Source organism: Streptomyces minutiscleroticus (assembly GCF_014650875.1).
GTDB lineage: Bacteria > Actinomycetota > Actinomycetes > Streptomycetales > Streptomycetaceae > Streptomyces > Streptomyces minutiscleroticus.
This window is the reverse complement of record NZ_BMVU01000002.1, coordinates 226,010-341,352: the sequence shown is the minus strand read 5'-3', so window position 1 is coordinate 341,352 and position 115,343 is coordinate 226,010. Positions and strand designations below refer to the sequence as shown.

Below are 115,343 nucleotides of genomic sequence, written 5' to 3'. Positions count from 1 at the left end.
TGATCAAGGTCTTCTCGATCTTCGGCGACGTGCAGATCCGCGTCCCGGAGAACGTGTCGCTGCACGGCGACGGCGGCGGTGTGCTCGGCGCCTTCGAGATCACCTCCCTGGAGTCGGCCGAGCCGGACGCGCCGGTGGTGCGCGTCGACGGCCTCGCCGTGCTGGGGAGCGTCACGGCCAAGCCCAAGCGGGGCCGGCTGATCGAGGACCTCCGGGACAGGGTGCAGGACCTCGTCCACGACCGTCTGCGCAAACACCTCGGCCGTTGACGGTCGCGAACGCGACGGATCGCGGAGCGACTTGTTCCGTTCGTGCCGGGGCGCCCGGTCCGCGCCCTGCCGGGGACCGGGACTCAGTGCATAGGCGCGCGTACAGCGGGTAAGGCTTGCTGCGTCGTCTCTCGCTCGCGAAGCCGTCGTCAGGAGTAGACCGTGCTACAACCGCCGCATCAGCCCCTGCAGGTCGCTGCCCTTCCGCCCCAGCGGGTGCCGGTGCGTGAGAGGGATCAGGACGCGCCGTGGCACACGGAGGCCGTGTGCCGCCGTGACGAGGCGGGCCTGTTCTTCGCGCCCTCCAAGGAACCGACCGCGGCGCGGCTCTCCCGCGAGGAGGCGGCGAAGCGGGTCTGCGGACGCTGTCCCGTGATGGTCGAGTGCCGCGAGCACGCGCTGCTGCAGCCCGAACCGTACGGCGTGTGGGGCGGCCTCACCGCGGCCGAGCGCCGGGTGGTCCTCGCCCGGCGCCGCCGCCGCGACCTCGAACTGAAGAAGGCGGCCCGCCCCGCCGGCCAGATAGCGGCCGCCGGCTGACCGGCACGCCGAAGGGGCACCCCCTCCGCACCGGGGGTGCCCCTTCGCCGTGCGCCGCCCCGGACCGGCCGGCCGGGGCGGCCGCTCCCGCTCCGGGCGGTATCGCTCCTGGTTCGGGCGGTGCCGCTTCCGCTTCGGGCGGTGCCGCTCCTACTTCGCGCGGTCGAAGTCGATGGCGCTGTACGCGCGCAGCTTCGACAGCCGGTGCTCGGACTTGATCTGCCGGATCGTGCCGGACTTGGAGCGCATCACCAGCGAGTCGGTCGTGGCCGTCTCGGACCGGTAGCGCACACCGCGCAGCAGCTCGCCGTCGGTGATGCCGGTCGCGACGAAGAAGACGTTGTCGCCGGAGACCAGGTCGTCGGTGAACAGCACCCGGTCGAGGTCGTGGCCCGCGTCGATCGCGCGCTGCCGCTCCTCGTCGTCCTTCGGCCACAGCTTGCCCTGGATGGTGCCGCCCAGGCACTTCATCGCGCAGGCCGAGATGATGCCCTCGGGCGTGCCGCCGATGCCCAGCATCAGGTCCACGCCCGTGCCCTCGCGCACCGCCAGGACCGAGCCCGCGACGTCGCCGTCCGAGATCAGCTTGATGCGCGCGCCGGTCTCCCGGACCTCCTGGATCAGGCCCTCGTGGCGCGGCCGGTCCAGGATGACGACCGTGACGTCCTCGGGAGTGGAGCGCTTGGCCTTGGCGACCCGGCGGATGTTGACCGACACCGGGGCGTCGATGTCCACGAAGTCGGCGGCCTCGGGGCCCGTGACCAGCTTGTCCATGTAGAACACCGCGGACGGGTCGAACATGGTGCCGCGGTCGGCGGCGGCCAGTACGGCGATCGCGTTCGACATGCCCTTCGCGGTGAGCGACGTGCCGTCGATCGGGTCCACCGCGATGTCGCACTCGGGGCCGGTCCCGTCGCCGACGTGCTCTCCGTTGAAGAGCATCGGGGCCTCGTCCTTCTCGCCCTCGCCGATGACGACCACGCCGTTCATCGACACGGTCGAGACGAGGGTGCGCATGGCGCGGACCGCCGCGCCGTCGGCGCCGTTCTTGTCCCCGCGGCCCACCCAGCGGCCGGCGGCCATCGCCGCGGCCTCGGTGACGCGGACCAGTTCCAGGGCGAGGTTGCGGTCGGGGGCCTCGGAGGGGACCTCGAGTTCGGACGGCAGATGATGATGCTCGGTCATCGGAGCGCACCTTCCTGATACGACGACGGCCGGATGAGGGTATGGCCCCGACTCTATCGCCAGGCAGGCAGAATGAGCAGGGGACCCCACGGATGAGCAGGCCAGTACACCTGCGACGATGGGGGTGTGGCAGGCATGAAAGGCAAGCAGTCGGTCCGGGACCTGATCCTGTCCCTGGGCCTGATCCTCATCGCGGCGGGCGTGATCTACGTCTTCGTCCCGCACGACGACACCGAGCCCCCGCTCAAGCGGGTGGACTACAGCGTCGAGCTGCTCACGGCCCGGCGCGCGGCCTCCTACCCCGTCGCGGCGCCGGAGGGCCTGCCCGACACGTGGAAGGCGACCTCCGTCCGCTTCCGGGGCGCCGAGAACGAGGCCTGGCACCTCGGCTTCCACGATCCCGACGGCGCGTACGTGGGGGTCGAGCAGTCCACGGAGAAGGCCTCGGCCTTCATCAGCGACGCCAGCCAGGGCGCCGAGGAGACGGACGTCGAGCAGCGCGTGGGCGACCGGGTCTGGAAGCGCTACGAGGGCGAGAGGTACGACGCGCTGGTCCTGCGCGAGAAGGGGTCGACGACCGTGGTGACCGGCACGGCGTCGTTCGACCGGCTGACGAAGATGGCGGAGGCGCTCAGGACGTCCTGAGCGGGCCGGCCCGTCCGGCGGGCCGCGGACTCCCGTTCCGGGGGCGCGGCCGTCCTGCTTTCGCGGCCCTCCGGCCGTTCTGCCGCGGACCGGGGGCGTCCTCCCGTCGCGACGAGAGGTGTCTCCTCCGCCGCGAAGGAAACCGGCGCGCCGTCGCAACGGGGAACACGCGGCGTGAAATGAATCACCGCCACCCCGATTTGGTTGAACCTTAAACCTGTGGCCCTATAGTTGTGCGTGCCAGCCGGTTCTCGCCGGACCGGACGCACGTACCGAAGGTTGACCATGTCCCTCGTTCTCGACCCCGCCGCCCAGGACCTCCTGTTCCGTGAGGCCCGCACCGCGAACACCTTCACCGACGAGCCGGTGACCGACGAGCAGGTGCAGGCGATCTACGACCTGGTCAAGTACGGCCCGACCGCGTTCAACCAGTCCCCGCTGCGCATCACCCTGGTCCGCTCGGCCGAGGCCCGCGAGCGCCTGGTGAAGCACATGGCCGAGGGCAACGCGGCGAAGACGGCGACCGCCCCGCTCGTGGCGATCCTCTCCGCCGACAACGAGTTCCACGAGGAGCTGCCGCAGCTCTTCCCGCACTTCCCGCAGGCCAAGGACGCCTTCTTCTCGGAGCGCACGGTGCGTGAGAACGCCGCCGCGCTGAACGCCGCCCTCCAGGCCGGCTACTTCATCATCGGCGTCCGCGCCGCCGGTCTGGCCGCCGGTCCGATGACGGGCTTCGACTTCGAGGGCGTCCGCAAGGAGTTCCTCGACGACGACCACACCCCGCTGATGATCGTCAACATCGGCAGGCCGGGCGAGGACGCCTGGTACCCGCGCTCCCCGCGCCTGGAGCTCGACCAGGTCGTCACCACGGTCTGAGCCCCGGCCGCGCGGCGGCACGGACGACACGGAGGAGGGCCCCCGGCACGGCGCCGGGGGCCCTCCTTCCCGTATGCGGCTGCATCCCGCCGATGAGGGGCCGTGCCGGGCACCCCGGGCGATCGGGGCCGTGCCGGTCGCCGCCGGGGCGGGCGCTCGGAGCCGGACGGGCTCGTCCGGTCCGGTCCGGTTCGCTCCGGTCCGGACGCGGCTCACTCCGTGCCGGCGTCCTCCTCCACGTCCGCGTCCCCGGCGTCCTCCGCGTCCTCGGCCAGGGCCGCGTCCAGCCGCGCGCGGGCGCCGTCCAGCCAGCGCCGGCACACCTTCGCCAGCTCCTCGCCGCGCTCCCAGAGCGCCAGGGACTCCTCGAGCGTCGTACCGCCGGCCTCCAGGCGGCGTACGACCTCGATGAGTTCGTCCCGGGCCTGCTCGTACCCGAGCGCCTCGTCCGTCCTGCTCGTCATGCGACCGTCCTGCCCATCATCAAGAGTCGACTCGTACGGTGAACTCGCCCTCGGCGACCCGCGCGCGCAGCGCCTCGTCCGCCGTCACCTCGCCGGCGGCGCGGACCACGCCGCCGTCGGCCTTCTGCAGCACCGCGTAGCCGCGCCGGAGCGTCGCGGCGGGGGAGAGGGCCACCACGCGCGCGTGCGTGTGGGTCAGCTCCGAGTCGGCGCGCTCCAGCTGGTGCCGCAGGGAGCGGCGGCCGCGGTCCAGCAGCGCGCCGACCCGCTCCTCGCGCTCGCGGACCATGCGGTACGGGTCCTCCAGCGAGGGCCGGGCCAGCGCCTGCGCGAGCCCCCGCTCCTCGCGGTCCAGGTACGCCGCCACGCTGCGCCGGGCCCGGTCCCGCAGCCAGCGCACCCGCTCGTACTCCTCGCCCACGTCCGGGACGACCTTCTTGGCGGCGTCGGTCGGGGTGGAGGCGCGCAGGTCGGCCACGTGGTCCAGGAGCGGGTTGTCCGGCTCGTGGCCGATCGCGGACACCACCGGCGTACGGCAGGAGGCGACCGCGCGCACCAGCTGCTCGTCCGAGAACGGCAGCAGGTCCTCCACGCTGCCGCCGCCGCGCGCCACGATGATCACGTCGACCTCGTCGAGGGCGTCCAGCTCCTTCACGGCCTGGACGACCTGGGGCACGGCGTGCACGCCCTGCACCGGGACGTTGCGCACCTCGAAGCGGACGGCGGGCCAGCGGTGCCGCGCGTTCTCCAGCACGTCCCGCTCGGCGGCCGAGGCGCGTCCGCAGACCAGGCCGATCAGCTGCGGCAGGAAGGGCAGCGGCTTCTTGCGCTCGGGGGCGAAGAGGCCCTCCGCGGCCAGCGACTTCTTCAGCTGCTCCAGGCGCGCGAGCAGCTCGCCGACGCCCACCGGGCGGATCGAGGCGGCGCGCAGCGAGAGCTGGCCGCGCGGCGCGTACCACTCCGGCTTGGCGTGCACGACCACGCGCGCGCCTTCGCTCACCACGTCCGCGACCGCGTCGAAGACCTGCCGGTAGCAGGTGACGCTCACGGAGATGTCGTGCGACGGGTCGCGCAGCGTCATGAAGACGACGCCCGCGCCCGGACGCCGCGACAACTGGGTGATCTGCCCCTCGACCCAGACGGCGCCGAGCCGGTCGATCCAGCCCCCGATGAGCCGCGAGACCTCGCCGACGGGCAGCGGGGCGTCCGCGGACGTAGTCAGTGCCATGCGTGCGAGCGTAACGGCCGGGACCGACAGCCGGGCCGGCGCGGACGGCCGTGCCGCCCGCGCGCCCCCGCATCCTTCGGCGCGGACGCCGCCCGCGCCGGAGACGCGGACGCCGCCCGCACCGTGGGCGCCCGCGCCCGGGCGGGCGGGTCGCCGGGGCCGCGTTCCGTCCGTGCCCCGCGCTCCGGGCCGACGGGTCGCTAAGGCCGCGTTCCGTCCGCGCTCCGCGCCGAGCCCTGGACCGCGAGGACCGCCAGTCCCACCCCCAGCCACACCACGCCCACCACCTGGGCGGTGGCCGACGCCTCGACGATCACGGCGACGGTGATCGCCGCGCCGACGGCCGGCAGCAGGACGTGCCGCCACCGGACGAGGGCTCCGCGCCGCCGCACGGCGAACCAGCTCACCACGCTCGCGTGCAGCAGCGTGAAGGCCGTCAGGGCGCCGATGTCGACCACCGACACCAGGTGATCCATCCCGTCGTCGCGGCGGGCCGCCCAGACCGCGGCGACCAGCGTGATCACCGCCGCGCACAGCAGCGCGCGCCGCGGCACCCCGCCGTCCGTCCGCGCCAGCGCGCGCGGCAGCCGCCGGTCGCGGGCCATCGCGAACAGCAGCCGTCCGGCCGCCGCCTGCCCGGCCAGCGCCGCGAAGGCCGCGCCCACCGCCTTGCCGGCGGCCACCAGGTCGTGCAGCCAGGTGCCGACCGAGGCGTCCACGGCGTCGTAGAAGGCCGACCCCTGGAGGGCCGGTTCGGCGGCGAGGCGCGCCGACGGCAGCGGTTCCAGCAGCGCGGCCAGGTACGTCTGCGCGACGAACAGCATCCCGGCGAGCGCCAGGCAGAACAGCACCGCCCGCGCCACCTTCGCCGAGCCCCCGGTGACCTCCTCGGCGAAGGACGCGATCGCGTCGAAGCCCAGGTAGGACAGCACCGCCACCGAGACGGCGCCGATCACCGCGGACAGCGCGAAGCCGCCCTGCGAGCCGTCGCCCGTCAGCGGCGACAGCCAGCCGCGCTCCGCCCCGTCGCGCGCGAGGACCACGACCGCCGCCACGACGAACACCAGGAGCACCACGATCTCCATCGCGAGGACGAGGAAGCCGACCCGGGCCGCCGCGCGCACGCCCCACAGGTTCAGCAGCGTGGTGACGACGACGGCCAGCGCGGTCCACACCCAGCGCGACACCTCCGGCACCAGGGCGTTCATCGCGATCCCGGAGAAGAGGTACGCCACCGCCGGGATCAGCAGGTAGTCCAGCATGGCCATCCAGCCGGCGACGAAGCCCGCCCCTTCCCCGAGTCCCGCGCGCGCATAGGCGAACACCGAGCCCGCCTGGGGGACCACCCTCACCATCTGGGCGTAGCTGAACGCGGTGAACGCCATCGCGACCGTCGCCACGACGTAGACCAGCGCGACCGCCCCGTGCGACCTGGCGTCCAGCGTCCCGAAGACGCCGACCGGCGCCATGGGGGCGATGAACAGCAGCCCGTACACCACGAGGTCGCGGAAGCCCAGGCTGCGCCGCAGCCGTCCGTCCCGGCCGCCCCCGGTGCCGGCGGCCCCGTCGCCTCCGGCGTCCTCCCGCGCGGCGGTCTCCCTCTCGGACATGCCTCTGCCTCCCTGGTCGCGCCGTTCCCGCCCCTTCTGCTCCTCGCGCCCCTCCGCGCTCCCAGTCTCCCCAATGGGGTGATCTTCGACCTGCCGAGCGCGGCCTTACGATGGGTCCCATGACTGCTTCGACCGGCCGCCGTGTCCTCCTCGCCGCCCCGCGCGGCTACTGCGCGGGCGTGGACCGTGCAGTGATCGCCGTCGAGAAGGCCCTGGAGCAGTACGGGGCCCCGATCTATGTCCGCCACGAGATCGTCCACAACAAGTACGTCGTGCAGACGCTGGAGAAGAAGGGCGCGATCTTCGTCGAGCAGACGGCGGAGGTGCCCGAGGGGTCCATCGTGATGTTCTCGGCGCACGGCGTCGCCCCGACGGTCCACGAGGAGGCGGCCGCGGGCCGGCTCGCCACGATCGACGCGACCTGCCCGCTGGTGACCAAGGTCCACAAGGAAGCGATCCGGTACGCCAAGGACGACTACGACATCCTCCTGATCGGGCACGAGGGCCACGAGGAGGTCATCGGCACCTCCGGAGAGGCCCCCGAGCACATCACGCTCGTCGACGGTCCCGAGGACGTCGCGAAGGTCGAGGTGCGCGACCCCTCCAAGGTCGTCTGGCTCTCCCAGACCACCCTCTCGGTCGACGAGACCATGGAGACGGTCGACGCCCTCAAGGACAAGTTCCCGCTGCTCGTCTCGCCGCCCAGCGACGACATCTGCTACGCCACGCAGAACCGCCAGCTCGCCGTGAAGCAGATGGGCGCCGAGGCGGACCTGGTCATCGTGGTCGGCTCGCGCAACTCCTCCAACTCCAAGCGGCTCGTCGAGGTCGCCAAGCTCGCGGGTGCGCGCGAGGCGTACCTCGTGGACTTCGCGAGCGAGATCGACGAGACCTGGCTGGACGGCGTCTCCACGGTCGGCGTCACCTCCGGCGCCTCCGTGCCGGAGGTCCTGGTCGAGCAGGTCCTGGAGTACCTGACGGAGCGCGGCTTCGAGGACGTCGAGATCGTCAAGGCGGCCGAGGAGTCCATCACCTTCTCGCTGCCGAAGGAGCTGCGCCGCGACCTGCGCGCGGAGGCGGCGGCCCTGGTGGCCGAGCGCACCGGGCGGCCGGCGCCCGCGGCGGAGTAGAGCGGCGCGGCACCGGTACCACTGCCGGTACCGGTGGTGTCACTGGTACCGGAGGAGGGCGGCAGCGGCCGGCGGGGCCCGGCCGCTGTGACACCGGGCAGGCCGTCCCGCCTCGTACGGGGGACGCGTGACGCCGCGTTGCACGACGTACCGTAGGTCCATGCAGATCTTCGGTGTGGACATCGGCGGATCAGGGATCAAGGGCGCTCCCGTGGACCTGGACCGGGGGGAGCTGGCGGACGAGCGCTTCAAGGTGCTCACCCCGCACCCCAGTACGCCCGACGCGGTGGCCGACTGCGTCAAGGAGGTCGTTGGCCACTTCGGCTGGAGCGGCCCGGTCGGCCTGACCTTCCCCGGCGTGGTCACCGGCGGCTCGACCATCCGCACGGCCGCCAACGTGGACAAGAGCTGGGTCGACGTGGACGCCCGCGCCCTGCTCGGCGAGCGGCTCGGCGGGATGCCGGTGACCGTGGTGAACGACGCGGACGCGGCGGGCGTCGCCGAGATGGAGTTCGGCGCGGGGCGCGGCCGCGGGGGCACGGTCGTCCTGCTCACCTTCGGCACGGGCATCGGCAGCGCGGTCTTCACGGACGGCGTCCTCGTCCCCAACACCGAACTGGGCCACCTGGAGCTGAACGGCCACGACGCGGAGAAGCACGCGTCGACGAAGGTCAAGGAGGACCAGGACCTCAGCTGGGAGCACTGGGCCAAGCGCGTGCAGAAGTACCTCGCCCACGTGGAGATGCTGTTCTCGCCGGAGCTGTTCATCATCGGCGGCGGCGTCAGCCGCAAGGCCCACAAGTTCCTGCCGCTGATCAAGGACATCAAGGCGGAGCTGGTCCCGGCCCAGCTCCAGAACAACGCGGGCATCGTGGGCGCGGCCATGAGGGCGGCGAAGAAGGGCTGATCCCGGCGGGGCGGGGGCACCCCGTCCCGCCGGCCCGCCGCGGCGGGCCGGCGCTCCGCCGCGGGACGCCCGTGCTCAGGCCGTGCGGCGTCTGGCCGGTGCCGTGGCCGACCGGGCCGGCGCCGTGCCGGGCCGGGTCGCGGGGTGCGCGGCGGCCTGGGTCCTGCGCGCCGCGGACTTGCGGCCCATCAGCCTGATCTTGCGGACGGTCGCGATGACGCCGGCGGCCAGCGTGCCGCCGTACAGCCAGCCCGCGTGCATGGCCAGCGCCGTGACCAGGCCCATCAGCCGGTCCCCGAAGCCGTCGCCCTCGGCGAGGGGCAGCGCCCCGAACGCGAAGGCGATGGGCACGGCCACGGGCGCGGTGACGAGGTCGGCCCGCCGCACCCACACCGCCGTGAGCACGCACACGGGCAGGAACAGCACCCCGTACACCGTCAGCGACGCGTCGAAGAGCAGCAGGTCCAGATAGGCGAGCGCGAACATCGACGCCACGCAGAACAGCCCGCTGCCGAGCCCGGTCAGGCGGGGGTTCGGCAGCCGTCGCACCGCCTGCGCGATCGGTGGTGCCGTCCGGCGCGCGGACGTTTTGTCCCGCCGGACGGAGGGCCCGCCGCGCGGGGCGGACGGCCCGCCCTGCCGGGCGGATCGGGCTCCACCCCGCCCGGCCTGCGGGGGGAGAGGCGTGTCACGTCGCGGCCGGGGCTGAGGGGGACGCGTCCTGTGTTGCTCCACCGCACCAACTTAGGTCGGATCATGTGGGGAGCTGCTTACCTGACACGCCCTTTGACCGACCTTGGCCATGCGTTCGATACGCCGCCGGAGTGAGAGGGGCGCACGCCGTAGACTGGTGGATCGGCCCGCGCATCGCTCACGAAGGACCCGGGCCCTCGCAGCCCAGTCCCCATCCTCACGTACGGGAAGTCGCAACGTGTCGCTCACGATCGGAATCGTCGGTCTGCCCAATGTCGGCAAGTCGACCCTGTTCAACGCCCTGACCAAGAACGACGTGCTGGCGGCCAACTACCCGTTCGCCACGATCGAGCCGAACGTCGGCGTGGTCGGTGTCCCCGACGCCCGTCTGGACAAGCTGGCGGAGATCTTCTCCTCGCAGCGGGTGCTCCCGGCGACCGTGGACTTCGTCGACATCGCGGGCATCGTGCGCGGCGCCTCCGAGGGCGAGGGCCTGGGCAACAAGTTCCTCGCGAACATCCGCGAGTCCGACGCGATCTGCCAGGTCATCCGCGCCTTCCAGGACGAGAACGTCGTGCACGTCGACGGCAAGGTCTCGCCCAAGGACGACATCGAGACGATCAACACCGAGCTGATCCTCGCGGACCTGCAGACCATCGAGAAGGTGCTGCCCCGCCTCCAGAAGGAGTCGCGGATCAAGAAGGACGTGGCGCCGAAGGTGGCCGCCGTGGAGACGGCGAAGGCCATCCTGGAGAAGGGCGACACCCTCTTCTCGGCCGGCATCGTCCAGGGCTCGGAGAAGGCCGAGCTGCTGCACGACCTGCACCTGCTGACCACGAAGCCGTTCCTGTACGTCTTCAACGTGGACGAGGACGAGCTGACGGACGAGGAGTTCAAGGCGCGGCAGCGCGCGCTGGTCGCCCCGGCCGAGGCGATCTTCCTCAACGCCAAGCTGGAGGCCGACCTCGCCGAGCTGGACGAGGAGGACGCGCTGGAGCTGCTGCAGTCGGTCGGCGCGGAGGAGCCGGGCCTGGCCACGCTGGCCCGCGTCGGCTTCGACACGCTGGGCCTGCAGACGTACCTGACGGCGGGCCCGAAGGAGTCCCGCGCCTGGACGATCAAGAAGGGCGCCACCGCCCCCGAGGCCGCCGGTGTGATCCACACCGACTTCCAGAAGGGCTTCATCAAGGCGGAGGTCATCTCCTTCGACGACCTGGTCGAGGCCGGCTCGGTCGCCGAGGCCCGCGCCAAGGGCAAGGCCCGGATGGAGGGCAAGGACTACGTCATGCGCGACGGGGACGTGGTGGAGTTCCGCTTCAACGTGTGACGCGGCGGACCGCCGCGGCGCACGACGGACGGGGCCGTCCCTTGCCGGACGGCCCCGTCCGTCGTGCGCGCGCCTCCGGTCGTGCCCGGCGGCCTCCGTACGGGACCGCTACCGCAGAGCGGCGCCGGGTCATCCGCGACGGGACCGGCCCGCTTCCGCAGCGGCAGCGGCGGCGGGACCGGATCGCTTGCGCGGCGGAGGCCGGCCCGTCCGGGGCGAGGGCGGTCCGGAGGGGACCCGGCGGGGCCGCCGCCTCTACGGTCTCGCCGTGCCCGTCTTCGCGCCCGCGCCGCACAGCGGGACCACGGCCGTGCGCTCCCCGAGCGCGCCGTCCCGTACGGCCGCCCAGCAGGCCGCTCCCGTCGTCTCGACGTACAGCCCCTGGGACGCCAGGTCGCGCTGGGCGTGGACGATCTGGTCCTCGGTGACTGTCAGGAAGCCGCCGCCGGAGTCGCGCACCGCCCGCAGGATCTGCCGGGCCCGGGGCGGGTGCGGGATCGCGATGCCCTCCGCGAGGGTGGCCGCCGCCGGGGTGTCCCCGACCAGGTCGGCGGCGCCCTCGTCCCAGGCGTGCGCCAGCGGCGCGACCGCCGCGGCCTGCACCGCGTACAGCGCGGGGCGCCGGTCGATGAGACCGGCCGTGTGCAGCTCCGACACCGCGAGGGAGGCGCCCAGCAGCAGCGTGCCGTTGCCGACGGGCACCACGACGACCTCGGGCAGCCGTCCGCCGAGGTCCTCCCAGAGCTCGTGCACGTACGTCTTCGTGCCGTGCAGGAAGTAGGGGTTGAAGACGTGGCTGGCGTAGAACGTGCCGGTCTCCTCCGCCGCCGCCCGGGCCGCCCCGGCCGCCGCCTCCCGGCCGCCCGGGACCACCTCGACGCGGGCCCCGTGGGCGGTGATCTGCTCCAGCTTCTTCGGCGACGTGCCCTCCGGGACGAAAACCGTGCAGGGGAGTCCGGCCCGCGCGCAGTACGCGGCGATCGCCGTCCCCGCGTTGCCGCTGCTGTCGGCGATCACCCGGCGGGGCCCCAGCCGCAGCGCCAGTTCCGCGAGCAGGACGGCCCCGCGGTCCTTGAAGGAGAGCGTCGGCAGCAGGAAGTCGAGCTTGGCCGACAGGCCGTCCTTGAGCGGGACGAGCGGCGTACGGCCCTCGCCGAGGCTCACCGAGGGGGCGGACAGCGGCAGCGTCTCCGCGTACCTCCACAACGAGTTCACCCGTCCCGCCAGGGATTTCAGCGGTGCGGGGGTCGGCGCGAAGTCGAGGTCGAGAGGTCCCCGGCAGACGGGGCAGCACCAGGCGAACGAATCCGTCGGGACGCGCGTGCCGTCCGCGGGGCAGAAGCAATCCGGCAGAGGTGTCATATGCGCAGCGTAGAGGCGCCGTGCGCTGACAGAGTGTCAAAAGGCAAGGTCGCAGGAGTGGACGGGCCCCTCGCGGCGGGCGGCACGCGTCTGTGTCCCCCGTGCGCCCGCGATCTCCCGCGCGTCCGCGTCCTCCGTGCGCCCGTGTCCCCGTGCACCTGCCTCCCCCGTGCACCTGCCTCCCCCTCGCGCCCGTGTCCCGGTGCGCTCGCCATCCCCGCGCGCCCCTCGACTCCCGCGCGTCCGCCTTCCCCGCGCGCCAGCGCGTCCCGTCCCGCGTACTCCCTCGCGTACCGCGTCCCCTGCGTGTCTCCCGGCGCGCTCCGCCCTCTGCGTGTCTCTCCGCGCGTTCCGTCCCCTGCATGTCCCCCTGCGCGCTCCGTCCCCTCGGCCCGGCGCATACCATGCGCCTGTCGTACATCAGTTCTGTACGGATGCGCCGAAGCGTCCGGACGAGGAGCACCCCACCCGTGGACAGACCCCAGCCCCCAGGGCCGGACCAGCCTCAGCCCTCCGGGCCGGACCACACCCAGGGGCCGTACGCTCCGCCCGGCCCGCCGCAGGGACCGTACGGCCCTCCGGCCGGGTATCCGGGCGGGCCGGTGCCGCCGGGCGGGTTTCCGCAGGTGCCCGGGCCGGGACCGGGACCAGTGCCGGGACCGGGGCCGTACGCCGCGTACCCCTACCAGTCCTGGGGCCAGGGCTACTCCCCCTACAACCGCCCCGCCCCCGTCAACGGGCTCGCGATCACCGCGCTCGTGCTGGGCGCCCTGTGCTGCCTGCCGCTGTTCGGCCTCGCCTTCGGCATCGCCGCGCTCGTGCAGATCCGCAAGCGGGGCGAGCGCGGCAAGGGCATGGCGATCGCCGGCATGGTCCTGTCCGGCGTCGGCACCGTCCTCCTCGCGCTCGCGCTGGTCACCGGCGTGGCGCGGGCCTTCTGGGAGGGCGTCGAGGAGGGGGCGCGCGGCGGCTCCGCCCACTCCCTCGACGCGGGCGACTGCTTCGTCACGCCCGGCGGCCTGGAGGGCATGGCGTACGACATCGACGAGGTGCCGTGCGCCGGCGAGCACGACGGCGAGGTGTTCGCGACCTTCACCCTGCCGGCGGGCGCCTACCCCGGGGACGACGAGGTCACGGAGGCCGCCGACGGCAAGTGCTACCCGCTCCGCCACGCGTACGTGATGGACTCCTGGACGGTGCCCTCCGACGTCGACGTCTACTACCTCACGCCGACGCGGGACAGCTGGCGCTTCGGCGACCGGGAGGTCACCTGCCTGTTCGGCAACGTGGACGAGAAGGGCACCCTGACCGGCTCGCTGCGCCGGGACGACGCGGACCTGACGGCTGACCAGCTCACCTATCTGCGGGCGGAGCACATCCTCGACGAGGCGCTGGAGTCGGCGCCCGCGGAGGCCTACGCCGAGGACGACCTCGCGGGGCACCAGGAGTGGGCCGGCGACGTCTCCACGGCCCTGACCCGGCAGGCGGAGATGCTGCGCGCGCACGACTGGTCCGCAGACGCGGACGGGCCGGTCGACGCGCGGCTGGAGGACCTGGACGCGGCCCGGAAGAAGTGGGAGGCGGCCGCCGGCGCCCCGGACGCCGACGCCTTCTACGAGCACTACGACGAGGGCATGCGGTTCCTCGACGCCGACTCGGCGGTCACGGCACGCAAGGCCCTCGGGCTCGCCGCCACGCCCCCGGCGTACGGCGACGGCCCGGGCGGGACGGGCGAGAGCCCCGGCGGCAGCGGCGAGGACACCGGCAAGGAGGTGTGACGCCGCTTATAACGGGAGAACGTCCCTGCGTAAAGGCATCATCGGCCCTACGTCATCACATCGGGTGATTCTGTGGCCTTTGCTTGCTCGGTCCAACCGTCAGTTGCCACGCTGTTGCCGTCTGTACAAGCTGATGGGGGAGCGGCCCGTGTCATTCGGTGAGCAGCCTGCGTATCTGCGCGTGGCGGGTGATCTTCGAAGGAAGATCGTCGACGGTTCGCTGCCGCCGCACACCCGGCTCCCGTCACAGGCCCGCATCCGCGAGGAGTACGGCGTCTCGGACACCGTCGCCCTGGAGGCGCGCAAGGTGCTGATGGCCGAGGGGCTCGTCGAGGGCCGCTCCGGGTCCGGCACGTACGTGCGCGAGCGCCCGGAGCCGCGCCGCATCGCCCGCTCCGGGTACCGGCCGGACAGCGGCTCGACGCCCTTCCGCCAGGAGCAGGCCGACATCGCCGCCCGCGGCACCTGGGAGTCGCGCAGCGAGCAGGGCGAGGCGAGCGCCGAGATCGCCGAGCGCCTCGCCGTCCGGCCGGGCGACCGGGTGATGCGCACGAGGTACCTCTACCGGGACGCGGGCGAGCCGATGATGCTCTCCACGTCCTGGGAGCCGCTCGCCCTCACGGGCCGTACGCCGGTGATGCTGCCCGAGGAGGGGCCGCTCGGCGGCATGGGCGTGGTCGAGCGCATGGCCGCCATCGACGTGGTCGTGGACAACGTGACGGAGGAGGTCGGCGCCCGCCCCGGCCTCGCCGAGGAGCTGCTCGCCCTGGGCGGCGTGCCCGGTCACGCGGTGCTCGTGATCCAGCGGACGTTCTACGCGTCCGGGCGCCCGGTGGAGACGGCCGACGTGGTCGTCCCGGCGGACCGGTACCGGGTCGCCTACCACCTCTCGGTGAAGTAGCCGTACGCGGCGGTTCCCTTCGCCCCCTGCGTACCCCTTCCCGCCCCCGTGTCCCCTTCCGGTCCCGGCGTCCCCTTCCCGCCCGCGCATCCCCTTTCCGGCCACCGATCGATTCCGGCCGACTTCTGGCCTGTCCTGCTCTGCTCGCTCGTGTGTTCGATGAAGGTCGTGTGGTCGCACGGGGGGCGCATCGCGGCGATGCGCCCCCCGTGTCTTGGCCAGTTGCGTGCCGCTTCGTAAAAATTCGTATTCGGTGAGTGAAGGTTGGGCGTAGGCTCAGGCATATGCGGATTGCGGTTTCCCGAGGGTGCGGGGTACAGCGCGGGCCGGGAGCGGGGGGTGGAGGGGCGCGATGAACGACGGCACGATCACACTTCCCTGGCTTGTCATACGCCAGGACGACAACGGCAACCGCTACCGCGTGGGCCGGTACGCGACCAGGGCGGAGGCCCAGCGGATCGCGGACAGCCTCGACAGTCGCGGCCACAAGCAGCTCTATTGGATCGAGCGCGTCGCGCAGAACGGCTCGGGCTGACAGCGTCGCCGCGGCGTCCTTCGCGCGGCGGTCCGGGCGGCTCGCACGGAGCGCGCGGGTCGCGTGTGCCGCGCGGACGGTGCGGCTCCTGCCGGGTACGCACCCGCAGCCGTCGCACGGCCGGCGCGGCCCCCGCGGGACGAGCGGAACGCGCGGGACACGCGCCCGCGGGCAGCACCCCGGGCGTGCCGCCCGCGCCGCTCTCGTACGCTCCTGCGTATGACCGAACGGATCGTGGTGGTCGGAGCCGCCCTGCTCGACGGCGGCCGGCTGCTCGCGGCGCGCCGCAGCGCGCCCGTGGACCTCGCCGGGCGCTGGGAGCTGCCGGGCGGCAAGGTCGAGCCGGGCGAGACCCCCGACCGGGCACTGGTGCGCGAGCTGCGCGAGGAGCTCGGCGTCGGGACGGAGGCCGTCCGGCGGGTGCCGGGGGAGTGGCCGCTGAGGCCGCCGTACGTGCTGCACGTGTGGACGGCGCGGCTGATCACCGGTGTGCCGCGGCCCCTGCAGGACCACGACGCGCTGCGCTGGCTCGCGCCGCACGAGGTGTGGGACGTGGACTGGCTGGATCAGGACGTGCCGGCGGTCAAGGAGGTCGTACGGACGGCATGGGGGGACGGACCGGACGGCCACGCGCCGTCCGCCTGAGCGCGCCCGGATTCCCGCGGCCCGTCCGTCCGGGCGCGGCTGGATTCCCTTCGACCGCTCGACCGGGTGCGCCCGGATTCCCGCGGACCGTCCGCCCGGGTGAGTCCGGGTTCCCGCGAGCCGTCCGCCTGGGCGCGCCCCGGTCCCCGTGGACCGTTCGTCCGGGAGTGTCCGGATTCCCGCGGGCCGTCCGTCCGAGCGCCCCCGGGCGCACGCACCCGAGCCTGTGGCCGCCCCCTCGCCCGGGGCCGTCCCCGCACCTGTGTCCGTCCTCGTGCCCGCGCGGGGTGCGGCGAGCGGAGGGCCGCTCCACCAGGGGCGGCGCTCACTCTCGGCGACCGGCGGCGGGCCGCCCGCGCCCCGACGTACCGATGCAGCAGGGGCCAGGGGGGCGCACGGGGCGGGAAAGGCGTGTGCGGCGTACGCCGCCTGTACGACAGTGCGCCTTCGTGCGCGGTACTCCGCCCGAGATATCGGGTATGGGCCCTTTACCGGCACGAAACCGCATATGTGCAGGGCTGGGGATGATCGACTTGATCGACACGGAAGGCGACCGTGCCGAGTGGACCTTTCCGGCGGACCCGCGGGCGGTGCGCACCGCCCGCTCGCTCGTCCGCGGCAGGCTGCGCGAGTGGGGTCTCGAAGCGCTGGACGACATGGCCGAGCTGCTGGTCAGTGAGGTGATGACCAATGCGCTGCGGCATGCTTACGGACCCGTGGTCGTCTGCCTCGTCCGTCCGGGCGGTCCGCTCGACGCCCTCCGCGTCGAGGTGTCGGACCCGCTGCCCGACCTGCCGCGCGCACGCCCCGTGAGACCGGAGGACGAGAGCGGGCGGGGACTGCATCTGGTGGCGTGCTCGTCGCGCGCCTGGGGCGCCCGCCCCAAGGAGACAGGTAAGACGGTGTGGTTCGAACTCGCCGTGCCCGACCGGGCGCACGGTGCCTGACGGGCCGGGCGGAGTGTGCGCCGGGGGTCACTCTCCGGCGATTCGCACGATTCCGGCCGCCGACCGGGATGCAAGATCGTGGTTCGACCGCGTGCCGCCTGGTTAGAAGACTGAGAGTGTCGCCACGGACGGACCGAAAAGCATCGGGATCGTCCTGTGATCGTGAACACCGTGTTGTGCGGCACCGTAGTGCTGGATACTGCGGGCAGCCGCCCCCGGTGACCGGTGCCGGACGCGGTGAGCTGGAGGGGACGGTTCGCGTGAGCGAGATACCAGCGAAGGCCACGGAGTCCGAGGACCCGGCGGGCCGCGCGGTGAGCGGTACGGGCGAGCCCGCGGCGGACGCGTCGGACACGTCGGGCGGCGCGGTGTGGCAGAGCAGCCCGCCCGGCTCGATCTACGACTACATCAGGGTCGCCTCCTTCTCGATCGGCCCCGACGGCCTCGTCGACCAGTGGAGTCTGCGCGCCGAGCAGCTCTTCGGCATCCCCGCGGAGCAGGTGCTGGGCCGCGACCCGATCCAGGCGTTCGTCACGCCCGACCGGCGCGAGCGCGGCCAGCGCAAGATGGCCGAGATCCTCGACGGCCGCGAGTGGACCGGCGTCGTGCCCTTCCGGCTGCCCGCGCCCGAGGGCGGCCGGCCGCCCGGCACGTGTCAGGAGGGGCTCGCCGAGGTCTACGTGATGCCGACGCGGACGGAGGAGGGCGAGCGGGCCGCGGTCTGCATCGTCGTCGACGTGCGCACGCTGCGCGGCATCGAGACCGATCTCGCCGCCTCGCAGGCCATTTTCGGCCAATCCCCGTTCGGCTTCGTACTGATCGACACCGATCTGCGGGTGCGCCGCGCCAACCAGCGGTTCGCCTCCGTCTTCGGCGGCAGCGTCGACGACCACCGCGGCCGCACGGTCCACGACTACCTGACGTCCAGCGAGGCCGAGCGCGTCGTCGCGACCCTGCGCCGCGTGCTGAGGACCGGCGAGTCCGTCACGGAGATGCTGGTCACCGGGTCGGTGCCGGGATCGAACGAGAAGCGCCACTGGTCCGTCAACCTCTACCGCGTCCACAGCGGTTCGGGCCGCCCCATCGGCGTCGCCTGGCTCGGCACCGACATCACCCGCCGCCGCGCCGCGGCCAGGGAGGCGGCCCACGCCCGCCGCAACCTCGCCCTCCTCAACGAGGCGGGCGCCCGCATCGGCACCACCCTCGACCTGGAGACCACCGCGCGGGAACTCCTCGACGTGGTCGTCCCCGGCTTCTGCGACTTCGCCACCGTCGATCTCTACCAGGGGCTGCTCTCCGGCGACGAGGCCCCGCCCGGCCTCGCGGACGGCAGCGCCGAGCTGCGCCGCGTCGCCCACGCCAGCGCCGTCGCCGACGCCCCCTTCCAGGGCGCGCCCGCGCCCGTGGACCTCGGCGCCGTCCACCACTACCCGTTCAACTCGCCGTACGCGGACGCCCTGCGCACCGCCCGCTCCCGCACCGTCCCCGCCGGGGACGGCGGCCTGATCCAGTCCACGCTGGCCGTCCCGATGGTCGCCCACGACACCGTCGTCGGCCTCGTGCAGTTCTCCCGTACGAAGGGCAGCGAGCCCTTCGGGGAGCGCGACCGCGCCCTCGCGGCCGAGCTCGCCGCGCGCGCCGCCGTCTGCATCGACAACGCCCGGCTGTACCGGCGCGAGCACGAGCGCGCGCTGATCCTGCAGCGCTCCCTGCTGCCGCCGGGCGACCCGGAGGCGTCCGGCCTGGACATCGCCTGCCGCTACCTGCCCGGCAACGCGGCCACCGAGGTCGGCGGCGACTGGTTCGACGTCATCGCCCTCCCCGGCCACCGCACCGCCCTGGTCGTCGGCGACGTCATGGGCCGCGGCCTGCGCGCCGCCGTCGCGATGGGCGAGCTCCGCACGGCCGTGCGCACCCTGGCCCTGCTCGACCTGGAGCCGGCCGAGGTCCTCTCCGCCCTGGACGAGATCGCGCGCGGGCTCGGCACCCCGGGAGGCGTCCAGCAGGCCACCCGCACCGCCCGCCAGTCCCGCGACGCCGACCTCTCCGAGGTCTACCTAGCGACCTGCGTGTACGCGGTCTACGACTCGGTGACCCGGCGGTGCACCTTCGCCAACGCCGGCCACCTCCCGCCGGTCCTCGTCGAGCCCGGCGAGAGCGCGCTGATGCTGGACGTACCGCCCGGGATGCCGCTCGGCGTCGGCGGCGAGCCGTTCGAGGAGGTCGAGGTCGAGCTGCCGGAGGGCTCGCTCCTGGCGCTCTACACGGACGGCCTGGTGGAGTCCCGCGACCATCCGCTGGACGAGGGGCTCCAGGCGTTCATCGGGGCGCTCAGGGACCCCGCCCGTCCCCTGGAGGACGTCTGCGACACCGTCCTCAACACCCTCGACACCCACCACGGCGAGGACGACATCGCCCTCCTGATGGCACGTGTACAGGGACTGCCCGCCGAGTCCGTCGGCGACTGGACGCTGCCGCGCGAGCCGCGCAGTGTGGGCCGCGCCCGCGAGTACGCCCGGTCCCAGCTCCTGGCCTGGGACCTCGAACCGCTCGTCGACACCGCCGAGCTGCTGGTCAGCGAGCTGGTGACCAACGCCCTGCGGTACGGCGAGGGCGAGATCCGGCTCCGGCTGCTGCTCGACCGCACGATGGTGTGCGAGGTCTGGGACGCGGGCCTGGTCCAGCCGCGCAGGCGGCGCGCCCGCGACACCGACGAGGGCGGACGAGGTCTCCAGCTCGTGGGGCTGCTCAGCGCGGCCTGGGGCTCCCGCCGCACGCCGCACGGCAAGACGGTGTGGTTCGAGCTCCCGCTGCCCGGCGACGACACGCCCCTCGCGGACCCGGCGGAGGCACTGCTCAGCCTGTTCTGAGCCGGCGGGCACGGCGCGGACGGTTGGGCACGGCGCGGACGCCCCGCGGCGGCCGGCAGGGGTCAGCGGTGCCCGCGCCGGCCCGCGGCCGGTCCGGTCCCGAGGCGATCGCCCGCGTCCCCGCCGGCGTACGGCCCGCCGCACGGCCCGTCGCGCGGCGGACGCCCGGCCGCCGCGCCGTCCGGCACCGTCCGCGTCCGGGCCCGCCTTCTGCGCCGTACGCACGCGTACGACGCCAGCACACCCGCGCCGCCCGCCGTGACGAAGGGCGGGAGGAGGTCGGCCGTGCCCGGCTCGCCGCCGTCGGCCCCGGCGGGACCCTCGGCCGCGGGGAGGACGGGCGCCCGCCCCGTCCCGGCGGCGGCTCCCGGGTTCCCGGCGCCCGCCGTGACCCAGGGCAGCGCCAGCCAGGCCGCGCCCACCAGCCCGCCGAGCACGCCCTGCACCACCCGCGCGCGCAGGCCTGTGCGGGGCGAGGGGGCGCGCGGGCGGCCCCGTCCGGGGGATCGACTCACAGAGGGAGCGTATGGCCGTACACCCGGCATCGCTACCGAAGTACGGACAGAACCGCTCACCGCATCCCGTCCGGCTCGGCGCCCCGTATCTCGCCCGGCTCGGCGCCCCGCCCCCTCACGGCCTGCGGAGAGGCCCCGATGCCCGCGGGGACGCCCCGGGGCCTACGGCGACGGCCGCCTCCTGATCTTCGAGCCCAGCCACACCAGAGGGTCGTACTTGCGGTCGGCCGCGCGCTCCTTCAGCGGGATCAGCGCGTTGTCGGTGATGCGGATGCCCTCCGGGCAGACCTCCGTGCAGCACTTGGTGATGTTGCAGTAGCCGAGGCCGTGCTCGTCCTGGGCGGTCCGCTTGCGGTCCAGGCCGCCCTCCTCCGCGGCGTCCAGGGGGTGCATGTCGAGCTCCGCCACGCGCATCAGGAAGCGCGGGCCCGCGAAGGCCGGCTTGTTCTCCTCGTGGTCGCGCACCACGTGGCAGGTGTCCTGGCACAGGAAGCACTCGATGCACTTGCGGAACTCCTGCGGGCGGTCCACGTCCTCCTGCATCATGCGGTACTCGCCGGGCCCGAGGCCGGGGGGAGGCACGAAGGCGGGCACCTCGCGCGCCTTCGCGTAGTTGAAGCCGACGTCCGTCACCAGGTCGCGGACCACGGGGAAGGCGCGCAGCGGCGTCACCGTGACCGTCTCCTCGCGGCCGAAGACGGACATGCGGGTCATGCACATCAGCCGCGGCCGCCCGTTGACCTCCGCCGAGCAGGAACCGCACTTGCCCGCCTTGCAGTTCCAGCGGACGGCCAGGTCCGGTGCCTGCGTCGCCTGGATGCGGTGGACGATGTCGAGGACGACCTCCCCGTCGTTCACCTCGACCTCGAAGTCCTCCAGGCCGCCGCCCCCGGCGTCCCCGCGCCACACCTCGAAACGGGCCTGATAGCTGCTCACTCGTAGAGCTCCTCTTCGGCGAGGTACTTGACCAGCTCCTCCTTCTCGAACAGGGCGAGCAGGTCGGGGCGGACGGGTTCGGTGTTCTCGCGCTCCAGGTCGATCTGGCCGCGTACGGGGTCGGTCGCCGCGAGGCCGCCGGTGGGGTCCGCGAGCCGGCACAGCAGGTTCACGCGGCGCCAGGCGCGGTCCATCGCCGGGTGGTCCTCGCGGGTGTGGCCGCCGCGCGACTCGGTGCGCTCCAGGGCGGCCCGCGCCACGCACTCGCTGACCAGCAGCATGTTGCGCAGGTCGAGCGCGAGGTGCCAGCCGGGGTTGAACTGCCGGTGCCCCTCGACGCCCGCACGGCGCGCCCGTACGCGCAGGTCCGCGAGCTTCTCCAGGGCCTTCTCCATCTCCGGCTGCCGGCGGATGATGCCGACCAGGTCGTTCATCGTCTGCTGGAGCTCCTGGTGCAGGGTGTACGGGTTCTCCGGCGGGCGTCCGTCCGCGCGGCCGGGCTCCTGCCCCTCGGCGGAGAAGGGCCGCAGCGCCTCGGCCGCCGCCGCGTCCACCTGCGCGTCGTCCGCCACGGGCCGGGCGGTGAGGCCCGCCGCGTACGCGGCGGCGTACAGTCCGGCGCGGCGGCCGAAGACCAGCAGGTCGGACAGGGAGTTGCCGCCCAGCCGGTTCGAGCCGTGCATGCCGCCGGCCACCTCGCCGGCCGCGTACAGGCCCGGCACCCCGCGGGCCGCCGCGGTGTCGGAGTCGACCGCGATGCCGCCCATCACGTAGTGGCAGGTCGGGCCGACCTCCATCGCCTCGGCCGTGATGTCGACGTCCGCCAGCTCCTTGAACTGGTGGTACATCGACGGCAGCCGGCGCCGGATCACCTCGGCGGGCATCCGCGTCGACACGTCCAGGAACACCCCGCCGTGCGGGGAGCCGCGGCCCGCCTTGACCTCGGCGTTGATGGCGCGGGCGACCTCGTCGCGGGGGAGCAGCTCGGGCGGGCGCCGGTTGCGGTCCGGGTCCTCGTACCAGCGGTCGCCCTCGTCCTCCGACTCGGCGTACTTCTCCTTGAAGACGTCGGGGATGTAGTCGAACATGAACCGCTTGCCCTCGGAGTTGCGCAGCACCCCGCCGTCCCCGCGCACCGACTCGGTGACGAGGATGCCCTTCACCGACGGCGGCCAGACCATGCCCGTGGGATGGAACTGCACGAACTCCATGTTCAGCAGCGGCGCGCCCGCCAGCAGCGCCAGCGCGTGCCCGTCGCCGGTGTACTCCCAGGAGTTCGACGTCACCTTGAAGGACTTGCCGATACCGCCGGTGGCGACGACCACGGCCGGGGCCTCCAGCACGAAGAAGCGGCCGGTCTCGCGCTCGTACGCGAACACCCCTGATACCCGGCCGCCGTCCTTGAGGATCCGGGTGACCGTGCACTCCTGGAACACCTTGAGCCGGGACTCGTGGTCGCCGGTCTCCCGGTGGTCCTCCTGCTGGAGCGCGACGACCTTCTGCTGGAGGGTGCGGATCAGCTCCAGGCCGGTGCGGTCGCCGACGTGCGCGAGGCGCGGGTACTCGTGGCCGCCGAAGTTGCGCTGCGAGATCCGCCCGTCCTTCGTGCGGTCGAACAGGGCGCCCCAGGTCTCCAGCTCCCACACCCGGTCGGGGGCCTCCTGCGCGTGCAGCTCGGCCATCCGCCACTGGTTGAGGAACTTGCCGCCGCGCATCGTGTCGCGGAAGTGCACCCGCCAGCCGTCCCCCGCGTTGACGTTGCCCATCGCCGCCGCGATGCCGCCCTCGGCCATCACCGTGTGCGCCTTGCCGAACAGCGACTTGCAGACCACGGCCGTCCGGGCGCCGCGTTCGCGGGCCTCGATCGCGGCCCGCAGCCCGGCGCCCCCCGCGCCCACCACGACGACGTCCCACTGCTGCCGCTCCACTTGAGCCATCAGAACAACCTCGGATCGTCGAAGGCGCCCGTCGCGAGCAGGTACACGTAGAAGTCGGCGAGCGCCACGCTCACCAGGGACGCCCAGGCGAGCAGCGCGTGGCGGCCGTTCAGCCTGCTGACCAGGCCCCACATCCGGTAGCGCACGGGGTGCCGGGAGAAGTGCCGCAGCCGGCCGCCGACGATGTGCCGGCACGAGTGGCAGGAGAGCGTGTACGCCCAGATCAGCACGATGTTGACCAGGAAGACGAGGGTGCCGAGGCCCATGTGGCCCCAGGCGTAGGTCTCGTCGCGGAAGGCCAGCACGGTGTCGTAGGTGAGGATCCCGGCGACGAGGAGGGCGGCGTAGAAGAAGTACCGGTGGACGTTCTGCAGGACCAGCGGGAAGCGGGTCTCGCCGGTGTACTTCGCGTGCGGCTCGGCCACCGCGCAGGCCGGCGGGCTCGCCCAGAAGCCGCGGTAGTAGGCCTTGCGGTAGTAGTAGCAGGTCAGCCGGAAGCCGAGCGGGAAGATGAGGATCAGCAGCGCGGGGGACAGGCCCCACCAGGCGCCGAAGACCTCCCAGTTGGGGCCGCCCCGCATCGGCGCGCAGTTCTCCGCCAGGCACGGCGAGTAGAACGGCGAGACGTACGGGGCGGCGTAGTAGTCGGTGTTCGCGAACGCCCGCCAGGTCGAGTACACGACGAAGGCCAGCAGTCCGGCGGCGGTGGCGGCGGGCGTCAGCCACCAGCGGTCGGTCCGCAGGTGCGGGGCGGCGATCGCGGCGCGCGTACCGGTGCGTACGCCGCCGCGCGGAGGATGGGGTTCCGTACCAGTGGCCAAGGAGAGCTCCGGTAGGGGTCAGGGGGCGTGCCGGTGGTGGGCGCCGAGCCCCTCGTCGTCCGAGTCCGTCCACAGCGAGCTGTCGTACGGGGTGTCGGGGATTGGGACGAGGTCGGCCCGCCGGGGCGCCGCGGGGCCCGCCTGTCCGGCGGCCGGGGGTGCGGGGCGCGAGCCCGGCGCGGCCTCGCGCAGCAGCGCGACGCTCTCGCGCAGGTGGTCCGCGTCGGTGCGCACCCGGCGCATCTCCAGCCCGCCGCCGAGCTGCTGCTCCAGACGCCCCACGCAGCGGAGCAGGTCGTCGAGGCTGCGCTGGACGGACGTCAAGTCGTCGTGCAGAGACATGACTTGCCCTCACTTCCGGGGACCCGGCGGTCCTGGGCGGCAACGTTCATGCGCCTGCGAGTGTTGCGCGTCACACCTGGCCGTGGGAAGGGATGTGCAGGGATTGCCGGATCCCGCCGCCCACCGTGCGCCGGGCGCACGCCCCTCGTGCCCCGCCCGCCCCCCGCGCCCGCCACGGCGCGGGCGCCACGAGAAGTCCGCGGCGTCGCGTACGGACCGCGGCGGCGCGTACGGACCGCGGCGGCGCACGGGGCCGTGGCGTCGCGCGCAGGGTGCGGTGTCCGCGCAAAGGCCCGTGGCACCGGGGCGCGGGCGGGCTGAGCGCCGGACGGCGGCCGTTGCGCCGCACGGGTGACCTTCGCCCCGCGCGCCGCCGTGTCGCCGCGGCCGCGCGGGGACCCTCCCCTTCAGTGGGCCGTAGATGTGATCAGCTCCATATACCGCCGAACGTGACCGGTCGCGGCACTCGCCCGCCGCGCGGGAGCGGCCCGGCGAGCCCCGGAGGTAGCAGTGATGTCCCACGACGGCGTCGGGCCGCGCGCGGTGGTGCGTGCGGTCGCGTTCCTCACGGCGGGCGTGCTCGCGGTGTCCGCCCTGTCCGCGTGCAGTTCCGAGGAGGAGGGCGGGCGGCCCACCGCGAGCCGGGACATCGCGCCCACGGAGCGCGACGCCGTCGCCGACGGCGGCACCCTGCACTGGGCCGTGGACGCCGTCCCGCAGACCCTCAACGCCTTCCAGGCGGACGCCGACGCCACCACCTCGCGGATCGCCGGCGCCGTGCTGCCCTCGCTGTACCGCGTCGACGAGGCGGGGCGGCCGCGCCGCAACCCCGACTTCCTGGAGTCCGCGAAGGTCGTGGAGCGCGAGCCCAAGCAGGTCGTCCTGTACAAGCTCAACCAGCAGGCCGTGTGGAGCGACGGCCGGGAGATCGGCGCCGCCGACTTCGCCGCCCAGTGGCGCGCCCTGTCGGGCAGGGACACCGCCTACTGGACCGCCCGCAACGCCGGGTACGACCGCATCCAGAAGATCGAGCGCGGCGCGAGCGACCTGGAGGTCCGCGTCACCTTCGCCAAGCCGTACGCGGACTGGCGCTCGCTCTTCACGCCGCTGTACCCGAAGCAGGTCATGGGCAGCCCCGACGCCTTCAACGACGGGGCGCGCGACGCGCTCGCGGCCACCGCGGGGCCGTTCACGGTCGAGAGGGTCGACCGCGCCTCGGGGGACGTGCGCCTCGGCCGCGAACCCCGCTGGTGGGGGCGTCCCGCGAAGCTCTCGGAGCTGGTGCTGCGCGCGGTTCCGCGCGGGAAGCGGGCCGAGGCGCTGGCCGCCGGCCGCCTCGACCTGGCCGACGTCGACCCCGCCGAGGCCCGCCGGATCACCCTCGCGGGCCGCGCCGAGGGAGCTTCCGGTCCCCTCGCGCACGGTCCCGGCGGCGCGGCGGGCCCCGGCGCGGCGCTGCGCTCGTGGGCGGTCGCGCACGGCACCGACGAGGAGGCGGCGGCCGAGGAGACCACCGCGCGCGCGGAGGCCGCCGCGTACGCGAAGCAGCAGGCGGCGCTGCGCGGCTACGAGGTCCGCAAGTCCCTCGACCCCTCGTACACGCAGCTCGCGCTCAACGGGTCGCGCGGGCCGCTCGCCGACGAGCGGGTGCGCCGGGCCGTGGCGCGCGCGCTCGACCGCGGGGCCCTCGCCGAGTCGGTGCTGAAGCCGCTCGGGCTGCCCGCCGTGCCGGTGGACAGCCACCTGGCCCTCGCCGGGCAGCACGTGTACGCGGACGGCAGCGGGGCGCTCGGCGGCGAGGACACCGCGCAGGCGCGGGCGCTGCTGGCGGACGCCGGGTGGGTGCCGGACGGCGCGGCGGGGGAGAAGCGGGCGGGACAGGCGGCCGGCGGCGGGGACGGGAGGAAGGACGGACAGGGGAGCGGGCCGGGGGAGGCGGACGGCTCCGGGGACGACGGCGCGCACATCGTCGGCGAGGGCGGGAGTGAGAGCGGGAGCGGGGCGGACGGGGAGGCGGCGTACGGGGAGGGGGCGTACGGGGGCGACGGCAAGCCCGGTGACAGCGCCGCCGCCCTGCTCGCGCCCGCGCCGGCCGCCGCGCCCCAGCGGGCGGCGCTGCGCGACCAGGCCGAGGCGCTGGACACGGACGCGTCCGCCCGGCGGTACCACGGCGACCGGGACGGACAGGGGCCGGAGGCGCGGGGGGCGGACCGGCACCTGGCCCAGGAGGGCAAGCAGCGGCTGGGCGGGGCGCCGGGTGCCTACGCGCCCCGGGGCACCGCGGCCCCGGCGGGTGCCGGCGCCCGGCCGCTGGCCAAGGACGGCAAGCCGCTGGTGCTGCGGTTCGTGCTGCCCTCCGGGCCCGGCTCGGAGTCGCTGCGGACGGCCGGCGACCGGATCGCGGGGATGCTGAAACGTATCGGCATCCGTACGGAGATCTCCGAGGTCGACGACGCCTCCTTCTTCAAGGACCACATCGCCTCCGGCGCGTACGACCTGGCGCTCTACTCGTGGCCCGCGTCCGCCTTCCCGGCGACCGACGCCCGGCCGATCTACGCCAAGCCGGTGCCGGCCGCCGACGGCTCGCTGAACGTCGAGCAGAACTACACCCGGGTCGGCACCGACGAGGTCGACCAGCTCTTCGACCAGGCCGTCGGCGAGCTGGACGAGGACCAGGCGCGCGACCTGATGCGCAAGGCCGACGCCCGCATCTGGGCCTGTGCGGGCTCCGTCCCCCTCTACCAGCGCCCCCAGCTGACGGCCGCCCGCACCGACCTGGCCAACGCGGGCGCCTTCGGCTTCCAGACGCCGGTCTACGAGGACCTGGGCTTCCTGAAGAAGGGGAGGACGTCGCCCGGGGCGTGACGGGGCGGACGGCGGGCGTCCCCCGGCACGGACCCGGGACGGCCCGGGCCCGGCGGGGGAACAAGGGACGGCGGCCGGCGACGCCGGCACCGGTCCCGGTGGACACGGCCTGCACATCCAGGGCCCGGCGCGGCCGGGGGTGATCTCCGGTCCCCGGGTGCGCCCGGGCGGCCCCTTCCCTTGCCCGGCCGAGGGAGGGAGGCGGTCTTCGGTCCCGGGTGCGCCCGGGCGGCCCCTCCCCCTTGCCCGGCCGGAGGTGGGCGCGGTCTCCGGTCCCGGGTGTGCCCGGGCGGTCCCTCCCCTTGCCCGGCCGGGGTCCGGACCCAGATGCGCAGCGCGTTCCCGAGAGCCGCTTCCCGCCTGGTCCCGGGCGCGTCCGGGACCAGGGACGGCGCCCGCGCCCCCGCCGCCCCCCGGGGCCCGCGGCCCCTCGCTCCGCCGTACCTGCGAAGGACACGTACCATGGGGTGAGGCCGTGGCACGTCCAGCCCGGCAGGGCCCGCGGGACGCAGACGTCCGCGAGGCAGTCCTCACACCCCGGGAGATACGCCGCACTATGGCCACGCGCCACGACATCCGCAACGTCGCCATCGTCGCCCACGTCGACCACGGCAAGACGACCATCGTCGACGCCATGCTCAAGCAGGCCGGCGCCTTCGCCGCGCACCAGCTCGACTCGGTCGACGACCGCATGATGGACTCGAACGACCTGGAGCGTGAGAAGGGCATCACGATCCTCGCCAAGAACACGGCGGTGAAGTATCACCCCAAGGACGGCGGGGAGCCCATCACGATCAACATCATCGACACCCCCGGCCACGCCGACTTCGGCGGCGAGGTCGAGCGCGGCCTGTCGATGGTCGACGGTGTCGTACTGCTCGTCGACGCCTCCGAGGGCCCGCTGCCGCAGACCCGGTTCGTGCTGCGCAAGGCGCTGCAGGCCCGGCTGCCCGTCATCCTGTGCATCAACAAGACGGACCGCCCGGACGCCCGGATCGACGAGGTCGTCAACGAGACCTACGACCTCTTCCTCGACCTGGACGCCGACGAGGACCAGATCGAGTTCCCGATCGTCTACGCCTGCGGCCGTGACGGCGTGGCGTCCCTCACCAAGCCGGAGGACGGCACCGTCCCCTCCGACTCCACCAACCTGGAGCCGTTCTTCTCCACGATCCTGGAGCACATCCCGGCCCCGACCTACGACGAGGACGCCCCGCTCCAGGCCCACGTCACCAACCTGGACGCCGACAACTTCCTCGGCCGCATCGCGCTGCTGCGCGTGCAGCAGGGCGAGCTGAAGAAGGGCCAGACGGTCGCGTGGATGAAGCGCGACGGGTCCGTCAGCAACGTCCGCATCAGCGAGCTGCTGATGACCGAGGCCCTCACGCGCAAGCCCGCGGAGAAGGCCGGCCCGGGTGACATCTGCGCCGTCGCCGGCATCCCCGACATCATGATCGGCGAGACCCTGGCCGACCCGGAGAACCCGGTCGCGCTGCCGCTGATCACGGTCGACGAGCCCGCGATCTCCATGGTCATCGGTACCAACACCTCCCCGCTGGTCGGCCGCGGCGGCACCGGCAAGGGCGCCGACAACAAGGCGGCGGTCAAGGACCGCAAGGTCACCGCCCGCCAGGTCAAGGACCGCCTGGACCGCGAGCTGATCGGTAACGTCAGCCTCCGGGTGCTGGACACCGAGCGCCCCGACGCCTGGGAGGTGCAGGGCCGCGGTGAGCTCGCGCTCGCCATCCTGGTCGAGCAGATGCGCCGCGAGGGCTTCGAGCTGACCATCGGCAAGCCGCAGGTGGTCACCAAGGAGATCGACGGCAAGGTCCACGAGCCGGTCGAGCGCATGACCATCGACGTGCCCGAGGAGCACATGGGCGCGGTCACGCAGCTCATGGGTGTCCGCAAGGGCCGCATGGACAACATGTCCAACCACGGCTCCGGCTGGGTCCGCATGGAGTTCGTCGTCCCCTCGCGCGGTCTGATCGGCTTCCGTACGGAGTTCCTGACCAGCACCCGCGGCACGGGCATCGCCCACTCCATCCACGAGGGCCACGAGCCCTGGTTCGGCACGCTGACGACCCGCAACAACGGCTCGCTGGTCGCCGACCGCTCCGGCACGGTCACGGCGTTCGCCATGACGAACCTCCAGGAGCGCGGCGTGCTCTTCGTCGAGCCCGGCACCGAGGTGTACGAGGGCATGATCGTCGGTGAGAACTCGCGCTCCGACGACATGGACGTGAACATCACCAAGGAGAAGAAGCTCACGAACATGCGGTCCTCGACCGCCGACGTGGCCGAGTCGATCGTGCCCCCGCGCAAGCTCTCCCTGGAGCAGTCGCTGGAGTTCTGCCGCGACGACGAGTGCGTCGAGGTGACCCCGGAGGCCGTGCGCATCCGCAAGGTGAACCTGGACGCCCGCGAGCGCGCCCGCGCCGCGAGCCGCGCCAAGCACGGCTGATCCGGCCGGTCCCGGCCGGTGAGGCGGTCCGTCCGGGCCGCCTCACCGGCACGGCGTGGGGCACTCCGCGGTTTCGCCGCCGCGGGGTGCCCCACGCCCGTTTCGGGCGTCCGGGACCGCTTCGGGCGCGGGTTCGGCGGGGACGCCTTCGGGCCGGGAGGAGGGCGTTCCCGGCGCGCAGGGGCGGCGAGGGCTCCCCGGGCCGGCGTCCTGGACGCATGCCCCGGACGGGCGCTCCGGTCGTTCCGTGCGCTCGATGTGCCCCGGGCTCTCCGGGCGTTCCGCGTACGTCGGGTGCTCCGGACACCCCGGCCGCCCGGGAGGCGGCCGCCTCCCGGGCCGGGGCGGTCCCGTACGGCGGGCGCAAAGGATAGGGAAAACCCTTTGATGGCCGACCGGACCCCGCGAAGCGGCCGTGTTGCCACTACCTTGCTGTCCGCGTGAGCCCCGCGCGGGCGCGCGGCCCGTTCCGGGCCCGGCGCGCGGACGTGCCCGGCCGGCTGCCGGGCGGTCCGCCGGGGGGCCCGCGGGGACGGTCCGCCGCGAGGTCCGCGGAACGGGCCGTCACGGGTCCCGCCGGACGCGTGACGGGGCGTCCCTTCCGCCGGCACGGCGGACCGGGGCACCCGGACGCGGTCCCCGCAACCCGTTTTCTTCTCCCGAACGTCCGGAATGCGGACACCTGCGACCGATAGATGTGTAACAAGTCCGTTTCGCAGGGATCTTTCTGCAAACCCTTTGTCCGGGTTTTGGAAGAAGTAGGTGGCAGGTGTGATCGAACCGAGACCTTGTGAGTGTGGTCGCGCCCTTGCCCATGGCAGATAGTTAGGCGCGTAGAGCTCGGATCGAGGGGTCCCGCGCTGCAGGCGGCGCCGACTCACGAGCGCAGGGGACACCGGCAGCTTCTCCGTCCTGAATGACGGTGGAATGTCCTGTGTCCTCTCTTGCGGTGAACCAATGGACTCATGAGGAGGAACCCATGCGCGGTGCCAAGAGCGCCAAGTGGGTCGCGATAGCCGCGGTTGTGGCGCTGAGCGCGACCGCCTGTGGTGGCAGTGACAGCGACGGGGGCAAGGCCGCCGCCGACCCGAACGGGAAGTTCTCGGTCGAGGTCGGTGAGCCGCAGAACCCGCTGCAGCCGGCCAACACCATGGAGTCCAACGGCAGCATCGTCACCAAGGCGCTGTTCACCGGCCTGGTCGACTACAACTCCGACGGCGAAATCGTCATGATGAACGCCCAGTCGGTCGACTCCGAGGACAACAAGACCTTCACGGTCAAGCTGAAGTCGGGCTGGAAGTTCCACGACGGCACCCCGGTGACCGCCGAGTCCTACGTCAAGGCCTGGAACTGGGCCGCCAACCCGGAGAACAAGCAGACCAACAGCTTCTGGTTCTCCGACATCAAGGGCTACGACGAGGTCGCCCCGGCCAAGGGCAAGCCCAAGGCCACCGAGCTGTCCGGTCTGAAGGTCGTCGACGACACCACCTTCACCATCGAGCTGAGCAAGGCGCTGCCCTACTTCGTCTACAAGCTCGGTTACGAGGTCTTCTCGCCGCTGCCGGAGTCCTTCTACAAGGACCCGAAGGCCGCGGGCGAGAAGCCGGTCGGCAACGGCCCCTACAAGTTCGTCAGCTGGCAGCACAAGAAGCAGATCGAGGTCGAGCGCTACGACGACTACCAGGGTCCGAACAAGGCCAAGAACGGCGGAGTGATCTTCAAGAACTACTCCAAGCTCGAGACGGCCTACCAGGACCTGAAGTCCGGCAACCTCGACGTGATGCGCCAGGTCGCCCCGCGTGACCTGCCGGTCTACAAGGCCGACCTCGGCGACCGCGCGGTGGACCAGTCGTACTCCTCGATCCAGAGCATCGCCGTCGCCTACTACACCAAGCAGTGGAAGGACGTCGACCCGAAGGTCATCCAGGGTCTGTCCATGGCGATCGACCGCGACACCATCACCAAGACGGTGCTCCAGGGCACCCGTGAGCCCGCCACCGGCTGGGTCGCCAAGGGCGTCCTGGGCTACCAGGAGAACGCGGCCGGCGACGTCACCAAGTACGACCCGGCCAAGGCCAAGCAGCTCATCAAGGAGGGCGGCGGCGTCCCGGGCAACAAGATCTCCATCCAGTACAACGCGGACGGCGGTCACAAGGAGTGGGTGGAGGCGGTCTGCGGCTCCATCACCAAGGCCACGGGCGTGGAGTGCGTCGGCGACTCCAAGGCCGACTTCCAGGCGGACCTCAACGCCCGCGACAACAAGGAAGTCAAGTCGCTCTACCGCTCCGGCTGGGTGCTCGACTACCCCTTCAACGCCAACTTCATCCGTGACCTGTTCGGCACCAAGTCGGACGGCAACCAGGGCGGCTTCTCCAGCAAGGAGATCGACGACCTGATCGCCAAGGCGGACTCGGCGAAGACGCTGGAGGAGTCGGAGAAGCTCTACCAGCAGCTCGAGAAGGAACTGCCGAAGTACATGCCGAGCATCCCGCTCTGGTACTACAAGGTCAACGCGGGCTACTCGGAGAAGGTCTCCGGCGTGAAGTACGCCCAGGACGGCGACCCGATCCTGACCGGCGTTGAGGTCAAGAAGTAACCGCTGACGACAGCGTGAGCCGTGCCGCACCCGCACAGGGTGCGGCACGGTGGCGGCCGTGAAGGCCGGGGGGCCCTTTTCACCGCGTACGTACGGAAGACCCGCAGGGGAGCCGTACGCGTGCGGTGAAAAGGGCCTGCCGCTGTAACCGACATGGAGGCACCATGGGGCGCTATGTCGCACGACGACTGCTCCAGATGATCCCGGTGTTCATCGGGACGACCCTGCTGATTTTCCTGATGGTCTACGCCCTGCCCGGCGACCCCGTGCGGGGGCTCTTCGGCGACAAGGGCGCGAGCCCGGCGGTGCTCGAATCGCTGCGGCACGAGTACGGCCTCGACAAGCCCGTCCTGGTCCAGTACTGGGACTACATGCAGAACATCGTTCTGCACTTCGACTTCGGCACGCAGATCGCCAGCGGCCGCCCGGTCACCGACATCCTGGGCGAGGCCTTCCCGGTCACGCTCCGCCTGGCCGGCCTGGCCTTCCTCATCGAGGCGACCCTCGGCATCCTGCTCGGCGTCGTGGCCGGCCTGCGCGCGGGCAAGGCGGCCGACACGGCCGTCCTCTTCCTGACGCTGCTGCTGATCTCGGTGCCGGTCTTCGTGCTCGGCTACATCTTCCAGACGGTCTTCGCCTTCCAGCTGGGCTGGCTGGAGCCGTCGGTGGTCGACGACACCGACTTCATGCAGCTGCTGATGCCGGCCCTGGTGCTGGCCTGCGCCTCGCTCGCCTACGTGGCCCGCCTGACGCGTACGTCGGTCGCCGAGAACATGCGCGCCGACTACCTGCGCACGGCGGTGGCCAAGGGCCTGCCCCGGCGCCGGATCATCAGCGTCCACCTGATGCGCAACTCGCTCATCCCGGTGGTCACCTTCCTCGGTACCGACATCGGCGCCCTGATGGGCGGCGCCATCGTGACCGAGGGCATCTTCAACATCCACGGCGTCGGCGGCACCATCTACGAGTCGATCGTCCGCCGTGAGGGAACCACGCTCGTCGGCCTGGTGACGATCCTCGTTCTCGTCTACCTCGTCATGAGCCTGATCGTCGACCTGCTGTACGCGGTCCTGGACCCGAGGATCCGTTATGCCTGAGCTGACCACCAAGACCGCGGACGACCCGGTCGTGGCCACCGCCGTGAACGCGCCCGCCGCCAAGCCGGAGAAGACCCGCAGCATGTGGGGCGACGCCTGGCAGGACCTGCGCGGCAACTGGGTGTTCGTCGTCTCCGCGGTGCTGATCGTGCTCCTGATCGTCATGGCGGCCTTCCCCGGCCTGTTCACCAACGCCGATCCCAACGACAAGGACCTGACGCACTACCTGCAGCACCCGAACTACGGCCACTTCTTCTCCGCCGACTGGCTGGGCTACGACGGCCAGGGCCGCAGCGTGTACGCCCGCGCCATCCACGGCACGCGCGCCTCGCTGCTCGTCGGCGCCGGCACCACCCTGGTCGTGACCCTGTTCGGCGGCCTGATAGGCATGCTCTCCGGTTACTTCGGCGGCTGGCTCGACGCCGTGCTGTCCCGGGTGACGGACATGTTCTTCGGCATCCCGTTCCTGCTCGGCGCGATGGTCATGCTGAACTCCTTCACCGACCGCACCATCTGGGTCGTCATCGGCGCCCTGGCCTTCCTCGGCTGGACGCAGACGGCGCGTGTGATGCGCGGTTCGGTGATCACCATCAAGCAGGCGGACTACGTGCAGGCGGCCAAGGCGCTCGGCGCCGGGACCTCCCGCATCCTCTTCCGCCACGTGCTGCCCAACGCGGTGGCCCCGGTGATCGTCGTCGCGACGATCTCGCTCGGCGTCTACATCGGCGCCGAGGCCACGCTGTCCTTCCTGGGCCTCGGCCTCAACGGCGTGTCCTGGGGCAACGACATCTCGGACGGCGGCAACCAGATCCGGGTCGCGCAGTACATCATGCTCTACCCGTCGATCATGCTCAGCATCACGGTGCTGGCGTTCATCATGCTCGGTGAGGCCGTCCGCAACGCCCTCGACCCGAAGATGCGCTGAGGGAGGCGTACGTGACCATCATCGAAGACACCGCCCCGGTGCCCGCCCCGGGCGGTTCCGGCGACGCGCCGCTGCTCGAGGTGCGCGACCTGCACGTCGAGTTCCACACCCGCGAGGGCGTGGTCAAGGCCGTCAACGGCGTCAACTACAACGTGCACGCCGGTGAGACGCTCGCCGTGCTCGGCGAGTCCGGCTCCGGCAAGTCCGTGACCGCGCAGGCGATCATGGGCATCCTGGACATGCCGCCGGCGAGGATCCCGCAGGGCGAGATCCTCTTCCGCGGCCAGGACATGCTCAAGATGTCCGCCGAGGAGCGCCGCAAGATCCGCGGCCGGAAGATCGCCATGATCTTCCAGGACGCGCTCAGCTCGCTGAACCCGGTCCTCAGCGTCGGCTACCAGCTCGGCGAGATGTTCCGGGTCCACCAGGGCCTGTCCAAGAAGGAGGCCAAGGCCAAGGCCGTCGAGCTGATGGACCGGGTGAAGATCCCGGCCGCCGCGGCCCGGGTGGACGACTTCCCGCACCAGTTCTCGGGCGGTATGCGCCAGCGCATCATGATCGCCATGGCGCTGGCCCTGGAGCCGGACCTGATCATCGCCGACGAGCCCACCACGGCCCTCGACGTGACCGTCCAGGCCCAGGTGATGGACCTGCTCGCGGAGCTGCAGCGCGAGTACAACATGGGCCTGATCCTGATCACCCACGACCTCGGCGTGGTCGCCGACGTGGCGGACAAGATCGCCGTGATGTACGCGGGCCGGATCGTGGAGCGCGCCCCGGTCCACGAGCTGTACAAGCGGCCCGCGCACCCCTACACGCGCGGTCTGCTGGACTCGATCCCGCGCCTGGACCAGAAGGGGCAGGAGCTCTACGCGATCAAGGGCCTGCCGCCCAACCTGCTGCGCATCCCGTCCGGCTGCGCCTTCAACCCGCGCTGCCCCAAGGCCCAGGACGTGTGCCGTACGGACGTCCCGCCGCTGTACGAGGTCACCGAGCCGGACGGCACCCCGCTGGCGGGCCGCAACTCGGCGTGCCACTTCTGGAAGGAGACGATCCATGGCTGAGCTCAGCAAGAACGACGAGCGGGAGGCCACGCCGAACGTCTCCGAGGTGGACGTCGTCGACGCCCACTCCGAGACGGAGGCGGTCGCCGCCGTCGAGGCGCCCGTCGACCGCGGCGAGCCGATCCTGCAGATCCGCGGGCTGAAGAAGCACTTCCCGCTCACCCAGGGCATCCTGTTCAAGAGGCAGGTCGGCGCGGTGAAGGCCGTCGACGGCGTCTCCTTCGACCTGTACCAGGGCGAGACCCTGGGCATCGTGGGCGAGTCCGGCTGCGGCAAGTCCACGGTGGCCAAGCTGCTGATGAACCTGGAGCAGGCCACCGCGGGCGAGATCTTCTACAAGGGCCAGGACATCACCAGGCTGTCGGGGCGCGCCCTGAAGGCCGTGCGCCGCAACATCCAGATGGTCTTCCAGGACCCGTACACCTCGCTGAACCCGCGTATGACGGTGGGCGACATCATCGGGGAGCCCTTCGACATCCACCCCGAGGTGGCGCCGAAGGGCGACCGGCGGCGCAAGGTGCAGGAGCTGCTCGACGTGGTCGGGCTCAACCCCGAGTACGTCAACCGCTACCCGCACCAGTTCTCCGGCGGCCAGCGCCAGCGCATCGGCATCGCCCGCGGCCTCGCGCTCAACCCCGAGGTCATCATCTGCGACGAGCCGGTGTCGGCCCTGGACGTGTCGGTGCAGGCGCAGGTCATCAACCTGATGGAGAAGCTGCAGGACGAGTTCGACCTCTCCTACATCTTCATCGCCCACGACCTCTCCATCGTGCGGCACATCTCCGACCGGGTCGGCGTGATGTACCTCGGCAAGGTGGTGGAGATCGGCAGCGACGAGCAGATCTACGACCACCCGACGCACCCGTACACCCAGGCCCTGCTGTCGGCCGTGCCGCAGCCGGACCCGGAGGCCCGCGAGCACCGGGAGCGCATCATCCTCACCGGCGACGTGCCCTCGCCGGCCAACCCGCCCTCCGGCTGCAGCTTCCGCACCCGCTGCTGGAAGGCCGAGGCCCGGTGCGCGGAGGAGACGCCGCTGCTGGCGGTGCCCCAGCGCTTCCAGGGCGGGGACACCCCGGCGAACCACGAGTCGGCGTGCCACTTCGCCGAGGAGAAGGACGTCGTCCACGCGGCCTGACCAGGGCACGCCGCCTTTCGCGGCGATCGCGAACCGGTTCCCGGCACCGTTCCACGGTGCCGGGAACCTTCGTTTGCGGCCTCTGGGATCCGGGCGTGCGCGGGCCGCGGCGCGCGTGCATCCGGGTGGCCCGCCCCCGAACGGGCGAGGTGAATGTGCGTTACATCCCTTTTGTCTCCATAGTGGCCGGAAGGCACAGCGCTCCGGCGCTGGCGGTACGGCGCACAGGAGGAGGCACCGGATGCGTGGAGCCAGGCACGCCACATGGATCGCGGGAGCGGCGGCCGTCGCCCTCGCGGCGACGGCCTGCGGCGGGGGCGGCGGGAGCGACGGCGGCGACGGCTCCGGGGTCCTCAGCTCCTCCTGGGGCGACCCGCAGAACCCGCTGGAGCCGGCCAACACCAACGAGGTGCAGGGCGGCAAGGTCCTCGACATGGTCTTCCGCGGGCTGAAGCGCTACGACGCGAAGACCGGCGAGGCGAAGGACATGCTCGCCGAGAAGATCGAGACCTCCGACTCGCAGAACTTCACCGTCACGGTCGAGGACGGCTGGACGTTCAGCAACGGCGAGAAGGTCACCGCCCGGTCCTTCGTGGACGCCTGGAACTACGGCGCCAGCCTGAAGAACAACCAGAAGAACGCGTACTTCTTCGCCTACATCGACGGCTACGACGAGGTGCACCCCGAGTCCGGGAAGCAGAGCGCGGACACGATGTCCGGGCTGAAGGTGACCGGCGAGCGCACCTTCACCATCAGGCTCGACCAGAAGTTCTCGACCTTCCCCGACACCCTCGGCTACGCCGCGTTCGCGCCGCTGCCCAGGGCGTTCTTCGACGACCACGACGCCTGGCTGAAGAAGCCGGTCGGCAACGGCCCGTACACCGTCGAGTCGTACACCAAGGGCTCGCAGATGTCGCTGCGCAAGTGGGACGACTACCCCGGCGACGACAAGGCCGAGAACGGCGGCGTGGACCTGAAGGTCTACACCGACAACAACACCGCCTACACCGACCTGATGGCCGGCAACCTCGACCTCGTGGACGACGTGCCCGCCTCCCAGCTCAAGAACGCCAAGAGCGACCTGGGCGACCGGTACATCAACACCCCGGCCGGCATCATCCAGACCCTGGCCTTCCCGTTCTACGACGACGACTGGAACAAGGACGGCGGCGAGAAGGTCCGCAAGGGCCTGTCCATGGCGATCGACCGCGACCAGATCACCGACACGATCTTCCAGAAGACCCGTACGCCCGCCACCGACTGGACCTCCCCGGTGCTCGGCGACGACGGCGGCTACGAGAAGGGGCTGTGCGGCGACGCCTGCGAGTACGACCCCGAGCAGGCCAAGAAGCTGATCGAGGAGGGCGGCGGCCTGCCCGGCGGGCAGGTCAAGATCTCGTACAACGCCGACACCGGTTCGCACCGCGAGTGGGTCGACGCCGTCTGCAACTCCATCAACAACGCGCTGGACAACGACAAGGCCTGCGTCGGCAGCCCCGTCGGCACCTTCGCCGACTACCGCAACCGCATCACCCAGTCCAAGATGTCCGGCCCCTTCCGGGCCGGCTGGCAGATGGACTACCCGCTGATCCAGAACTTCCTGCAGCCGCTGTACTACACCAACGCCTCCTCCAACGACGGCAAGTGGTCGGACAAGGAGTTCGACGGCCTGGTCGACAAGGCCAACGCCGAGACGGACACGGGCAAGGCGGTGCAGTACTTCCAGCAGGCCGAGGAGGTCCTGCGGGACGAGATGGCGGCCATCCCGCTCTGGTACCAGAACGGCAGCGCCGGCTACTCCGACCGGCTCTCCGACGTGGCCCTCAACCAGTTCAGCGTCCCCGTCTACAACGAGATCAAGGTCGGCTGAGCCCGCCGGGGGCGGCCGGCCGGCGCCGGCCGCCCCCACGACACCCGGAACCGGAGCCCTTCCATGGGACGCTACGTGATCCGGCGCCTGCTGCAGATGATCCCGGTCTTCGTCGGCGCCACCCTGCTGATCTTCCTGATGGTGAACGTGATGGGCGACCCCGTCGCGGGACTGTGCGGGGACAAGGAGTGCGACCCCGCGACCGCCGCCCAGCTGCGCCGGGAGTTCGGCCTCGACAAGCCCGTGTGGCAGCAATACCTGACCTACATGGGCAACGTCTTCACCGGCGACTTCGGCACCGCCTTCAACGGGCAGAAGGTGACCGAGCTGATGTCGACGGCCTTCCCCGTCACCATCCGGCTCACCGTCGTCGCGGTCCTCTTCGAGATCGTCGTCGGCATCGCGCTCGGCGTCGTCACCGGGCTGCGCCGCGGCCGGCCCGTCGACACCGCCGTGCTCGTCCTGACCCTGGTCGTGATCTCCGTCCCCACCTTCGTCACCGGCCTGCTGCTCCAGCTGCTGCTCGGCGTCCAGTGGAGCTGGATCCGCCCGTCGGTCTCGGCGGAGGCGCCCTTCGGCGAGCTGATCGTCCCCGGCCTGGTGCTCGCCTCGGTCTCCCTGGCCTACGTCACCCGGCTCACCCGGACCTCCATCGCGGAGAACCGCCGCGCCGACTACGTGCGCACCGCGATCGCCAAGGGCCTGCCCCGGCGCCGCGTCGTCACCCGCCACCTGCTGCGCAACTCGCTCATCCCGGTGGTCACCTTCATCGGCACCGACGTGGGCGCGCTGATGGGCGGCGCGATCGTCACCGAGCGCATCTTCAACATCCACGGCGTCGGCTTCCAGCTCTACCAGGGCATCCTGCGGCAGAACACGCAGACCGTCGTCGGCTTCGTGACCGTCCTCGTCCTGGTCTTCCTGGTCGCCAACCTGCTCGTGGACCTCCTGTACGCCGTACTCGACCCGAGGATCCGCTATGCCTGAACCGCAGCCGCCCCGGCCGCCGCAGTCGGAGCCGCCGGGCGGGGGCCGCGCCCCGGAGGACGGCGCCGTCGCCGCGACCGGCATGGGCGGCGCCATGGACCTCGCCACCAGCGAGGGGGCCACCCTGGAGGGCGCGCGGGGGCCGGACGGCGCGGGCCCGCGGGACCGGCCCCGCAGCCTGTGGTCCGACGCCTGGCGCGACCTGCGCCGCAACCCGGTCTTCCTGGTCTCCGCCCTGCTCATCCTCTTCCTGGTCTTCGTCTCCCTGTGGCCCTCGGCGATCGCGCCCGGCAACCCGCTCGCCTGCGACCTGGCCAAGGCGCAGGAGGGCTCCCAGCCGGGCCACCCCTTCGGCTTCAACGGCCAGGGCTGCGACGTGTACACCCGTACCGTCTACGGCGCCCGGGTCTCCGTCACGGTCGGCGTCCTGGCCACCCTCGGCGTCGCCGTCCTCGGGTCCGTCCTCGGCGGGCTCGCGGGCTTCTTCGGCGGGGTGTGGGACGCGATCCTGTCGCGGATCACGGACATCTTCTTCGCCATCCCCGTCGTCCTCGGCGGCCTCGTGCTGCTCTCCGTGGTGACCAGCAGCACGATCTGGCCGGTCATCGGGTTCATGGTGCTGCTGGGCTGGCCGCAGATCTCCCGCATCGCCCGCGGCTCGGTGATCACCGCCAGGCAGAACGACTACGTGCAGGCGGCCCGCGCGCTCGGCGCCTCCAGCCCCCGGATGCTGCTGCGGCACATCGCGCCCAACGCCGTCGCCCCGGTCATCGTCGTGGCGACCATCGCGCTCGGCACGTACATCGCGCTGGAGGCGACCCTGTCCTACCTCGGCGTGGGGCTGAAGCCGCCGACGGTGAGCTGGGGCATCGACATCTCCTCGGCCTCCGCCTACATCCGCCAGGCGCCGCACGCGCTGCTGTGGCCGGCCGGCGCGCTGGCGGTCACCGTGCTGGCGTTCATCATGCTCGGCGACGCGGTGCGCGACGCCCTCGACCCCAAGCTGAGGTGAGGCCCGTGCTCCTCGACGTACGCGACCTGCGGGTGGAGTTCCGCACCCGGGACGGCGTGGCCCACGCCGTCAACGGGGTGAACCTGAGCGTGGACGCCGGCGAGACGCTCGCCGTGCTCGGCGAGTCCGGCTCCGGCAAGTCCGTGACCGCCCAGGCCGTCATGGGCATCCTCGACTCGCCGCCGGGCCGCGTCACCGGCGGCGAGATCCTCTTCAAGGGACGGGACCTGCTCGGGCTCAAGGAGGAGGAGCGGCGCAGGATCCGCGGCGCCGAGATGGCGATGATCTTCCAGGACGCCCTGTCCTCCCTCAACCCGGTCCTCACGGTCGGCGCCCAGCTCGCCGAGATGTTCACCGTCCACCGGGGCATGTCCAGGAAGGACGCCCGGGCGAGAGCGGTCGAGCTGATGGACCGGGTGCGCATCCCCGCCGCGAGGGAGCGGGTCGACGACTACCCGCACCAGTTCTCCGGGGGTATGCGCCAGCGCATCATGATCGCCATGGCGATGGCCCTGGAACCGTCCCTGATCATCGCCGACGAGCCCACCACCGCCCTCGACGTGACCGTCCAGGCCCAGGTCATGGACCTGCTCGCGGAGCTCCAGCGCGAGCTGGACATGGGGCTCGTCCTCATCACCCACGACCTCGGCGTGGTCGCGGACGTGGCCGACCGCATCGCCGTGATGTACGCGGGCCGCATCGTGGAGTCGGCGCCGGTGCACGACCTCTACAAGGCCCCCGCGCACCCCTACACCCGGGGCCTGCTCGCGTCGATCCCGCGCCTGGACCAGAAGGGCCGGGAGCTGTACGCGATCAAGGGCCTGCCGCCCAGCCTGACGGACATCCCGCCCGGCTGCCCCTTCAACCCGCGCTGCCCGATGGTCCGCGACACCCCCTGCCGGACCGAGGTGCCCCCGCTGTTCGAGGTCGCCGCGGACCGGGGCAGCGCCTGTTTCTTCTGGGAGGAGTGCCTGCATGGCTGAGCCGATCCTCCAGGTCCGGGGCCTGGTCAAGCACTACCCGCTCACCCAGGGCATCCTCTTCAGGAAGCAGGTGGGCGCGGTCAAGGCCGTCGACGGCGTCGACCTGGAGCTGGGCCGGGGCGAGACCCTCGGCGTCGTCGGCGAGTCCGGCTGCGGCAAGTCGACGCTCGCCCGGCTGCTGGTCAGCCTGGAGCGGCCGACCGAGGGGTCGATCCTGTTCAAGGGCGAGGACGTCACCAGGCTGTCGGGGCGCGCCCTGAAGGCCGTGCGCCGCAACATCCAGATGGTCTTCCAGGACCCGTACACCTCGCTCAACCCGCGCATGACCGTCGGCGACATCATCGGGGAGCCCTTCGACATCCACCCCGAGGTGGCGCCGAAGGGCGACCGGCGGCGCAAGGTGCAGGAGCTGCTCGACGTGGTCGGGCTCAACCCCGAGTACGTCAACCGCTACCCGCACCAGTTCTCCGGCGGCCAGCGCCAGCGCATCGGCATCGCCCGCGGCCTCGCGCTGCGCCCCGAGGTCATCGTCGCCGACGAGCCGGTCTCCGCCCTCGACGTCTCCGTGCAGGCCCAGGTGATCAACCTGCTGGACCGGCTCCAGGGCGAGTTCGGCCTCTCCTACGTCTTCATCGCCCACGACCTCTCCATCGTGCGGCACATCTCCGACCGGGTCGGCGTGATGTACCTCGGGAGGATCGTGGAGATCGGCAGCGACGAGGAGATCTACGACCACCCGACGCACCCCTACACCCAGGCCCTGCTCTCCGCCGTGCCCGTACCCGACCCGGAGGCGCGGCGGCACCGCGAGCGGATCATCCTCACCGGCGATGTGCCCTCCCCGGCGAACCCGCCCTCCGGCTGCCGGTTCCGCACCCGCTGCTGGAAGGCGCGCGAGCGGTGCGCCCTGGAGGTGCCGCTGCTCGCGGTGCCCGCCGCGTTCCGCTACGCGGAGGGGCCCGCCGCGCACGACTCGGCGTGCCACTTCGCGGAGGAGAAGCAGGTGGTGCCGCCGGAGGGCGGCACGGGCCCCGGCGCGCCCCCCGCGAAGGGCGACCCCGGTCCCGGCGAACCCCCTGCGGAGGGCGGCGGTGCGACCAGGCTGACCTGACAAGCCGGGCAAATGCGCATCAACGTCGTTAACACGCAGGCAACTTGACCGACCCGATTCCGATATACGGACGCGGCACGCTGAACAGCGTACGGCCGTGCGGGTGCCGTAGACCGGCCGGGGCGCGCCATGTCTCCCCGGCCGGTCGCACGTCCGGCCCCGGGACTACGGCCGGTCCACGCCCAGCGAGCGCTTCAGGAAGTCGACCTGGAGCAGCAGCAGGTTCTCGGCGACCTGCTCCTGCGGGGTCATGTGCGTCACCCCGGACAGCGGCAGCACCTCGTGCGGGCGACCCGCCGCCAGCAGCGCGGAGGACAGCCGCAGCGAGTGGGCCACCACCACGTTGTCGTCGGCCAGGCCGTGCACGAGCAGCATCGGGCGGGCCGGCCCGGCGGCGGCCACCAGCCCGCCGTCGCCGACCAGCGAGTTCGCCGAGTAGACCTCCGGCTGCCGGTCCGGGTCGCCCAGGTAGCGCTCCGTGTAGTGGGTGTCGTACAGCCGCCAGTCGGTGACCGGGGCGCCCACGACGGCCGCGTGGACCGCGTCCGGGCGGCGCAGCGCCGCGAGCCCCGCGAGGTAGCCGCCGAACGACCAGCCGCGGATCGCGACCCGGTCCAGGTCGAGCGGGAAGCGCTCGGCCAGCGCCCGCAGGGCGTGGATCTGGTCGTCCAGGACGACCGCGGCCACGTCGTCCTTGATCGCCTTCTCCCAGGCGGGGGAGCGGCCGGGGGTGCCGCGCCCGTCCGCGACGACCACCGCGAACCCCTGGTCGGCGAACCACTGCGAGGTCAGGTGCGGGTTGTGCGCCGCCACCACGCGCTGCCCGTGCGGGCCGCCGTACGGGTCCAGGAGCACCGGCAGCGGCCCGTCCCCCTCCGTGTAGCCGGTGGGCAGCAGGACGGCGCACGGGACGCGGCGCTCGCCCGCCTCCGTGAGCGTCAGCCGCGGGGTCAGCCCCGGGTCCTCGGCGTGCGAGACCACGGTCGCCACCGTCTTGCCGTCGCGCAGCACCTGCGCGCGGGCCCCGGGCGCGTCCGGCACCGCGGAGACGAGCACCGTCACCCCGCCCGCGCGCACCGCCGAGTGCACCCCGGGCTCCTGCGACAGCCGCTCCACCCCGAGGTCGTTGACGCGGTAGACGTGCACCTCGCCGGTCTCCGGGGCGGCGGCGGTCCCGCCCGCCGAAGCGGAGAGGAGCACGTCGTCGTCCGACACGTCGAGAATCGCACGCACGTGCAACTGTGCGCCCGTCAGAGGACGTTCACCGACGGCGAGGACGCGCGCGCCGCCCTCGTCGGCGATCCGCACGAGCCGTCCGGAGGGCGTCCAGCACGGCACACCAGGGAAAAGATCCAGCCATTGTGGATCTTCGTCCGCGTGGACCATCCGGGTGGCCCCCGTCCCGGGGTCCACGGCCAGGTAGAGCTGGCTCGCCTGGTCCCGGGCCTGCACGAGCAGCAGCGGGGCGCCCGCCGCCGACCAGTGCACCCGCGCCAGGTAGGGGTAACGGGTCCGGTCCCAGACGACCTCCGTACGGGCCCCGTCCAGGCCCACGAAGAAGAGGCGCACGTCCGCGTTGTCCGTGCCGGCCGCCGGGTACGCGACCTCCTGGGGGGCGTTCCCGGGGTGCGCCGGGTCGGCGATCCACCACCGGCCCACGGGCGCGTCGTCGGCCCGCGCGACCAGCAGCCGGTCCGACTCCGGGGACCACCAGAAACCGCGCGACCTGGCCATCTCCTCGGCCGCGACGAACTCCGCGAGCCCGTACGTCACCGTCCGGGACTCCGGCTCCGCGAGCGCCCGGTCGCCCTCGCCCCCGGCGCTCACGACCCGCAGCGCACCCCCCGAGACATAGGCGACCAGGCGTCCGTCGGGGGAGGGGCGCGGGTCGATCACCGGACCGGGAACGTGCAGCTCACGGGCGGTCCCGGCGCGCAGCTCGGCGGTGAAGAGACGGCCCGACAGGGCGAAGGACGCCAGTTCCACGGCGCCGTCCGTGGCGTAGCCGACGATGCCGGCACCGCCCTCGCGGCTGCGCTCCCTGCGCGCCCTCTCCCGGGCCGACAGCCGCTCGTCGGCCCCGCCGAGCAGCGTCCGCGGGTCGGCGGCGGGCCGCTCCCCGCCGTCCGCCAGGTCCAGGACCCACAGCAGGTTCGCCCGGTCCGTACCGGAACGGGACCGCAGGAAAACGACCCGGGAACCGTCCGGCGCCACCGTGAACGCACGGGGCGCGCCGAGGGTGAACCGCTGGGTTCGCGCATACCGGCGCGGAAAGGAGAGAGGCTCGATCGTCATGCCTCGACCATATTGGCCATGCGCCCCCTTGTGCGGCCGTGCGCCGATCGATGCGCGCGTACGAATAGTTATGATCGCTAGCGCTGTGTGGGTAGGAAATCCGCTGGCTGTCGCAGGGATTGACTGCCCCCGTCGTTCGACCCCGGTCCCAGGGATCTTTTGGAGGTGAGCCGCCGTGGCACTCTCGATTTCGGCGGTGGTGCTGCTGGCGATCATCGTCTTCATCCTGATCAAGAAATCAGGACTGAAGGCCGTACACGCCCTGGTCTGCGTGCTGTTGGGCTTCTACCTGGCCTCGTCCACCGTGGCCCCGACGATCAGCGAACTCACGTCGAACATCGCGGGCATGATCGGCGGCATCAAGTTCTGACCGGTCCGACCGGCCCGACCCGAGGGAGGGCGCGCCCCGGCGACGGGGCGTGCTCCTCGCGCGGTCACGTCCCGGAGGCGTACGGGACGAAGTCGGCCCAGGCGCCGGGCGCGAAGGCCAGGCGCGGCCCCTCGGCGTCCTTGGAGTCGCGGACGTGCACGGTGCCGGGGGTGGCGGCGATCTCCACGCAGGAGTCGCCCTCGGGCCCGCTGCTGTAGCTGCTCTTGAACCACGCCAGGTCTGTGACGTCCCTGGCGGAGGTCTCGCGGTTCATGTTTCTCCAAGCAGTTGCTCGATGAAGGCCAGCGTCTCTCCGGGCGGAAGAGCCTGCGCCCGGATGGTGCCATACCGCAGTTCGAGGACACGTAGTTGCCTCAGGTCAGAGGCTGGGCGGCCGTTGAATGCGCCGTCCGACCGACCCACCGCTGTGCCGTCCTCGAACTTCAGCAACTCGATCCTGCCGCTCATGCCCGGATGAGCCACGCTGTCCATCGGCATGACCTGCAGTGTGACGCTGTTCAGACGCCCCGCTTCCAGCAGGCGCTCGAACTGCTGTTTCCGCACCATTGTGTCCCCGACCTTGCGCCGAAGCGTCGCTTCCTCCAAGACGAAACTGAGGGAAGGCGCTGGAGAGCGATCGAAAACTGAAAGCCGAGCCATGCGCGCGGCCACCAGGCGATCCACCTCCTCCGCCGGATACGGAGGCTGCCGCACTTCGAACAGTGCGCGTGCGTACGCAGGTGTCTGCAACAAACCCGCGATGCTGCTGCACTCGTACACCCCGATCTCGGCCGCCCGTGCCTCCAGTTGCGCCAGGTCCCGCACCTTCTTCGGGTACCGGACCTTCTTCACGTCCTCTTTCACCGCCGCGACGAGCCCGCCGGCGCCCAGTACCCCGTCCGCTGTGTCCAGATACTCCGGCCGGGGAATCCGCCGCCCGCCCTCGATCTTGTAGACGAGGTCCTCTCCGTACCCGACCGCCGTCGCGAAGTCGGCGGCCCGCATCCCCGCCGCCTCCCTGCGCAGTCTCAACTGCCGCCCCACGGTGGCCACCACGGCGAGCGCCCAGTCGTCGTCCGGGTCCACCTCCCACCCCGGCTCGTCCGTCCGCTCCTGCTCCGCCCCGAGCCGTACCGCCTCGCCGTCCACCGCCATGCGCGCCCCTCCGTTCCGTACCGCCGTCCCGTACCGCCACGCCTCATGCGGACCAACCGCTCCGACAGCCCGGACAGCACCGGACGAGCCCCGGACAGTGGCCCTACGCACCACCGCAATCACCCATCACGGTAGGTCGCGGCCGCCACGCTGGGTGACGTGAACCAGCAGAGCGCCCAGGCCGCGCCCCGACACGCCCCCCAGGCCCACCGCTTCAGCGTGCTGTTCCCCGCCACCGCGCGCGGCGCACGCCTCGCCCGGCTGCTCGCCGCCGACCGGCTCCGGGACTGGGGGGTGCCGTGCGAGGCGGCGCACCACGTCGTGGCGGAGCTGGCGGCCAACGCGGCCACGCACGGCCGCCTCCCGGGCCGCAGCTTCCGCCTCACGCTCTCCGTGACCGGCGCCGCGCTGCGCGTCGAGGTCGCCGACGCGCGCGGGGAGCGGCGGCCCGCGCGCCGCGAGGCCGGTCCCGGAGCCGAGTCCGGCCGCGGCCTGCTGCTCGTGGAGGCCCTCGCCGACCGCTGGGGCGTCACCGACGGCCCCCACCCGCGCAAGACGGTCTGGGCCGAGCTGGGCCTTCCGGCACCGGAACCCGCGCCCACGGGTTCCGGTGCGGCGGGCGGCCAGAAGACAGAGAACCCCGGGGAAAGCACCTCGCCGAACCCCACCCCTCCCGCCCGCCGTCCACACCCGGGCGTCGCTCACTCGGGCGGGTGAAGGTCTCCAGTTCGGCTGGATACGGGGCCCCCTCGCGGCTCTACGCTCACCGCGACACGACCCCAGACATGCGACGGCCCTCGCCGGGAGTGCGAATCCCGTGCGAGGGCCTGACCACCGAGGAAGAAGCACCTTCCTGATGGATACCCGAAACCCTAGCGCGCCCCCGCGCGTCCAGTCCCCCACCGCGGGCCACAAGCCCCCGAACCGGCAGCCCCGCCCCGGCGGACTCGCCCACGACAACACCCGCCACACCGCCCGCTTCACGGTGATCGGCAACCACCTCGCCCAGCACCACGAACTGTCGCTGCTCGCGATCGGGCTCGGCGTGCACCTCCAGTCGCTGCCCAAGGGCGCCCGCGTCGACATCAAGAGCCTCGCCGCCCGCTTCCCCGAGGGCGCGACCCGGATCGCCGCCGCCCTGCGCGAACTGGAGGCCCACGGCTACCTGCGCCGCTCCCGCGAGCGCGTCCCCGGCGGCCGCATCGTCACCCGCACGGTCTCCTGCAACCAGCCGGCCGCGGCCCGCCGCCACGCCGCCCCCGAGCCCGCCCCCGAGCCCGCCCCTGAGCCCGCCCCTGAGCCCGGTCCGGCGGTGGTCCGGCCGGAGGAGCACGCACGGAGCGAACCGCGCGAGAAGCGCGCGCCCCGCAAGCCGCTCCCCGCCGTACCGAGGCCCGCGCACCCCGCCCCCGTGCTCCTGCAGGAGGCCGCCGGCCTCCTCGCGGACCTGCGCCGCCACGACCCCCGCCTGCTCCTCTCCGCCTGCGACACGGCCCACCTGGCCCCCGGCGTCGCCGCCTGGCTGGAGCGCGACGCCGGGTCCGCGGCCGTACGCCATGCACTGACCGCCGGCCTGCCGCCGGAAGGCATGCGGCGGCCCGCCGCTCTGCTGGCGCACCGCCTCGCCGACCGGCTGCCGCCCCCGCCGCCCTTCCGCGCCCCGGCCGTCCCGCCGCCCGCGACGCACCCGCTCCAGACCTGCGACGGCTGCGACCGCGCCTTCCGCGCGCCCGCCCCCGGCCGCTGCCGCGACTGCCGCCCCGACCACCTGGAGGCCACCTAGCATGAACGTGACGATCCTTGCCCCTGGGCACAGACGACGAGGAGCGAGCGCCATGACCATCGCACCGGACGGCGCACAGCGGGGCGCCTCCCACCTCTACCGGGCCATGCGCGACTTCGTTCAGTCCGCGGACGACACGCTGCCGGGCAAATTCGAGATCACCAAGGAAGGGATCGTCCACGACATGATGTCGCCCAGCCGTCGCCACGAGCTGACGGCACTGCGCCTCCGCAAGCGCCTGGAGAGGGTGATGCCGGAAGAGCTCGTGGCCCACACGGGCGAGCCCGACGTGGAGGACGAGCCCGAAGGCGTCATGCGCCGTCCCGACCTCATGGTGATCGCCGAGGCCGACATGGACGCCGAGGGGTCCTTCGATCCCCGTGAGCTCATCGCCGCCGTCGAAGTCGTCTCCCGCTCCAACCCGGACAACGACTGGGTGGGCAAGGCGCGGGACTACCCGCTGCTCGGCATCCCCGTCTACGCGATCTTCGATCCCCGCACCGGCACCGGCGCCGTCCTCACCGACATCCACCCGACCCCGGACGGCCCCCGCTACGCCACCCGCAAGGACTTCCTCTACGGCGAGGACGTCACCATCGGCGAGTGGACGATCCCGACGGACGGTCTGCCGCGGTACCGGGACGACGGCGCGCACGAGGGGTGACGGAGCCCGGGCGGGGAGCCGCTGATCGCGGGCGCCTCGTAGGCTGGGGCCCATGACGGACATGCCCGCCCGGCGTCTGCTGCTGGTGCACGCGCACCCGGACGACGAGTCGATCAACAACGGCGTCACCATGGCCAGGTACGCGGCCGAGGGCGCCCTGGTCACGCTCGTGACCTGCACGCTCGGCGAGGAGGGCGAGGTCATCCCGCCGTCGCTCGCGCACCTCGCGGCCGACCGGGAGGACGCGCTCGGCCCCCACCGCATCGGCGAACTCGCCGCCGCGATGAAGGAGCTGGGCGTCACCGACCACCGCTTCCTCGGCGGACCCGGCCGCTACCGCGACTCCGGGATGATGGGCACCGAGCAGAACCGCCGCCCCGGCGCCTTCTGGTCGGCGGACCCCGACGAAACCGCCGGGCACCTGGTCGAGGTGATCCGCGAGGTGCGGCCGCAGGTCCTCGTCACCTACGACGAGAACGGCGGCTACGGCCACCCCGACCACATCCAGGCCCACCGCGTCGCCATGCGCGCCGCCGGCCTGGCCGCCGACCCGGACTTCCGCCCGGACTCCGGCGCCCCCTGGACGATCGCCAAGATCTACTGGAACCGGGTGCCGCGCCCGGTCGCCGAGGAGGGCTTCGCGCGCCTCGCCGACGCGCTGCCCGACCTGCCCTTCCCGGCCGCCGCCCAGGTCGGCGACGTCCCCGGCGTGGTCGACGAGGCGGTCGTGACCACCGAGATCGACGGCACCGGATTCGCGGACGCGAAGGCCGCCGCCATGCGCGCCCACGCCACCCAGATCGCGGTGCACGAGCCCTGGTTCGCCCTCTCCAACGACCTGGCCCAGCCCCTGTTCACCACGGAGTACTACGAGCTGGTGCGCGGGGAGCGCCCGCGGGGCGGCCGGGAGACGGACCTGTTCGCGGGGATCGACGAGACCGGCGGGGCCGCCGCGGGCGGGGAGCCCGCCCGGCCGGCCGCTACGGAAGAAGGTGCACGATGAGCACGGCGGACCGGTCCGGCGGAGCCGGAGGCATGCTGGCGCAACCGTTGCGGCCGCCGTCGGCCGGACGCGTCCTCGCCCTCCTCGGGCTGTTCGTCCTCGGCGCCGTGGCCGGTGTCGCCGGCGCGCTGGTGCAGGGCGGCTGGTTCCCCGGCGGGCTGCTGCTCGCCCTCGCGGGCTCCGCCGGCCTGTTCCTGGGCGGGGCGTACGCGCTGCGCGCCAGGTCCGGCGCGGTCGCCCCCGTCGCCGGGTGGATGGCCGCCGTGATCCTGCTGACCGCCAGCCGGCCGGAGGGCGACTTCGTGTTCGGTGCCGGCGCGGGCTCGTACCTCTTCCTGCTCGGCGGCATGGCGGTGGCTGTGATCTGCGCCACCCTCGGTCCGGGGCGGCAATCGGACGGTCCCGCCGTCCGACTTGGGAAGTGACGTACCACTTCGCCGTACCGGACAGGTGCGGGTCCCGTGTGGGTTTCCCCCACGGTCGCGGGATACGTGTGCGACGTGGCCAGTATGGTGGTGCGCGCCGCCGAGCCTTCCCCGAGCTCTCGACTCGGTTCGAGCAGGGGACCCCAGTCGTGAGGTCGTGACGGGCGGCGGAGCCAACCGGGAGAACCTGCCTTGAGTCGAGAAACTGACAGTCCGTCCTCCGGGCCCAACGGGCACGGCGGGCCCGCGTACCCGTCGGGGACGCCGCCCTACGGCACCCCCCTGACGTCCGGCGGTGCCGGCGCGGCCCCTGCCGGCTCGGAGCCGGAGGAGCGCAAGACCGAGACCACGCTGACGACGCGCATCCGGATCAACATCCCCGGGTCCCGGCCCATCCCGCCGGTCGTCGTGCGCAAGCCCGTCGCCGACTCGTCGGACGGCGCGGGCGGTTCGGGCCAGGACGCGCAGGAGCCCGCGTCCGCCGCCGCTCCCGCCGCGGCCCCCGCCCCGGCGCCGGCGGCGCCCGCCGCGCCGGCCGAGGAGAAGACCAGCGACTGGTTCGCGCCCCGCAAGCCCAGTGCGCCCAAGGGTGGACCGGGCGGCGGCGGGACCAACGGGGCCGGTCTGCCGGGCGGTTCGGCCGCTCCCGGCACCCGCCCCGGCACAGGCGCCGGTACGGGCCAGGGCACCGGTGCGCAGGCGCCGGCGGCCCCGGGCGCCCCCGGCGCTCCGCGCCCCGGCGGCCAGAACGGCGCGCTGCCCGGCGCCCACGGCACCGGTCCGGTGGCCCCCGGACACGGCGGCGGCACCGGCTCCTTCGACGTGTCCGGCGCCCTGGGCGCCGCGGCCGGCACCGGCGCGGCGTACCCGCCCGTGGACGCCGACGAGCAGCACCGCGAGGGCTCGCCGTACCTGCCCGGCAGCGGGCGCGGCCCCGCGGGACCGACCGGCGGACCGGTCACCGGGGACAGCCCGGTGAAGCCGGCCGGCGGGAACGGCCCCGTGGCCCCGGCCGGCGGCCCCGGCGGCGGTCTGAGCGACGACACCGCGATCCTCACGCCGCAGAGGCCCGCGCCCGTGCCCGGGCCGGGAGCACCGGGCGCCCCCGGCTACGGCGGCCCCCGCGAGAACGTCTCCGGACACACGCTGACCAGCGGCATCCCCGTCGTGCCGCCCGCGCAGAACTCCCCGTTCGGCACGGGCGCGCCCACCGAAGGACCGATTCCGCACACCCCGCCGAAGCAGCCCGGGCCGGCCGCGCAGAACGCGCCCGCGGCGCCCGCGCCGAAGAAGAAAAAGGGACGCAGCAAGCTGGTGCTCCTGGCCGTCGGCGTGGTCGGCGTCGCCGGTGTCGCGTACGGCGCCGGACTGCTGATGAACCGCTCCGACGTGCCCAAGGGCACCACCGTCCTCGGCGTCGACATCGGCGGCGGCACCCGCGACGAGGCCGTCAAGAAGCTCGACGACACCCTCGGCAAGCGCACGGACCAGCCGCTGCTGCTGACCGTCGACGGCAAGTCGGTGCAGCTCAAGCCGGACCAGGCGGGCCTGCAGCTGGACAGCCAGGCCACGGTGCGCGCGGCGGCGGGCAGCGACTACAACCCCGTGTCCGTCGTCGGCTCCCTCTTCGGCCAGCAGCGGGTCGTCGAGCCGGTCATGCCCGTGGACGAGGAGAAGCTGAAGGCCGCCCTGGAGCGCGCCGCGGGCGCCTCCGGCTCGGCGGGCGAGGGCACCATCAAGTTCGAGCCGGGCAAGGCCGTCCCCGTCTACGGCAAGACGGGCAAGGGCCTGGACACCGCCGGGTCGACGCAGGCGATCGAGGAGGCGTACCGCACGCAGGTGGAGACCGGGAAGTCCGGCCGGGTGAAGCTGCCCACCACCACGCGGCAGCCCACGGTCTCCAAGGCCGAGGTCGACCGGATGATGAAGGAGTTCGCGGAGCCCGCGATGTCCGCCCAGGTCACGGTGCAGACCGACGCCCTGCACAGTGTGGCGTTCAGCCCCGAGAACTCGCTGTGGAAGTTCCTCGGCGTGAAGGCGGTGGACGGCAAGCTCGTCGAGAACTACGACCTCGACGCGCTCCAGGAGCTGTACGGCGCCACCTTCGACGGAGTGACGATCACGCGGGGCAACGGCAAGAAGACCGCCGTCACGCCCCAGGACGTGGTGGGCGCGCTGCGCACCGCGCTCAAGGGCACGACGCCCGCCGACCGCGTCGGCGTCATCGAGACCGACCCCAGCTGACCGGGGCCGCTCCGGCACGCACAGGGCATCGGGCCACGGGCCCGGTGCCCTGTCCCTTTCCGGCGGCTTCCCTGCGGAGCGGGTCAGTTGAGCATCGCGCGGGCCGCGTGGGCCTGGCGGCGCACGCGGTCCGCGGCGGGCTCGTCCACCGCGGCGACCACGTCGGCGTACGCGTCCAGTTCGGTGGCGCCGGTCAGGAAGTCGCCGCGCTGCACCAGCAGTTGCGCGCGCTCGTAGCGCAGCCGGGCCGGGTGGGACGGGAGCAGCAGGGAGAGGTCCACGGCCCACAGGGCGACGTCGGAGCGCTCCGGGCGGGCCGTGGCCCAGGCGCGGACGTTGTTCAGGATCCGCAGGATCACGTCGAGCGGGTCGGCGGGGGAGAGCATCGACGGGTCGAGCGGCGCCCCGGTGGCCCCGGCGACCAGCAGCTCCGCGTCGGTCCCCGTCAGGACGCGGCCGCCGTCGAAGGGGTCGGCGAGCACCTGGTCCCCGGGCGGGCCGAAGCCCACGACGAAGTGGCCCGGCAGCGCGACGCCGTACACCGGGGCCCCCGCCCTGCGCGCCACCTCCGTCCACACGACGGAGAGCAGGATGGGCAGCCCGCGCCGGCGCCGCAGCACGTCGTGCAGCAGGGACGACTCCAGCCTCTGGTAGTCGCCGGGCGTGCCGTGGAACCCGCAGCGCTCGCCGAGCAGCCCGGCGAGCGCGGACGCCCAGGCGCGCGGGCCGCCCGGCCGGAACGGCAGCAGACCGGCGAGCCGGTCCAGCTCCATCTGGGCCTCGTCGATCCCTCTCTCGTCGAGCGACCCGTCCGCCTGGGCGGCCACCAGCAGGCACAGCGCCGACAGGTCGGGCCGCGGGGAGCGCGCCTCGGCGGCGAACAGGCTCCGCCACTCGGCGCTGCGCTCGGGGTCCGGGGGGTGTGGGGGACGCATAGCTGGGTGGTGCCCTCTCAGCCCGATCGATACCGGTCGCCCGCGGAACCGGCGGCCGCGCCCGCGGAGGCGGAGTCCGCGTCCGCGACCGGGCGCCCGGCGCCGGTGCGCGGGTGCTCACCATGATCGGACGAACGCCCGCCGTCCGCTTCCGCACGGCCGCCGCGCCCGGCACCGCCCGCCTCCGCACCGGCGTCGGTCCCCGCGCCCGCGCCGGTCCCCGCGGGCTCCCGGTAGTGGTGGTAGGCGTGGTGGAGGGCGAAGCCCATGCCCTGGTACAGGGCGCGGGCCCCGGTGTTGTCCGTCTTCACCTGCAGCCAGGCCGCCGAGGCGCCCTCGTCCAGGGCCCGGCGGGCCAGCGCCGCCATCACCGCCGTGGCCAGCCCGCGGCGGCGGTGCTCCGGGGCGACCTCGACGGCCGCGAAGCCCGCCCACCGGCCGTCCACGACGCAGCGCCCGATCGCCGCGGGCGCCCCGGTGTCCGAAGGGACGCTCGCGAACCACACCGAGGGCCCGCCGCCCAGCACCCTCAGCGCCACCTCGCTCACGCCCCTGCGCTGGTAGCGGGCCAGCCACGCCTCGTCCGCCGACCGGGACAGCACGACCCGGGGGCCGTCGGCGGCCCCGGCCGCGTCCCCGACCGGCGCGAGCGCGCCGGTCCACAGCTCGGCCGTCACCTCGCGCGTCCAGCCGCGCGCCGCGAGCTCCGCGCCGAGCAGCTCCTGGGTGTCCTCGGCGCCCGTCGCGATCTGCAGGTACGCGGGCAGCCCCCGGGCGGCGTACCAGCGACGCACGGCCGCCAGCGCCTCGTCCAGCGGCATCCCGGGGTCGCCCAGCGGCAGCACCGAGTTGGCGCGGCGCGTGAACCCCGAGGCCGCCCGCAGCTCCCAGTCGCCCAGCGGCTCCCGCTCCACCGGCCGCCAGCCCCGGGCCGCGACCCGCGCCAGCTCCCCGTACGTCGCCGAGGGGCCCCGGCGGCGGGCCGGCGCGGCCGGTACGACCTTGCCCGCGACCAGCGAGGACTCCGGAATCCTGACCGCTTCGCCGGACTTCCGTGTGATCAGCAGCACACCGTCGTCCCATGATGTGAGAACGCCAACCGTGTCGGTGAACTTCTCACCCTCAGCCGCGTGTTCGTCCAGCCGCCGCACCGAGACGCGTTTTCCCACGTCAGAGGCGGTGATGCGGACTTCGAGCCGGAAGTTTGCGGAGATTTCCACAGCTCGGTCCACCCCTCCTGTTCGGATCATGCCCAAGAACGGAGATACTAGGTGCGGGCATCGACGACGCCGCGCTCCCGCGCGCCAGGCGGCGGAGCCTGAAGCGGCCCGCCAGCGCCCTATCGAGGAGGAACGACAGCGTGACCTACGTCATCGCGCAGCCTTGTGTCGACGTCAAGGACAAGGCGTGCATCGAGGAGTGCCCGGTCGACTGCATCTACGAGGGCCAGCGGTCCTTGTACATCCACCCGGACGAATGCGTCGACTGCGGAGCCTGTGAGCCGGTGTGCCCGGTCGAGGCGATCTTCTACGAGGACGACACTCCGGAGGAGTGGAAGGACTACTACAAGGCGAACGTCGAGTTCTTCGACGAGCTCGGCTCGCCCGGCGGCGCCAGCAAGCTGGGACTGATCGAGCGCGACCACCCCTTCGTCGCAGCGCTGCCGCCGCAGAACCAGTAAGCGGCCCCTGGGGCGCCCCCGGCACCGGCCGGGGGCGGAGCCATCCGGTCCCGTACGGCCCGCCCGCCGTGCGGGACCGAGGCGTTTGCCGCACCCCGCGCCGCACACGTGCGTCCGCGCCCGCCGCGCGGACGGGAAAGTGAGCCAGACCCCGTGTCCGCAGTCTCCGAGAGGCTCCCCACCTTCCCCTGGGACAAGCTGGAGCCCTACAAGGCGACGGCCGCCGCGCATCCGGACGGCATCGTCGACCTCTCCGTCGGCACGCCCGTCGACCCGGTGCCCGAGCCGGTCCAGAAGGCTCTCGTCGCGGCCGCCGACTCGCCCGGCTATCCCACGGTGTGGGGCACGCCCGAGCTGCGTGACGCGATCACCGGCTGGTGCGGGCGGCGGCTGGGCGCCCGCGGCCTGACCCACCGCAACGTCCTGCCGGTCGTCGGCTCCAAGGAGCTGGTGGCCTGGCTGCCGACGCAGCTGGGCCTCGGCCCCGGCGACAGGGTGGCGTACCCGCGCCTGGCCTACCCGACCTACGAGGTCGGCGCCCGGCTGGCCCGCGCCGAGTACGAGGCGTACGACGACCCGACCGAGCTGGACCCCGAGGGCCTGAGGCTGCTCTGGCTCAACTCGCCGTCCAACCCGACCGGCAGGGTCCTGTCCGAGGACGAGCTGACCCGGATCGTCGCCTGGGCCCGCGAGCACGGCGTCCTGGTCCTGTCCGACGAGTGCTACCTGGAGCTGGGCTGGGAGGCCGACCCGGTCTCCGTGCTCCACCCGGACGTGTGCGGCGGCTCGTACGAGGGGATCGTGGCGGTCCACTCGCTCTCCAAGCGCTCGAACCTCGCGGGCTACCGCGCGGCCTTCGTCGTCGGCGACGAGCGCGTCCTCGGCGACCTGCTGCAGATCCGCAAGCACGGCGGGATGATGACGTCCGCGCCGACCCAGGCCGCGGTGGTGGCCGCCCTCGGCGACGACGTCCACGTCCGCGAGCAGCGCGAGCGCTACGCGGCCCGCCGCACGGCCCTGCGCGCCGCCCTGGAGAAGCACGGCTTCCGCATCGAGCACAGCGAGGCCAGCCTGTACCTGTGGGCCACCCGCGACGAGTCCTGCTGGGACACCGTGGGGCACCTGGCCGAACTGGGCATCCTGGTCGCGCCGGGCGACTTCTACGGCGCGGCGGGCGAACGGTTCGTGCGCGTGGCGCTGACGGCGTCGGACGAGCGGATCGAGGCCGCGGTGGCGCGGCTGTAGCCGTACGCGCGCCGCGCGGGGCGCGTGAACGTGCCGAAGGGGCCCGGGTGCGGAACCCGGGCCCCTTCGTGCGGGGCGTGCCGCGGACGTCAGCCGAGGGGGAGCGAGTCCACGGGCAGCTGGTCGGTGGGCAGGCCGTCGGACGGCAGGCTGCCGGTCGCGGTCTTCGCGGTCTCGCCGAGCGCGTCGCCCGCGGAGCCCGCGATGTCGCCGGCCGCCTTCTGTGCGACGGGGGTCGCCTGCTTCACGACCTTGCCGCCGGTCTTGCCCGCGGCCGGGACGGCCTCCTCGACGACCTTGCCGCCCGTGGCGCCCGCGAGGCCGGTGGCGTTCTGCGCGGCGCTGTCGAGGGTGTTGCCGGCGCTGGCGGTGTCCAGGGCGCTCAGCCCGCCCAGGTCGGGCGCCGCCGGCAGGGCGGCCGCGTTCGCGGAGCCGGCCGCACCGACCACGGGAGCCGCTCCCGCTGCGACGAGCAGCGCGGCACGGGCGATCCTGCGGGTCAGGGGGAGGGACATGATGCTCCTTCGACGGAGAGAACGGTGGGGGTGCCGAACCCTGACCGGCCGCCGGTCGACCGGCGCTTGATCACTTGGGCTCGGACGCAGTGACTACCGCTCGAAACCCCCGAAGGTTGCGGTGGGCCGACGTAAAGAGTTGGTAATGCGTCACATGATCTTCTCTGGTGGATAACGGGTGAAAAGAGACATGGTTCAGAGAGGTGGTGACCCCTTACAACCCTTGGCCCGCAAGGGAAGCGGGGCTCGGAGGGGGCGCGCCCGCAGCGCCGTGCGAGGCGGTGGGGCGGAGCGCCGCGCGCCCCTCCGGCGGGCGACGGTTCGCACTGCTGGCCGGTGTCGGCGGGGGCGCCGCCGACGGCCGCGAGCGGCACCGCGCCGTTGACGCCGGGGGCCGGAGCGGGGCGGCGCCGGTAGGGCGGCACGCCGGGACGCGGGACGCCGGTGCGCGGGCATCCGGTACGGGAGGAGCCGGTACCGGGTGCTTCCGCCTCACCGCCGGGTGCGGATGCGGACGTCCGAGGCGGATTCCGCGTCGTCCCGGCCGGAGCGGCGCCAGCCGCCGTGCGGGGTCCACTCCCGGTCCGCGTAGGCGACGCGCTCGATGCGCAGCGCCGAGGAGTTGGCCACCGCCCAGTGCGCCAGCTCCCAGCCGCGCTGCCGCGCGCCGCCGCCCGTGGCGGAGGCCGTCGCGGGCACGGGGATCGTCACCGTGCGGCCGTGAGCCGGGGCGCCGGTCCGCGCGGAGCCGGCCGTGGCCGCCGGCGAGGGGGAGGACAGGGCGCTCACGTCGGCGCCCGCCTGCTGCAGCACGTCGTGCCCGAAGTCGCGGACGAGCGCGGCGCGCACCGCGTCCGGGCCGCCGTGCTCGGGAGCGGGCCGCCCCTCGCAGGTCAGCGTGGCCGGGGCGCGGCCGGTCAGCGCGGCCGCGAGCAGCGTCGCGTCCGGCTCGTGCTTCGCGTACGCCTGCGGGTAGCCGCTGCGCTGCACCCGCTGGGCGGCGACGGTGAGGGGCAGCCGCGAGTAGCCCGGCACCTCGGCCAGGTGGTCGTAGAACTCGCCCGCCGCGTACGCCGGGTCCATGATCTGCTTCTCCGTGCCCCAGCCCTGCGAGGGCCGCTGCTGGAACAGGCCGAGGGAGTCCCGGTCGCCGTACCGGATGTTGCGCAGCGCCGACTCCTGCAGCGCGGTGGCCAGGGCGATGGTGACCGCGCGCTCGGGCATGCCGCGCGAGGTGCCGACGGCCGAGATCGTCGCCGCGTTCACCGCCTGCTCGGCCGTGAACTCGTACGACGCGCCGTCTCCCTTGCCGGAGACGACGGTGCAGCGCGGCGCGCCGGTGCCGCCGGTGACGTACTGCACCACGAGGTAGCCCGCGACGGCGAGCAGGACCACTGCGGCGGCTCCGAGACGCAGGAGGCGGCCGCGCCGGAAGAGGGTGGGGGGCTCTGGCACGCGTAACAAGGTACTGGAGCCCGGTGTGAACGGGCCGGGGACTGTGGACAACCGCGCCCCGGCCGCGGCGCGGGCGCCCGCCCGCAGGTCCGCGGGGTGCGGGCGCGGGCCGGGGCGCTAGGGTCGTCCGCATGGCCGACACCCCGCTTGACCTCACGTCCGACGCCGCCGCGCTGACCGCGCAACTGGTGGACTTCCCCTCGGAGAGCGGCGGCGAGAAGCCGCTCGCCGACGCGGTCGAGGCCGCGCTGCGCGCCCTGCCGCACCTGACCGTCGACCGGTACGGCAACAACGTCGTGGCCCGCACGGACCTCGGCCGCACCGAACGGGTGATCCTCGCGGGGCACGTCGACACCGTCCCGATCGCGGACAACGTCCCCTCCCGCCTCGACGAGGACGGCGTGCTGTGGGGCTGCGGGACGTGCGACATGAAGTCGGGCGTCGCGGTCCAGCTGCGGATCGCGGCCACCGTGCCCGCGCCCAACCGCGACCTCACCTTCGTCTTCTACGACAACGAGGAGGTCGCCGCGCACCTCAACGGCCTGGGCAAGGTGGCCGAGGCCCACCCGGACTGGCTGGAGGGCGACTTCGCCGTCCTCCTCGAACCCTCCGACGGCCAGGTCGAGGGCGGCTGCCAGGGCACGCTGCGGGTGCTGCTGAGGACCGCCGGCGAGCGCGCCCACTCGGCCCGCGGCTGGATGGGGTCCAACGCCATCCACGCGGCCGCCCCGATCCTGCGGCGCCTGGCCGAGTACGAGCCCCGCCGCCCGGTGATCGACGGCCTGGAGTACCGCGAGGGACTCAACGCCGTCCGCATCGAGGGCGGCGTGGCCGGCAACGTCATCCCGGACGCCTGCACCGTCACCGTCAACTTCCGCTACGCGCCCGACCGCAGCGGGGAGGAGGCCCTCGCCCACGTGCGCGAGGTCTTCGCGGACTGCGGCGTCGAGGAGTTCGTCGTCGACGACCACAGCGGGGCGGCGCTGCCCGGCCTCTCGCACCCGGCGGCCGCCGCGTTCATCGAGGCGGTCGGCGGCACGCCCCAGCCCAAGTACGGCTGGACGGACGTCTCCCGCTTCAGCGCGCTCGGCGTCCCGGCCGTCAACTACGGCCCCGGCAACCCGCACCTGGCGCACAAGCGCGACGAGCGCGTGGAGACGGCGAAGGTCCTCGCCTGCGAGGAGCGCCTGCGCGCCTGGCTGACCGCCTGACCCGGCCGCGGCGGGAGGGCGCCGGGCCGCGGGGCGGCCGGAGCGGGGGACGGCGCACGGCGGACATCCACAGGTCCCCCCTCCGTAACCGGCTTGGATCTACGCTGAGGTGGAACGAGCTTCCCAGGGCTCTCGGCCTCTCCCCCCGTCCGGTCCCGTCCGGCCGGGGGGACCCCATGAGCGCAAGGGGAGGCCCCGACGCGGAGGGAGCGGACATGGCGACCGGCAATCCCGAGGGCGGCGAGCAGCCGCCGGAGGAGCAGCGCATGGGTCCCGTGCTGCGCAGGCGGGACCAGGTGCAGGCCAGCACGACGGACCAGCGGCTGCTGGACGCGGGCGGCCCCTCCGACTGGGTGCACACGGACCCGTGGCGGGTGCTGCGCATCCAGTCGGAGTTCATCGAGGGCTTCGGCACGCTCGCCGAACTCCCGCCCGCCATCAGCGTCTTCGGCTCGGCGCGCACCCCCGTCGACTCCCCGGAGTACGAGGCCGGGGTCCGGCTGGGCCGCGGCCTGGTGGAGGCCGGCTGGGCGGTGATCACGGGCGGCGGCCCCGGCGCCATGGAGGCCGCCAACAAGGGCGCCTGCGAGGCCAAGGGCGTCTCCGTCGGCCTGGGCATCGAGCTGCCCTTCGAGCAGGGGCTCAACCCGTACGTCGACATCGGGCTGAACTTCCGCTACTTCTTCGTCCGCAAGATGATGTTCGTCAAGTACGCGCAGGGCTTCGTGGTCCTGCCGGGCGGCCTGGGCACGCTGGACGAGCTCTTCGAGGCGCTCACCCTCGTCCAGACCCAGAAGGTGACCCGCTTCCCGATCGTCCTCTTCGGCACGGAGTACTGGGGCGGCCTGGTCGACTGGATCGAGAAGACCCTGATCGCGCAGGGCAAGGCGTCCGAGAAGGACCTGCTGCTCTTCCACCTGACGGACGACGTGGACGAGGCCGTGGCCCTGGTCTCGAAGGAGGCCGGGAGGTAGGCGCGGGAGCACGGCGGGAGGGGCCCGGGCCGCGCGGCCCGGGCCCCTCCCCGTCCCTCCGTACCGACGTACGGGTCTCCCCGTACGGACGGACGTCCGGCCGGGGCCGCGCCTACGCCAGGCCGCGCCGGGCCACCGCCGGCGGGCGGTGGCCCGCGATGGACGCCACCATGTCGAGGACCTGCCGCGTCTCGGCCACCTCGTGCACCCGGTACACCTGGGCGCCCAGCCACGCCGACACGGCGGTCGTCGCCAGCGTGCCGATCACCCGCTCCTTGACGGGCCGGTCCAGCGTCTCGCCGACGAAGTCCTTGTTGGACAGCGAGACCAGCACCGGCCACCCGGTGTCCGCCATCTCGCCCAGCCGCCGCGTCGCCTCCAGGCTGTGCCGGGTGTTCTTGCCGAAGTCGTGCCCGGGGTCGATCAGCACGGACTCGCGCGGCACGCCCAGCTCCACGGCCCGCTCGGCCAGGCCCAGCGTCACCCGCAGGATGTCGGCCATGACGTCGTCGTAGGTCACCCGGTGCGGCCGGGTGCGCGGCGCGGCACCGCCCGTGTGCGTGCACACCAGGCCCACGCCGTACCGGGCGGCGACCTCGGCCAGTTTCGGGTCGGCCCCGCCCCACGCGTCGTTCAGCAGGTCCGCGCCCGCCTCGCACACGGCCTCGCCGACCTCGTGCCGCCAGGTGTCGACGCTGATCACCACGTCGGGGAAGCGGCGGCGCACCTCGGCCACGAAGCCGACCGTCCGCCGCGCCTCCTCCTCGGCCGTCACCTCGTCGCCGGGGCCCGCCTTCACCCCGCCCACGTCGATGATCGCGGCGCCCTCGGCCACCGCCCGCTCCACCCGCGCCAGTGCGGGCTCGTCGTGGAACGTGGCGCCCCGGTCGTAGAAGGAGTCCGGGGTCCGGTTCACGATCGCCATGATCACCGGCTCGTGCGCGCCGAACTCGCGCCTGCCCAGTCTGAGCATCCCCTGTGACCTCACCTTGTAGTTCCCGCTGTACGGCCGCCTGCGACCCTAACCGCCGGCGCCGCATGGCACGATCGGAGCCTGACACTTTCCGCGCCGGCGCGCCCGCGCCGGCGTCCGAGCCTGGGGGCCTCAGCGATGTTCATGTTCCTGTTCCTGGTCCTCGCCCTCGTCGTGGTCGTCGGCGCGGTGACCCTCTCCGTCGTCGGCGGCGGGGAGAGCGGCGCGCTGCCCGAGGCGCCACCGGAACGGGTGGCGGACCACCTGCCCGAGCACCGGCCGGTGAACCGCGCGGACGTGGAGACCCTCCGCTTCCCGCTCACCGTGCGCGGCTACCGCATGGCCGACGTGGACGACGCGCTCGGCCGCCTCGGCGCCGAGCTGGCCGAGCGGGACGCCCGGATCGCCGACCTGGAATCCGCGCTCGCCGGCGCCCGCGCCGCCCGGGTCCCGATGGACAAGCCGGCCGACGGAGACCACCGATGAGCGCCGCGCTCGCCGGCCCCGACGGCGCCCTGCGCTGCCCGTGGGCCCTGTCGGCCGAGGACTACCTGGCCTACCACGACCAGGAGTGGGGCCGCCCGGTCCACGGCGACGACGCGCTGTACGAGCGGCTGTGCCTGGAGGCCTTCCAGTCCGGCCTGTCGTGGATCACGATCCTGCGCCGCCGCGAGGGCTTCCGCGCAGCCTTCGCCGGCTTCGGCATCGCCAAGGTCGCGGCGTTCACGGCAGAGGACGAGGCGCGCCTGCTGGCCGACCCGGGGATCATCCGCAACCGCGCCAAGATCGAGGCGACGGTCGCCAACGCGCGCGTGCTCGCCGACTGGGCCCCCGGCGAGCTGGACGAGCTGATCTGGTCCTTCGCCCCGGACCGCGCCGCGCGGCCCGCCCCGCGCACGCTCGCCGACGTCCCGGCCGTGACCGACGAGTCCACGGCCCTGTCCAAGGCCCTCAAGAAGCGCGGCATCCGCTTCGTCGGACCCACCACGGCGTACGCCCTGATGCAGGCGTGCGGCCTGGTGGACGACCACCTGGCGGACTGCGTGGCGCGCCGCGGGTAGCCCCGCGGCCCGGCCGCCGGGGAGCGGGCGGCCCGCCGCCCCGCGGGTGGGCCGGACCCGTGGCGGGCTCAGCGCCCCAGGTAGACCGGCTTCTCCTTGGCCACGAACGCCCGCACCGCGATCCGGTGGTCCTGCGAGGCGCCCGCCCTGGTCTGCAGTTCGTCCTCCTTCTCCAGCGCCTCCTCCAGGGAGTGCGACAGGGCGTAGGAGAGGGACTCCTTCAGGGCCGCGTACGCCACGGTCGGGCCCGCGGCCAGCCTGCGCGCCAGCCCCAGGGCCTCGGCGGCCAGCTCCGCGGAGGGCACCACGCGGTGGGCGATCCCGAGGTCGTACGCCTCCTGGGCGGTCAGGGTGCGGGGGAAGAGCAGCAGGTCGGCGGCCCGGCTCGCGCCGACGGCGCGCGGCAGTGTCCAGGAGATGCCCGAGTCGGCGGTCAGCGCGACCCCGGCGAAGGAGGTGTTGAAGGACGCCGTGTCGGCCACGATCCGGTAGTCCGCGGCGAGCGCGAAGCCGAAGCCCGCCCCGGCGGCGACGCCGTTCACGGCGGCGACCACGGGCTTCGCGGCGCCGGCCAGGGCCCGCACGATCGGGTTGTAGTGCTCCCGCACCGTGCTCATGACGCCCTCGTCCGGCCCCGCCCCCTCGCTCGCCGCGAGCAGCCCCACGTGTTCCTTGAGGTCCTGGCCCACGCAGAACGCCCGGTCGCCGGCGGCGGTGAGCAGTACGGCCCGCACCGCGCCGTCGTCGGCCGCCGCCCGGGCCGCGTCCCGCAGGGCGACCTTCGTCTCCACGTCGAGCGCGTTCATCGCCTCGGGGCGGTTGAGCGTGATCGTCGCGAGTCCGTCGCTCACCTCGTAGAGCACGGTGTCGGCCATGGCGGGTCCCCTCCGATGCGGTGGATCCGGCGTACCGGTCGGTACGTCCTGTCGGAGGACAGCATGGCGGAGATCGCCGGAGCAGGGGCGGGACGCACGTGTGACCTGCGTCAAAGAATTCCGCGCGGCGTCTGTAGGCGCGGTGGCGCAGTATTGCAGCCCCCTCGGTGAATTGAGTGGTTTTGCTCGCGCGCGTTGCCCAAGCGATGCCAACCGATGTTGGTCATCGGGTCCTGCGATGCGGGATAATGGCTTGGAAGCAATGTGTTCGATGCCGGTGACGCGCGTCCTACAAAGGGACGCGTGCCCTTCAAGGGGCCGTCGGCGGACGATGAGCTGGTTTCAGGAAGGGGAACGAGCATGGCGGCCATGAAGCCGCGGACGGGCGATGGCCCGCTCGAGGTGACCAAGGAGGGGCGGGGCATCGTCATGCGCGTTCCGCTCGAAGGCGGCGGTCGGCTCGTCGTCGAGCTGACCCCTGACGAGGCCGACGCGCTCGGCGACGCCCTCAAGAAGGTCGTCGGCTGACGCGGAAGCGACCATACCTCTTCAGCCGCCCCGGTGCCGCACACGGCGCCGGGGCGCTGTCGTTCCCGGGCGGAGGGACGGAAGCCCTGGTCGGCGGGGGTGCGAGCGCGGGCGCGGTGCTCGGGTACGGGCGGTACGGGGACGCGCGCCGGCCCGCGCGGTACGCGGGCGGGCAAGGGTGGAGGCAGGGGGAGGGGCAGGGCCGGACCGGGCCCGGCCGGACGGCGCCGGGCCGGTGTCAGCGCTTGACCGCGCAGAGGAGGCCGTCGCCCACCGGCAGCAGCGAGGGCACCAGGTCCTGGCTCTCGCGCACGCCGCGCAGCAGCTCCCGCAGCCGGACGACCTCGGCGGGCTGCGGGCCCGAGTCCACGGTCCGGCCGTCCGAGAAGACGCCCTCGAAGCACACCAGGCCGCCCGGGCGCAGCAGGCGCAGCGATTCCGCCAGATAGTCGAGGCACTCCGCGCGGTCGCCGTCGCAGAACACCAGGTCGTAGCCGGAGTCGGCGAGCCGGGGCAGGACGTCCAGCGCGTGCCCGGGGATGAAACGCGCCCGGTTGCTGGCGAAGCCGGCCGCCCGGAAGGCCTGCCGGGCGAACTGCTGCCGCTCCGGCTCGGAGTCGACGGTGGTCAGCACCCCGTCCGGCCGCATGCCGTGCAGCAGGTGGATGCCGGAGACCCCGGTGCCGGTCCCGATCTCCGCCACCGCCTTGGCGTCCACGGTGGCGGCGAGCATCCGCAGCGCGGCGCCCGTGCCGGGCGACACCGGGCGCAGCCCTGCCTCCCGGGCCCGCTCCCGGGCCCAGTGCAGCGCGTCGTCCTCGGCGACAAAGGCGTCGGCGAACGCCCAGCTCGTCTGCCGGTTGCCGGTAATGACCCTCTCCTGTCCCCGTGGTTGCCTGGGCGTGACTGTATCCGTTGCCGTCGGGAACCCGCAGATGGGACCGGGCGTTTACGGAGTGGAGAAGGACGCGGGGGGACGGCGCATGGACCAGGACGGCGAGCAAGTGCTGACGCAGCCGCAGAAGCGCGTATCAAATTCTCGTAAAACCGCTTATCCGGAGCTAACGGGCGAGGTGGCTATGGTAGGGGCTCCACTGGACACCACCAGAGCCGATAGGGGAGGTGCGGCTGAGCCCGTGGATCGGAGAGGGGTGCTGCGGCGCCTCCTCGGGTCGGCGAGCGAGCCGAAATCCGTGACCGACACCGCTGACCAGCGCCACGCCACCGACACCGCGCAGACCGCGACCTTCGCCACCGACGCGGACTCGCAGGCGTGGACTCCGCCCACCTGGGAGGAGATCGTCAGCATGCACAGCGGCCGGGTCTACCGGCTCGCCTACCGCCTGACGGGCAACCAGCACGACGCCGAGGACCTCACCCAGGAGGTCTTCGTCCGCGTCTTCCGCTCCCTGTCGACGTACACCCCCGGCACGTTCGAGGGCTGGCTGCACCGCATCACCACGAATCTTTTCCTGGACATGGTGCGCCGCAAGCAGCGCATCCGGTTCGACGCCCTCGGCGACGACGCCGCCGAGCGGCTCCCCAGCCGCGAGCCGTCCCCGCAGCAGGTCTTCAACGACTCGCACTTCGACGCGGACGTCCAGCAGGCCCTGGACACGCTCGCCCCCGAGTTCCGCGCCGCCGTCGTGCTCTGCGACATCGAGGGCCTGTCGTACGAGGAGATCGCCGCGACCCTGGGCGTGAAGCTCGGCACGGTCCGCAGCCGGATCCACCGCGGCCGCTCGCAGCTGCGCAAGGCCCTGGCGCACCGGTCGCCGGAGGCCCGCGCCGAGCGCCGTCGCTTCGTGGTCGGAGTGCCCGCGCTGGGAGGAGGGGGCGCGACCGCGTGACCGGATCACGGCCGACCCCCGCAGAGCAGCACCTGGGAGACCGGCTCTCCGCCCTCGTGGACGGAGAGCTCGGTCATGAGGCGCGCGAGCGCGTCCTGGCCCACCTCGCCACCTGCGCGAAGTGCAAGGCCGAGGCCGACGAGCAGCGCCGGTTGAAGAGCGTCTTCGCGGAGGTGGCCCCGCCCACGCCCTCGGAGAGCTTCCTGGCCCGCCTCCAGGGACTCCCCGCGGGGGACGACCGGAGCGGCGGACCGGCTCCGGGCGGCTCAGGTTTCGGGACCTCCGGTGTCTTCGGCATGAAGGAGCCCTTCGGGTACGCGCCGTCGGGCCCCCACTCCGCGATGCTCCCCTCCGAGCCGGAACAGCGCGGCTTCCGCATCCACGACGTCGGCCGCCGCGAGGCCGAGCGGTCGGCCTCGCGCGGGCTGCGCTTCGCGTTCGCCGCGGCCGGGGCGGTCTCGCTGGCCGCGATCGCGCTCGGCGGGATGTCGGTGGGCATGCCGACCGACACCACGGACGCGCGCGGCGGGTCCGGCAGCAACGTGACGCCGTCGCGCGGACCGGGGGCCGGCGCCGCCCCGTCCGACGGGCCGCGCCGCCGCTCCGGCGTCGGCCCGCTGCTCGCCCAGACCCAGCGCCGCGGCGACGAGACGCCGGTCGCGCCCGTCGAGGCGGCCGCGCCGCTGCTCCCCGGGGTACCCGCCCCGGCGGCCCCGCCTTCCCCGCCCTCCCCGCACCGGACGCCGTACGGGCCGCACGTGCCGGACGGTGCCGTCGCGACCTCCCCGCTCATACGCCCCCTCGCCCAGACCCCGCCGGTCACGCTGGCGGCCTGGCCGACGGTGCCGGCGCTCGTCCCGCCCGTGCTGCTGTCCGAGCCGGTCCCCGGCGACCCGTCCGTCACCCCTTCGCCCACGTCGCCCCGCTGACCCCGCCGCCGGACCCGGCCCCTGCGCGGCGGCCCGCGAACCTGGTTGAATCCGTGGTGGGCCGCGTCCGCGCAGGACATCCCGGACGCGGAGTCGACCTTCTGCGGTGAGCGCCGACGCGTCGGGCCGCGGGCCATGTGTGGGGAGAGCATGAACCAGGGGAAGCCCACGAAACCGAAGTGGTGGAGCCGCCCGCGGGCGCACGGGCCGGAGACCGGCCCCTTCGACGCCTCGCCCACGGGGCCTTCCGCCCCGGCCGCCGGGCCGACGGCCGGGGACGTCCGGAGCGCCGGGGGCACCGGACGGGCGGACGGCACGGACGGCGACTTCGAGCTGGAACGGCCGATGGCCGCCACCGCGACTCCTGCTGCTCCGCCCGCCGCCTCGTCCGCCGCCGCGGCGGCCACCGCGACTCCCGCCGTTCCGCCCGCCGCAGTTCCCGTCGCCGTCCAGGCGGGACCGCGAGCGCCGGGAACGCCGGAAGGGGCGGCGAGGGGCGCCGGTCCCGGGGCGCCGGCCGGTCCCGAGGTACCGGCCGCGGACACGTCCGGAAGCGGCTCGGGCAGCCGCGGCGGGATCTCCCCGGACGGGCCGTACGAGCAGGAGGCCGGGGCCGTCGGATATGACGTGCGGCCCGGGCATGACGCGCAGGTCGGCGAAGCCGCACGGGTCGGCCGGGACGCACGCGGCGGGCAGGCCGTACGGAGCGGACAGGCCGCACGGAGCGGGCAGGAAGCGCCGGACGGGCCGCACGCGGAGGGCGAGCCGATGGCGCGGGACGTGCGCGGGCCGGCGGCGCGGGACGTGCGGGACGTACAGGACGCGCAGGACACGCAGCCTCCTGCCGACCGCCCCCGCCCCCTGCACGCCCCCGACCCCTACGGCACCCCGCCGTACGGCGAACCCGGCCCCTGGGCCCCCGCACCGCCCGTACAGCACCCGGCGACGACCGCGGCCCACGGCACCCCCGTGTCCCCGGCCCCGGCGCACGGCACCCCCGCGCAGACGGCCGCGGCGCACGGCACCCCCGCGCAGACGGCCGCGGCGCACGGCACCCCCGCGCAGACGGCCGCGGCGCACGGCACCCCCACGCAGACGGCCCCGGCGCACAGCCCCCACGCACAGGCAGCCCCCGGCGCCCCCGTGCAAGCGGCTGCGGCGCACGGCGCCCCTGCGCAGGCGGCCCCGGTGCCGGCGGCGGACCCGTTCGCCCCGCCTGCCTCTTCCGTCCCGCCTGCCTCTTCCGTCCCGCTCGCGCAGCCCCACCAGGTCACCGATCCCGCCCGCCCCGTCCCGCCGGCCGCTTCCGGCCCCTGGCAGCGCTACGACCCCTGGGCCGCCGCGCCGCTGCAGCAGAACGGGGCCCTGGCCGAGAGCACGGGACAGCGGCGCGGGCGCGTGAGGCGCGCCCTCGTCGGCGGTGCCGCGCTCGTCGCGCTCGTCGCCGGCGGCGTGGGCGGCGTCGTCGGGGCGTACCTGGAGCGCCACGGCGGCATCGACGCCGTCGAACTGCCCCAGGCCGGCGCCGAGCCCACGGACCGGGCGCCTGGCAGCGTCGCCGGGATCGCGGCGCGCTCCCTGCCCGGCGTGGTGACCCTGCACGTGCGCGGCGCGGACGCCGAGGGCACCGGGACCGGCTTCGTACTGGACACCCGCGGCCACATCCTCACCAACAACCACGTGGTCGAGCCGGCGGGGGCCGACGGGACCATCAGCGTGACGTTCAGCGGCGGCGAGACCGCCGAGGGCGAGGTCGTCGGCCGGGACAGCGGGTACGACCTCGCCGTCGTGAAGGTCGACGGGGTCGGCGGCCTGACGGCCCTGCCCCTGGGCAACTCCGACAACGTCCGGGTCGGCGACCCCGTCGTGGCCATAGGCGCGCCGTTCGACCTGGCCGACACCGTCACCTCCGGCATCATCAGCGCCAAGGACCGCCCCATCACGGCGGGCGGCGAGGAGGGCGACGGCAGCGACGTCTCGTACGTCGACGCCCTGCAGACCGACGCGCCGATCAACCCGGGCAACTCCGGCGGCCCGCTGCTGGACGCGCAGGCCCGCGTCATCGGCATCAACAGCGCCATCCGCTCCGCGGGCGACGGCCCGGACCTGGACGGGGGCCAGGCCGGCTCGATAGGACTCGGCTTCGCCATACCGATCAACCAGGGCAAGCGGGTCGCCGAGGAGCTGATCAACACGGGCTGCGCCACCCACCCGGTGATAGGGGTCACGCTCGACATGGACTACACCGGCGACGGCGCCCGCGTCGGCTCCCAGGGCAACGACGGCGGTCCGCCGGTGACCGAGGACGGTCCGGGCGACCGGGCGGGCATCCGGGCGGGCGACGTCATCACCGGGATCGACGGGCAGCGGGTGCACTCGGGCGAGGAGCTGATCGTCAAGACCCGCGCCCACCGCCCCGGCGACCGCCTGGAGCTGACGATCCGGCGCGACGGCGAGGAGAAGGAGGTCACTCTCGTCCTGGGCACGGCGGAGGGCGACTGACGGCCGCCCCGGACGAACCGGGGCGTACGAAGGGGGAAACCCGTCGTGTACACGCGGCCCACGGCGCACGGGCAGTACCGGTCGGGCAGGTCCGGCGGGTACCGTGGATCCGGCCCGGACCACGGAAGACCTGCCGAGGGCCGAGGACATCGCAAGGAGCCGCCAGGTGTTCAATGACATAGGACCGCTCGAGCTGGTCACGCTCGTCGTCCTTGCCGTGCTCGTCTTCGGCCCGGACAAGCTCCCGAAGGTGATCCAGGACGTCACGCGGACCATCCGCAAGATCCGCGAGTTCTCGGAGAGCGCCAAGCAGGACATACGCCAGGAGCTGGGTCCGGAGTTCAAGGACTTCGAGTTCGAGGACCTCAACCCCAAGACGTTCATCCGCAAGCAGCTGGACAACGACGAGCTGGGGCTCAAGGAGATCCGCAACGGCTTCGACCTGAAGAAGGAGATGGCCGAGGTCACGGACGCCGTGCACGGCCGCGAGTCCGACCCGGGTTCCCCGGGGGCCGCGGGCGGCACCGTCGACATGACGAAGAAGCGCGAGAAGCTCGACCCGGGCGAGCGCCCGCCGTTCGACGCCGACGCCACCTGAGCCCGGCCGCCACCCGAGCCCACCCGCCACCGGGGTCCGGCCGATCCTGAGCCCGCCCGTCCTCTGAGCCCGGCGCCGTCCGAGCCCGGCCGTCACCCGGGTCAGGCCGCCGGCCCGGGAGCGGCTGCCCTCCGGCCCGTGCGCCCCGCGGTGCGCCGTCGCGTCCGGAACCCGTCGTGTACGCGACCCACCCGCGGACCGGTTTCCCGGCTCCGCGCATACCTGTGGTTATTCTGCCTAGTTGTTGTGGGACCGATGGGGACGCCCGAGGGGGGCGGGCCGCTCAGGTCCGACGAGAGACAGGAGGCGTCCGGGCAGATGGAGACGACAAGTCGGGTAGGCGCGCAGACGCCGGCCGGGGAGGGCGAACAGCCGCTCGCCTCCGCCCGGCGCGCGGTCGACGGCTACCTGCTGGCGAGCTTCCCGTGGTACGGCCTCGACGAGGCGTTCACGGGCCCGCGCTGGCTGATGCAGGTGGGTACCTCCGCCGACGGTGCCGTCGAGCACGGCTCGGTCGGACACGGTGACGAGCCCTCGGTGCGCAGCGATTCCACCGAGGACACGGAGCGCTTCGCGGTGGTGGTCACCGTCGCGGCGAACCCCTCGCGGCGCAGCGCCGACGGCACGGGCCTGCTGGAGGCCACCTCGGTCTCCTCGGCGGCCTGGCTCGCGGGCGTGGGCCTGCTGTCCTTCACCTGGCCCGGCCAGATGGACCACACCCTGCGCGACGACTGGCTCGACCAGCAGACCGAGACGGCCTGGGTCCTCGCGGACGACCTGGGAGGCCCGGACTGGTCGTCGCTGTCCCTGCCGGTGGACGGGGTGCCGACGCCGTTCCACTACCGCGAGTCCGAGTTCGGCTGGGTCCTCGCGGGCTCCACGCAGCAGGGCGTCCACCTGGGCGCGTACGGCCGCGGCATGAGCGCATACGGCCTGGCCTTCTCGGCGATCAGGGACATCGAGGCATACGCCTAGGGATACACGGGCGCACGCCTGGCCGGCACGAGCGCACGTCCGGCGGTACGGGCGCGCGCCATGCGGCAGGGGCGCGAGCCCGCCGCCGCACGCGGGCACACGCCCGCCGGAGCAGGGGCACGAGCCCGTCGCGCGGGGCGTGCCCGCCGTAGGCCGCAGCGCACGGACCGCGCCGCCGGGGACGCGAAGAGGGCGCCGTCCACCGGTGGACGGCGCCCTCATCCCGCAGCACCGGGCCCCGCGGTACGGGGTCCGGGCCGCTCAGAACTTGTTGCGCGGCGTGATGCCCAGCGACATGCCCGACAGGCCGCGCTGGCGGCCGCCCAGCTTGCCGGCGATGGCGCGCAGGGCCGAGCCGGCCGGGGACCCCGGGTCGCTCAGGACCACCGGCCTGCCCTCGTCGCCGCCCTCGCGCAGCCGTACGTCGATCGGGATGGAGCCGAGGACCGGGACGGTCGCGCCGGTCGTCCGGGTCAGGCCGTCGGCCACCAGCTGGCCGCCGCCCGTGCCGAACACGTCGACCATCTCGCCGCAGTGCGGACAGGGCAGACCGGACATGTTCTCGACGACGCCCACGATCTTCTGGTGGGTCTGGACCGCGATGGAACCCGCGCGCTCGGCGACCTCGGCCGCCGCCTGCTGGGGCGTCGTCACGACCAGGATCTCGGCGTTCGGGACCAGCTGGGCCACCGAGATGGCGATGTCGCCCGTGCCCGGGGGCAGGTCCAGCAGGAGCACGTCCAGGTCGCCCCAGTACACGTCCGCGAGGAACTGCTGGAGCGCGCGGTGGAGCATGGGGCCGCGCCAGACCACCGGCGCGTTGCCCGGGGTGAACATGCCGATGGAGATGACCTTCACGCCGTTGGCGGACGGCGGCATGATCATGTTCTCGACCTGCGTGGGGCGGCCGTCGGCGCCCAGCATGCGCGGCACGGAGTGGCCGTAGATGTCCGCGTCCACGACGCCGACCTTCAGGCCGTCGGCCGCCATCGCCGCCGCCAGGTTCACCGTGACCGAGGACTTGCCGACGCCGCCCTTGCCGGAGGCGACCGCGTACACCCGGGTCAGCGAGCCCGGCTTGGCGAACGGCACCTCGCGCTCGGCCTGGCCGCCGCGCAGCGCGGTGGCCAGCTCGCGGCGCTGCTCGTCGCTCATCACGTCCAGGGAGACGTCGACGCGGGGGACGCCCTCCAGCGCGGAGACGGCCCGCGTCACGTTCTCCGTGATGGTGTCGCGCATGGGGCAGCCGGAGACGGTCAGGTACACGGTGACGGCCACCGCGCCGTCCGCGGCGATCTCCACCGATTTGACCATCCCCAGCTCGGTGATGGGTCGGTGGATCTCGGGGTCGTTCACCGTCGCCAGCGCTCCGCGCACCGCGTCTTCCGTAACCATACGGACGATGGTACGGCGCGCACACCCTGAGTAGGGACGCCCGTCAACGGTCGCCTGCGTCACGTCCCCGCGGGTGTTCTGCCGGGAATACGCCCCGCCCGTCCCCCTGCCGCTCCTCCAGCTCCTTGACCAGGTCCTGGAGTTCGGAGCGGATCCAGTCGCGGGTGGCGACCTCGCCGAGGCCCATGCGCAGCGCGGCGATCTCCCGGGTCAGGTACTCGGTGTCGGCGATCGACCGCTCGTTCTGCTTGCGGTCCTGCTCCAGGTTGACCCGGTCGCGGTCGTCCTGGCGGTTCTGCGCGAGCAGGATCAGCGGGGCGGCGTAGGAGGCCTGGAGCGACAGCATCAGGGTCAGGAAGATGAACGGGTAGTCGTCGAACCGCAGCTCCTCGGGCGCGCTGACGTTCCAGACCACCCACAGCACGATGACGACCGTCATCCAGACGATGAACCGGCCCGTGCCCAGGAACCGCGCGATCCGCTCCGACAGCCGCCCGAACGCCTCCGGATCCCACTCGGGCAGCAGCCTGCGGCGGGGCAGCAGCGGCTGGTCGAGCCGGCTGCGCAGCCGGGTGGCGGCGCCGGCCCCGGAGGCCGCCCGCTCCCGGCCCTCGCGCTCAGACCCCATCGGCCGCCTCCCCCTCCTCCAGGTGGAACTCCGTCTCGCGCCAGTCGTCCGGCAGCATGTGGTCGAGCACGTCGTCCACGGTCACCACGCCCAGCAGCGAGCCGCTCTCGTCGACGACGGGCGCCGCCACCATGTCGTACGCCGCGAAGAAGCCGGCCACCACCGGCAGCGCCGCCTCCGGGCCCAGCGGCTGCAGGTCGTCGTCGATCAGCGCCCCGACCAGCGTGTACGGCGGGTCGCGCAGCAGCCGCTGGAAGTGGACCGTGCCGAGGTACCTGCCGGTCGGCGTCTCGTCCGGCGGCCGGCACACGTACACCTGGGCGGCCAGCGCCGGGGAGAGGTCCGGGTTGCGCACCCGGGCCAGGGCGTCGGCGACCGTCGCGTCCGGACGCAGCACGACCGGCTCCGTCGTCATCAGACCGCCCGCCGTGCGCTCCTCGTACGCCATCAGGCGCCGCATGTCGGCCGCGTCGGCCGGCTGCATCAGGCTCAGCAGCCGCTCCTGGTCGTCCTCGGGCAGCTCGCCGAGCAGGTCGGCCGCGTCGTCCGGGTCCATCGCCTCCAGGACGTCCGCCGCCCGCTCCTCCGCCAGCTTGCCGAGGATCTCGATCTGGTCGTCCTCGGGCAGTTCCTCCAGGACGTCGGCGAGCCGGGCGTCGTCGAGGGCGGCGGCCACCTCGGCACGGCGCTTGGGGGAGAGGTGGTGCAGCACGTTGGCGAGGTCGGCGGGGCGCAGCTGCTCGAAGGTGGCGAGCAGGTTCTCGGCGCCCTGCCCCTGCTCCTCCAGCGAGAAGCCGGTGACGGCCGACCAGTCCACGGTCAGCGTCTCGCCCGCCCGCCGCCCGCCGCCCGTCCACGGAAGCGCTATGCGCCCCTTCCCGCCGCGCGGGGAGGAGCCGTCCCGGCCCTTGCGCACGAAGACGCGGTCGATCTCCCACTCCCGGCGCGCGGGCAGCTGCCGGACCGACACGTCGAGCACGGTCACCTCCTCGCCGGTCTCGGTCAGCCGCACCCGCCGGTCGAGCAGCTCGCCGAAGACGAGCCGCTCGGTGGGCCGCTGCTCGAAGCGCCGTACGTTGAGCACGCCCGTGGTGATGACCTGGCCCGACTCGATGCCGGTCACCCGGGTCATGGGCAGGAAGATCCGGCGGCGCGTGGGCAGCTCGACCACCAGTCCGAGCAGCCGGGGCGGCCGCCGTCCGACCCGGAGCATGGCCACCAGGTCGCGCACGCGCCCCACCTGGTCGCCGTTGGGGTCGAAGACGGCGACACCGGCGAGGTGCGAGACGAAGATCCGGGGGGCGCCTGAAGCCATGCCCCGCGCCTCCTTTTCGTCCGCATGTGTCCGCTCGGGTGGGCTTCAGGCTAGCCCGTCCTGGTCGGATACGCCCTGGTGAGCGGTGCGTACGGACTGGCTCCGGGCCACCCGGGCGGCACCGGTACGCTGCGGTACGCCGTTGAGGACCGCGCGAGAGAGGCAGCCTTGCCCGTGACTGCAATCCCCCGAAACCGCAGGGCCGCACTGGTGAGCGCGTTGTGCGCCCTGGTCGTCACGGGGACCGGGCTGACGGGCTGCGGCGGGGGTGAGGACCCGGACGCGGGCACGAACGGCGTGGGCAAGCTGTCCCCCGCGAAGATCCACGCGAAGACGAAGGCGGCCGCCGAGGGGGCGAGCACGGTCCGCCTGTCCGGCGCGGTGATCAGCGACAAGCGCACCTACAAGCTCGACATGCGGCTCCGGGAGGACGGCGGCAGCGGCTCGGTGACCTCCAAGGGCAGCACGTTCCGGCTGCTGCGGGTGGGCGAGCAGCTCTACATCAAGGCGGACGCCGGGTTCTGGAGCCACGCGGACGACGCGGACGGCGGGGGCTCGGCGAGCGACGCCGGCGCGGCCGAGAAGCTCCAGGGCAAGTACGTGAAGGTCCCCCAGGGCGACCCCGCCTACCAGCAGCTCAGCGTCTTCACGGACAAGGACACCCTGCTGGACGGGCTGCTCTCGCTGCACGGCGAGGTCACCACGGACGGCCGGCACGAGCAGAACGGCGTCCGCACCGTCCGCCTCACCGGCGACAAGGGCTCCGGCGGCACCCTGGACGTCTCCCTGGAGGGCAGGCCGTACCCGCTGACGCTGACCCGCGCGGGCGGGGCCGGCACCCTGCGCATGACGGACTGGAACAAGGACTTCGCCCTGGAGGAGCCGTCGGAGGACGAGACCGTGGACTACGGCCGGGAACTGCCCACGTCCTGACCCGCCGCCCGGGGCGCGTCCCCGGCGGCGGGCGGTGGGGCGCCGCCGCCACCGTCAGCGGGCTGTGGGCATCGCCACCGTCAGCGGGCAGGGGGTGCCGCCATGGTCGGCAGGTCGCGGGCGCCGCCGCCGTCGGCGGGTCGTGGGCGTCGCCCTACCGGCGGCGCTTCCTCTTCCACAGCAGCCGGGGCAGCGCCTCCGGGACCGGCCGGCGGGTGACGGCCGGCGTGGGCACCGGAGGCGCGGCACCGGAGTCCGCCGGCAGCTCCGCCGCGGCGCCCGCCGGCTCGAGGCGCAGCACACGGCACTCGCGGGCCCAGCGCCGCGGCATCGTCTCGGCATCCGGCGCGTTCAGCCGCTTGCCCTTCAGCTCGGCGACGGCCGCCTCCCACTCGGGCGACTCCGGCGCCAGCTCCACGACCTTCGCCGGCCAGGTGACCAGCCGGCCGCCCTTGTCCTTGCTGCGCACGGTGACCAGCGCCCCGCGGCCGTCCACCAGGTCCGGCAGGGGCTGCTCGCCGGGCCCGTCGCCGACCACGCACACCGCACCGTCGTGCCAGACGTGCCACAGCGCCTGGCCGGGCCGGTCCCGCTCCGGCCGGTCCCGCTCCGGCCGGTCCCGCTCCGGCCGGTCCCGCTCCGGCCGGTCCCGCTCCGCCGGCACGGTGCCCCGCGCCCAGACGAGTCCGGACTTCTTGCTGGCCTCCTCGACGAGGGCCTGGTCGACGAGGGCCTGGTCGACGAGGGCCTGGTCGAGCGGTGCGCTTGTCATGGGCCCAGCCTATCCAGCGGTCCGTACGTCCCTCAGAGCCAGCCGTTGCGCTTCAGCGTCCGGTGGATCGCGCAGCAGACCACCACCGTGAAGCCCAGCACCATCGGGTAGCCGAACCGCCAGTGCAGCTCCGGCATGTGCTCGAAGTTCATCCCGTACACCCCGCACACCATCGTCGGCACGGCGATGATCGCGGCCCACGAGGTGATCTTGCGCATGTCCTCGTTCTGCGCCACGGACGCCTGCGCGAGGTTGGCCTGCAGGATGGAGTTGAGCAGTTCGTCGAAGGAGAGGACCTGCTCCTGCACCCGGGCCAGGTGGTCGGCGACGTCCCGGAAGTACTTCTGGATGTCCGGGTCGATCAATCGCATCGGCCGCTCGCTCAGCAGCTGCATCGGCCGCATCAGCGGCGAGACGGCCCGCTTGAACTCCAGCACCTCGCGCTTGAGCTGGTAGATCCGCGCCGAGTCCACGCCGCGCGAGACGCCGCCGCGGGGACCCGGCGAGAAGACCTCCGTCTCCACCTCGTCGATGTCGTCCTGCAGGGCGTCCGCGACCGCGATGTACCCGTCGACGACGTGGTCGGCGATGGAGTGCAGCACCGCGGAGGGCCCCTTGGCGAGCAGTTCGGGGTCGTCCTGCAGCCGGTGGCGCAGCGCCCGCAGCGAGCCCTGCCCGCCGTGCCGCACGGTGATGAAGAAGTCCCGGCCGGTGAAGCACATCACCTCGCCGGTCTCCACGACCTCGCTGGTGGCGGTGAGTTCGTCGTGCTCGACGTAGTGGACGGTCTTGAAGACGGCGAAGAGGGAGTCGTCGTAGCGCTCCAGCTTCGGCCGCTGGTGGGCGTGGACGGCGTCCTCCACGGCGAGCGGGTGCAGCCCGAACTCCGAGGCGATGCCCGCGAATTCGGACTCGCTCGGCTCGTGCAGGCCCATCCAGACGAAGCCCCCGCCGTGCCGCACGAGGCGGATCGCCTCACGCAGCGTCAGCTTGTCGGCGGAGGCGAGCCGGACGCCGTCCCGGTAGACGGCGCAGTCGACCACGGCCGTGGTCTCGGCGGGGTCGCGCGTGGCCGCGTAGTCGCGGGACGCGACGCCGTCCTTGCGCAGCGAGGGGCGGACCGCGGCACGCAGGTCACGGATCATCGACATGGCAGGCTCCTTCGCAAAACGAGAGCCGCCCACGGCGGTCGGAACTACCCGGAATGGGGACGTCCTGCTCGGGGTCCCGGCGGTTCCTGCCGGGAAACGTGTTTGGCACGTCCACAAAGCGGGGAGCACCGCACCGTCGCGGTGGCAGCATCGCTACTGATACAGATCAGACAGATCAGGCAAAGACGAAGTGCTCTTCCGTCGTGCACCGAACGGGGCACGTCGCGAGTGCGAGAGGGCGGCAGCCAAGCAGAACGTCAGCTACAGAACTCGGGGCCGGAAGAGCGGGTGGTACTGCACGGTCGACTTCGATCCATGGAGCCCCACCTCCTCCGGCCGGTCCCCCGTAGGGGAGATCCATCCCCCGTGGGGGAGTGTCGTGCATCGGGGCGTGAAGCGGCTCCCCGGAGGCGAATGCCCGGGGGCCGGCTACCTGCTGCCCCGACCAGCGGCCAAGACTATCAGCCGACTGAAGTGTCAAGGCCTCGCTTTGCCCGTTGCTGACGACTTCTATGCTCGGTGCATGGCTGATGTTCTCCCTTTGGTCGAGGCCCGGTTGCGCAGCGCGCTGGGCGAACCGGACGCGCGCGCGTCGGTCACCTTCCTCGGCACCGACCGCATCGAAGTGCTGCGCTTCACCGAGGGCGACATCGTCCGCTACGCGACGCTCGGCATGTCCGCGCAGCCGATGTCCGACCCCGCCTCGATGCTCGCCGACCCGGTCGCCGGGCCGCGCGCCGAGCTGGTCCTGTCGGTGCGCACGGGCGTCGCCGACACCGACAAGGTGCTCCGCCCGCTCGCGGTGCTCGCCGCGTCCCCGCAGGTCGAAGGGGTAATCGTGGCTCCGGGTGCCTCGCTCGACGTGGGTGACCCGCTGTGGCCCGGTGCCCCGTTCACCTCGGTCCTGGTCGCCGAGCCGGGCGGTCTGGTCGAGGACCTGGAGCTGGACGCGCCGCTGGACCCCGTGCGGTTCCTGCCGCTGCTGCCGATGACGCCGAACGAGGCCGCCTTCAAGCGCGTGCACGGCGCCCAGGCCCTCCAGGAGCGCTGGCTCACCGGCGGCACCGACCTGCGCGACCCGGTGCGCAGGTCCGTCGCGCTGGACTGACCGGCGCGACGGCCCGGCCGCCCGTCAGGTGGCCGGGAACAGTCGGTGCGCCCCTGTCCGTACGCCGGACCGCACGGCTGCCCGTGCGCGGACCGCACGGGTCCATGCGATCGGGCCGCTCGTGTCCGCCGGGTCCGGGCCGGTCGTGTCCGTCGGGTCCGGTTCCGCCGGGCCCGGCCGTGGCGTCCCGTCCCCGGCGGTGGACGGCGGGACCGGGCCGGCGAGCCCGGTGCCCGTCCGATGGATTCCGGTGGATGTGAGCCGCAGCCGGTCGTGCGCGGCGGCGCGACTCCCTCCGGACGAGTGATCGTCCTTGACGCGACCACCTCCGGGGAGGACCGTGGGGCCCTATGAGGGGCGAACCCAGTTGCCCGAAGTGTGGTGGCCGGGTCAGGGCTCCCGGCCTCTTCGCCGACTCCTGGCAGTGCGACGTGCACGGGACGGTGCACCCGCTGCAGCCCGTGATCCCGCCCAGTGTCGAGGCCCTCGGCGTCGTCGTGCACCGGACGCAGGTGCCCGTGTGGATGCCGTGGCCGCTGCCCGTCGGCTGGCTCTACACCGGCGTGGCCTGCGCGGGCGACGACCGCAGCGGTGGCCGCGCGACCGCCGTGGCCTGCTCGGGACCGGGGCCGCTCGGCGGGTTCGGGGAGCTGATCCTCGTGGCCGAGGAGCTGGGCGTCGGCCTCGGCGCGCGGTACGCGGGCGTCGACGGCCCCGACCCGGGCCCGTACCTGGACGTCGAGAAGCCGCCCCAGGCGAAGGTCCTCGCGGCCGGACGGCCGACCCCGCTGTGGCTCGTCTCCGGCACCCCGGAGGACCGCGCGGTGTTCGCGGGCGAGGCGCTCGGCCTGTGGCTGTGGGCCGTCGTCTGGCCCGAGCAGTCCGGGCTGCTGATGTACGACGAACTGGTACTGACCGACCTGCGGGACGCGGGCGCCGAACTCGATCTGGTCCCGTGCGGGGCGCTGTCGCCGCGGCTGCTCCAGCCATAGCCGGGCAGGGGGTTCCGGGCGGGCCCCGCGGGGTTTCGAGGCGGTCCGCACAGGGAGTTCGTAGGGGGCGCTCGGCGGTGACGGGTGTGACAGAGGCGTGCCGGAGTGCCGTTATCCTTGAGCGTCACCTTCCGTACCGTCCCCGCTGGGAGTCCGCGTCGTGCGCATCGATCTGCACACCCACTCCACCGCGTCCGACGGCACGGACACCCCGGCCGAGCTGGTCCGCAACGCGGCCGCGGCCGGTCTGGACGTCGTCGCCCTCACCGACCACGACACCACCCGCGGCCACGCGGAGGCGCGCGCGGCGGTCCCGGAGGGGCTGACCCTGGTCACCGGGGCCGAGCTGTCCTGCCGGCTCGACGGCGTGAGCATGCACATGCTGGCGTACCTCTTCGACCCCGACGAGCCCGAGCTGCTGCGCGAGCGCGAGCTGGTGCGCGACGACCGGGTGCCGCGCGCCCAGGCCATGATCGCCAAGCTGCGGGAGCTGGGGGTGCCGGTGACCTGGGAGCAGGTCGCGCGCATCGCGGGCGACGGCTCGGTGGGGCGCCCGCACATCGCCACCGCCCTGGTGGAACTGGGCGTCGTGCCCACGGTCTCCGACGCGTTCACGCGGGAGTGGCTCGCCGACGGCGGCCGGGCCCACGTCGACAAACACGAGACCGACCCCTTCGAGGCGGTCCGGCTGGTCAAGGCCGCGGGCGGTGTGACCGTCCTCGCCCACCCCGCCGCCGCCAAGCGCGGCCGGACCGTGTCCGAGAGCGCGATCGCGGACCTGTCCGCCGCCGGCCTCGACGGCATCGAGGTCGACCACATGGACCACGACGCCGCGACCCGGGACCGGCTGCGCGGTCTGGCCAAGGAGCTGGGGCTGCTGGTCACCGGTTCCTCGGACTACCACGGCAGCCGCAAGACGTGCCGGCTCGGCGAGTACACGACCGACCCCGAGATCTACGGGGAGATCACCCGGCGCGCCGCCGGCGCCTTCCCGGTTCCCGGCACGGGCGGACCGTTCGGCGCCTAGGCACGCTGTCCGGGCGGTAGCGCCCGGGGGCGCGGTGTCCGGGGCGCGGTGTCCGGGGCGCGGCACCCGGGGTGGTGGTATCCGAAGCGGTGGACCGGGCCCGAAGTGCCCGCACCCACCGGGGCCACGGCCCCTGGATGCGCGACCGCCCGGGTCCCGGAGCCCCTCCGCCCGGGCCGCCGGTGGCCGCTTCCGGGCGGCGTCCGGTGACCACGTGCGGTCGGTCGCACGGGGTCGCACATCCCCCTTCACGCCCGAACGCACGCCCAGGCGCACGCCCGGACACGCGTTCCTCACCTTTCCCTGTCACGCCCGGCGTCGGCCGGGGGCGCCCGTCCGCGCCTCCGTCCGCCGCCTCCACTTCTCCGCAAGGCTCATCGTGTTCGACCTCGCCGTCTTCGGCTCCCTGTTCCTCACGCTCTTCGTCATCATGGACCCCCCGGGGATCACCCCGATCTTCCTCGCCCTGACCGCCGGGCGGCCCGCCAGGACGCAGCGGCGCATGGCCCTCCAGGCGGTCTGCGTGGCCGGCGGTGTCATCACCGTCTTCGGGCTGCTGGGCCACCAGATCCTGGACTACCTGCACGTGTCCGTGCCCGCGCTGATGATCGCGGGCGGACTGCTGCTGCTCCTCATCGCGCTCGACCTGCTCACCGGCAAGACCGACGAGCCGAAGCAGACCAAGGACGTCAACGTCGCTCTGGTCCCGCTGGGCATGCCGCTGCTGGCCGGTCCGGGTGCGATCGTGTCCGTGATCCTGGCGGTGCAGAAGGCCGACAGCGTCACCACGCAGGTGTCGGTGTGGACCGCGATTCTCGCCATCCACGTGGTGCTGTGGCTGGTGATGCGCTACTCGCTGCTGATCATCCGCGTCATCAAGGACGGCGGCGTCGTCCTGGTGACCCGGCTCGCGGGCATGATGCTGTCCGCGATCGCCGTGCAGCAGATCATCAACGGCGTCCTGCAGGTGGTCCAGGGCGTCTAAGAGGTCAGCCGGTCCGCCGGTCCGCCGGGGCCCCGTAACGCACGAGAAGCCATCGCGGCGCGTGGAGCCCCGGCGAAGCACGGAGCCCCCGTACGGCGCGAGGGCCGTACGGGGGCTCCGGAACATGCTTCGGCCCGTGGGAGTGCGGCCGTCCGGGTGCGGACGGCCGCACTCCCACGGGCGGACGCGAAGGCGTACGCGTCAGAGCGAGAGGCGGTCGTGCGTCATGAGGCCGGGCACTCGGCCGGGCGGATCCACAGCCGCTGCCCTATGGCGGCAGCCTGCTGCACGATCTGGTTGACGGAGGCGGCGTCCACGACGGTGCTGTCCACGGCGGTGCCGTCGACATCGTCCAGGCGCATGATTTCGAAGCGCATACGGCTTCTCCCTTCGTCTGGTCATCCTCCTGAAGGAGAACTACTGGTATGGGACGTAAGTCTCGTCCCTTGCTGAGGCCGGGCGGTTGCCCGCCCGTTAAGAGTGGATTGCGGGGCCATGGTGTCCGCTGTTCCGTACGGTTCAACGACTTGCTCCCTGCAAACATTCCCTACGCTAAAGAAAAATTTCGACGATCTAACGACCACGGAGTCCTGGGACCGCTTGTGTTCGCGCAGTGACGGCCTGCGACAATAGGGCGCATATGAATGACGACTTCCCGGCGATCGACGAGGCGGCTTCACTCGTCGCACGCATCGATCGCACAAACGAGCTGCTCAAGCGCATGCTCGCCGAAGTGGCCAAGACGCCGTCCACGCACGCGATCTTCGTCGACGCCGGGTACCTGTACGCGGCGGCGGGCCGCCTCGTGGCCGGCACCGAGGACCGCCGGGCCTTCGACCTGGACGCCGAGGGGCTCATCGACGCGCTCATCGACCGGGCCCGTTCGATCTTCGCGGACAGCCGGCTGCTCCGCGTCTACTGGTACGACGGCGCCCGGCGCCGCATCCACACCGCCGAGCAGCAGTCGATCGCCGAGCTGCCGGACGTCAAGGTCCGGCTGGGCAACCTCAACGCCAACAACCAGCAGAAGGGCGTCGACTCCCTGATCCGCTCCGACCTGGAGTCCCTGGCCCGGCACCGCGCCATCAGCGACGCGGCGCTCATCGGCGGCGACGAGGACCTGGTCTCCGCGGTGGAGGCGGCCCAGGGGTACGGCGCCCGGGTCCACCTGTGGGGCGTCGAGGCGCCGGAGGGCCGCAACCAGGCCGAGCCGCTGCTGTGGGAGGTCGACAGCCAGCGCACCTTCGACCTGGAGTTCTTCAAGCCGTACGTCACCCGGCGCACCGCCGCCTCGTACGACGCGACGGCGGCGGCCCGGCCCACCCGCGAGGACGTCCGCTTCGTGGGCGCGCAGATCGCCGCGAAGTGGCTCTCCGCCCGCGGCCGGGAGGCGCTGGTGGAACTGCTCCCCGGTCACCCGTACCTGCCCGGCCCCGTGGACCAGGACCTCCTCGTGGAGGCCGAGAGCCTGCTGCAGTACTCGCTGCGCGGACAGGCGGACCTGCGCCGGGCGCTGCGCGACGGCTTCTGGGAGCACCTGCAGACGCAGTACTGAACAGACGCGGTACTGAACGCCCGGCGGCGGGTCGCGTGCCGGGTGGCGAGCGCCGTCACGGGACTACACGGCGACGGAGTCCCAGAAGGCGGCGAGGGCTTCGGCCGTCTCCAGGGGACGGTCGGTGTTGGGGGAGTGCTCCGCCCCGCGGACGACGGTCCGGCGGGCCCGCAGCCGTACGGCCATGTCGTCCAGGAGCGGCACCGGCCAGGTGTCGTCGCGCTCGCCCGACAGGACGTGCTTGGGCAGCGGCAGGGCGGCCAGGGCGGGAACCCGGTCGGGCTCCGCGCACAGCTGGCGGCCGGCCGCGACGAGCTGCGCCGGGCTGGTGGCCAGCCAGCGCCGCCTGAGGTCGGCGCGGTCGTCGAGCCCCGCGTCCAGGTCGTCGGCGTCCTCCGGGGTGTCCAGCGCCTGGATCGCCTCCCACACCCGGGCCATGTCCATCACGGCGAGCACGTCCCGCAGCAGCTTGACGCGCTGCTGCTGCGGCGGCGAGATCTCGGCAGGACCCGACGACATGAGGGTGAGCGAGACGAACGCGTCCGGCTCCAGCAGGACGGCGGCCCGCGCCACGAGTCCGCCGAACGAGTGGCCCACGAGGTGGAGCGGGCCGTCCCCCACGGCCGCCGCCTGCGCGAGCACGTCGCGCGCCAGCTCCTCCTGCGCGTACGGCGCCTCGTCGTCCGCCGGGCCCGGGGTCTCGTACTGCCCGCGGCCGTCCACGGCGACCGTCCGGTACCCGGCGGCGGCCAGCGGCTCGTGCAGGCCGATGAAGTCCTCCTTGCTGCCGGTGAACCCCGGCAGCAGCAGGGCCGTCCCCTTGACCGCGACGCCGGGTGCCGCGGGGGCGTCGACGACGGCGAAGCCGCCGCGCGCGGTGGCGAGCCGGTACGCGCGGGCGCCGGCGGGCGGGACGAAGGTCGGAGGCCTGCTCATGGATCGAGGCTAGCGGGGCGTGCCGGACGGCGGCGTGCCGGGCCGCCCGGCCCGGTGCGCGCGAACGCCGACGGCCCGGCCCCGGTGATCGGGGCCGGGCCGTCGGCGTCGGGTGGTGCCGGTCAGCTCTCCGTCACCTCGGCGGCCTCCGCCGCCTTGCGGGTGCGGCGGCGCGGAGCGGCCTCGGCCGCCGCCTCCGTACCGGCGTCGGCGGCACCGGCCGCGGTCTTGCGGGTCCGGCGCGGCTTGGCCGGGGCCTCGGCCGCGTCCGCAGCCTCGGTCGCCGGGGCGGCCTCCGCGGTCTTGCGGGTGCGGCGGCGCGGCTTGGCGGCCTCCTGCTCGTCGGCGGCCTGGGCCGGGATGCCGGCCTCGGCGGCTGCCTTCGTGCGGGGGGTGCGGCGGCGCGGCTTGGCCTCCGCGGCCTCGGCGGTGTCGACGGCGGCCTCGGCCGCGTCCGCGGCCTCGGTCGCCGGGGCGGTCTCCGCGGTCTTGCGGGTGCGGCGGCGGGGCTTGGCCGGAGCCTCGGCCGTGTCCGTCGCGGTGGTGCCTTCGGCGGTGGCGACCGCGGCTTCCGCCGCTTCGGCGGCCGGGGCGGTCTCCGCGGTCTTGCGGGTGCGGCGGCGGGGCTTGGCCGGGGTCTCGGCCGTGTCCGTCGCGGTGTCGCCCTCGGCGGTGTCCACGGCAGCCTCGGCGGTCTCCGCCGTCGCGGCGGTCTTCCGCGTGGTGCGGCGGCGGGGCTTGGCCGTGGCCGCCTCAGTGCCGCCCTCGGCGGTGTCGACGGCGGCCTCGGCCGCGTCCGCGGCCTCGGTCGCCGGGGCGGTCTCCGCGGTCTTGCGGGTGCGGCGGCGGGGCTTGGCCGGAGCCTCGGCCGTGTCCGTCGCGGTGGTGCCTTCGGCGGTGGCGACCGCGGCTTCGGCCGCTTCGGCGGCCGGGGCGGCCTCCGCGGTCCTGCGGGTGCGGCGGCGCGGCTTCGTGGCGGTCACGGCCTCCGGGGCCTCGACCGGCGCGGCGTCGGCCGCCGGGGTCTCGGACACCGGCGTGTCGGCCACCGGGGCGAGCGCCTCCTCGGCCGACCGCCGCGTACGGCGGCGGCGCGGCTTCGCGCCCTCCTCCGGTTCCGCGGCGGCGGGCGCCGTGCCCTCCGCCGTGGCCACGGCCGCCTGCGCGGCGTCGGCCGGCGCGGCCTCGGTCCGGACGGTCTGCGCCGTGGCGGCGACGGCCTCGGCCGGGGCGCCGCCCCGCGTACGGCGACGGCGGCGCGGCGTACGGGGCCCGGAGACCTCCGTGGCCTCGGCAGCGTCCTCGGGGATCTGCTGGGGCGTCTCCGCCGGAGCCGTCGCGTCCACCGGCGCGCCGTTGCGCGTACGGCGGCGACGGCGCGGCGTACGCGCCGGGCGCTCACGCTCGCGCTCCTGGTCGGCCGACGGAGCGGTGCCCCGGCCGCCGCGTCCGCGCGGACCGCGCCCGGTCTCGCCGAGGTCCTCGATCTCCTCGGCCGCGAGGCCGGCGCGGGTGCGCTCGGACCGCGGCAGCACGCCCTTCGTGCCGGCCGGGATGCTCAGCTCCTCGAAGAGGTGCGGGGAGGTCGAGTACGTCTCCGGCGGGTCGTTGAAGGACAGCTCCAGCGCCTTGTTGATCAGCTGCCAGCGCGGGATGTCGTCCCAGTCGACGAGCGTGATCGCCGTACCCGACGCGCCCGCGCGGCCCGTACGGCCGATGCGGTGCAGGTACGTCTTCTCGTCCTCGGGGGACTGGTAGTTGATGACGTGGGTCACGCCCTCGACGTCGATACCGCGCGCGGCGACGTCGGTGCAGACGAGGACGTCGACCTTGCCGTTGCGGAACGCGCGCAGCGCCTGCTCGCGGGCGCCCTGGCCGAGGTCGCCGTGGACCGCGCCGGAGGCGAAGCCGCGCTTCTGCAGCTGGTCGGCGAGGTCCGCCGCCGTCCGCTTGGTCCGGCAGAAGATCATCGCGAGACCGCGGCCCTCGGCCTGCAGGATCCGCGCGACCATCTCCGCCTTGTCCATGTTGTGGGCGCGGTAGACGTGCTGCGAGATGTTGGCGACCGTCACGCCCTCGTCGTCCGGCGCCGTGGCGCGGATGTGCGTGGGCTGCGACATATAGCGGCGCGCGAGACCGATGACCGCGCCCGGCATGGTGGCCGAGAACAGCATCGTCTGGCGGCGGGCCGGCAGCATGTTGATGATCTTCTCGACGTCGGGCAGGAAGCCCAGGTCGAGCATCTCGTCGGCCTCGTCGAGCACGAGGGCCCGGACGTGCTTGAGGTCGAGCTTCTTCTGGCCGGCCAGGTCGAGCAGGCGGCCCGGGGTGCCGACGATCACGTCGACGCCCTTCTTGAGGGCCTCGACCTGCGGCTCGTACGCGCGGCCGCCGTAGATGGCGAGGACCCGCACGTTGCGGACCTTGCCCGCGGTCAGCAGGTCGTTCGTCACCTGGGTGCACAGCTCGCGGGTGGGGACGACCACGAGGGCCTGCGGGGCGTCGGTGAGCTGGTCGGGGCGGGCGCGCCCGGCCTCGACGTCCGCCGGGACGGTGACGCGCTCCAGAAGGGGGAGGCCGAAGCCGAGGGTCTTGCCCGTGCCGGTCTTGGCCTGGCCGATGACGTCGGTGCCGGAGAGGGCGACCGGGAGCGTCATCTCCTGGATGGGGAAGGGGTTGACGATGCCGACGGCCTCAAGGGCCTCGGCCGTCTCGGAGAGGATTCCGAGCTCTCGGAAAGTCGTAGTCAGGGTGCTGCCTCTTCTGTGTGCGCGGAACGAGGCGAGCGCGGGGGTCTTGTACACCGTGCCGGGGACGTCGGCCGCCTTGGGGGCGGGCCTGGGTGGCGCGGGACCACTGCCGACGCTCGAGCGCTCGTACCGCTGAGGGTCTCTCCGGTCGCCGTACGCACCACGGCGTACGAACGGGGAGAGCTGTCGGGTCGGAGCCGATCGGGCCACCGACCGGGCATCCTCATTCGTGCGGCCCGTCGATTATTCGGCGGGCGCATTACCACCATACCCCGGATCCGCGCATATGCGATGGCCGATTTGGTCACGTAGTCGTCGTCACAGTGATTGACCAGGGACTTCCCCGTGGCAGCGAGCGGGCTATTGTGCGCTCCATGACGACGTCGGACAACACCGCCGAGACCCCCGCCGCACCCACCGGAGTCGCCGCCCAGGACTGGGCGCAGGCCTCCGTCGACCCCCAGTACCGCGCCGCGGTGGTGGACCTGCTCGGAGCGCTCGCGTACGGCGAGCTGGCGGCGTTCGAGCGGCTCGCCGAGGACGCCAAGCTGGCGCCGACGCTGGCCGACAAGGCGGAGCTGGCGAAGATGGCGTCGGCCGAGTTCCACCACTTCGAGCAGCTCCGGAACCGGCTGACCGAGATCGGCGCCGAGCCGGCCGGGGCGATGGAGCCGTTCGTGGCCGCGCTCGACGGCTTCCACCGGCAGACGGCGCCCTCGGACTGGCTGGAAGGGCTCGTCAAGGCGTACGTCGGCGACTCGATCGCCAGTGACTTCTACCGCGAGGTCGCCGCGCGGCTCGACGCGGACACGCGCGCGCTGGTCCTCGCCGTGCTCGACGACACGGGGCACGCGAGCTTCGCGGTCGAGAAGGTGCGGGGCGCGATCGACGCGGACCCGCGCGTGGGCGGCCGGCTCGCGCTGTGGGCGCGGCGGCTGATGGGCGAGGCGCTGTCGCAGTCGCAGCGGGTGGTCGCGGACCGCGACGCCCTCTCGACGATGCTGGTCGGCGGCGTGGCGGACGGCTTCGACCTGGCCGAGGTGGGGCGGATGTTCTCCCGTATCACGGAGGCCCACACGAAGCGGATGGCGGCGCTGGGGCTGGCCGCCTGAGAGGACGCCCGGGGCGCCCGGCGACGTGAGGCCCGGACGGGCGCGGGCGCCGGGTCCCGCCGGTACCGGGGTGTGCGAGGGCCGGCGGACCGGGCGGCGGCGCGGCAGTGCGGTGGTGCTACACCGCCGCCGAACGGCGGCGCAGGCGGCCCACCGGGCGCAGCAGCAGCGACAGGGACGCGGCGCCGACCGCGACCGCGCCGATGAGGATCAGCGGCAGATGGCCGGGACCGAGCGCGCTGTGCGTGAGGAACGCGCCGAACAGGGCGCCCACGACGCCCGTCGACAGCACCAGGCGGCGGTCCGGGAGCCGGTGCGCCAGCCGGCGGTGGGCCGCCCAGGCCAGGATCGCGCCGAGGATCGCCGAGCCGAGTGCTTCCAAGACCATGACGAGTTCCTTCCCGCAACCACCTGGGCAGATCGGTCGTAACCCGTCATACCCGTGACCCGCGGAACACAACCTTCCCTGTGGGGTTCTTGTGGGCCGACTGTGGAGATCACCGGACAGCCGCCGGACCCGGCGGGGAGGACCCGCGGAACGACGGGAGGGACCTTCGGGGGAACGACGCGCGGGTCCTGCCCGGAGGGACGGGCGGTTCCCCAGGGAACGGAAACGACAGGCGGTCTGCACGGAACGACGGGCGGTCTGCATGGAACGACGGGGGTCCGTACGGGACGACGGGGGGTCCGTACGGAACGACGGGAGGGCCCGGCGGCGCGGTGCCGCCGGGCCCTCCCGTCGTCGTGTTCCGGCTACAGCGCGCTGAAGCCCACCTTGCGGGCGGTCGGCTCGCCGAGCTCCACGTACGCGAGGCGGTCGGCCGGGACCAGGACCTTGCGGCCGTGGTCGTCCACGAGGCTGAGCAGCTGCGACTTTCCGGCCAGCGCGTCGGCGACCACCTGCTCGACCTCCTCCGGGGTCTGACCGCTCTCCAGAACGATCTCGCGGGGCGCGTGCTGCACGCCGATCTTGACCTCCACGGCTATGTCCCTCCGACGGTCAGTGATGAGCGCGTTCGTCCGCGCCGTACGCAGCACACATTAGCCCGCGTGACGGGACGTACACGCGCGCGCCGGAACGCCAGGAGCGAACAACGGCCGGGAACAAACGCGCCCGGCCGTCCACGGCGGCCGTGCTCGGTGCTGTGCTCAGTGCTGCTCGCTGCCGTGCAGCGGGAAGCCGGCGATGCCGCGCCAGGCCAGCGAGGCCAGCAGCTGCACCGCCTGGTCGCGCGGCACGCTGCGGTCGCTGTGCAGCCAGGAGCGCGCCACCACCTGGGCGAGGCCGCCCAGACCGGAGGCGAGCAGCATCGACTCGGCCCGCGACAGGCCGGTGTCCTCCGCGATGACGTCGCAGATCGCCTCCGCGCACTCGAGGGTGACCTTGTCGACGCGCTCGCGCACCGCGGGCTCGTTCGTCAGGTCGGACTCGAAGACCAGGCGGAAGGCGCCGCCGTCGTCCTCGACGTACGCGAAGTAGGCGTCCATGGTCGCCCGGACGCGCTGCTTGTTGTCGGTCGTCGACGCGAGGGCGGTGCGCACCGCCTGCAGCAGCGCGTCGCAGTGCTGGTCCAGCAGGGCGAGGTAGAGGTCGAGCTTGCCCGGGAAGTGCTGGTAGAGCACCGGCTTGCTGACGCCGGCCCGCTCGGCGATGTCGTCCATCGCCGCCGCGTGGTAGCCCTGCGCCACGAAGACTTCCTGGGCGGCGCCCAGCAGCTGGTTGCGTCGGGCACGACGCGGCAGGCGTGTGCCCCGCGGGCGTGCCGCCTCTGTCTGCTCGATGGCTGTCACGCCGCCTCCCAAGATCGTCCACATGCGGTGTGCGCCGCGCGGCCATCGTACTTTTCGGTAACCGTGGTGTGCGCGGTGCGAGCGCAGAATTTCACGGACCGGACGACGGCGGAAGCGACGCGAAGTGTGCCGAGCGTGCCGGGCGGGCAGGCCGGACGGGTCGGAACGCCGTCGGCCGCCCGGTACCCCGGCACGGCCGGACATCGTCCGTCACCGGCGCGCTTCTGTCATCCGTGTCCGCCGGTCACCGTTCATTCTCTGCCACCGGCGGCGGTCCGCTCCTCCGCCGTCGCCGCGTACCCCGCCCGCGCGGGCCGACACGGGGCCGTGCAGGTGCCCGCGGCGGCCGGTACCGGACATTCCGCCCTTGTGTGCGCGGTGTTCGGCCCGCGGTGTCCGGCCGGTACCCGGCGCTCGGTGCCCGGCGCTCGACGGCCTGTGCCCGGGGCGCCCCGCGCCCCTGTGCTCCACGCCGTGTGTCTCCGCGTGTGCGGAACCGTCCGGCGTCCGGGAGTCCCTCTCGCCGGACGCCGGTCCTCCTGGCCGGACGCCGGTCTTCGCCGCCGGCGCACGGTCCCCGGCACCGTCGGCGGTGTCAGTGGTGTCAGCAATGTCAGTGGTGTCAGCGGTAGTCGTCCTCGTCCAGGTCGACCACCCTGGCCTGCTCCGCGCGGTCCGCCTCGTCCGCGTCGTACAGCTCCGAGGCGTTCACCGGCTCGTCCTGGCGTGGTGCGACGTCCGTGTGCTGCTCCGCGGCGTCGGCCTCGGGGGCCTCCACGTCGGACTCCGCGGGCCCGGTGGTCCCGGCGATGTCGAGGATCTCGGGGTCGGTGGGGTCGACGGTCATGTGTCCTCTTCCCGAACGGTGCGAATGCGCTCCTGTCCGCGTACGAGTGCCCTCGTCTTCGAAGCGTATGAGACACCCGATCGTGGCGCTATGCGGTGTGCCCCTCATCTGTGACCGTGAACACGCAGACCTCGTCTTGATCGTCTCGTAACATTGCCGCATGTCTTCGACCGAGCTGCCGTCCGTACTGGCCTCCACCGTCTCGCCGAAGGCGAGCACCGTCAGGGTCGCGGACGGGGAGAAGGTCAGGTCGGTCGGGCTGCCGGGCGTCACGCTGACGGTGCGGTCGAGACCACCGGCCCGCGAGGGGCTGCCGCCGGCGCTGTACGTCCACGGCCTGGGCGGTTCGTCGCAGAACTGGTCGGCTCTCATGCCGCTCCTGGACGACGTCGTGGACAACGAGGCCGTGGACCTGCCGGGCTTCGGCGACTCGCCGCCGCCGGACGACGGCGACTACTCGATCACCGGTCACGCCCGTACCGTCATCCGCTATCTGGACGCCTCGGACCGCGGTCCGGTGCACCTCTTCGGGAACTCGATGGGCGGTGCCGTCGCCACGCGCGTCGCCGCCGTACGCCCCGATCTCGTACGGACGTTGACACTGGTGTCGCCCGCGCTGCCGGAGCTGCGGGTGCAGCGCACGGCGGTGCCGACGGGGCTGCTGGCGGTGCCCGGGATCGCCGGGCTGTTCACCCGGCTCACCCGCGACTGGACCGCCGAGCAGCGGGTGCGCGGGATGATGGGGCTCTGCTACGGCGACCCGGGCAGGGTCTCGCCGGAGGCGTTCCAGCATGCCGTCGAGGAGATGGAGCGGCGGCTGGCCCTGCCGTACTTCTGGGACGCCATGGCCCGTTCGGCGCGCGGCATCGTGAACGCGTACACGCTGGGCGGCCAGCACGGGCTGTGGCGCCAGGCCGAGCGCGTGCTCGCGCCGACGCTGCTGGTCTACGGCGCGCGCGACCGGCTCGTCGGCTATCGCATGGCCCAGCGGGCCGCCCGTTCCTTCCGCGACAGCCGGCTGGTGAGTCTGCCGGACGCGGGGCACGTGGCGATGATGGAGTACCCCGAGGCCGTCGCCGGGGCCTTCCGCGACCTGCTCGCGGGCAGGGGCGGCGGGTCGTCGGGAGAGGTTTCGACGGAAGGCGCTCCGTCGGACGGCACCCCCTTGGACAAGGGGCGTCCGGCGGCGGGACGGGCCGGTGCCGACACCGGCTCCGCGGACGCGGGGAGCTGAGAGGGCGCGTGGGACGTCACAGCCGCCGGGGGCCGGCCGACCGGCGCGGCACCACGGACCGGGCGGCCGACACGCCCGAGGGGTCCGGCCGACGCGGTCGCCGCGGGTTCACAGGACAGCAGCAGGAACGGCAGGCGCCGCGGCCCGCGCAGCAGATGCCGCAGCCGCAGCAGACACAGCAGATGCCCTGGCCCCAGCAGCCGCCGCAGCCGCCGTACCCGCCGACGGGGGGCGGCACCGCGTGGCCGGCCGCCGGGCCGGGGAACCCGGACGCGACACCGGCGCGGGACGTGCCGCGCCTCCCGGACGGAACGCCCGCACAGGGCGTTCCTCGTTTTCCCGGGGGCACTCCCGCGCGCGGGGTGCCCCGTTTTCCGGACGGAACCCCGGCGCAGGGCGTTCCCCGCTTCCCGGACGGAACGCCCGCCCGTGGGGTGCCGCGTCTTCCCGAGGGCACTCCCGCGCGCGGGGTGCCCCGTTTTCCCGGCGGAACCCCCGGGGCGGGTGCCCCGGGCGGTGGCTTCGGCGACGCGCCGACGCCCTCCCACGGGGTGCCGCCCGTACGGGGCGGACATCCCCAGCAGCCGGAGACCGCCCCCGGCCGGGGCGGCCCGCGGAGCGGGCCCGAGGGCGGCGCAGGCCGCGGCGGACCGCACGGAGCGCCCCAGGGACCCGGCCCGTCCGGCCGTCCCGCCCGGGGCAGGACGGGACTGCCGATACCGCGTCAGCGGCAGGCATCCCCGGACGGCCCGCGTCCGGAGTACGTCCGCGCCTTCGACGAGAACACCGCGTACGCCGACACCGCCGATGACGACGGCGTCTTCACCCGCCGGCGTCCCGTGCCCGCGCGCGGCGCCGGCCGGGACGGGGCCGGCCCGTACGGCACCGGCAGGGACGGCACAGGCAGGGACGGGGCCGCCTCTCCCGCTCCCGCTTCCGTGGCGGACCGGTCCGCGGAGGCCGGTGAGCAGGCGTACCCGCAGGACGCCGGCGCCGGGCGGGCGGGGACCAAGGGCAAGGCCGTCAAGGGGCGCACCTTCACGGGGATCGCGGCCGCCGCCGTCACCACCGTGCTCGCCGTGGTCGTGGCCGGCCAGGTCGCCGACGGGCGCGACGCGGACGGCGTGCAGTCGCAGGCCGCGGGCGGCTCGGAGCGCACCTCCAAGGACGCGGCGTCCCGCGGCGACAACCGCCCCACCCCGTCCGACACGCCGACGGCGACCGCGCTGACGTACGACCAGAAGATGGCCAGGATCTATCCGCTGGAGGCGGACCTCAGGGGGTCCGGGAAGTTCGACGCCGTCGGCGGGTTCGACAAGGCGCCCGGCACGGGCCGCAAGTACACCTACCGCGTGGACGTCGAGAAGGGGCTCGGACTCGACGGGGAGCTCTTCGCGCAGGCCGTGCAGAAGACCCTGAACGACGACCGGAGCTGGGCCCACGGCGGGGGCCGCACCTTCGAGCGGATCTCCTCCGGGCAGCCCGACTTCGTCATCACGCTGGCGAGCCCGGGCACCACGGACGAGTGGTGCCTCAAGTCCGGCCTCGACATCACCGTGGACAACGTCTCCTGCGACTCGGCCGCCACCGACCGGGTCATGATCAATGCCTACCGCTGGGCCCAGGGGTCCGAGACCTACGGGGACGACAAGATCCACTCCTACCGGCAGATGCTGATCAACCACGAGGTCGGCCACCGGCTCGGCTTCAACCACGTGACCTGCACCGAGGACGGCGCGCTCGCACCGGTCATGCAGCAGCAGACGAAGTTCCTCGACCACGACGGCATCCACTGCCGGCCCAACCCGTGGGCGTACCCGGGCGATTGACGGCGGCGCGCGGACCGCGCGGACATCGTGCGGCGGTGTGCCAGTGCGCCAGTACGGCGGTGCGGCGGTACGCCGATCGGCCGCTTCGTCGCGCGCCGGTTCCTCGGCGCGTCCGTGCCGCTGCCCGTCCGGTGCGCCGCTGCCCGTGCGGACGGGCGCGAGTCGGGCGGTCACGATTGGCCGTGACGTCACGCAGAGTATGCGAATGATCTCCTAGCGCGACGGAACGCGACGTGCACGCGAAAGTCACGAGCGTTCACCCCTTCCGGTGGCGGGACGGACAACCGTCCGTCCCGCCACCGGCATGTCCGCATACGTTCGTCCCGCTGCGAGCCGTCGGGTCAACGGTGGCTGTCCCTACAGGAGATCGGGGGTGTGCACGTGCGCATCGGACTGCTTACGGAGGGTGGCTATCCGTATGTGAGCGGTGACACCGGACTCTGGTGCGACCGGCTCGTGCGCGGGCTCGGACAGCACGAGTTCCGGGTCCACGCGTTCAGCCGCGGCCGGGAGCAGGAGGACGAGGGCTGGATCCCGCTCCCGCCCCAGGTCCACGGCGTACGGACCGCACCGCTGTGGGGCGACGGCACCGGCGGCGCGGCGCTCGGCCGGCGGGCGCGGCGGCGGTTCGCCGAGTGCTACGGGGAGCTGGCGGCGGCCGTGTGCGCGGGCACCGGCGCGACCGCGGCCGTGATAACGGGCACGGCGGGGACGGCGCACACGGGGACGGCGCACATGGGGGCGGGCACGGGACCGGCGGGCGCGGGGACGGGGGCCGGAGCGAAGGCGGGTGCGGGAGCGACCGAGGAGCCGTCCGGTCTCGGGGAGGACGGGGAGACCTGCGGATGCTCCGGACCGTCGAATCCTGGGCCGTCGCATTCGGCAGGGCCGGCGGGTCCGGCTGTTCCGATGGACCCGGTGGACCGGACGGACCGGGGCGATGTGGTGACGGACCGTTTCGCCAGCGCGCTGTACGGACTCGCCGAACTGGCCCGTGACCAGGGCGGACTGAGCGCCGCCCTGCGCTCGGAGACCGCCGTGCGCGCCCTGGAGAGCGCCTGCCGTGCGCCCGGCGCCCCGGGCACCGCGCGCGAGGCCCGCGTACCCGACCTGCTCGCCGTGGCCTCCGGCGTCGAACGGGCGCTGCGTCCGCTGTCGCTCGACTGGTACGAGGACGACGGGCTCGGCGCGGTCGACCTGTGCCACGCCACGTCCGGCGGCGCGGCCGCCCTCACCGGACTGCTCGCGCTCCACTTCGCCGGGGTGCCGCTGCTGGTCACCGAGTACGGGGCGGGCGTGCGGACGCAGTACCTGGCCTCGCGCGACGCGACGCCCGCCGTGCGCGCCCTGCTCGCCTCCTTCCACACGCGGCTCGCGGCCGAGGCGTACCGCCGCGCCGAGATCATCACGCCTGGGAACGCGCACACCCGCCGCTGGCAGGAACGCTGCGGCGCCGACCGCGCCAAGCTGCGGACGATCTACCCGGGAATGGACGCGTCCCGCTTCCATGAGGTGGGGGAGAGGACGGGAGCGGGCCCGCAGACGCGGCCGGGAACCGGTCGGCGTCCGCGTCCATGGCCGCGACCGGGTGCCGACGCCGGCGCGCCTGCGGGAACGGCACCGGGAGCGGCGCGAACGGGGCCGGGACCGGAGCCGCGCCCGACGGCGGAGGGCGATGCCCGTGCGGACGGCCGCTCACCGGACGACCCGGCGCCGGACGGCCGCTCACCGGACGACCTGCTGCCGAGCGGGCTGCCGCCGGACGGCGGAGCCGAGCCGTGCGGCGAGCCCGGGACGCTCGTCTGGGTCGGGCGCGTCGAACCCACCAAGGACCTGATCGGCCTCCTGCACGCCCTCACGGAGGTCCGCTGGGCGGTGCCCGGGACCGGGCTCCGCATCGTCGGCGCGCCCGCCGACGGGCCGGAGGGCGCCGAGTACCTCGCCCACTGCAAGGCCGTGGCCGCGCAGCTCTTCCCCGACGAGGCGGCGGGGGCGCACGCGGTCGGCCACAACCCGGTCTCGTTCGAGGAGGTCGGCGGGCCGGAGACGCCGAGCCTCGCGGAGGCGTACGCCTCCGGTGACGTCGTCGTCCTGTCGAGCGTGGTCGAGGGTTTCCCGGTCGGCCTGGTCGAGGCGATGCTCTGCGGGCGCGCGACGGTGTCGACCGACGTCGGCGCCGTGGTGGAGGTCATCGGCGGTACGGGGCTCGTGGTGCCGCCGCGCAACCCGCGGGCGCTCGCCGAGGCGTGCGTGGCGCTGCTCCGCGACCCCGAGCGCCGGGAGCGCCTGGGCGCGGCGGCCCGTGCCCGTGCGCTCGAACTGTTCACCGTCGAGCAGAACGTCGCGGCATTTCAGGGCATTTACCTGGAGATCGTTTCGCGTGCCCCCGTACGGCGGGTCGCGGTCGACGAGGCGGGCGAGCCGCTGCCGTTCTCCGTACCGGCCGAGGCCCATGTGCCCGGGTGGTGGACCGGGGCCGCGGGCCGCCCCCGGGTCGTGGCCGCGGGAGGCCCGCGCTGGGCGGCACACCCGCCGGGGCCGGGGACGAGGCCCGGAGCTGTCCGGGCGGCCGCGACGGAGGGAGCGCGGTGAACGGGCGAGGGCACGCACGGGAGCTGGACCACGCGCAGGCACTGGGCCGCCCCCAGGGGCCGGATCCCTTCCAGGGACTGGACCGTCCCCAAGGACCGGACCACCCCCAAGGACCGGGACCCGTCCAGGAGCCGGGCGGTTCGCGGGGTGCCGACCTTCCGAGGACGCCGGGCGACCCCGGCCCCTGGGACGCGCGCTCGGAGGAGTGGCTCGCGCCGGGCGGCGGGGCCGTGGCCACGGGGGAGCATCCGGGAGAGCCTGCGGAAACGTCCCTGGCGGCGTACCCCGGAAGACCCCGGGAAGCGGAGCCCCACGGCCTCCGGCGCAGATCCGCCGGCCCCGTCCCGGGGGCCCGGCGCGCGCCCGTCGTCGCCCCGCGCCCCACGGGGGACCCCGTGAAGACCTTGATGCGCCGCCACCGCGCACTGTGCGAGCGGGCCGTCGACCCCTTGGAGATCGCGGCCGGACTCGAGGCGCACGGCATGACCGACCGGGCCGCCGCCCGCTTCCGGCACCGTGACGTCTTCTCGCTCGCCGAGGAGATGTACGCACGCGTGCCGCGCGACGGGGAGAGCACGGTCCCCGGGCCCGCACCGGACGCCGGCCCCGGAACGCCGTGTACCGCCTGGACGCTCCTCTGCCTGCTGCCGGGCGTCCTGTGCGCGGCGGCCGTCCTCGGCGTCCGGCTCGTCGAGGACCGTTGGCAGCCCGCGGTCGCCGGCCTGGGCGTCCTGACCGTCGCGCTCGGCCTGCGGGCCGCCCTCCGGCACGGCCCCCTGAGCGGTCGGGGTCGCGGGCGCACCCGCCGTCCGGCGACGTCCGCACGCGTGTGGACCTGCTGGCTCGTCGCGTACGCCCTCCTGGGCGACGGCCTGCTCGCCTCGGCGCTCGCGGGCGGCCCCGACCGGCTCCCGTACGGACTCGGCGAACTCCTGGGCGGCCTCACCGGCACCGGAGCCGCGGGGGCCTGGCCCGTCGCCACCGCCTCCGCCCTCGCCCTCTCCTTCGCGTGCGTCCCGGCCGCCTGGTGCGCGCACCTCCTCACCGTCCGCGCGCGGCGCGTGCTGGCGGCCAGCCGCGGACTCGCGGAGTTCGCGTCCGCGGTGCGGCCCCTGCTGCTGGGCGCCGTGGCGCTGTTCGTGTGCGCCCTGGCCGCGTCGACCGCCCTCTGCGCGGCGGTCCTGGACGAACCCGCCGAACCCGCCGCCCGCGTCGGCGCCTGCGCCCTCGGCCTGCTGCTCCTGCTCGCCCGGCTCTGCGCCACGCACGGCTTCACCCGCGCTCCGGCCCTCGTGCTCGCCGCCGCGGGCACCGCCGAGGCGGCGGCGGTGGCCTGCGTGTTCGCGGCCCGGCTGCCCGGCTGCGGGTTCCTGGCCACACCCGTGCGGACCGCGGCCGACACCATCGGCCCGGGCATCGTGCCCGCCGCCGTCTGCGGTGCCGCGGCGCTCGTCCTCCTCGTCCACGCGGCGCGGACCCTCACCCGGGCCTCCGCGCACGCCCCGTCCTCCGGAACACCGTGAGCCGCGGTTCACGGCACACCCCCCATGCGTGAGGCCACCGGCCGCACCCGGCGCCAGGACCCGGACCCCGTTCAGGCGCCCTCCCCCGCGGGGCCGACACCGCGGGACCTCCTCATCAACCAGGCAACACCTGAAGGAGAACGCCAGATGATCACCTCCCGAACCGGAGTTTCCGCCCCGGGAGCCGCCCGATGAGGGTCCTGTTGATCGGAGCCAACGGATATCTGGGTCGTTTCGTCGCCGACCGTCTGCTCGCCGACCCGGCCGTCCAGCTCACCGCGCTCGGCCGCGGTGACGACGCGGACGTGCGGTTCGACCTCGCCACCGGCAGCCCCGGTGCGCTCACCCGCTTCCTGGACGCGGTCCACCCAGGTGTCGTCGTCAACTGCGCCGGTGCCACCCGCGGCGGCGCCCGCGAGCTCACCCGGCACAACACCGTCGCCGTCGCCACCATCTGCGAGGCCCTGCGCCGCAGCGGCTGCGGCGCCCGCCTCGTGCACCTCGGCTGCGGCGCCGAGTACGGTCCCAGCCAGCCCGGCTCCTCCACCGCCGAGGACGCCGTGCCCCGCCCGGGCGGCCCGTACGGCGTCAGCAAGCTCGCCGCCACCGAACTCGTCCTCGGCTCCGGTCTGGACGCCGTCGTCCTGCGGGTCTTCTCGCCCGCGGGACCCGGCACCCCGGCCGGCTCGCCCCTCGGCCGGCTCGCCGAGGCCCTGCGCCGCGCCATGCAGTCCGGCGACGGCGAGCTGAAGCTCGGCGGTCTCGGCGTCCAGCGCGACTTCATCGACGTGCGCGACGTCGCCCGCGCCGTGCACGCCGCCTCGCTCTCCGCCGCCCAGGGCGTCATCAACATCGGCTCCGGCCGTGCCGTGCGGCTGCGGGACGCGGCCGCCGCCCTCGCCCGTGTCGCCGGGTACGGCGGCGCGCTGCACGAACTCGACGGGCCGCCCGGACCGGTCAGGCCGGCCATCGGCCACCCCCGTTCCGAACACGACCACCCGGCCCCGGTCGCGTACCCGTACCCGGACGGCTGCGGCAGCTGGCAGCAGGCCGACGTCCGCACCGCGCGCGACCGGCTCGGCTGGCGTCCCCGTATCCACCTCGAGGAATCCCTCGCCGACATCTGGATGGAGGCGGCATGCCGCATCTGACCAGCTCCGTACACGGCACCGCGAGCACCGGCCTGCACCTCGGCCTCGGTGTGCCCGGCTACGCGCACCCCCTCCTCGCCCCCGTCGAATGGGGTGAGCTCACCCGCCCCGGCGCCCCGCTGCACTGGGTCGTCCTCGACGTCGCCGACGGGCCCGGCGCCCAGCCCGACCCGCACTGCCTGGAGGCGGCCGGGCGGCTGCGCAACGGCGACATCCGTGTGCTGGGACGCCTCGACGCGACGTACGGGGCGAGCACCTTCGGGGAGATCGTGTCCGACGCGCACCGCTACCGCGACTGGTACCGCGTCGACGGCTTCTTCGTGGACCGCTGTCCCACGGAGCGGACGGCGCTTCCCGAGATCCGCCGCGTCGTCGGCGCCCTGCGCGGGCTCGCCGACGACGCGCACATCGTCTTCGGGCACGGCACCCACCCCTATCCCGGCTACGCCGAGTGCGCCGACCAGTTGGTGACCTTCTCCGGCCCCTGGAGCGACTACCGCTGGTCGCAGGTGGCCGAATGGACCGCCGACTATCCGCCCGAGCGCTTCTGCCACCTCGTGCACGGCGTTCCGCGGGGCCACCTGGAGGAGGCGCTGCGCATCGCCCGCTGGCAGGGTGCCGGGACCGTCTGGTTCACCGACCGCGCGGACCGCGACGGCCGTACCGGCAGCCCCTGGGAGAGCCTGCCCGGGTACTGGGACGAAATCGTCTCGCGGATCGGACCAGGTGTCTCGGAATGAAGATGGGCGTGGCAGTGTTACGGGAAGTACGACGTCCTTCGGCCTCGGCCGGGCCCGGACCGGAGGACCCCTAGTGATTGACCGACCAACGGAGTAACCGTGTCGCTGCCACCCCTGGTAGAGCCAGCTTCTGAGCTCACCGTAGACGAGGTCCGCAGGTACTCCCGCCACCTGATCATTCCGGACGTCGGGATGGACGGGCAGAAGCGGCTGAAGAACGCGAAGGTGCTCTGTGTGGGCGCCGGCGGCCTGGGTTCGCCGGCGCTGATGTACCTGGCCGCGGCGGGCGTCGGCACGCTCGGCATCGTGGAGTTCGACGAGGTCGACGAGTCGAACCTGCAGCGCCAGATCATCCACAGCCAGTCCGACATCGGCCGCTCCAAGGCCGAGTCGGCGCGCGACAGCGTGCTCGGCATCAACCCGTACGTGAACGTGGTCCTTCACGAGGAGCGGCTCGAGGCCGACAACGTGATGGACATCTTCAGCCAGTACGACCTGATCGTCGACGGCACGGACAACTTCGCGACCCGCTACCTGGTCAACGACGCGTGCGTGCTGCTCAACAAGCCGTACGTATGGGGCTCCATCTACCGGTTCGACGGGCAGGCGTCCGTGTTCTGGTCCGAGCACGGCCCCTGCTACCGCTGCCTCTACCCGGAGCCCCCGCCGCCGGGCATGGTCCCCTCCTGCGCCGAGGGCGGCGTCCTGGGCGTGCTGTGCGCGTCCATCGGCTCCATCCAGGTCACCGAGGCGATCAAGGTCCTCACCGGTGTCGGCGACCCGCTGGTCGGCCGCCTGATGATCTACGACGCCCTGGAGATGCAGTACCGCCAGGTGAAGGTCCGCAAGGACCCCGACTGCGCGGTCTGCGGCGAGAACCCCACCGTCACCGAGCTCATCGACTACGAGGCCTTCTGCGGCGTCGTGTCCGAGGAGGCCCAGGAGGCGGCGGCCGGCTCGACGATCACTCCCAAGCAGCTCAAGGAGTGGATCGACGACGGCGAGAACATCGACATCATCGACGTCCGCGAGCCGAACGAGTACGAGATCGTCTCGATCCCCGGCGCGCGGCTGGTCCCGAAGAACGAGTTCCTGATGGGCAGCGCCCTCCAGGACCTCCCGCAGGACAAGAAGATCGTCCTGCACTGCAAGACGGGTGTCCGCAGTGCGGAAGTCCTCGCCGTGCTCAAGTCCGCGGGCTTCTCGGACGCGGTGCACGTCGGCGGCGGCGTGATCGGCTGGGTCAACCAGATCGAGCCGGAGAAGCCGGTCTACTAGGCCGCGCGGATCCGCGAGCAGGACGGGACTCGGCACGTCATGTGCCGGGTCCCTTTCCTTTGCCGGGAGTGGCGGCGGGAGCAGAAGCGGAGGCCGGAGCGGGGGCGGGAACGAGGCCGGTGCCAGGACCGGAACCGGAACCGGTGCGGCCGGGTGCCTCGCCCGAGCCCCTGCGTGTGCCGGCCGGACGCGGGCGGCCGGGTGGCCCGCCGGTGCCGGTGCCCGCCGTGGTGGGCGGGCCCGCCGCCGTTCCCGCGTACCGGGCGCCGGGGCGGCAGGGCCTAGGAGGCGCAGACCTTGCCGTTCTTCGGCACCGTGCCGTCCAGCAGGTAGGACTCCACCGTGGAGTCGACGCACTCGCTGCCGCTCCCGTACGCCGTGTGCCCCTCGCCCTTCCAGGTGAGCTGCACGCCGACGCCCTCGCCCAGCTCCTCCGCCATCCTGCGCGTGCCCTCGTACGGCGTCGCCGGGTCCCCGGTGTTGCCCACCAGCAGGATCGGGTCGGCTCCCGGTGCGCTGACCTCCGGTGTGTCGAACCGGCCGGCCACCGGCCAGTCGTGGCACCAGCCGGCCGTGTCCCAGGCCATGTAGGCGCCGAAGACGGGCGAGATCTTCCGGAACCCGGGCAGCAGCTTCCTCGCCTGCTCCGGTGTCGGCCGCCGCCTGTCGTCCGAGCACGATATGGCCCGTTGTGCGTGCGTCACCGTGCCGTAGTGGCCCGAGGAGTCGCGCTCGTTGTACTCGTCGGCCAGCTTCAGCAGTCCGGAGCCGTCGCCCCGCTCCGCCGCTTCCAGGGCGCCGGTGAGGGCCGGCCAGCTCCGCTCGCCGTAGAGCGGCTGGATGAGGCCGGTGAGCGCCGACGTCTCGGTGAGCTCGCGGTCCGTCGACGTCCGCAGCGGCTCGGCGTCGATCTTCTTCAGCAGGTCCGCGATCCTTTGCGAACCCTTCTCCGGGTCCTGCCCGGTGGACTCGAGGTAGGCGTCCAGGGCGCGCTGGAAGCCCAGCGTCTGGTTCCTGGCCTGGCCCACCGTGTCGGCGGTCGGGTCGACGACCGCGTCGAGCACCATCCGGCCGACGTTGCCGGGGAACAGGTGGGCGTACACGCCGCCGAGCTCCGTGCCGTAGGAGAAGCCGAGGTAGTGCAGCGTCCGGTCGCCCAGGACGTGGCGCATCAGGTCCATGTCGCGGGCGGTGTCGGTCGTGGCGATGTGCCCGAGGACCTCGCCCGCGTCCTGCGCGCAGCCCCGGCCGAAGTCCGCCGCGTCCTCGAAGTACGCCCTCTCCTCGGCCGCGGTGTCCGGCGTGGTGTCGACCGACTCCGCGGCCTGGATCTCCTCGTCGTCGCGGCAGCGCACGCCCTCGCTGGAGCCGACGCCCCGGGGGTCGAAGCTCACCAGGTCGTAGCGCTCGCGGAGAGTGGACAGCAGGTCCCCGTACCCCGGCAGGTAGGCGACGCCCGAGGCGCCCGGGCCGCCGAAGTTCAGCAGCAGGGAGCCGACGCGCTCGCCCGGACCGCCGGTGGACCGGCCGCGGATCAGCTCGACGTCCATCGTCGCGCCCTTCGGCTTCGCATGGTTCAGCGGCACTTCGAGCGTCGCGCACTGCCAGCCGTCGCCGGGCGCGGGACCGTCCGAAGCGGCCCCGCAGCGCCCCCAGTCGAGCTCCTGCCCGGTGAGGGACGCGGGCAGACCGGCGGGGGGCGACAGCCCGTCCCCGCCCCCGCCGTCGGACGAACCCGCGCCGCAGCCCGCCACCAGCACCGCGGCGACGGCCGACGCCGCCACGCGGAAGAAACGCATCATGCTCGCTCCCCCTCGCCGGTCCTCCGCGTCGGGCCGCGAAGGACGGTCAGGCCATGGTAGGCAGATCGCGCATCCGGCCGCGCAGCCTGTGGAAAACCTTGCGGGGTGCCATCTGAGCTGCGGTTTCTCAAGAGCGGACCGTTCCCGCCCGCGGTACGTCGCCGTCCAGAGGGCAGCCGCCGACGGCGTCGCGCACCCAGGTGTTCCCACTGCCGCGGGCGCCGTGCCCCGACCTTCGTACGTCAGCCGCACGCCGGCGCCCCCGCCCAGCGCGTCCGCCGTCTTCTCCGCGCCCCCGTACGGCGTCGCTGGGTCGCCGGTGCCGCCGGCGACGAGGACCGGCGCCGCTCCGGGCGCGCTCACGTCGGGGTGCTCCGCGGCGGCCGGCAGGACGGCGATGGCGGTCAGCGCGGTGGCACGCCGCAGGGGAGGGTCCGGCACGAACCCATCCTCGGGCGGCGCCCGGCGCGCCGCCCGAGGCGCGGGCCGTGCGGGTGGGGACGCGTCCACCGGATCGTGGCCCCTGTGTCCGGCGACGGGCCCGTGGACGCCCCGCGGGCCCGTCCCGGCTACAGGGCGCCCTTGCGGGTGAGGTGGTTGAAGGCCAGCCAGCCCGGCAGGACCGGCAGCCACAGGGTGAGCAGCCGGAACAGCAGCACCGCGGGGGCGGCGACCTCCTTGGGCAGTCCGACCGCGATCAGGCCGACGGTGAGGGTCGCCTCGACGGCACCCACGCCGCCCGGCGTCGGCGCCGCCGAGCCCAGCGCGTTGCCCGCGAGGAAGACCACGGCGACACTGGCGAGGCTGATCGAGGTCGTCTCGCTGCCGAACGCACGGATCGAGGCGTCCAGGCACATCACGAAGCAGAACGTCAGCAGCAGCATGCCGCCGATGCCGGTGACCAGCTTCTGCGGCCGCTGGAGCACGTCGAGCATGCGCGGCACGACCCCGGCGAACAGCGACCGCACACGGGTGACGACGAACTTCCGCAGGAACGGCACGGAGGTCACCACGAGCACGAGCACCGCGACCGTGAGCAGTCCGGCGATGACCGTACGGGACGGCGACAGGGACGGCGTCTTCTCGGTGCCGGTCAGATAGCCGAAGGACAGCAGCATCAGGATGTGGCAGCCGAGCCCGAACAGCTGCGAGGCGCCGACGCTGGCCACCGCGAGCCCCGGCCGCACCCCCGCGCGCTGCAGGAAGCGCGTGTTGAGGGCGACGCCGCCGACCGCGGCCGGCGCCACGATCTTCACGAACGACCCGGCGACCTGCGCGGCCACGGTCCGCAGGAACGGCACCCGCTCCGGCACGAACCCCAGCAGGCTCATCGCGGCGGCGACGTAGCTCAGCGCCGAGAACAGCACGGCCGCGGCGACCCAGCCCCACTGGGCGTTGTCGAAGAGCGTGCCGAACTCGATGTGCGTCAGCTGCGACAGCAGGAAGTACGCGCCGATCGCGCCGGCGATGAAGCTGATCAGCGTGCGCGGCCGGACGCGCTCCAGGCGGGCCGGCTCGACGGGCGCCTGGGGGCGGATCCGCAGCACCTGGTGGCGGATCTGGGTGAGCAGGTCCTCCTCGCGGGCCTCCTCCAGCGCCTCGTCGATGGCCCGCTTCTCGGCGCGCTGCTCGGCCCGTACGGCCTTCTTGTCGGGCTTCTCGAGGGCCGACGGGCCGTCCTCGCCGGACTGCCGGCTCTCCTCCAGGCGGGCCAGCTTGTTCTGCCGCGAGGCCTCCAGGACCGCCTCGCGCTCCCGTTGGGCGCGCTCCCGGGCAAGCCTGCGCAGGGTCGCGCGCGTGGAGCGCGTCAGGGCGATCGGCTGCAGCAGGGGCAGGCAGTCGGCGACCGTGTCCGGGCCGAGCACCGCCACCGCGGAGGCGACCGCGCGCTCGGCGCCCACGCGCAGTCCGAGCGTGGTGAGCAGCTGGGCGGTGTCCATGCGGAGCACCAGGTCGCCGGCCGCGATCTCGCCGCCGCGCAGGTCGGTGAGGATCACCGTGCCGGAACGATCCACCAGGACGGCGTCGCCGGCGAGCCTGCGGTGGGCGATCCGCCGCGACTGCAGCGCCCGCACCTGGCGCCAGGTGTCGCGCAGCAGGTGGTCGGTGATCGCCTCGTCCGGCAGCGAGTCCAGCGTGTGCCCGCCGGTGTGCTCGTAGACGAGCATCACGGCGTCCGGGCCGAGCTCGGAGGTGGCGATCAGCTTGGGCGCGTTGGCGCCGGCCGCGATCGCCGCGTACGCCAGGAGCGCCTCCTGCTCCAGCGCCTGGCGCAGGGACTGCAGGCTGCTGCGGGTGGTGATGCCGCGCAGCGTCAGCCGCCGCCAGGCGCGGTAGAAGAAGCCCTGGGCCTGCTGTTCGCGGTCGACCACGGTGACGTCCAGCGGGGGGCCGTCCTCCAGGGTCACGAAGTAGCGCCGTCCCCGGTCGCCGTTCTCGGTGGCGTCGGGCGCCTCGGCCTGGCGGGCCGCGCTCACCGGGCGGAAGCCCACGTGCCGCAGCCCCGCCAGCAGCGTCCGCCCGGTGGGCCGCACGTTCGGCGAGCCGACCGCGTACAGCGTCCCGTAGGCGACGCTCCAGCCGATCAGCACCGTGAGGATGATCGAGAACGGGGTCGTGTAGCCCGTGACCAGCATGGAGAACGCGTCGAGCAGCAGCACCACCCACAGCACCGCGCGCCAGCGGGGCCGCCGCGACATGCCGACCGCGGTCATGTACGCGATCACGGGTGCGAGATAGCCGTGCACCGGGTCGGTGAGGGCGTGGACGTCGCCCGGCGAGGGCTGGGTGAGGGCCTTCTGGATCGAGCCGGGGGCGGCCTTGGCGACCCACAGGTCCGTGGCGAGCGTCACGCCGTGCGCGAGGACGGCGGCCAGCACGCCGTCGGCGATCCGCAGCCCGTCCCGCTTGATCAGCCGCTCGATCGCGAAGGCGACCGGCACCAGCAGGATCGCGATGCTCGACGCCAGACCCGCGAACTTGATCAGCAGGTCGGGCGCCTCGTCGGTGCCCTTGTTGATGTCCTGGGCGAGCCCCGAGGTCGTGCCGTGGGCGAACGCGGCGATCGCCAGGAGGACCACGATCGCGAGCACGCCCACCATGAGTCGCATCAGGTCGGACGGGCGGTGCACACGCGCGGCGAGCAGCGGTTCGTCTCCCTCCACCTCGCCGGCGTACGCCTCGTCCACGGCGGGCACGGCCTCCCGGGCGCCCTGGGGGTGTCGTTCGCCGTCCTCCGTCACGCGCCGTCCGCCGAGGCCCTTCCGGGCCCCTTCGGGCCCGCTCCCGCCGGTGCCGCCGTCCTGCCGGCCGGGCGCGTCCACGGGGCGCTCGCCGTCGTCGACGGTGTCCGGGCGCGACGAGGACTCAGAGGTGCCCTCCCTGTTCTCGGGGTGCACACCCTGCTCCTGCGTCGTCTCTTCTTGTTGATCTCGTATCACCAGTCACCGCCCGCACGATGGTGGCATGTCCCACCGATGGAGAGGGGCATCAGGGTGCAATGCGGGGGCGCACAGTCTGCCCCAAGCGCTGTCGCGGGGCGAGGGCCACGTACGGTCACGGCCCCGTCACATTGTCGGCGGAGTGCGGCAGGATGGGACGGATGAGCGAGCAGAGCCTTCCCGGGGACGCCCTGCCGGAGTACGCGGAGCGGGTCCTCGAGGTCGCCGAACTGATCCCGCCGGGGCGCGTCATGACGTACGGGGACGTCGCCGAATGGCTGGAGGAGGGCGGCCCCCGCCAGGTCGGCCGCGTGATGGCCCTCTACGGGGGAGCCGTCCCGTGGTGGCGCGTCGTCCGCGCGGACGGCGTCCTGCTCGCCGGCCACGAGCTCGACGCGCTGGCCCACTACCGCGCGGAGGGGACGCCCCTGAAGCAGGCGGGCAAGGCGGCCGGGAACCATCTGCCGCGTCTCGACATGAAACGGGCGCGATGGGACGGCGGCGAGCGCGCGGAGGGTCACATCTGACAGCTTCCGGCATCGCACGCCACCAAGGGGGACCAGAGGCCCGTACGGGGGAAAACGGGCACGGCCGGGACATGGCGTACGTTCGTTCAGCGGGGGACGCGTGCGGCGCGGGGGAGCGCACGGGGCCGCCGGGAGAAGGGGAACCCCTCCCTCCACGGCGCGCACCGGCGTAGCGTCGACGACGCGGACCCCCGTCACCCCGCGGCCACCGCCCTCCACGCGCGGCGCTCCGCCCACCAGTACGACCACCAGGACCGGCGAACCACGTGAGCTCCTCTTCTTCCACCAGGCGCCCGCCGTACCCCCAGGCACGGCAGGGGACCCGTGGCGCTTACCGGTTGCTGCGTACCCCGCCGGCCCGGACGGCTCCCCCTGTCCTGGACGCCGAGCAGCGCTCCGTGGTTGACCACAGGACCGGTCCCCTGCTCGTCCTCGCAGGTCCCGGCACCGGTAAGACCACCACACTGGTCGAGTCCGTGGCGGCCCGCATCCACCGCGGCACCGACCCGGAGCGCATCCTGGTGCTCACGTTCAGCCGCAAGGCCGCCGTGGAGCTGCGCGACCGGATGGCGCTGCGCATCGGGGCGGCGCGCGCCCCTCGGGCCACCACCTTCCACTCGTACTGCTACGCCCTGGTCCGCGCCCACCAGGACAGCGGCCTGTTCGTCGAGCCGATGCGGCTGCTGTCCGGTCCCGAGCAGGACGTCGCGGTGCGCGAGCTGCTGGCCGGCCAGCCCGACCTGGAGCGGCTCGGCCTCTCCCACGTGCGCTGGCCCGACGAACTGCGCGCCTGCCTGACGACCCGCGGCTTCGCCGACGAGGTCCGCGCGGTCCTCGCCCGCAGCCGGGAGCTCGGCCTGGACCCGCGCGCGCTGGACGCCTTCGCCGCCCGCATCGGGCGCCCCGACTGGCGCGCCGCCGCCGCGTTCCTCGCCGAGTACCTCGACGTCCTCGACCTGCAGGGGGTGCTCGACTACGCGGAACTGGTGCACCGCGCCGTGCTGCTCGCCCGCCGCCCCGAGGTCGCCGAGCACCTCGCGGCCCGGTACGACGCCGTCTACGTGGACGAGTACCAGGACACCGATCCGGCGCAGGTACGGCTGCTGGACGCGCTCGCGGGCGGCGGCCGCACCCTCGTCGCCCTCGGCGACCCGGACCAGTCGATCTACGCGTTCCGGGGCGCCGACGTCAACGGCATCCTGGAGTTCCCGACGGCCTTCCCGCGCGCGGACGGCACCCCCGCGCCCGTCGCCGTCCTGAGGACGTCGCGCAGGGCGGGCGCCGGCCTGCTGGCCGCGACCCGCCAGGTGACCCGCCGCATGCCCCTGACCCGGCTGCCGGCGGAGAAGGTGCGCGCCCACCGGGAGCCCGCGCCGGTACGGGACGGGGGCCGCGTGGAGGTCCTCACGTTCCCGACGCCCGGCACGGAGCTCGACAACATCGCGGACATCCTGCGCCGGGCCCACCTGGAGGACGGGGTCCCCTGGGGCGAGATGGCCGTCCTGGTGCGCGCGGGCGCCCGGACGATACCCACGGTCCGCCGCACCCTCACCGCGGCCGGCGTCCCCCTGGACATCGACGGCGACGACCTGCCGCTGCGCCACGAGCCCGCCGTCGCGCCCCTGCTGACGGCCCTGCGCGCGGTGGCCACGGCGGAGCTGGAGCAGCAGCGGGCCGCGGACGCGCGCGAACGCGGGGACGCGTCCTCCGGGGACCCCGAGGGTCCTGGGGAAGCCGCGGAAGCCGAGGAAGGGCGGTCCGCCGAGGAACCCGGAGAAGGACGGCCCGCCGGCGCCCCCGAGGAAGGACGGCTCGTCGAGGACCCGGAGGAGGAACAGCTCCCCGAGGACTTCGGGGAAGAACGGTCCGCCGAGGACTCCGGGGACGGACGGCCCACCGGGGACGGCGCCCCGGACACCCGGGCCTCCTGGCTCGACACCGAGACCGCGCTCACCCTGCTCGCCTCGCCGCTCGCCGGCATGGACGCCACCGATCTGCGGCGCCTCGGCCGCGCCCTGCGCGAGGAGGAGCGTGCCGCGGGCGACCACCTGCCGCCGCCCTCCGACGTCCTGCTCGCGCGCGCCCTGGCCGAGCCCGAGCGGCTCGTCGCCCACGACCCCTCGTACGCGCGCGGCGCCCAGCGCCTCGGCGCCCTGCTGCGCAGGGCCCGCGAACGCCTCGCGGGCGGCGGCACGGCCGAGGAGGCGCTGTGGGAGCTGTGGGAGGGCACTCCGTGGCCCGCGCGCCTGGAGCGTGCCGCCCGGCGCGGCGGCGCGGCCGGGCGCAACGCGGACCGCGACCTCGACGCCGTGTGCGCCCTGTTCGCCACCGCCGCCCGCGCCGAGGAGCGCACCGGCGGCCGCGGCGCCCTGAACTTCCTGGAGGAGATCGAAGCCCAGGACATCGCCGCCGACACCCTCACCCGCAGGGCCGTGCGCCCCGACGCCGTGCGCCTGATGACCGCGCACCGCTCCAAGGGCCTGGAGTGGCGCCTCGTGGTCGTCGCCGGCGTCCAGGAGGGACTCTGGCCCGACCTGCGCCGCCGCGGCTCCCTCCTGGAGGCCGACCGCATCGGGCGCGACGGCCTCGCCGAACCGCTCACCCCGGGAGCGCTGCTCGCGGAGGAGCGCCGGCTGTTCTACGTGGCCGCCACGCGCGCGCGTGAGCGCCTCGTCGTCACCGCCGTGAAGGCCCCCGCGGACGACGGCGACCAGCCCTCCCGGTTCCTCACCGAGCTCGGCGTCGACCCGAGGGACGTCACCGGCCGGCCCCGCCGCCCCCTGTCCGTCGCGGCGCTCGTCGCCGAGCTGCGCGCCACCACCGTCGACCCCGGCGTCTCCGACGCGCTGCGCGGGGCCGCGGCCGCCCGCCTGGCCCGCCTCGCCGCGCTCACCGACGACGACGGCCGCCCCCTGGTGCCGTCCGCCCACCCCTACCGCTGGTGGGGCATGTACGAGCCGACCGAGAGCAAGGTGCCGCTGCGCGACCGGGACCACCCCGTCGTGCTCTCCGGGAGCGCCCTGGACCAGCTCGCCAACACCTGTGCCCTGCAGTGGTTCCTCGGCCGCGAGGTCAAGGCGGACGCGCCCGCCACGGCGGCCCAGGGGTTCGGCAACGTGGTGCACGTCCTGGCCGACGAGGTCGCCTCCGGACGCACCCCCGCCGACCTCGACGTCCTCATGGAGCGCCTCGACTCCGTGTGGAACGCGCTCGCCTTCGACGCCCCCTGGAAGTCCGAGCAGGAGAAGGCCAACGCGCGCGCGGCGCTCGAACGCTTCCTGAAGTGGCACGTCCTGGACCGCGCGGGCCGCACCCCGGTCGCCAGCGAGCACGACTTCGACGTCACCCTCGAAGCGGGCTCCTACGAGGTGCGCATCCGCGGCTCCATGGACCGCGTCGAGGCCGACGCCGAGGGCCGCGCGTACGTGGTCGACTTCAAGACCGGCAAACAGGCGCCCAGCTCCGCCGAGGTGGCCCGCCACCCGCAGCTGGCCGTCTACCAGCTGGCCGTCCGCGAGGGCGCCGTGGACGAGGTCTTCGACGGGGTCCGGCCGGAGCCGGGCGGCGCCGAACTGGTCCAGCTCCGGCAGGGCGCCGCGCAGAAGAACGGCGGTGAGACCCTGCCCAAGGTGCAGGCCCAGGAGCCCCTCTCCGGGGAGTGGGTCGGCGACCTCCTCGCCACGGCCGCGGGCAAGGTCCTCGACGAACGGTTCACGCCCACGACCGGCCAGCACTGCGCGCACTGCGCGTTCCGGGCCTCGTGCAGCGCGCGCCCCGAGGGGCGCCACGTGGTGGAGTGACCGCGGGGCCCCAGGCGGAGCGGCCACGGGTCCGGCCCCGCTGTGACGCACTGCACCACACGTGCTGACCTGCGTTTCTTTCCGTACCGGAGGCCAACGCGGCACCGGCTGTCGGCGGGCCCGGATAGCCTCTCGGACATGCCGGCCCGCATCACCGACCCCGAGCAGCTCAAGGAGCTCCTCGGCATCCCGTTCACCCCGGAGCAGACGGCGTGCATCACCGCACCGCCCGCCCCGCAGGTGATCGTGGCCGGCGCCGGGTCGGGCAAGACCACGGTGATGGCGGCCCGCGTGGTCTGGCTGGTCGGCACCGGACAGGTCGCCCCCGAGCAGGTGCTCGGCCTGACGTTCACCAACAAGGCGGCCGGCGAGCTGGCCGAGCGCGTCCGCAAGGCGCTGGTCAGGGCCGGCGTCACCGACCCCGACGTCATCGACCCGGACAACCCCCCGGGCGAGCCGGTGATCTCCACCTACCACGCCTTCGCGGGCCGCCTGCTCACCGACCACGGGCTGCGCATCGGGCTCGAACCGAGCACCCGCCTGCTGGCCGACGCCACCCGCTACCAGCTCGCCGCGCGCGTGCTGCGCGAGGCCCCCGGCCCCTACCCGGCGCTCACCCGCTCCTTCCCCGACCTCGTCGGCGACCTGCTCACCCTCGACTCCGAGCTCGCCGAGCACCTCGTACGCCCCGAGGAGCTGCGCGCGTACGACGGCGACCTGCTGGCGTCCCTGGCCGGGGCCAAGCTCTCCAACGCCGACCTGCGCAAGGTCCCCGAGGCGGCCGCCGCCCGGCGCGAGCTGGCCGAGCTGGTCGGCCGCTACCGCGCCGCCAAGCGCGAGCGCGACCTGCTCGACTTCGGCGACCAGATCGCCCTGTCCGCCACGCTGGCCCGCACCCGCCCGGAGGTCGGCGCCCTGCTGCGCGACGAGTTCCGGGTCGTCCTGCTCGACGAGTACCAGGACACCTCGGTCGCCCAGCGCGTCCTGCTCGCCGGCCTCTTCGGCGGCGGCACCGGCCACCCCGTCACCGCCGTCGGCGACCCCTGCCAGGCCATCTACGGCTGGCGCGGCGCCTCCGTCGCCAACCTCGACGACTTCCCCGAGCACTTCGCCCACGCCGACGGCCGTCCCGCGACCCGCCAGGCGCTCAGCGAGAACCGCCGCAGCGGCGGCCGGCTCCTGGACCTCGCCAACGACCTGGCGGAGCCCCTGCGCGCCATGCACGCGGGCGTGGAGGCCCTGCGCCCCGCCCCGGGGGCCGAGCGCGACGGCACGGTCCGCTGCGCCCTGCTGCGCACCCACGCCGAGGAGATGGAGTGGCTCGCCGACTCCATCGCCCACCTCGTGCGCACCGGCAAGGCGCCCGGCGAGATCGCCGTCCTGTGCCGCACCGCCACCGACTTCGCCGAGATCCAGGGCGCCCTCGTGGCCCGGGACGTCCCCGTGGAGGTCGTCGGCCTCTCCGGGCTGCTGCACCTGCCCGAGGTGGCCGACCTCGTCGCCGTCTGCGAGGTGCTCCAGGACCCCGGCGCCAACGCCTCCCTGGTGCGGCTGCTCACCGGCCCCCGCTGGCGCATCGGCGCCCGCGACCTCGCTTTGCTGGGCCGCCGGGCCCGGCGGCTGGTCTCCCACGCGCGCGGGGCGGACGACGACGACCCGGACCGCCGTCTCGCCGCCGCCGTCGAGGGCGTCGACCCCTCCGAGGTGATCTCGCTCGCGGACGCCCTGGAGACGTTCCTGGAGACGCCCCTGGGCGGCGAGGGGGACGACGACGGGCTGCCGTTCTCGCCGGACGCGCGCGTGCGTTTCGCACGGCTCGCCGCGGAACTGCGCGACCTGCGCCGCTCCCTCGCCGACCCGCTCATGGACGTCCTGCACCGGGTGCTGGCCACCACCGGCCTCGAGGTCGAGCTCTCCGCGTCCCCGCACGCCCTGGCCGCCCGCCGCCGCGAGACCCTGTCGAACTTCCTCGACGTCGCCGCGTCCTTCGCCGCCAACGACAGCGAGGCCACCCTCCTGGCCTTCCTCGGCTTCCTGCGCACGGCCGCCCAGTACGAGAAGGGCCTCGACAACGCCCTGCCCGGCGGCGAGAACACCGTCAAGGTGCTCACCGCGCACAAGTCCAAGGGCCTGGAGTGGGACGTCGTCGCCGTCCCCGGGCTGGTCACCGGCACCTTCCCCAGCACCCAGGGCCGCGAGAAGTGGACCGCCCAGGGCAAGGTGCTGCCCCACCGGCTGCGCGGCGACGCCGCCACCCTGCCCGACGTCGAGGCGTGGGACTCCCGGGGCCTGAAGGCCTTCCACGAGGCGATGAAGGACCACCAGCACACCGAGGAGCTGCGCCTGGGATACGTCACCTTCACCCGCCCCCGCTCGCTGCTCCTGGGCTCCGGCCACTGGTGGGGCCCCAGCCAGAAGAAGCCCAGGGGACCCTCCGACTTCCTGAACGCCCTGTACGAGCACTGCGCGGCCGGGCACGGCGAGATCGAGGTCTGGGCGGACGAACCCGAGGAGGGCGAGGAGAACCCCGTCCTGCACGAGACCGGCGGCGACCGGGCCTGGCCGCTGCCGCTCGACGACGCGGCCCTGGCCCGCCGGCGGGCGGCGGCGGACGTCGTCCTGGCCCACCTGGAGTCCGCGGAGCCGGAGCCCGCGGAGTCCGGCACCGGGCGCTCCCGCACCGCGCCCCGTCCGGCCGCGCACGACGCCGACGCCCCGTACGCCGGTCCGGACTGGCCGTCGCCGCCCGAGGAGGACGAGCCGCCCCACGAGGAGGAGCCCCCCTACGAGGACGACCCCTACGGGGAGAGCCTTTACGAGGACGACCTCTACGAGGAGGAGCCCTACGAAGAGGGGTCCTACGGGGAGGACGGTGTCCCGGGCGAGGCCCACGGAGAGGGCGTTCCCGTGGCCGAGTCCCCGGAGCGCCCGGGGGACGACCCCGACGGCTGGGACTCGTGGACGCCCGCGCGCCCCGTCGTGCCGCACCCGTCACCCGCCCCGGACGCCCGCCCGCACCCCGTGCCCGACGGCGCCGCGGCGTCCCTCACCCCCGAGGAGGCCCGCGCCGTCGCCTCCTGGGACCGGGACCTGGACGCGCTCACCGGAGAGCTCCTGCGCGCCCGCGACAGCGTCACCGAGGTGCCCCTGCCCGCGTCGCTCACCGCGTCGCAGCTGCTGCGCCTGGCCGCCGACCCCGACGGCTTCGCCCAGGAGCTGGCCCGCCCCATGCCGCGCCCGCCGCAGCCCGCAGCCCGCCGCGGCACCCGCTTCCACGCCTGGCTGGAGGCCCGCTTCGAGGAACTGCAGCTGCCCCTCCTCGACCCCGAGGACCTGCCCGGCGACGACGCCGAGATCGCCGACGAGCGCGACCTGGAGGCCCTCAAGGACGCCTTCGAACGCAGCCCGTACGCGCACCGCACGCCCTACCGCGTCGAGGCGCCCTTCCAGCTCGCGATCGCCGGCCGGGTCGTCCGCGGCCGCATCGACGCCGTCTACCGGGAGACCGACGGCGACAGGACCAGGTACGAGATCGTCGACTGGAAGACCGGCCGGGGCCGCACCGCCGACCCGCTCCAGCTCGCGGTCTACCGGCTGGCCTGGGCCGAACAGCAGGGCGTCCCCCTGGAGGCGGTGACGGCCGCGTTCCTGTACGTGCGCACCGGGGAGATCGACCGCCCCGCGCGGCTGCCCGGCCGCGCCGCCCTGGAACGCATCCTCCTGGAGGAGCCCTCCCGGGAGTCCCCGCAGGAACCGCCGCCGCAGCACGCGCGCGCGGACGGATAGGCTCGTGTCCATGAGCAAGACTCCGGACAGCGCCGTCCGCACGTACATCCAGCAGCAGCGCACCGCCTTCCTCGACGACCTCGCCGCCTGGCTGCGCATCCCGTCCGTGTCGGCGCAGCCCGAGCACGCGGCGGACGTACGGCGCAGCGCCGAGTGGCTCGCCGCGGCCCTGAAGGAGACGGGTTTCCCGACCGCCGAGGTCTGGGAGACGCCCGGCGCCCCGGCCGTCTTCGCCTCGTGGCCCTCCGACGACCCGGAGGCCCCCACCGTCCTCGTCTACGGTCACCACGACGTCCAGCCCGCCGCCCGCGAGGACGGCTGGAACAGCGATCCCTTCGACCCGGTCGTGCGCGACGGACGGCTGTACGCGCGCGGGGCCGCCGACGACAAGGGGCAGGTGTTCTTCCACACGCTCGGCGTCCGCGCCCACCTTGCCGCCACCGGCCGCACCGCCCCGGCCGTGCACCTGAAGCTGCTGGTCGAGGGCGAGGAGGAGTCCGGGTCCCCGCACTTCCGGGCGCTTGTTGAGGAGCACGCCGAGCGGCTCGCCGCCGACGCCGTGATCGTCTCCGACACCGGCATGTGGTCCGAGGACACCCCCACGGTGTGCACCGGCATGCGCGGCCTCGCCGAGTGCGAGATCACCCTGTACGGCCCCGCGCAGGACATCCACTCCGGCTCCTTCGGCGGCGCCGTGCCCAACCCGGCCACCGCCGCCGCCCGCCTGGTCGCCGCCCTGCACGACGAGCACGCGCGCGTGGCCGTCCCCGGCTTCTACGACGGCGTGACCGACCTCACTGGACGCGAGCGCGCCCTCTTCGCCGAGCTGCCCTTCGACGAGGAGCGCTGGCTGCGCACCGCCAGGTCGACGGCCCTTCACGGAGAGGCCGGGTACACCACCCTGGAGCGCATCTGGGCCCGTCCGACCGCCGAGGTCAACGGCATCGGCGGCGGCTACCAGGGCCCCGGCAGCAAGACGATCGTTCCGTCGTCCGCCACGGTGAAGCTGTCCTTCCGGCTCGTCGCGGGCCAGGACCCCGACCACGTGGAGAAGGCCGTCCGCGCGTGGGCCGCCGACCAGGTGCCCGCCGGGATACGGCACGAGATCGTCTTCGGCGCCGCCACCCGCCCCTGCCTGACCCCGCTCGACCACCCCGCGCTGCAGTCCGTCGTCCGCGCCATGGGCCGCGCCTTCGGCCAGGAGATCCGCTACACCCGGGAGGGCGGCTCCGGGCCCGCCGCCGACCTCCAGGAGGTCCTCGGCGCCCCCGTGCTCTTCCTGGGCGTCTCCGTGCCGTCCGACGGCTGGCACGCCCCCGACGAGAAGGTCGAGATCGACCTCCTCCTGAAAGGCGTCGAGACCGCCGCCCACCTGTGGGGCGACCTCGCGGAGAACTGGCGCGATGCACACTGAGGAGACCGCCCCGCACGCGCCGGACCCGCTCGGGCGGGGACCGGACCCGCCCCACCCCGCCGAGTACTGCCGTACATCCCGCTGAATCACCCTTTGCACCGGGGGAGTT

The 115,343-nt window shown here is 73.7% G+C and carries 95 protein-coding genes and 3 pseudogenes (1 of these 98 cut by a window edge); 62 read left to right on the top strand and 36 right to left on the bottom strand.

Going from position 1 to position 115,343, the window contains the following annotated elements:
* Together IE271_RS04645 and IE271_RS04640 are read left to right on the top strand one after the other, a co-directional pair.
* A protein-coding gene (locus tag IE271_RS04645; RefSeq protein WP_190188853.1) for a DUF1707 SHOCT-like domain-containing protein crosses the window boundary here: on the top strand, positions 1 to 269 show its final stretch. It extends 442 nt beyond the left edge of the window; 269 of the gene's 711 nt are visible here — the last part of the coding sequence; the start codon falls outside the window, past its left edge; the stop codon is at positions 267 to 269.
* Between the two features lie 162 nt (positions 270 to 431).
* The gene (locus IE271_RS04640; RefSeq protein WP_190188852.1) at positions 432 to 809 is read left to right on the top strand and encodes a WhiB family transcriptional regulator; all 378 of its coding nucleotides are present in this window, start codon (positions 432 to 434) and stop codon (positions 807 to 809) included.
* A gap of 150 nt (positions 810 to 959) precedes the next feature.
* Here IE271_RS04640 and glpX read toward each other — a convergent pair whose 3' ends face one another.
* Entirely contained in the window at positions 960 to 1,994 is a 1,035-nt protein-coding gene (glpX, locus tag IE271_RS04635) for a class II fructose-bisphosphatase (RefSeq protein ID WP_190188851.1), read from the bottom strand.
* Positions 1,995 to 2,129: 135 nt separating this feature from the next.
* Between glpX and IE271_RS04630 the strand changes: the two genes are divergently transcribed.
* On the top strand, positions 2,130 to 2,639 hold the full coding sequence (locus IE271_RS04630; protein WP_190188985.1) for a DUF4245 domain-containing protein: 510 nt from the start codon (positions 2,130 to 2,132) through the stop codon (positions 2,637 to 2,639).
* A gap of 285 nt (positions 2,640 to 2,924) precedes the next feature.
* Positions 2,925 to 3,515, top strand: coding sequence for a malonic semialdehyde reductase (locus tag IE271_RS04625; RefSeq protein ID WP_190188850.1), 591 nt, complete (start codon positions 2,925 to 2,927; stop codon positions 3,513 to 3,515).
* Between the two features lie 212 nt (positions 3,516 to 3,727).
* Here the strand turns inward: IE271_RS04625 and IE271_RS04620 are convergent, their stop codons facing one another.
* From IE271_RS04620 to IE271_RS04610, 3 genes are all read right to left on the bottom strand, one after another.
* Complete coding sequence (locus IE271_RS04620) at positions 3,728 to 3,979, bottom strand: exodeoxyribonuclease VII small subunit (protein WP_190188849.1); 252 nt, start codon at positions 3,977 to 3,979, stop codon at positions 3,728 to 3,730.
* A gap of 19 nt (positions 3,980 to 3,998) precedes the next feature.
* Positions 3,999 to 5,207 (bottom strand): exodeoxyribonuclease VII large subunit, encoded by a 1,209-nt coding sequence (gene xseA, locus IE271_RS04615; protein WP_190188848.1) that lies wholly within the window; start codon positions 5,205 to 5,207, stop codon positions 3,999 to 4,001.
* A gap of 200 nt (positions 5,208 to 5,407) precedes the next feature.
* Positions 5,408 to 6,817 (bottom strand): APC family permease, encoded by a 1,410-nt coding sequence (locus IE271_RS04610; RefSeq protein ID WP_190188847.1) that lies wholly within the window; start codon positions 6,815 to 6,817, stop codon positions 5,408 to 5,410.
* A gap of 110 nt (positions 6,818 to 6,927) precedes the next feature.
* On the opposite strand from IE271_RS04610, the gene IE271_RS04605 reads away from it, so the two are divergent.
* Together IE271_RS04605 and ppgK are read left to right on the top strand one after the other, a co-directional pair.
* A complete protein-coding gene (locus IE271_RS04605) occupies positions 6,928 to 7,947 on the top strand; it encodes a 4-hydroxy-3-methylbut-2-enyl diphosphate reductase (RefSeq protein WP_190188846.1) in 1,020 nt (339 codons plus the stop codon).
* A 160-nt stretch (positions 7,948 to 8,107) separates the two neighbouring features.
* A complete protein-coding gene (gene ppgK, locus IE271_RS04600; protein ID WP_190188845.1) occupies positions 8,108 to 8,854 on the top strand; it encodes a polyphosphate--glucose phosphotransferase in 747 nt (248 codons plus the stop codon).
* Positions 8,855 to 8,929: 75 nt separating this feature from the next.
* Here ppgK and IE271_RS04595 read toward each other — a convergent pair whose 3' ends face one another.
* A complete protein-coding gene (locus IE271_RS04595; RefSeq protein ID WP_308435154.1) occupies positions 8,930 to 9,403 on the bottom strand; it encodes a DUF6542 domain-containing protein in 474 nt (157 codons plus the stop codon).
* Between the two features lie 382 nt (positions 9,404 to 9,785).
* On the opposite strand from IE271_RS04595, the gene ychF reads away from it, so the two are divergent.
* A complete protein-coding gene (gene ychF / locus IE271_RS04590; protein ID WP_190188844.1) occupies positions 9,786 to 10,874 on the top strand; it encodes a redox-regulated ATPase YchF in 1,089 nt (362 codons plus the stop codon).
* Positions 10,875 to 11,129: 255 nt separating this feature from the next.
* On the opposite strand, the gene IE271_RS04585 is transcribed toward ychF, so the two are convergent.
* Positions 11,130 to 12,236 carry a threonine synthase gene (locus IE271_RS04585; protein WP_190188843.1) on the bottom strand — a complete coding sequence of 369 codons (1,107 nt, stop codon included), beginning with the start codon at positions 12,234 to 12,236 and terminating at the stop codon, positions 11,130 to 11,132.
* A gap of 470 nt (positions 12,237 to 12,706) precedes the next feature.
* Here IE271_RS04585 and IE271_RS04580 point away from each other — a divergent pair, with 470 nt between their 5' ends.
* From IE271_RS04580 to IE271_RS04555, 6 genes are all read left to right on the top strand, one after another.
* Entirely contained in the window at positions 12,707 to 14,014 is a 1,308-nt protein-coding gene (locus tag IE271_RS04580) for a DUF4190 domain-containing protein (protein ID WP_373308707.1), read from the top strand.
* Positions 14,015 to 14,162: 148 nt separating this feature from the next.
* Complete coding sequence (locus tag IE271_RS04575; RefSeq protein ID WP_190188841.1) at positions 14,163 to 14,915, top strand: GntR family transcriptional regulator; 753 nt, start codon at positions 14,163 to 14,165, stop codon at positions 14,913 to 14,915.
* Between the two features lie 352 nt (positions 14,916 to 15,267).
* On the top strand, positions 15,268 to 15,450 hold the full coding sequence (locus IE271_RS04570; RefSeq protein WP_190188840.1) for an SPOR domain-containing protein: 183 nt from the start codon (positions 15,268 to 15,270) through the stop codon (positions 15,448 to 15,450).
* Positions 15,451 to 15,669: 219 nt separating this feature from the next.
* Complete coding sequence (locus IE271_RS04565; protein ID WP_190188839.1) at positions 15,670 to 16,095, top strand: (deoxy)nucleoside triphosphate pyrophosphohydrolase; 426 nt, start codon at positions 15,670 to 15,672, stop codon at positions 16,093 to 16,095.
* 524 nt (positions 16,096 to 16,619) lie between these two features.
* The gene (locus IE271_RS04560; protein WP_190188838.1) at positions 16,620 to 17,042 is read left to right on the top strand and encodes an ATP-binding protein; all 423 of its coding nucleotides are present in this window, start codon (positions 16,620 to 16,622) and stop codon (positions 17,040 to 17,042) included.
* Between the two features lie 260 nt (positions 17,043 to 17,302).
* Positions 17,303 to 19,912 (top strand): SpoIIE family protein phosphatase, encoded by a 2,610-nt coding sequence (locus IE271_RS04555; protein WP_229919113.1) that lies wholly within the window; start codon positions 17,303 to 17,305, stop codon positions 19,910 to 19,912.
* Between the two features lie 62 nt (positions 19,913 to 19,974).
* On the opposite strand, the gene IE271_RS04550 is transcribed toward IE271_RS04555, so the two are convergent.
* The 5 genes from IE271_RS04550 to IE271_RS04530 all read right to left on the bottom strand — a co-directional run bounded on the left by IE271_RS04550 (position 19,975) and on the right by IE271_RS04530 (position 24,463).
* Positions 19,975 to 20,427: a hypothetical protein gene (locus IE271_RS04550; protein WP_190188836.1), complete on the bottom strand. Its 453-nt coding sequence runs from the start codon at positions 20,425 to 20,427 to the stop codon at positions 19,975 to 19,977.
* Positions 20,428 to 20,589: 162 nt separating this feature from the next.
* Positions 20,590 to 21,363, bottom strand: coding sequence for a succinate dehydrogenase/fumarate reductase iron-sulfur subunit (locus tag IE271_RS04545; RefSeq protein WP_190188835.1), 774 nt, complete (start codon positions 21,361 to 21,363; stop codon positions 20,590 to 20,592).
* Positions 21,360 to 23,300, bottom strand: a complete 1,941-nt coding sequence (locus IE271_RS04540; protein WP_190188834.1) for a fumarate reductase/succinate dehydrogenase flavoprotein subunit — start codon at positions 23,298 to 23,300, stop codon at positions 21,360 to 21,362. Before IE271_RS04540 ends, IE271_RS04545 begins: the two co-directional genes overlap by 4 nt.
* Positions 23,300 to 24,121 carry a succinate dehydrogenase subunit SdhC gene (gene sdhC, locus IE271_RS04535; RefSeq protein WP_190188833.1) on the bottom strand — a complete coding sequence of 274 codons (822 nt, stop codon included), beginning with the start codon at positions 24,119 to 24,121 and terminating at the stop codon, positions 23,300 to 23,302. The genes IE271_RS04540 and sdhC overlap by 1 nt, the downstream gene beginning before the upstream one ends.
* Positions 24,122 to 24,139: 18 nt before the next feature.
* The gene (locus tag IE271_RS04530) at positions 24,140 to 24,463 is read right to left on the bottom strand and encodes an Rv0250c family protein (protein ID WP_190188832.1); all 324 of its coding nucleotides are present in this window, start codon (positions 24,461 to 24,463) and stop codon (positions 24,140 to 24,142) included.
* Between the two features lie 513 nt (positions 24,464 to 24,976).
* Here IE271_RS04530 and IE271_RS04525 point away from each other — a divergent pair.
* From IE271_RS04525 to IE271_RS04470, 12 genes are all read left to right on the top strand, one after another.
* On the top strand, positions 24,977 to 27,328 hold the full coding sequence (locus IE271_RS04525) for an ABC transporter family substrate-binding protein (protein ID WP_190188831.1): 2,352 nt from the start codon (positions 24,977 to 24,979) through the stop codon (positions 27,326 to 27,328).
* A 556-nt stretch (positions 27,329 to 27,884) separates the two neighbouring features.
* The gene (gene typA / locus IE271_RS04520; protein ID WP_190188830.1) at positions 27,885 to 29,792 is read left to right on the top strand and encodes a translational GTPase TypA; all 1,908 of its coding nucleotides are present in this window, start codon (positions 27,885 to 27,887) and stop codon (positions 29,790 to 29,792) included.
* Positions 29,793 to 30,771: 979 nt separating this feature from the next.
* Positions 30,772 to 32,388 carry a peptide ABC transporter substrate-binding protein gene (locus IE271_RS04515; RefSeq protein ID WP_190188829.1) on the top strand — a complete coding sequence of 539 codons (1,617 nt, stop codon included), beginning with the start codon at positions 30,772 to 30,774 and terminating at the stop codon, positions 32,386 to 32,388.
* Positions 32,389 to 32,552: 164 nt separating this feature from the next.
* Positions 32,553 to 33,485, top strand: coding sequence for an ABC transporter permease (locus IE271_RS04510; RefSeq protein WP_190188828.1), 933 nt, complete (start codon positions 32,553 to 32,555; stop codon positions 33,483 to 33,485).
* A complete protein-coding gene (locus tag IE271_RS04505; protein ID WP_190188827.1) occupies positions 33,478 to 34,410 on the top strand; it encodes an ABC transporter permease in 933 nt (310 codons plus the stop codon). Before IE271_RS04510 ends, IE271_RS04505 begins: the two co-directional genes overlap by 8 nt.
* Before the next feature lie 11 nt (positions 34,411 to 34,421).
* A complete protein-coding gene (locus IE271_RS04500) occupies positions 34,422 to 35,474 on the top strand; it encodes an ABC transporter ATP-binding protein (protein WP_190188826.1) in 1,053 nt (350 codons plus the stop codon).
* Positions 35,467 to 36,612, top strand: coding sequence for an ABC transporter ATP-binding protein (locus IE271_RS04495; protein ID WP_190188825.1), 1,146 nt, complete (start codon positions 35,467 to 35,469; stop codon positions 36,610 to 36,612). The genes IE271_RS04500 and IE271_RS04495 overlap by 8 nt, the downstream gene beginning before the upstream one ends.
* Positions 36,613 to 36,853: 241 nt before the next feature.
* Complete coding sequence (locus IE271_RS04490) at positions 36,854 to 38,482, top strand: peptide ABC transporter substrate-binding protein (protein ID WP_190188824.1); 1,629 nt, start codon at positions 36,854 to 36,856, stop codon at positions 38,480 to 38,482.
* Between the two features lie 63 nt (positions 38,483 to 38,545).
* Positions 38,546 to 39,469: an ABC transporter permease gene (locus IE271_RS04485; protein ID WP_190188823.1), complete on the top strand. Its 924-nt coding sequence runs from the start codon at positions 38,546 to 38,548 to the stop codon at positions 39,467 to 39,469.
* Positions 39,462 to 40,481 carry an ABC transporter permease gene (locus tag IE271_RS04480; protein ID WP_190188822.1) on the top strand — a complete coding sequence of 340 codons (1,020 nt, stop codon included), beginning with the start codon at positions 39,462 to 39,464 and terminating at the stop codon, positions 40,479 to 40,481. Before IE271_RS04485 ends, IE271_RS04480 begins: the two co-directional genes overlap by 8 nt.
* A 5-nt stretch (positions 40,482 to 40,486) precedes the next feature.
* Entirely contained in the window at positions 40,487 to 41,464 is a 978-nt protein-coding gene (locus IE271_RS04475; RefSeq protein ID WP_190188821.1) for an ABC transporter ATP-binding protein, read from the top strand.
* Positions 41,457 to 42,575 (top strand): ABC transporter ATP-binding protein, encoded by a 1,119-nt coding sequence (locus IE271_RS04470; protein ID WP_190188820.1) that lies wholly within the window; start codon positions 41,457 to 41,459, stop codon positions 42,573 to 42,575. The genes IE271_RS04475 and IE271_RS04470 overlap by 8 nt, the downstream gene beginning before the upstream one ends.
* Positions 42,576 to 42,740: 165 nt before the next feature.
* Here the strand turns inward: IE271_RS04470 and IE271_RS04465 are convergent, their stop codons facing one another.
* Positions 42,741 to 44,870: a S9 family peptidase gene (locus IE271_RS04465; protein WP_190188819.1), complete on the bottom strand. Its 2,130-nt coding sequence runs from the start codon at positions 44,868 to 44,870 to the stop codon at positions 42,741 to 42,743.
* 175 nt (positions 44,871 to 45,045) lie between these two features.
* Here IE271_RS04465 and IE271_RS04460 point away from each other — a divergent pair, with 175 nt between their 5' ends.
* Entirely contained in the window at positions 45,046 to 45,240 is a 195-nt protein-coding gene (locus IE271_RS04460; protein WP_190188818.1) for a hypothetical protein, read from the top strand.
* A gap of 64 nt (positions 45,241 to 45,304) precedes the next feature.
* On the opposite strand, the gene IE271_RS04455 is transcribed toward IE271_RS04460, so the two are convergent.
* Together IE271_RS04455 and IE271_RS04450 are read right to left on the bottom strand one after the other, a co-directional pair.
* Complete coding sequence (locus IE271_RS04455) at positions 45,305 to 45,514, bottom strand: DUF397 domain-containing protein (RefSeq protein ID WP_190188817.1); 210 nt, start codon at positions 45,512 to 45,514, stop codon at positions 45,305 to 45,307.
* Positions 45,511 to 46,395, bottom strand: coding sequence for a helix-turn-helix domain-containing protein (locus IE271_RS04450; RefSeq protein ID WP_190188816.1), 885 nt, complete (start codon positions 46,393 to 46,395; stop codon positions 45,511 to 45,513). The genes IE271_RS04455 and IE271_RS04450 overlap by 4 nt, the downstream gene beginning before the upstream one ends.
* Positions 46,396 to 46,554: 159 nt before the next feature.
* Here IE271_RS04450 and IE271_RS04445 point away from each other — a divergent pair.
* The 6 genes and pseudogenes from IE271_RS04445 to IE271_RS04420 all read left to right on the top strand — a co-directional run.
* Positions 46,555 to 47,016, top strand: a pseudogene (locus tag IE271_RS04445) (ATP-binding protein); the annotation flags it as partial.
* A 235-nt stretch (positions 47,017 to 47,251) separates the two neighbouring features.
* Positions 47,252 to 48,178: a helix-turn-helix domain-containing protein gene (locus IE271_RS04440; RefSeq protein ID WP_190188815.1), complete on the top strand. Its 927-nt coding sequence runs from the start codon at positions 47,252 to 47,254 to the stop codon at positions 48,176 to 48,178.
* 52 nt (positions 48,179 to 48,230) lie between these two features.
* Entirely contained in the window at positions 48,231 to 48,842 is a 612-nt protein-coding gene (locus tag IE271_RS04435; RefSeq protein WP_190188814.1) for a Uma2 family endonuclease, read from the top strand.
* Positions 48,843 to 48,894: 52 nt separating this feature from the next.
* Positions 48,895 to 49,845, top strand: coding sequence for an N-acetyl-1-D-myo-inositol-2-amino-2-deoxy-alpha-D-glucopyranoside deacetylase (gene mshB, locus IE271_RS04430; protein ID WP_190188813.1), 951 nt, complete (start codon positions 48,895 to 48,897; stop codon positions 49,843 to 49,845).
* Positions 49,842 to 50,270: a DUF6113 family protein gene (locus IE271_RS04425; protein ID WP_190188812.1), complete on the top strand. Its 429-nt coding sequence runs from the start codon at positions 49,842 to 49,844 to the stop codon at positions 50,268 to 50,270. The genes mshB and IE271_RS04425 overlap by 4 nt, the downstream gene beginning before the upstream one ends.
* Positions 50,271 to 50,462: 192 nt before the next feature.
* A complete protein-coding gene (locus IE271_RS04420; RefSeq protein WP_190188811.1) occupies positions 50,463 to 52,514 on the top strand; it encodes a peptidoglycan binding domain-containing protein in 2,052 nt (683 codons plus the stop codon).
* Positions 52,515 to 52,597: 83 nt separating this feature from the next.
* Here IE271_RS04420 and IE271_RS04415 read toward each other — a convergent pair whose 3' ends face one another.
* Both IE271_RS04415 and IE271_RS04410 read right to left on the bottom strand, forming a co-directional pair.
* Positions 52,598 to 53,449, bottom strand: a complete 852-nt coding sequence (locus IE271_RS04415) for a transglutaminase family protein (RefSeq protein WP_190188810.1) — start codon at positions 53,447 to 53,449, stop codon at positions 52,598 to 52,600.
* Between the two features lie 212 nt (positions 53,450 to 53,661).
* A pseudogene (locus IE271_RS04410) lies at positions 53,662 to 54,669 on the bottom strand (GNAT family N-acetyltransferase); the annotation flags it as partial.
* A 140-nt stretch (positions 54,670 to 54,809) separates the two neighbouring features.
* Here IE271_RS04410 and fdxA point away from each other — a divergent pair.
* Both fdxA and IE271_RS04400 read left to right on the top strand, forming a co-directional pair.
* Positions 54,810 to 55,130, top strand: coding sequence for a ferredoxin (gene fdxA / locus IE271_RS04405; protein ID WP_003973842.1), 321 nt, complete (start codon positions 54,810 to 54,812; stop codon positions 55,128 to 55,130).
* Positions 55,131 to 55,283: 153 nt separating this feature from the next.
* Complete coding sequence (locus IE271_RS04400) at positions 55,284 to 56,375, top strand: bifunctional succinyldiaminopimelate transaminase/glutamate-prephenate aminotransferase (RefSeq protein ID WP_190188808.1); 1,092 nt, start codon at positions 55,284 to 55,286, stop codon at positions 56,373 to 56,375.
* Positions 56,376 to 56,464: 89 nt separating this feature from the next.
* Here the strand turns inward: IE271_RS04400 and IE271_RS04395 are convergent, their stop codons facing one another.
* Both IE271_RS04395 and IE271_RS04390 read right to left on the bottom strand, forming a co-directional pair.
* Positions 56,465 to 56,890, bottom strand: a complete 426-nt coding sequence (locus tag IE271_RS04395; protein WP_190188807.1) for an ATP-binding protein — start codon at positions 56,888 to 56,890, stop codon at positions 56,465 to 56,467.
* Positions 56,891 to 57,382: 492 nt separating this feature from the next.
* The gene (locus IE271_RS04390) at positions 57,383 to 58,345 is read right to left on the bottom strand and encodes a VldE C-terminal domain-containing protein (protein ID WP_190188806.1); all 963 of its coding nucleotides are present in this window, start codon (positions 58,343 to 58,345) and stop codon (positions 57,383 to 57,385) included.
* 131 nt (positions 58,346 to 58,476) lie between these two features.
* On the opposite strand from IE271_RS04390, the gene dapE reads away from it, so the two are divergent.
* Both dapE and IE271_RS04380 read left to right on the top strand, forming a co-directional pair.
* The gene (gene dapE, locus IE271_RS04385) at positions 58,477 to 59,556 is read left to right on the top strand and encodes a succinyl-diaminopimelate desuccinylase (RefSeq protein WP_190188805.1); all 1,080 of its coding nucleotides are present in this window, start codon (positions 58,477 to 58,479) and stop codon (positions 59,554 to 59,556) included.
* A gap of 215 nt (positions 59,557 to 59,771) precedes the next feature.
* Positions 59,772 to 60,530 (top strand): LOG family protein, encoded by a 759-nt coding sequence (locus tag IE271_RS04380; RefSeq protein WP_190188804.1) that lies wholly within the window; start codon positions 59,772 to 59,774, stop codon positions 60,528 to 60,530.
* 112 nt (positions 60,531 to 60,642) lie between these two features.
* Here the strand turns inward: IE271_RS04380 and folP are convergent, their stop codons facing one another.
* Positions 60,643 to 61,503 (bottom strand): dihydropteroate synthase, encoded by an 861-nt coding sequence (gene folP, locus IE271_RS04375; RefSeq protein ID WP_190188803.1) that lies wholly within the window; start codon positions 61,501 to 61,503, stop codon positions 60,643 to 60,645.
* A gap of 138 nt (positions 61,504 to 61,641) precedes the next feature.
* On the opposite strand from folP, the gene IE271_RS04370 reads away from it, so the two are divergent.
* Together IE271_RS04370 and IE271_RS04365 are read left to right on the top strand one after the other, a co-directional pair.
* Positions 61,642 to 61,989 carry a DivIVA domain-containing protein gene (locus IE271_RS04370; protein ID WP_190188802.1) on the top strand — a complete coding sequence of 116 codons (348 nt, stop codon included), beginning with the start codon at positions 61,642 to 61,644 and terminating at the stop codon, positions 61,987 to 61,989.
* Positions 61,986 to 62,564: a DNA-3-methyladenine glycosylase I gene (locus IE271_RS04365; RefSeq protein WP_190188801.1), complete on the top strand. Its 579-nt coding sequence runs from the start codon at positions 61,986 to 61,988 to the stop codon at positions 62,562 to 62,564. The genes IE271_RS04370 and IE271_RS04365 overlap by 4 nt, the downstream gene beginning before the upstream one ends.
* A gap of 68 nt (positions 62,565 to 62,632) precedes the next feature.
* On the opposite strand, the gene chcB is transcribed toward IE271_RS04365, so the two are convergent.
* Complete coding sequence (gene chcB, locus IE271_RS04360) at positions 62,633 to 63,439, bottom strand: 2-cyclohexenylcarbonyl CoA isomerase (protein WP_190188800.1); 807 nt, start codon at positions 63,437 to 63,439, stop codon at positions 62,633 to 62,635.
* Between the two features lie 360 nt (positions 63,440 to 63,799).
* On the opposite strand from chcB, the gene IE271_RS04355 reads away from it, so the two are divergent.
* Complete coding sequence (locus IE271_RS04355) at positions 63,800 to 63,967, top strand: DUF3117 domain-containing protein (protein ID WP_003966491.1); 168 nt, start codon at positions 63,800 to 63,802, stop codon at positions 63,965 to 63,967.
* A 238-nt stretch (positions 63,968 to 64,205) separates the two neighbouring features.
* Here the strand turns inward: IE271_RS04355 and IE271_RS04350 are convergent, their stop codons facing one another.
* Positions 64,206 to 64,904, bottom strand: coding sequence for an O-methyltransferase (locus tag IE271_RS04350; protein ID WP_190188982.1), 699 nt, complete (start codon positions 64,902 to 64,904; stop codon positions 64,206 to 64,208).
* Between the two features lie 214 nt (positions 64,905 to 65,118).
* On the opposite strand from IE271_RS04350, the gene sigE reads away from it, so the two are divergent.
* The 5 genes from sigE to IE271_RS04325 all read left to right on the top strand — a co-directional run bounded on the left by sigE (position 65,119) and on the right by IE271_RS04325 (position 70,821).
* On the top strand, positions 65,119 to 65,817 hold the full coding sequence (gene sigE / locus IE271_RS04345; protein ID WP_190188981.1) for an RNA polymerase sigma factor SigE: 699 nt from the start codon (positions 65,119 to 65,121) through the stop codon (positions 65,815 to 65,817).
* On the top strand, positions 65,814 to 66,746 hold the full coding sequence (locus IE271_RS04340; RefSeq protein ID WP_190188799.1) for an anti-sigma factor family protein: 933 nt from the start codon (positions 65,814 to 65,816) through the stop codon (positions 66,744 to 66,746). Before sigE ends, IE271_RS04340 begins: the two co-directional genes overlap by 4 nt.
* A 768-nt stretch (positions 66,747 to 67,514) precedes the next feature.
* Positions 67,515 to 69,248, top strand: coding sequence for a S1C family serine protease (locus IE271_RS04335; protein WP_444546135.1), 1,734 nt, complete (start codon positions 67,515 to 67,517; stop codon positions 69,246 to 69,248).
* Between the two features lie 166 nt (positions 69,249 to 69,414).
* Positions 69,415 to 69,846: a sec-independent translocase gene (locus tag IE271_RS04330; protein WP_190188797.1), complete on the top strand. Its 432-nt coding sequence runs from the start codon at positions 69,415 to 69,417 to the stop codon at positions 69,844 to 69,846.
* Positions 69,847 to 70,164: 318 nt separating this feature from the next.
* Positions 70,165 to 70,821: a hypothetical protein gene (locus IE271_RS04325; RefSeq protein ID WP_229919112.1), complete on the top strand. Its 657-nt coding sequence runs from the start codon at positions 70,165 to 70,167 to the stop codon at positions 70,819 to 70,821.
* Positions 70,822 to 71,082: 261 nt separating this feature from the next.
* Here IE271_RS04325 and IE271_RS04320 read toward each other — a convergent pair whose 3' ends face one another.
* Genes IE271_RS04320 through IE271_RS04310 form a run of 3 tightly spaced genes read right to left on the bottom strand, consistent with a single transcriptional unit; the run spans position 71,083 to position 74,159 of the window.
* Complete coding sequence (locus IE271_RS04320) at positions 71,083 to 72,216, bottom strand: Mrp/NBP35 family ATP-binding protein (protein WP_190188795.1); 1,134 nt, start codon at positions 72,214 to 72,216, stop codon at positions 71,083 to 71,085.
* Positions 72,217 to 72,259: 43 nt separating this feature from the next.
* A complete protein-coding gene (locus IE271_RS04315; RefSeq protein WP_190188794.1) occupies positions 72,260 to 72,844 on the bottom strand; it encodes a DUF1003 domain-containing protein in 585 nt (194 codons plus the stop codon).
* Positions 72,834 to 74,159 carry a magnesium transporter MgtE N-terminal domain-containing protein gene (locus tag IE271_RS04310; RefSeq protein WP_190188793.1) on the bottom strand — a complete coding sequence of 442 codons (1,326 nt, stop codon included), beginning with the start codon at positions 74,157 to 74,159 and terminating at the stop codon, positions 72,834 to 72,836. The genes IE271_RS04315 and IE271_RS04310 overlap by 11 nt, the downstream gene beginning before the upstream one ends.
* A 174-nt stretch (positions 74,160 to 74,333) precedes the next feature.
* Between IE271_RS04310 and IE271_RS04305 the strand changes: the two genes are divergently transcribed.
* Positions 74,334 to 75,092: a hypothetical protein gene (locus tag IE271_RS04305; RefSeq protein ID WP_190188792.1), complete on the top strand. Its 759-nt coding sequence runs from the start codon at positions 74,334 to 74,336 to the stop codon at positions 75,090 to 75,092.
* 154 nt (positions 75,093 to 75,246) lie between these two features.
* Here the strand turns inward: IE271_RS04305 and IE271_RS04300 are convergent, their stop codons facing one another.
* Both IE271_RS04300 and IE271_RS04295 read right to left on the bottom strand, forming a co-directional pair.
* Positions 75,247 to 75,864: a hypothetical protein gene (locus tag IE271_RS04300; protein WP_190188791.1), complete on the bottom strand. Its 618-nt coding sequence runs from the start codon at positions 75,862 to 75,864 to the stop codon at positions 75,247 to 75,249.
* 32 nt (positions 75,865 to 75,896) lie between these two features.
* The gene (locus IE271_RS04295) at positions 75,897 to 77,015 is read right to left on the bottom strand and encodes a magnesium and cobalt transport protein CorA (RefSeq protein WP_190188790.1); all 1,119 of its coding nucleotides are present in this window, start codon (positions 77,013 to 77,015) and stop codon (positions 75,897 to 75,899) included.
* 523 nt (positions 77,016 to 77,538) lie between these two features.
* Between IE271_RS04295 and IE271_RS04290 the strand changes: the two genes are divergently transcribed.
* The 4 genes from IE271_RS04290 (at position 77,539) to IE271_RS04275 (ending at position 81,127) form a co-directional block, all read left to right on the top strand.
* Positions 77,539 to 78,123: a suppressor of fused domain protein gene (locus IE271_RS04290; protein WP_190188789.1), complete on the top strand. Its 585-nt coding sequence runs from the start codon at positions 77,539 to 77,541 to the stop codon at positions 78,121 to 78,123.
* Positions 78,124 to 78,473: 350 nt separating this feature from the next.
* On the top strand, positions 78,474 to 79,115 hold the full coding sequence (locus tag IE271_RS04285; RefSeq protein WP_190188788.1) for a DUF6758 family protein: 642 nt from the start codon (positions 78,474 to 78,476) through the stop codon (positions 79,113 to 79,115).
* Positions 79,116 to 79,275: 160 nt separating this feature from the next.
* On the top strand, positions 79,276 to 80,142 hold the full coding sequence (locus IE271_RS04280; RefSeq protein WP_190188787.1) for a PHP domain-containing protein: 867 nt from the start codon (positions 79,276 to 79,278) through the stop codon (positions 80,140 to 80,142).
* Positions 80,143 to 80,521: 379 nt separating this feature from the next.
* The gene (locus IE271_RS04275) at positions 80,522 to 81,127 is read left to right on the top strand and encodes a MarC family protein (RefSeq protein WP_190188786.1); all 606 of its coding nucleotides are present in this window, start codon (positions 80,522 to 80,524) and stop codon (positions 81,125 to 81,127) included.
* Positions 81,128 to 81,351: 224 nt separating this feature from the next.
* Here IE271_RS04275 and IE271_RS04270 read toward each other — a convergent pair whose 3' ends face one another.
* Entirely contained in the window at positions 81,352 to 81,504 is a 153-nt protein-coding gene (locus tag IE271_RS04270) for a DUF8834 family protein (protein ID WP_190188785.1), read from the bottom strand.
* A gap of 263 nt (positions 81,505 to 81,767) precedes the next feature.
* On the opposite strand from IE271_RS04270, the gene IE271_RS04265 reads away from it, so the two are divergent.
* Positions 81,768 to 82,682, top strand: a complete 915-nt coding sequence (locus tag IE271_RS04265; RefSeq protein WP_190188784.1) for an NYN domain-containing protein — start codon at positions 81,768 to 81,770, stop codon at positions 82,680 to 82,682.
* A gap of 63 nt (positions 82,683 to 82,745) precedes the next feature.
* On the opposite strand, the gene IE271_RS04260 is transcribed toward IE271_RS04265, so the two are convergent.
* Positions 82,746 to 83,618: an alpha/beta fold hydrolase gene (locus tag IE271_RS04260; RefSeq protein ID WP_190188783.1), complete on the bottom strand. Its 873-nt coding sequence runs from the start codon at positions 83,616 to 83,618 to the stop codon at positions 82,746 to 82,748.
* 122 nt (positions 83,619 to 83,740) lie between these two features.
* Positions 83,741 to 86,275: a DEAD/DEAH box helicase gene (locus IE271_RS04255; protein ID WP_229919128.1), complete on the bottom strand. Its 2,535-nt coding sequence runs from the start codon at positions 86,273 to 86,275 to the stop codon at positions 83,741 to 83,743.
* Between the two features lie 467 nt (positions 86,276 to 86,742).
* Between IE271_RS04255 and IE271_RS04250 the strand changes: the two genes are divergently transcribed.
* Positions 86,743 to 87,480 (top strand): ferritin-like fold-containing protein, encoded by a 738-nt coding sequence (locus IE271_RS04250; RefSeq protein WP_190188781.1) that lies wholly within the window; start codon positions 86,743 to 86,745, stop codon positions 87,478 to 87,480.
* Between the two features lie 118 nt (positions 87,481 to 87,598).
* Here IE271_RS04250 and IE271_RS04245 read toward each other — a convergent pair whose 3' ends face one another.
* The 4 genes from IE271_RS04245 to IE271_RS04230 form a co-directional block, all read right to left on the bottom strand.
* Positions 87,599 to 87,868, bottom strand: coding sequence for a hypothetical protein (locus tag IE271_RS04245; protein WP_190188780.1), 270 nt, complete (start codon positions 87,866 to 87,868; stop codon positions 87,599 to 87,601).
* Positions 87,869 to 88,233: 365 nt separating this feature from the next.
* Positions 88,234 to 88,461: a DUF3107 domain-containing protein gene (locus IE271_RS04240; RefSeq protein WP_190188779.1), complete on the bottom strand. Its 228-nt coding sequence runs from the start codon at positions 88,459 to 88,461 to the stop codon at positions 88,234 to 88,236.
* Positions 88,462 to 88,629: 168 nt separating this feature from the next.
* On the bottom strand, positions 88,630 to 89,271 hold the full coding sequence (locus tag IE271_RS04235) for a TetR/AcrR family transcriptional regulator (RefSeq protein WP_190188778.1): 642 nt from the start codon (positions 89,269 to 89,271) through the stop codon (positions 88,630 to 88,632).
* 622 nt (positions 89,272 to 89,893) lie between these two features.
* On the bottom strand, positions 89,894 to 90,118 hold the full coding sequence (locus IE271_RS04230) for an Rv3202a family protein (RefSeq protein ID WP_190188777.1): 225 nt from the start codon (positions 90,116 to 90,118) through the stop codon (positions 89,894 to 89,896).
* 160 nt (positions 90,119 to 90,278) lie between these two features.
* Between IE271_RS04230 and IE271_RS04225 the strand changes: the two genes are divergently transcribed.
* From IE271_RS04225 to moeZ, 7 genes are all read left to right on the top strand, one after another.
* Positions 90,279 to 91,352, top strand: a complete 1,074-nt coding sequence (locus IE271_RS04225) for an alpha/beta fold hydrolase (RefSeq protein WP_190188776.1) — start codon at positions 90,279 to 90,281, stop codon at positions 91,350 to 91,352.
* A gap of 434 nt (positions 91,353 to 91,786) precedes the next feature.
* Positions 91,787 to 93,181 carry a DUF3152 domain-containing protein gene (locus IE271_RS44310; protein WP_434099624.1) on the top strand — a complete coding sequence of 465 codons (1,395 nt, stop codon included), beginning with the start codon at positions 91,787 to 91,789 and terminating at the stop codon, positions 93,179 to 93,181.
* Between the two features lie 381 nt (positions 93,182 to 93,562).
* Positions 93,563 to 95,773, top strand: a complete 2,211-nt coding sequence (locus tag IE271_RS04215) for a DUF3492 domain-containing protein (RefSeq protein WP_190188979.1) — start codon at positions 93,563 to 93,565, stop codon at positions 95,771 to 95,773.
* Between the two features lie 395 nt (positions 95,774 to 96,168).
* Entirely contained in the window at positions 96,169 to 97,296 is a 1,128-nt protein-coding gene (locus IE271_RS04210; RefSeq protein WP_373308703.1) for a hypothetical protein, read from the top strand.
* A gap of 191 nt (positions 97,297 to 97,487) precedes the next feature.
* Positions 97,488 to 98,447 (top strand): SDR family oxidoreductase, encoded by a 960-nt coding sequence (locus IE271_RS04205; RefSeq protein ID WP_190188775.1) that lies wholly within the window; start codon positions 97,488 to 97,490, stop codon positions 98,445 to 98,447.
* Positions 98,435 to 99,187: a spherulation-specific family 4 protein gene (locus IE271_RS04200; RefSeq protein WP_190188774.1), complete on the top strand. Its 753-nt coding sequence runs from the start codon at positions 98,435 to 98,437 to the stop codon at positions 99,185 to 99,187. The genes IE271_RS04205 and IE271_RS04200 overlap by 13 nt, the downstream gene beginning before the upstream one ends.
* Before the next feature lie 99 nt (positions 99,188 to 99,286).
* The gene (moeZ, locus tag IE271_RS04195; RefSeq protein ID WP_190188773.1) at positions 99,287 to 100,465 is read left to right on the top strand and encodes an adenylyltransferase/sulfurtransferase MoeZ; all 1,179 of its coding nucleotides are present in this window, start codon (positions 99,287 to 99,289) and stop codon (positions 100,463 to 100,465) included.
* A 281-nt stretch (positions 100,466 to 100,746) separates the two neighbouring features.
* On the opposite strand, the gene IE271_RS04190 is transcribed toward moeZ, so the two are convergent.
* From IE271_RS04190 to IE271_RS04180, 3 genes and pseudogenes are all read right to left on the bottom strand, one after another.
* Positions 100,747 to 102,267: an alpha/beta hydrolase gene (locus IE271_RS04190; RefSeq protein WP_190188772.1), complete on the bottom strand. Its 1,521-nt coding sequence runs from the start codon at positions 102,265 to 102,267 to the stop codon at positions 100,747 to 100,749.
* Between the two features lie 249 nt (positions 102,268 to 102,516).
* Positions 102,517 to 102,630, bottom strand: a pseudogene (locus IE271_RS43840) (alpha/beta hydrolase); the annotation flags it as partial.
* Between the two features lie 206 nt (positions 102,631 to 102,836).
* Positions 102,837 to 105,707 carry a lysylphosphatidylglycerol synthase transmembrane domain-containing protein gene (locus IE271_RS04180; RefSeq protein WP_190188771.1) on the bottom strand — a complete coding sequence of 957 codons (2,871 nt, stop codon included), beginning with the start codon at positions 105,705 to 105,707 and terminating at the stop codon, positions 102,837 to 102,839.
* A gap of 161 nt (positions 105,708 to 105,868) precedes the next feature.
* Between IE271_RS04180 and IE271_RS04175 the strand changes: the two genes are divergently transcribed.
* The 4 genes from IE271_RS04175 (at position 105,869) to IE271_RS04160 (ending at position 115,234) form a co-directional block, all read left to right on the top strand.
* The gene (locus IE271_RS04175) at positions 105,869 to 106,234 is read left to right on the top strand and encodes an MGMT family protein (RefSeq protein ID WP_308435153.1); all 366 of its coding nucleotides are present in this window, start codon (positions 105,869 to 105,871) and stop codon (positions 106,232 to 106,234) included.
* Positions 106,235 to 106,500: 266 nt separating this feature from the next.
* Entirely contained in the window at positions 106,501 to 110,034 is a 3,534-nt protein-coding gene (locus tag IE271_RS04170; protein WP_190188769.1) for an ATP-dependent DNA helicase, read from the top strand.
* Between the two features lie 138 nt (positions 110,035 to 110,172).
* Positions 110,173 to 113,820: an ATP-dependent helicase gene (locus tag IE271_RS04165; protein WP_190188768.1), complete on the top strand. Its 3,648-nt coding sequence runs from the start codon at positions 110,173 to 110,175 to the stop codon at positions 113,818 to 113,820.
* 10 nt (positions 113,821 to 113,830) lie between these two features.
* Entirely contained in the window at positions 113,831 to 115,234 is a 1,404-nt protein-coding gene (locus IE271_RS04160; RefSeq protein WP_190188767.1) for a dipeptidase, read from the top strand.
* The last annotated feature ends 109 nt before the right edge of the window (positions 115,235 to 115,343 follow it).

Bases quoted from the DNA above. Each gene is read 5' to 3' on its own strand.
- IE271_RS04525 (WP_190188831.1), top strand. From the start codon at position 24,977: ATGTCCCACGACGGCGTCGGGCCGCGCGCGGTGGTGCGTGCGGTCGCG.
- IE271_RS04230 (WP_190188777.1), bottom strand. From the start codon at position 90,118: ATGACCGTCGACCCCACCGACCCCGAGATCCTCGACATCGCCGGGACC.
- IE271_RS04395 (WP_190188807.1), bottom strand. From the start codon at position 56,890: ATGTCCCTCCCCCTGACCCGCAGGATCGCCCGTGCCGCGCTGCTCGTC.
- IE271_RS04365 (WP_190188801.1), top strand. From the start codon at position 61,986: ATGAGCGCCGCGCTCGCCGGCCCCGACGGCGCCCTGCGCTGCCCGTGG.
- IE271_RS04425 (WP_190188812.1), top strand. From the start codon at position 49,842: ATGAGCACGGCGGACCGGTCCGGCGGAGCCGGAGGCATGCTGGCGCAA.
- IE271_RS04260 (WP_190188783.1), bottom strand. From the start codon at position 83,618: ATGAGCAGGCCTCCGACCTTCGTCCCGCCCGCCGGCGCCCGCGCGTAC.
- IE271_RS04160 (WP_190188767.1), top strand. From the start codon at position 113,831: ATGAGCAAGACTCCGGACAGCGCCGTCCGCACGTACATCCAGCAGCAG.
- IE271_RS04325 (WP_229919112.1), top strand. From the start codon at position 70,165: ATGGAGACGACAAGTCGGGTAGGCGCGCAGACGCCGGCCGGGGAGGGC.
- IE271_RS04415 (WP_190188810.1), bottom strand. From the start codon at position 53,449: ATGCGTCCCCCACACCCCCCGGACCCCGAGCGCAGCGCCGAGTGGCGG.
- IE271_RS04310 (WP_190188793.1), bottom strand. From the start codon at position 74,159: ATGGCTTCAGGCGCCCCCCGGATCTTCGTCTCGCACCTCGCCGGTGTC.
- glpX (WP_190188851.1), bottom strand. From the start codon at position 1,994: ATGACCGAGCATCATCATCTGCCGTCCGAACTCGAGGTCCCCTCCGAG.
- typA (WP_190188830.1), top strand. From the start codon at position 27,885: ATGGCCACGCGCCACGACATCCGCAACGTCGCCATCGTCGCCCACGTC.
- IE271_RS04290 (WP_190188789.1), top strand. From the start codon at position 77,539: ATGGCTGATGTTCTCCCTTTGGTCGAGGCCCGGTTGCGCAGCGCGCTG.
- IE271_RS04245 (WP_190188780.1), bottom strand. From the start codon at position 87,868: ATGGTCTTGGAAGCACTCGGCTCGGCGATCCTCGGCGCGATCCTGGCC.
- IE271_RS04315 (WP_190188794.1), bottom strand. From the start codon at position 72,844: ATGGGGTCTGAGCGCGAGGGCCGGGAGCGGGCGGCCTCCGGGGCCGGC.
- IE271_RS04320 (WP_190188795.1), bottom strand. From the start codon at position 72,216: ATGGTTACGGAAGACGCGGTGCGCGGAGCGCTGGCGACGGTGAACGAC.
- IE271_RS04505 (WP_190188827.1), top strand. From the start codon at position 33,478: ATGCCTGAGCTGACCACCAAGACCGCGGACGACCCGGTCGTGGCCACC.
- mshB (WP_190188813.1), top strand. From the start codon at position 48,895: ATGACGGACATGCCCGCCCGGCGTCTGCTGCTGGTGCACGCGCACCCG.
- IE271_RS04480 (WP_190188822.1), top strand. From the start codon at position 39,462: ATGCCTGAACCGCAGCCGCCCCGGCCGCCGCAGTCGGAGCCGCCGGGC.
- IE271_RS04585 (WP_190188843.1), bottom strand. From the start codon at position 12,236: ATGACACCTCTGCCGGATTGCTTCTGCCCCGCGGACGGCACGCGCGTC.
- IE271_RS04530 (WP_190188832.1), bottom strand. From the start codon at position 24,463: ATGTCTCTGCACGACGACTTGACGTCCGTCCAGCGCAGCCTCGACGAC.
- IE271_RS04300 (WP_190188791.1), bottom strand. From the start codon at position 75,864: ATGACAAGCGCACCGCTCGACCAGGCCCTCGTCGACCAGGCCCTCGTC.
- IE271_RS04625 (WP_190188850.1), top strand. From the start codon at position 2,925: ATGTCCCTCGTTCTCGACCCCGCCGCCCAGGACCTCCTGTTCCGTGAG.
- IE271_RS04335 (WP_444546135.1), top strand. From the start codon at position 67,515: ATGGCGCGGGACGTGCGCGGGCCGGCGGCGCGGGACGTGCGGGACGTA.
- IE271_RS04510 (WP_190188828.1), top strand. From the start codon at position 32,553: ATGGGGCGCTATGTCGCACGACGACTGCTCCAGATGATCCCGGTGTTC.
- chcB (WP_190188800.1), bottom strand. From the start codon at position 63,439: ATGGCCGACACCGTGCTCTACGAGGTGAGCGACGGACTCGCGACGATC.
- IE271_RS04605 (WP_190188846.1), top strand. From the start codon at position 6,928: ATGGGTCCCATGACTGCTTCGACCGGCCGCCGTGTCCTCCTCGCCGCC.
- IE271_RS04620 (WP_190188849.1), bottom strand. From the start codon at position 3,979: ATGACGAGCAGGACGGACGAGGCGCTCGGGTACGAGCAGGCCCGGGAC.
- IE271_RS04255 (WP_229919128.1), bottom strand. From the start codon at position 86,275: ATGACGCTCCCGGTCGCCCTCTCCGGCACCGACGTCATCGGCCAGGCC.
- IE271_RS04175 (WP_308435153.1), top strand. From the start codon at position 105,869: ATGAGCGAGCAGAGCCTTCCCGGGGACGCCCTGCCGGAGTACGCGGAG.
- IE271_RS04560 (WP_190188838.1), top strand. From the start codon at position 16,620: ATGATCGACTTGATCGACACGGAAGGCGACCGTGCCGAGTGGACCTTT.
- dapE (WP_190188805.1), top strand. From the start codon at position 58,477: ATGGCCGACACCCCGCTTGACCTCACGTCCGACGCCGCCGCGCTGACC.
- ppgK (WP_190188845.1), top strand. From the start codon at position 8,108: ATGCAGATCTTCGGTGTGGACATCGGCGGATCAGGGATCAAGGGCGCT.
- IE271_RS04265 (WP_190188784.1), top strand. From the start codon at position 81,768: ATGAATGACGACTTCCCGGCGATCGACGAGGCGGCTTCACTCGTCGCA.
- IE271_RS04470 (WP_190188820.1), top strand. From the start codon at position 41,457: ATGGCTGAGCCGATCCTCCAGGTCCGGGGCCTGGTCAAGCACTACCCG.
- IE271_RS04565 (WP_190188839.1), top strand. From the start codon at position 15,670: ATGACCGAACGGATCGTGGTGGTCGGAGCCGCCCTGCTCGACGGCGGC.
- IE271_RS04630 (WP_190188985.1), top strand. From the start codon at position 2,130: ATGAAAGGCAAGCAGTCGGTCCGGGACCTGATCCTGTCCCTGGGCCTG.
- IE271_RS04490 (WP_190188824.1), top strand. From the start codon at position 36,854: ATGCGTGGAGCCAGGCACGCCACATGGATCGCGGGAGCGGCGGCCGTC.
- IE271_RS04355 (WP_003966491.1), top strand. From the start codon at position 63,800: ATGGCGGCCATGAAGCCGCGGACGGGCGATGGCCCGCTCGAGGTGACC.
- folP (WP_190188803.1), bottom strand. From the start codon at position 61,503: ATGCTCAGACTGGGCAGGCGCGAGTTCGGCGCGCACGAGCCGGTGATC.
- IE271_RS04610 (WP_190188847.1), bottom strand. From the start codon at position 6,817: ATGTCCGAGAGGGAGACCGCCGCGCGGGAGGACGCCGGAGGCGACGGG.
- IE271_RS04495 (WP_190188825.1), top strand. From the start codon at position 35,467: ATGGCTGAGCTCAGCAAGAACGACGAGCGGGAGGCCACGCCGAACGTC.
- IE271_RS04190 (WP_190188772.1), bottom strand. From the start codon at position 102,267: ATGATGCGTTTCTTCCGCGTGGCGGCGTCGGCCGTCGCCGCGGTGCTG.
- IE271_RS04250 (WP_190188781.1), top strand. From the start codon at position 86,743: ATGACGACGTCGGACAACACCGCCGAGACCCCCGCCGCACCCACCGGA.
- IE271_RS04455 (WP_190188817.1), bottom strand. From the start codon at position 45,514: ATGAACCGCGAGACCTCCGCCAGGGACGTCACAGACCTGGCGTGGTTC.
- IE271_RS04285 (WP_190188788.1), top strand. From the start codon at position 78,474: ATGAGGGGCGAACCCAGTTGCCCGAAGTGTGGTGGCCGGGTCAGGGCT.
- IE271_RS04540 (WP_190188834.1), bottom strand. From the start codon at position 23,300: ATGGCTCAAGTGGAGCGGCAGCAGTGGGACGTCGTCGTGGTGGGCGCG.
- IE271_RS04370 (WP_190188802.1), top strand. From the start codon at position 61,642: ATGTTCATGTTCCTGTTCCTGGTCCTCGCCCTCGTCGTGGTCGTCGGC.
- IE271_RS04380 (WP_190188804.1), top strand. From the start codon at position 59,772: ATGGCGACCGGCAATCCCGAGGGCGGCGAGCAGCCGCCGGAGGAGCAG.
- IE271_RS04225 (WP_190188776.1), top strand. From the start codon at position 90,279: ATGTCTTCGACCGAGCTGCCGTCCGTACTGGCCTCCACCGTCTCGCCG.
- IE271_RS04165 (WP_190188768.1), top strand. From the start codon at position 110,173: ATGCCGGCCCGCATCACCGACCCCGAGCAGCTCAAGGAGCTCCTCGGC.
- IE271_RS04450 (WP_190188816.1), bottom strand. From the start codon at position 46,395: ATGGCGGTGGACGGCGAGGCGGTACGGCTCGGGGCGGAGCAGGAGCGG.
- IE271_RS04485 (WP_190188823.1), top strand. From the start codon at position 38,546: ATGGGACGCTACGTGATCCGGCGCCTGCTGCAGATGATCCCGGTCTTC.
- IE271_RS04515 (WP_190188829.1), top strand. From the start codon at position 30,772: ATGCGCGGTGCCAAGAGCGCCAAGTGGGTCGCGATAGCCGCGGTTGTG.
- IE271_RS04465 (WP_190188819.1), bottom strand. From the start codon at position 44,870: ATGACGATCGAGCCTCTCTCCTTTCCGCGCCGGTATGCGCGAACCCAG.
- IE271_RS04440 (WP_190188815.1), top strand. From the start codon at position 47,252: ATGGATACCCGAAACCCTAGCGCGCCCCCGCGCGTCCAGTCCCCCACC.
- IE271_RS04270 (WP_190188785.1), bottom strand. From the start codon at position 81,504: ATGCGCTTCGAAATCATGCGCCTGGACGATGTCGACGGCACCGCCGTG.
- IE271_RS04200 (WP_190188774.1), top strand. From the start codon at position 98,435: ATGCCGCATCTGACCAGCTCCGTACACGGCACCGCGAGCACCGGCCTG.
- IE271_RS04570 (WP_190188840.1), top strand. From the start codon at position 15,268: ATGAACGACGGCACGATCACACTTCCCTGGCTTGTCATACGCCAGGAC.
- xseA (WP_190188848.1), bottom strand. From the start codon at position 5,207: ATGGCACTGACTACGTCCGCGGACGCCCCGCTGCCCGTCGGCGAGGTC.
- IE271_RS04205 (WP_190188775.1), top strand. From the start codon at position 97,488: ATGAGGGTCCTGTTGATCGGAGCCAACGGATATCTGGGTCGTTTCGTC.
- IE271_RS04295 (WP_190188790.1), bottom strand. From the start codon at position 77,015: ATGTCGATGATCCGTGACCTGCGTGCCGCGGTCCGCCCCTCGCTGCGC.
- IE271_RS04435 (WP_190188814.1), top strand. From the start codon at position 48,231: ATGACCATCGCACCGGACGGCGCACAGCGGGGCGCCTCCCACCTCTAC.